This window comes from Pseudomonas sp. Wu6 (genome assembly GCF_019891515.1).
Classification (GTDB): domain Bacteria; phylum Pseudomonadota; class Gammaproteobacteria; order Pseudomonadales; family Pseudomonadaceae; genus Aquipseudomonas; species Aquipseudomonas orientalis_A.
In genome coordinates, this window is record NZ_JAFLXH010000006.1 from 1 (window position 1) to 113,013 (window position 113,013).

Genomic DNA, 113,013 nt, shown 5'->3' on the forward strand with positions numbered 1-113,013 from the left:
TCGGCAAACTCTTAAAGCGGGAAGAAATTCGACGAGTTCATTGCCCCAGCTTTAAACATCCGGTTCTGGCCGATTACTGCCCGCTACGACAGGCAGAAATCGGCCAATAGCTGCCTCTCATTTCAGCAGCAATAGGCAGGTGAGACTGCATCTTATGACTGAGTATTTGTGCAATTCAGAGGGGGCATTTTTTCATTGAGAGCCGTAGTCGCTGCCATTCATTCCAGCAGTCCTCGGCAACTAAGTCCCGGAAGCCACGTTCGTTCTCCATATCCAGGGCGACGTCGAATGGAACTGCAACACACGTCGCGTGATCACGGATTTTGAGTGCCTCGGACTCTGTAAGTGGGGAGCCTTTGTTCGTTTCGGCGCTTTGCAAAGCCACCGAAAGCGCCGGAATGAATACAACGCAAAGCTGTTCCGTCATCTGTTGCTTGCCTCAATTGTGCGAGATGGCCGAAAGATTACGCTGGTTGCTTAATCACGGCTATTGGCCAAGAGCATCCATCGCCTGATGTCAGCTTTGGGTCGCTTGCTGCTCCTCACGACAGGCAGCAATCGGCCAGCAGTAGCTCTTCATGACAGCCTGCAATCGGCCAAGAGCAGACTTCAGCTATCTACCAGGCGATATAGCGCTTGAGCGTGGGATGTCGCTAGCCCTGTACGCTGCAAATTTCGGCGACTTTGCGAGCTGGGAAGCGCGGTTGCGGCGATCACAAGACTGCCGTGTTTTTTTGCTTGCTCTATCCGATGAGATATCAGGGCTCCATGGTAGCCCTGGCCTCGTGCATTTTTTCGGGTGGCAGCCGTCCCAAGGTAGGCAACTCCATTGCAGGCCAGGTACATCAACGCTCCTGCCACGACCTTTCCATCAGCTTTAAGGACGTACATTTTCAGACGTTCATTTGACATCAGTCCTGCGAACGAAGCCTGGCTCAACTGAAGATACTCTGGCTTGGTATGAAATCCACTCGCATGCACGGCTGCGAACTCAAGAAGCGTTTGTGAGGTGGCTTCTTCGATTTCGAATGAGTGGTGATTCAAGACCACATTTTCGATGGTGCACGCGAGTTGCAGATGCGTCCACCCCCTCAGACGCTCCAGCCGCTTCTCACCCACCAAAGTGTACTGTTCCAAAGTCGAGGCCTTTCCGATAAGAGGCGTTACTGTCGAATACTCTGCTGATTCCTTGAGCAAGCTCAATAGTGACTTGGGTCTGTCGGTACTATCGCCGTAGATGCGATTGAGCATCGGGCTAGGTGATGCCTTCACCTGAAAGCATGGAAAAGCTTCGTTGAAAAACACACGAGCACCAAAAGGGTTTCCACTTATCCGAGACAAACTCTCGACGCGGGCACACAAATACTCGCTTTCTGCGGCCTCAATCGCATTAGCCATTCCGACATTCATGTGCATAGCCCTTATTGCGTGATGTCCCAGAAGGGTAACGGCAAATTCAACAATACACACCTCCAAACACACAGCTGGTAGATAACCTGCTCCGGTGTGCCTTTGGGATCGACAACTGCCTGTCGCGAAGGGCTGCAATCGGCCAGAAGCAGTCGTTCAGCACAGCACAAACGGCTGACGTCACCCCGGCGAAGAAGAGTAATTGAGATATCTTGTCGAGCTGTCGATTCGCTCAACATTCCAGGGAAGCCAATGCTCATTTCACTCTTGTCAAATGGTCAGCCACAAACGCCAGACCGATTGGAACTGATCGCCCCCTGGTGGAGTTTCACGAAAACGGTCTTGGCTGCGACGGCCCTATCGTTGGTGCGTGACGGACTGATCGGATTGGACGACCCCATTCCCGATCACCCTTTCACGTTACGCCAGCTACTGCGGCACGAGGCCGGCTTGGCTGATTACGGAGAACTTGCGGAGTATCACACCGCCGTTACTAAAGGTGAGCCAGCATGGACGGCAGATGAAATGATGCGGCGCCTTGACGGTACTCGACTTCGATACACCTGCGGAACCGGCTGGCGTTACTCGAATGTCGGCTATTTACTCATCGGCAGGCTAATTGAACGGCTGACTGATCTGGCGCTTGATGATGCGGTGATTCAACGTGCTCTTTCCCCTCTGGGCATCTCGAACGTTCGCTTTGCTAAAACACGAGCCGACTTACAAACGTCCCCTCTTGGACGCGCCTCAAATTATGACCCCGCATGGGTTTACCATGGCTTGTTGATCGGCCCGATTTCGCAAGCAGCGCTCTTTCTGGATCGACTTCTCTGCGCAGATCTCCTCTGCGCGGGCTTGCTCAAGGAAATGCAGACAGCACGAACACTAGGCGGCCCGATTCCCGGGCGCCCATGGGTCACCCCGGGCTACGGCCTCGGCTTGATGCACGGTTCGATTGACGGTGGGTATTCTCTATCCGGGCACACAGGCTGCGGGCCAGGCAGCGTCATTGCTGTCTACCGCATCTGCGACGGCGACGCATCGGCTTGCTGCGCTGCTTTTGAGGCGGATGCCAGTGAAGGTGCCGTTGAAGCCCTCGTTGTTGGGCAACTGATGCAAGTTTTGCGACAGGGGGGTGACGGCATCAAAATCCTTTAGCCGGAGGCCTTATGGTTCGCCGGATGACCGCTTCGGGTCGAAAGCGCGCAGTCGTATGCAAACGCAGACATGCCCTTTCGAGCAGTCAAATTGAGTTGAACAGACCGAGATATGACATGGTTGCGGTGCTCTCCGGTAAGCGCACCAGCGGCTCTACATCGGTAGTGGTCGAACGTCGGTCGCCCCAGATGGCATTCGAAACCAGCCTCTTCAAGGGCGGCTTTCGCGAGCCGAGCCGCCGGGGGGGGCTCGGCCCTTCGGGCATTCATCCTTCACACCTACGGGCTTCGGCATGCGCGCACCGCTTGCGATGGAACGCGCCAGTCCTCGTTAATCTGTAACCTGCGGGCAAGGGTTAAAAACCTCGGTTACGTCGAGTGTTGTATGCCACGGGATGGCAGTGCCTGACACCATTCCGCCTACGGTTTGCTTTCGACCCGACTTGCGCACATATCCGCCATCCGTCCCAGTGAAGACGTGCTGCCCTGGCTTCGTCAGATAATCAAAGAAACTGACTTTCACAGGCACATTCATTTGCCCACCCGGCGTAATGACGGCGAGCATGATCGCTCGGTCTTTGGTGAATACAACGAACGGTTCGACTCCAGTGCGACCACCAACTGTCTTCACGCACTGCACTTGTTCTGGGAGGATGCGTGCGGTTTCAGTGTAGGTGTGGTTGTTGTAGAGGCTGAGGATCAGGCCTTTGCTGGTCAACACTCCCAGGCCTTGAGTGGCCCTGCAGCTGCCTTCGCTTCCATATGGGAACAAGCACCAGTTAGTTTCCGATACGGCTTGAATATCCGATGGTGCAATTTTCAGATCGCGCTGGATTTGGGCTTTTGATTCCGGCGTGTCGTAAGGGATCATGACGCATCCGCCGACTGTCACTGCTGCGATGAGGCCTATGGCCGCAGCTACGTTTTGAACTGATGATTTGAAGGTGTTCATTGTTCGCTCTCCTTGCTGTATTACCACCACTGGAAGGCTGTGGCGATTTTGGTAGCGAACCTTACGGCATGGGCGAAAAGCAGTCATCCTCGTGCTGATAACTGGATCGGTAGATGACTTGATTGGACGCTTACCTATTTCTGACCGATTGCTGCACCCTGGCAAAATCGTACGCAATACCTTGCTTAAAGAGCCAGCAACTCAACGCTCGAGCCTGTCGTCACTCTCCTCCGACATTTTGGTACTCGCTTTCATCGCAGATAGCGTCGGCTTGGCAGCAGCGATGACAAGGCGCCATTGAGGGAGCGCAATTGCCGCAGCGTCGTTCTCTATGAGTTCAGGTGTTGCTTCGCAAAAATCCTCGATGGCTGCGCTTACATTTACCAAAAAAACGCTCTGCATTGGAGTGAACCCCTGATCGACGAAGTATCCTTTTGGCGACGGAGTTGGCACCCAATCTTCCCATGAATTGATTAACTCATTCATACCACACCGAGGTGGCTCATTCTCGCACTCAATCAGCCACTCAAGTAGCTCGACAATTCGATTTCGTATTCGTTGGTAGACAAGCTGTCTGGTCATAATTTAACGTCTGGTTGAATCGTCATCCTGCCCCTAATGAGGACAATTTTAGCCTTAATACAGTGCCCGCCTCTGGACAAAAACGGGCCTAACATATGAGGCCGTCAGCTCAGTTGAACAGGCCGAGATATGTGATGGTTGCAGTGCTCTCCGGCAAGCGCACCAGCGTCTCTACATGGGTAGAAGTCGAACGACGGTCACCCCAGATGGCATTCGACCCCACCAGAATAAAATGGGTAAATTCTGTTGCCTTGGAGCTGAAAAGCACTCTCTCAGAGGGGCTGCGGATTTGCGCTATGACGTCTTCTGGGGTGCCGATAAGCTCAACGAAGTCTGAATCCATATAGAACCCAAGTTCTTCCGCTAGTCGCCAGATTGGATTGCGTTCTTCCCACGAAATGTACTCGGCTTCGCTTGTGCTTTCAGGGGGCTCTGGCTCCCACTGCTCAAACACAAATTTCCGCGCATCGGATTCAGTGACGAAGTTGGCACCGAAGAGATGGAAGGGCCAGCAGCCATCTTGCATGACACGATCTCGATTGTTGAAGAGTCGTCAGAATCGTACCTGATTAAAATCGGAGGAGCAGCTTGTTAGGGAAGCCCGACGGGGAAAGATGCCCACAATCCCTCGTCCTCATCGTTGTGCCAAGGTTGAAAGCTGCCGGTTCGTCCAAGTCTAATATAGGCTGCCCTTAAAGCGTCCGAGAGTAGTGATCTGACGCGTAGGGTGATATCACTGGAGTATCATCATTCTATGTGACACAGCCGCACTGCTTTAAAGGACTTCGCCATGCACCAAGCTATCAGCGCCGCCTACCACCGACCTGGATTCGCCAGGAGCGCTTGCGCATGGTTAATGATTGACGGCATTGGAATTGAGCAATGGCTGTCCACTCATCTCGAATGGTCAGACGTCGCAAGCCTTGGTCTTTCTCTGATCTGGCTTATCGACGAAGACGAAGACGCTCTTGCGAACCGTCGCATCATCCCGGCGGAGGATGGAAGCTCCACAATCGTGCCGTTGCTGGTCTGTAGCGATGACATGAATTTCGACTGTATCGTCTTGGTCGCTGAGCAGGTAATCGAGGCTGACACCGTACACTGGCTGCGCTTCGGTCGAAGTATTTCGGACAAACTGGAAGTTGGAATCTCGACAAAATGGATCGCCGAGAGCAAGCCGGTAAGCTTCGCATTGGAGGCCTTCCAAAACGCATTGGAGCAGTTCACTCAGTTGTCGAAGACGAAGCCAGACAACCATTGCGATGCCCCCTTAAGCCCTCAATAGCCCAGCTTACGTTGCATCATTTTTATCGCTATCAGGCCCACTACCACGTTGAAATGTTGCGAGCACGTAGCCCGAATTCACAGTGGGTATACATGCTTCCAGAGGACACGCTGGAGCAGCCATCCTAGTAGAATTCGTCGAGCTGATTACCGCCCCCTTTGAGATGTTCTATGAGCTCTGAATTAACTGAAGAAGAAATGCGTCGTGCCCTATTCGGTACGCCTCAGCCAGCAGAGCAGATATCTGCTCCTCTAGCGCAGGAGCCAGCGGAAGAAGTTGTGCTCGCGAAACCCGTGGTCGCTCCAGCAGCCAAGAAGAAGGTGGCGAAAGCATTTACGCCCAAGCTGCAGGTCACGCTACGGGTTGGAAACGAGTTCGAGGGGAAAATGATCGAGTTGATTCACGAGGCCGATACGTTGAGCTCGTTGCTTGCTGAGCAGGAGGCTGTGAAGGCTGCTAGGAAGAAGTACAAGTACGTGGATGTAGTATGGGTTAAATCGATGTAGACGAGCCACTGGGCCGATGAGCTTTCTATCTCTAACGAGCGCCCCCCCTTAACTCGGTGGCGTCGTCGACGAACAGCCCTTCATTTCTGAGTAAGTCTGGCAAACCAGCATAATTTTGTTTTTAGGCTCAAACCCACGATCAATCATGCAGCGCTGCACTTTCGCAGTGCATCCGATGCTGACAACGCACAGACTTTCAAGAATGACTCCTCGGCGCTTGGTTGAGACGTAGGCATGACAGGAGGGCTGCACCGTGCTCTCTAGGACTTTTAGATAATGAGTGGAAAATGTCAGAAGACAGACTGAAAAAGGGTTCGGAACAAAAAGCGGCTACGTTCATGGGTTGGGGGAAGCTGGGAGCCCTAGCGTTGGCCATTTCAGCCCCCATTTTTTACTTGAACGGAAAGGCTTATCACGAGGGCTATCTCTCCTACTTGAACCTTGACCCGTCCATGTTTCCTCTGCAGGCAACGGAGTATATCGGTGAGACCGCTGTGGCATGGTTCAGGGTCGTTGTAAGTTGGTTTACCTCCGGACTCGACAGCTTGGGACGAAATTGGCTGTTGGCGCTTCTAGGCATGGTTGGCCTAAGCCTGATTTTTGGTCTCGTTGATTTCATGACAGACCGTACGGGCTCTGTTAATCAAAGAAATCAGAAGCCTATAAAAGCGAAGAAACGGTCTTTTCTTAAATCCTGGCGAAGGGCAGGACTGTTTCTGTTCGTTGGAAGTTATGGTGTTTTCATCATCCTGTGCTTGATCTCAATGTCACTCGCGATGGTAATTATGCCTTTTAGCGATGCAGGACGAGAAACCGCTAGGGAAGACGTTAAGCAGGGTTTTAGTGATTCCCCCGTCGTGACTCTAAAACTACCCGAATCTGAAGAAGTCACCCAGTTCCGGATCATCCAGTGCTCGGATAAATTCTGCGGGCTTTTTGCTAACGGCAGGGCATATACCGTACCAGTATCAGCCGTTACCTGGGCGGTCTCAGGTATGCCGGGTGTCAAAACTGGGGGTTGATCTAAGCGACGTCCGTTCTTAATAAAATCTAATATCCGCTACTCATGGAACGGCTGAGCAACGCTGCAGCTGCCCTCCATCAACATTACGGTACGTACTCATTCATCGCCGTCTGACGCCCCTGCGAGCGGCTCGACCAATTCTGGGCCCTGATTGCGAACACTACCCACAGCCTTGCTTACCTTGTACCAATGAAAATCGGTAGCAGGCCGGCAGTGTTCCATCGCGATTTCCCGCGCGCGTTCAGGGGAAGTATCTGAGGCGATCCATTCGCGGGCGTGCTCAGGAGCCAAAACCAGCGGTTTCCGATCATGGATATCTACCATCCCTTGATCGCTGGCGGCGGTGATGATGACGAAGCCGTCGCGAGGGTCTGGCTCCAAGCCCTGGTGAACCTCAGCTAACCCAGCGAAGAACATCGGAGCCTGCTCCTTCAGGGTTATGAAGTAAGGCTGCTTCTTCTTTGGATCAGCCGGATCGTTGACCCACTCAAACCACCCGTTTGCCGGTGCAAGTACACGACCGCTTGGCCAGAGCTGATTGAAAAACTTCCCAGTCATGACTGTTTCAACCCTGGCGTTTATCGGGTCAGGACGCTTTCCTTTCGCCCAAAATGGTGACCATCCCCATTTCACCTTATCTACGCTTAATTGGTCGTCCACTGGCCGAATGATCTCCACACGGGTCGAGGGTGCGACGTTGTATCGCTCTACTGGCCAAAGATCGCAGCCGTTGATCACCAACTGCTCTGGCGCGAGCTCCTTCAGGTAGTGATCCATCGATTCGTAGATCGAGTAGCGTCCGCACATGCTGTCACCCGTCGAATAGTGATGCTTATGAGATTGACCACAAGCGAAGCAAATTGTTAACTGTATATACGTACAGTCTACCAATCTAAGGCTTGCATCATGAGCGTCACCATCCTCGGCCCTCTCGCTACTGGCGGTAAAAAGCTGCCCCTTTATTCATCCAGGGTACCGGCGGGCTTCCCCTCCCCTGCGGCTGATCACATCGAAAAGCACATTTCCCTCGATGAGCTATTCGATATCCGCGCGCCGCACGTGTACTTGGTGAGGATTGACGGAGATAGCATGCAGGGCGCCGGAATCTATTCAGGGGATCTGGTGGTTGTTGATCGAAGCATCGATGCGGTCAGTGGCGATATCGTCATCGCCGCGCTGAACTCGGAGCCTTTCTGCAAGCGCTTGCATCTGCGTGAGAACGCCGTGATCCTCCTGTCCGAAAACCCAAAATATCCAGCAAGGCATGTGATGGAAGGCGACGAGCTTGTGATCTGGGGAGTGGTGAAATACAGCGTCCGCGATCATGACAACACTTGAGCCAGTCTTCGCCCTGATTGACTGCAACTCGTTTTACGCCAGCTGCGAGCGAGTGTTCAGACCCGACCTAGCCAAGATACCCATCGTGGTGCTGTCCAACAACGACGGCTGTGTGATTGCGCGCAGCTACGACGCCAAACCCTTTGTGAAAATGGGCCAGCCGTACTTCCAGATCAAAGACGATCTACGCCGGCATGGAATCGTGGCCTTCAGCAGTAATTACGCGCTCTATGGCGATATGAGTGAGCGCGTCATGACGACCATTGAGTCGATGGTGCCAGCTCTAGAGGTCTACAGCATTGATGAGGCGTTTGCCGATCTAACTGGCCTCCCTGGAGATCTGTCTGCATTCGGACGGCACATGCGATCCACGCTTCTCAAACGCACAGGCATTCCTGTCGGTGTAGGCATCGCACGCACCAAGACGCTGGCCAAGCTCGCCAACCATACCGCCAAAAGGCTGTTGGATATCACCGGTGGTGTGGTGGATCTGTGCGACCCGTTCAAACGGGACTGGACGCTGCGCAACACCGATGTCGGCGAGGTCTGGGGCATCGGCAGGCGCATGAAGGCTCACCTGGAAGCGATGGGAATAAAGACCGCCATGGACTTGGTGAAGGCCGATCCGTGGATGCTTCGTCAGAAATTCAGCGTGGTGATAGAGAAGACTGCTCGCGAGTTGTCCGGTACACCGTGTCTCGAACTAGGTGAAACTGACCCACCCAAGCAAGAGATTTGCTGTAGCAGGATGTTCGGCGCCCGGCTCACCCAGATCGAGCCGATCAAGCAGGCCGTCGCCACCTACACACAACGCGCGGCGGAAAAGCTCAGAGCGCAAAACTCGCTGTGCAAGAAGATCCGCGTGAGTATCAGGACAGGCATGTTCAATCCCGAAGAAGCGAAGTATGCGAACGGCGCCTTGGTGGAATTGCCGTACCCGACCAATGACGTGCGGCTGATGACTAAGGCTGCTACGGAAGCGGTCAATCGCCTCTTCCGACCGGGCTTCAAGTACAGCAAGGCGGAGGTTCTGCTGATGGATCTGCGCCAGCCTGGCGAGTTCACCGGTGATCTGTTCGCGCAGTCCCAGCCTGTGATGGCGGACAAGGTCATGAGCGTTCTGGATGAGATTAATGGCCGCTGGGGAAAGGGAGTCGTACGGTTGGCTAGCGTGCCTGCGGCGCCTGGATGGGCGATGCGTCGAGACCTAATGAGCCAAAGCTACACGACGAAGGTAGATCAGTTGTGGACGGTCAGGGCTACGTGACAGGTACTAAGCCGCCCCGCTCACCACGACTCTTTTTTTAACATTAACTGAGTGCTTGGATGAGTGGAGCAAAAGAAGTACCAGCAGCTAATACGCAATAAACTTACAAAATCCTCAACAAGTCAAGCGTCGCAAGACGGAATGATCCCGCGACTCAATAAGCTCGAACACCCTCGCAAAAAATAGAGGTTCTTAGTTTTTATTTTTGATCACAAATAGTAGCAGAGGGCCTAGCGGCCCCAACGGACGAGCTATTAAACAAAGCCGCAACCACACATACTTTTCCCCCGTTTCGATCTCAGAATCGTGACACCAAAAACAGCCACTGCACGAGCAGGTAAAGCAAAACGCCTAAAACAAAGCCAATACACACTAGCGTTCGAGCCCAGGAAGGCTGGGCCACCACAGCTTTATTTTGTTCTCAAATAATAGATCTCCGTTTTTGAAAATCGATTTCAATGGTGGCCTTTTGAAATTTGTGTAAATTTATTCTCGTTCAGCTCTGAAACCGTACATCCGCACCAAAGGCCGGATGCAATGATCTTGGGAAAGCGTGTACCCCAAACATTCAGTAAGGAAACTATCGATGAAGCTGTGCAGTCTGCGGGTGAACAATTTTCAATCCTTTGGGCCTGAAGGGGAAGAGGTTACTTTTGAGGACGTGACCTATTTACTAGGCCCTAACGGGGCAGGCAAAACAGCAACGCTTCAAGGCCTCTGTCGGATGTTCGCATTTGAACCAAATCTGCGACGTATCCGCCGCTCTGATTTCCACGTCCCGGCATCTGAGGAAAATCCACCAGAGCAAAGGGAGCTTTCGCTCGAGGCCGACTTCAGCTTTGAAGAAACACAGGACGATGAGGACGCAGATACCGTTCCAGAGTTTTTCAATCAGATGGCCCTACGCACCTTCGACGATGTGCCACGAGTACGCTTTCGTTTAGAAGCGACGATGTACGAGGACGGTGAAATCGAAGAGCGTTTTCTGTTTGTGACAAAGACAGACGATGCAGGCAAACCTACATCAACCGCATCAGTCCCTAAGAGACACCGAGACAAAATCCACCTTCATTACCTTCCCGCACGCCGCGATCCATCTGACCACGTGGCGTATGGCGCCACGGCCCTCCTTGGTAGGCTACTGCGGGCAGCCAACTGGAATAATGATCGCGAAACCGTTGCAGGATTGACGGAGCAAATTACCCAGTGCCTTACAGGCAATAAGTCTGTGCAAGCGTTGAGCGATAGCCTGAGCTCAGCTTGGCAAAAATTGCACAGGGGCGACTTCTTTGCTTCCCCGCGATTGACGTTTCAAAACTCCGAAATAGAGGCTTTGCTCAGGCATTTGTCTGTTTCGTTCAGCCCAGGTCATGGTGAAAATCAGGTGGATTTCGTACGCCTGAGCGATGGACAAAAATCCATGCTGTATCTGTCTCTTGTGTTCTCAGCACTATCGATTGGGAGGGAAGTCAGATCAGGCAAAAACACCTCATTTGACCCCCACAAACTCAAGCCACCAGCGTTCACGATCCTTGCGGTAGAAGAGCCTGAGAATAGTCTCTCACCTCATTACCTAGGCCGTATCGTTAACTCCCTGAAATCCTCTGTAGGTGTTGATGCTCAAGCATTGATCGCAACGCAAGCGCCGTCGATGCTGCGTCGAGTAGAGCCGGAGCACATCCGTTACCTTCGACTTAACAGCAATCGACAAACCCAAGTCACGAAGATCTTGCTGCCGCCCAAACGCAGTGATGCTTACAAATTTGTGAGAGAGGCTGTTCAGGCGTTTCCGGAGGTGTATTTCGCAAGACTGGTCGTTTTAGGTGAAGGCGACAGCGAGGAAATCGTACTGCCCAGAATTCTTCAAGCTAAGGGGGCTCCTGTTGACGAATTTGCAGTAGCCATCGCTCCGCTAGGGGGTCGGCACGTGAATCACTTCTGGAAACTCTTATCGGCAATCGGTACTCCCTACATCACCCTCCTAGATCTCGACACTGGACGCCATCAGGGTGGATGGGGTCGTATAGGTTACATTCGAGACCAACTCGATGCGCATGCACCTAACCTCAACCTTCCACAGGATTGGAGTCGGCATGCCTGGGACGATCCCGAGCGACCTATAAAGTCCCATCACCATTTCAACAATGGCACAGTTAGCTTGTTCGCAGAACTTGAAAAGCGCGACGTATTTTACTCCGCACCCTTGGATTTAGATTTTGCGATGCTAGTTGCCTTTCCTCAGGCATACAGAGCAGAAGCGATTCCAGCTACCGCAAAAAACCACACGTCCGTTCTGGGCGAAAATCATTTCAATCCAGCGCAATATGATGAGGAAGAGCAGAGTTGGTTTGCTGCTTACCACAAGCTTTTCAAACTGAGCAGCAAACCAGCCGCACACCTGGATGCTCTAGGGCGACTTACCGACGAGCAGCTCCTAGCCTCTCTTCCCGAAGCCCTCGACCGACTGGCCGACAGAGTGATTGCAAAGCTGGAGGAGTCGCCTGAATGATCAATCCAGATCGGTGGACTTCCTCCCCAGGGATTCGCCTGGAGAAAAGTGCTTGGGAGGTGATTCGGGAATGCGAAAGATCAGTCGTGCTGACTGCCGGGCCTGGCGCAGGTAAAACTGAAGTTCTCGCTCAACGTGCCGACTTCCTCCTGCGCACCAACAGCTGCCGATACCCTAAAAGGATCCTCGCCGTATCGTTCAAAACAGACGCGAGTCGGAACCTAAAGCAACGTATACATATGCGTTGCGGCATAGAACATGCTTCACGATTCGATAGCGTGACTTTTCACGGTTTTGCAAAGCGAATCATCGATAGATTTCGGCCCGTATTAGTGGACGAAGCGCTAGGCCAAGATTACGTAATCGGCACCGAGTACGTCCCCGGAAAACAAATAACCTTCAACCAGCTGTTACCTTTCGCCTTGAAAATTTTGAAGGACAGTGAGGTTGCCCTCAATGCGATACGCGCAACCTATTCCCATGTGTTTCTCGATGAGTTTCAAGATTGCACTGGCGACCAATACGAACTCATTAAGCTGCTATTCCACGACACCTCTAGTATTCTAACCGCCGTTGGTGATACCAAGCAGACGATCATGGGTTGGGCGGGAGCACTGGATGGAATATTCAAAACCTACGCTGACGATTTCGCTGCCCGCCCTCTTCGACTATTCCTGAACTTCCGCTCTCAACCTCGCTTGCTGCGCATGCAGAACGATGTTATCCGAGAGATTGAAGCTGCCGCTGTGATGCCTGACGATCTCGTGGATGGTGGCGGCGGTGACATACTCACCGGTCACTTCCGAAATTCAGCTGAAGAGGCTGAGGCTCTCACAGAAATCATTCAGCACTGGATAGTTGAGGAGCGCATTCCACCTAACGAAATCGCGATCCTGATGCCTCGCCAGATAGAGGAATATGCTGAAGCGTTGATGGAGCAACTTTCGCGAAACAGCATACCGTTTCGCAATGATCACGAGCTACAGGACTTGCTTAAGGAACCTGCAGTAGGTCTAGTGGTTGACTACCTAACCTGCCTATACGAACCCGGGCAGTCCGAGGCATGGTCGAGGTTGATGTCGCAGCTTGCTCCGTTTGAAGACGACAACAGTAAAAGCAGCGCACCCCAGATATTCGAAGAATTGTTTCGGTCTCACAAAAGACAAGTCGCCGCCGACAGCAAAACCCCCACTCCGTATGTTTCCTGGTGGAAGCTCGTTTTGGAGCTGTTCAAGGGACTGAGCGCATCCGACTTAGCGGCCTTCTCGCCCGACTATCAATCTCGCCAACGTCTAACCGAGGTCGTACACGACGTCCGAAATCGTATCCGAGCTCAACTTACCGATGAGCCGAATCTACTCAAGGTATTGGCGGGGTTGTCCGATAGCGACTCTGTCAGACTCCTGACAATGCACAAGAGTAAAGGATTAGAGTTTCACTCTGTAATCCTCCTAGGAGTTGAAACACAGGCCTTCTGGGGCAAGCTTGCAGAAGAACGATGCGTTTTTTTCGTAGGCGTTTCTAGGGCGAAGCAGAGGCTCGTGCTGACTACCTCTGAGCTACGCCCTCGACCCAAGAGTTCAAAGAAGCGATGGGACGAGCGAAGAACTCAGCACGGCGAATTCGTCAGCCACGTTGCTAAGCATCAAACCTGCTCGCTGCATGCGTGGAAAGGCTAAAACCCTTGGGGGCTATACCGTAATGAATCAACCTAAAGTTCTGCAGGCGAGACGCTCACCTTTTCGTCATAGGCTAGGAGGCACCTAATGTTTTCACCGTTCAACATGGAAGATCTGGCAGCAGGAGCGGTCGAGGCATTCAAACTACTCGGAGATGCTCGTGCAATTGCCGTTTTGGTATCAGGCGAATGCACAGCTGAGTTGATCAACACCGATTTCGGTGTCAATTATTGGCAGCTCATGGTGGCTCTTCCTATCCCCCTGTACTACGCCATGACAGATGTAGAACGCGAAGCTACCAGTAAAGCGATTTATGACGTAGTGACCCCGTTCTACTCAACCCTTCATGACGAGGCCCTAAACGGGGTGACCATTGCCCCACGTATTGGGGAAGCCTCCGAAAATTGGCGAGAAGAAGCTATCCGATATGTGAAAGGTGAAGGTGTCACCAACCAGGGACGAGTACGAAGCGACAATATTGCCTCGAGGGAACATCAGGGACTTCTATTTCGCTCTCAGGCTGAGGTCACTCTGTTCACGGCAATGACACGTGCACAGCTCGCAGTCGCTCCGCTTCCAGTCTTCGTACGGATAGGCAAAGCCTACAATCGTCTCGAGCCCGATTTCGTAGTAGTGTTCAAAGGTCTGACTTTCATTATTGAGGTCGACGGAGATACCTATCATCGCGAATCACCTGCCGATGCTGATAAGCGCTTGGTTCCTTTGACGTGGGAAGGCGTAGAGGTTAGAAGGATACGAGCCTCCGAGCTATCAAGTGACAACGCCGCTAATGTCGTTGTTAAAGATCTGATAGATTTCATGACAAAAAGGAAAGCAGCCCGTTGACTCCACGTGCCGTGAAAGCCGGCAACCTAGCTTCTCGCGACCCAGCTGGTAGACTTTCATCTCAGTACCGCGAGCGCGCCTCGCGCTTGAAGCAACAGGGATGAAACTCACCCAGTAATGGATTCGAAATCTTGGCAAATCGACGCACGGCAAAAACACCAAAATCGTTCAAACGACCAGCCCCTTATGGTCGCCCAAAACTATGGTTCACCAAAGCTTTCGCTGCTCTGGCATCGCTTGGACTTTTCAGTCTGTTAATGACCACAGCCTACAATTTTTTGGTTGGAGACGTGACGCTATCGTTCGTTAAACCACATGGCCGCCATTACGACTTCGACCTAAGAAACGATAGTCCAGCAGATCAAATCGTTAAGCGTTTCAAAGTAGATTATCCACCGCAGAAGCCAATTGCCCACGCTACTCGCACAATTGTCGCAAAAGCTGTCGGCGCAGGAGGGTACGAGCTACCAGGTGGCAACAGTGGCTGGATTCCCGTGACTGAGTTCGACGAACTGAATGGAAGGATTTTACCTGCTGATAAAGTCACCCCGTTTATCATGCCTCCGACGAACAGCAAGAACTACCTACAGTTAGATGCGGCGGTGTTGGACATTACGTTCGAAACAGCGCCTGCAAACGCAACATTGAAAGTTATTGATGACATTTTGAAAGCCCTCAAGCTGCGCAACCAAGCCACGCAGCAGAGGTATCTAGTCATGGATAACCTTTGGATACCCACCCGCGCTCTCAGTGTCGCCGAGGCAGTTAGGCTTGCGTGTAGGGACGATGACTCGCTATCAGACGAATTGTGTCCTGCTCATGGAGGTGGTTGATCGATTCTTGCCTGGGGGGGGGTGGCACACGAGCCTCAGACCTACCGTTCGCTCTCTGAGCCTACCACCTTTGCAAGCCACTTATCCCGGTGACACTGGCTACTCGCTGCACTGCTCGAACACACCGTACTCAGGGAATTAAAATGAGCCGAGGCATAGATTTCTTCCAGGGAATGACGAAGACACAACTCAAAGAGATGATCCAAGGGAAGATCGCAGAGGTCGATTTCGGACAAGATTTTGAGTCCTCAATCATCGCCGACCTAATACATCAGAAGCATTACCACTGCGCAGCCCAAGATCTGCGCCCTACTCACTTTCGAAAGCTACCCCGACCGGGAGCCGCTTACGATTTCCAAGGCTACTTTCCGGGTCATGGCTGGCACGCAGTCTCATGGACGCAGTGCATCAACCCTCGAGACGAAATGGATTGGTTGGATCGCGCACTCCGGGATGCTGCGCATCCTATAATTTCTAGCTACAGAGCGATGCACCCTGTATGCGAACGGTGCAAGAACAATCCGTCTACCGAAGTTGACCATGTGTCCCCCGAGTTCAAGGTTATGGTCGCCCAGATCATTCAGACGCTCAGCACTTCCCAGATTGAGGAGATATTTTCCCGCTTTGACTGGCTGGACAAAGAGCCGTTCTCTTTGCCACCAGGACACTATGCTTTACAGCTCCTCCATGATGCTCACCAGACCGCGACTCTCCAAGCGTTGTGCAAACCGTGCCATGTACTCAACGGCAACGAGCGCCGGCGCCGAACAATTTAGATGCTCGCTATATGGCAGAGAAAATACCTCGCGGGATAGTTCTCAGTCTCTAACATTGCTGGCAAACGAGCCCTGTAGAAAGGCTCCGTAGGGTATAATTCATAGACCTAACGGCTACGAATTTGAGGTGGTGTTTACATTCCCCCCAAAATCAGGTTGGGTAGGAAAATGTATTGCCGATAGACCGACGGAATATCACTGCAGAACCCGAGGTGTTGGATGGAGCGTTCGAGAGAGGCGCAAGAACTCTCGCAGGCTCGAACGACCATTACCTCGCTGAAACGTGGCGAGTACATAGCGAGAATTCTCGGTCGTCATTACCCAAAACCTGCCTTCACGCTCGACCTTGACCACGTCAGAAGTTCTGATCAGGTGACCATCGCAAAACCGCCCATACTGGTCTTTCCGCTTGTGGCCAAACACTACACCGATACCTGCGCGCGACCTGATGGAAACGCCACAAAGGTAAGCGGTAACCGGCACATCAAAGCCTTGCTCTTGGGCTTTAATGATACGTTTGAGATCGAAATCTGTATGGCGTTTTCCGTGAAAAGTGACATCAATAGTGTCGAGCATCATTGCGCTCCGGTTGCGGTCTGTATGGAGTTATCCGAAATTGCACACGCAACCAGGCGCGCTGGTATCGTGGGGGATTCTTGGTAAATTTCATGTTGATCGAATCATGCTTGAGAGAAAGACAGGTCTTACGTTCGCCAGCGCTTCGATCTGGAAATCTGGTTGATGCGAGGTGTGGTAAACCTCGCCCTCACCCACCTCTAGGACACAGACCTCAGAGCCAATTCTGTCCTCACCTACGCTTAATCTGGTCAACCGCTCCATCTGCCAACCTCCTGTCTTATTCATCCAAGACGGTGTCACAGCCATGATTTCGGTGATACCTAAATCAGAGCCTTGGCTCACCAAAATTTCTTGAAGCTGGCGCGTGTCGTCAATCATCACCGCACACTCGCTGTGCCCCCCCTGGTGTTCGACGCTAAGGGTCAGGTGGTACCAAGGAGTTCGGAGCAGCCTCGACACTCCACGCCAGTTGGATACGCCCTCGCCGAACATTCCTGGGACACCTATGAGGTCGCTGTCTATGGTTCTGAACATGTGTCGCCTCAAGCTGCTGGAGCACGTCAGTTGCTCAGCAGAACCGGTTGGTAATCAGAAAAGAGAAAATATTGCTTCGATAGAAGATGACTTGCGATGGCCAGGCCCGAGCAATAGGTAGACCGTGTTACGTGTTTCGAATAGGTAGCCTTCTTTGAAAGCGGTGCCCATGCTTGAGCGCACCCAATGACCTGGTTCGAAACGGCGCTGCTCGTCGTGCACAACTTTGTGGGCAAACATAAATATTGGCTGGCAGCCTGCGGCGGTTACTTTGGCTCGCTCTTCGTCGGTGACGACGGCGTCTAAGATTGTCCATTCTTCTACGGCGCAGAGAGGCATCCACTTGTAGCGCTTTCTAGCTGCAGACATCGCGTCTTCGACGCTAAGTTCTGAGCCAACTAGAGAGGCTCCCGGGTCTCCCAAAAGGCCCGCATCGATCACTCTAACCATGTGCTGCCTCCGAAATCATTTACGAGTAGTACGCCTGCTCAGCAGAGGCTTGCTGGATAGTCCGCATACCGGTCTTCATGCCCAGCGAAACGCTCTCATCTAATTCCCATAAATTGCCAAAACGAGCTTACGGAAGCTTCGCTATGAGCCGTCTTGGTCGCGATATGCGCAATACTACCTCATTTTGGTATTTAACGGAAACCCTACTGTGTGGCTATATCCTGACTTTTGAGTGAGCCATGCAGCTTAGAATCGCACTCGCAGGCGCCATCCGAGCACTGCGTAAGCAGCGTCAACTTCGGCACGAAGACCTTTCTGACGCCTCCGTGAAATCTAAACTCAGCGCCCTCGAGCGAGGCGAAACAAGCATTACTCTTGAGAAGTTCGAGAGCCTTGCTGAGGGCCTTCGAATAAACCCTCTGGCCCTCCTAGCTCTATGTATGTCCCAACAGCAAGACACCCCTTACCCTGTCCTCATGGATGCTGCCCTGAAGCAGCTGCAAGCGTTTGAGAAAGAAGGAGGTCTTGGAATTCTTGCTGAACAGCTCACTGATGGAGGGGTTGCCCCCCGTAAGCCTGGAAAGCCTCAGAACAAGGGAAGCGAAAGCGTCGTTCGCGAGCTTAAGACTGCTGGAATGAATCAATCGCAGATTGCGCGGGAGACGGGGCTGGCTCTATCGACTGTGCATCGATATTGGAAGAGGATTAACGCTACCGAATCTAGAGCTGATTGTTAGAGGACAATGCTGGATTGACGCACGTGCTCTCAAAGGGCTCGGGGCCGTGCGTTGAGATTGAGCTTGGCTTACACGACAACGCGAGGCCGAGCGGAAAGATCGGTTTGCCGCCAAGTGGCTTCGATCACTGGATAACCTTATTTCCGGCTTAATCCATAGCCCCCTGCGCACGAGAACCTCATAAGCGATGGTGCCAGATCCTGATTCAGGATTTACACAAATGCGACATTAATGTCTTTTTCGAAATTATGAAATCTCTGCCCTTGAATTCGTTTTTCAAAATCGGAGATCTATATTTTGAACTCAAAAGAAAAGCAGCGTTGCCTGCACCGGCCCATTTTTCATTTTAGAAATGAGGCTGGTTCGCTGGCCGCCGTTTTTATCTGACCCTTTCGATATGACAGCTTTTTAAGCTCACTCTCAAGCAAATACCATCGCTTATGGTTGCCCCTACGCACCTTGTAACCTGCTCGTTAATTTGGGGCCGTAGGCCCCGGCTCGGCTTGCCAACAAAAGCCAAGTATTTGAGTTTACTTTTTGTGGTTTGTACGAGATTTGGTGTGATCTGAGATCAAGAAAATCCAGCGAATCAGCTAGAGGTATAGTTCCGTCTAACCCGCTCAGGTTCCACCGGGATGCCCTCGGTTTACAGATACGAACATGCCGGCAATGATCCTGGCGTCGAGCAAGGCGTGGTGAGGCAGCTCTTCACCCCCGCTAGTCGGAGAAAGGGTCGTTGCGTCAGTAGGGAAATTACGAACGATTCTGGGCCATCGCCCGTCCTCATATACCAGGTCGCAAAAAAGCTCCCAATCGAACTGAGGGGCATCAGTGACGATCTCGATCTCTTTTTTGAACGACGTCAGAAATCTGAGCAGCGACATCCTGGCTTCAATAATGGGCAACGCGTAGCTCCCACCCCACAGCTGTGGAAGCACGGTTTCCTTTACGAAATCACTGCAGTCTTCTTCTTGCCAAGCATCGAGCAATTCCACGTAAAATTCGTGCCCATCCTCAGCGACTAACGCCAGTGATATCAGCTTCGCTGCCGCCGAGAGCTCGGTAAACTCGCAATCAAGAAAGACCATCATGTTGCTGGAACTCCGTTATGACTAGGCCTCGCCTGGATATGGTGCAGGAAGGTCAGCTGTGGGAAATGGCTCTCAAGCATTTTGGCTCAGACGGGCTCCTCAAGGTAATCATAGAAATGTGGAGTCACGCTGCTGCTCCGCCCAAGCCAGTCGTGGAATACCTGTCCACCAAACAGGTGAGTCAAGAAATCCTGAATATACTGAAAATTGCCCAAGAGCGAGTCGGTGCATTGGTTGCTGATCGGATAAGCGTTTTCGGACGATTGAGCTATGAAGCTACACCGTTGAGTTAGCTGAAATGACTCGAAAAGGATTTCTGGGGCACTGTATTAGGCCAATGTGCTAGCAACGAGCCCTTACCGACTGACCGCTCTAAATTGATAGCGAAGTGGCGAGTACGAAGCGGCTGGAAAATCTGGATTAAAATTACGGCCTGCCAGACTTACTGGCATAAACACTACTTGAAAGCAGAAGGACGATTTTCACAAGGGTTAATATCAAGGCGGAGCATCGCCAGTCTTTGAAAATCATCGAGCGCCTGAGGTCGCTAGCCATGGGGGTGACCTGTTGATGCTGAAGACTTGGTGCTCAACGCCCCACGCCCCGGCGTCATTGTAATGTACGACTCCGGGCACTCCCAAGGAAACGTGAGGGCTAAACTTTGCAGAGTTGTCTACGTAAAGTATCAAGCTTCAAAAGCTCGTCATAAGTAGCGATGATATCGAATAATCCCCACAACCCGGGCGACGGTTGCTGTTCAGTTTCCTGCCCAGGTGGGACTGTGATCAAGACTTGACTACACTCGCCCAAAACGTTGTCAAGTACCCTACAAACCATCGTTAAAGCGTCACGAAGGCTTTCAGTTTCGCTACGAAGCTTATCCGTTTCTTCTGGCGAATTAGGAAGAACTCCAGAATCGATATTTCTGATTGTGAGTTTCAACTGGTCTATTTGGCCATTCAAACTCGCATTGCGGATCTTAAGCGCTTCGAAATCCGAAGTAGTGACGACAGGAGTTTCCTCTGCAGACTCATCTATCTTGCCGCTCCGATCTAGATAAAGACGATAGTCGGAATTCCTAAGGAGCGTGACATGGCTAACGGGCTTAAAGCCTTTGACCTTAGTCTTTTCAGGCAACGACTCGAAATCTCGGTATTCAAACTCTTTCACAATTTTAGCAACGTCGATTGCCAAATTTGTGATGTTCGGATAAGTAGCTTTAGACAGAATATCAAGCGCACTACGAATATGTCTAATGCGTAATGCCTTGTGCTCTGCTCTATAATTATCAAACGGATCGAGTCGCTGAACCAATGCTATGCTCCCATTTCTGATAACCCCATGTTAGCAGAAAGTGATAAAGCGGGCCTAGCTACCATGCTAACATTGGCGCTGTCGTGACTGATTTTCATAACGTCCCGGACGCTGAGCATGCCCGTCGTCATCATGCTGGAAATCTGTGACGCCAACTGATGACTCGCAGGTTTGTTACTCGGCTTCAGTAGCTCATCATACTTGCCTTGGTTCACAAGCATCCTCATCCTCATTTGGGCGAACTGCGCATCAAGCCGAGGACTGGAAAGATCCGGAAAGTTCTGAACATCGACCAAGCGCTTCAGGACGTGGTCGGATTCTGAGATCTCGACTTTCTGGAAGTGAGCCATCAGTCCATCCTTCTCTCGGAGAAAAAAACTATTTGCCTCTCCGGTTTGCGCCATCAGATACAGTTGCTGCTCAATAGCCTCCAGGGCGTAAGCTTCCAAAGCATGGTGGTCATACTCAACATACAAATTTTCCAAAATTTGCGGATTGCGAGCGCTTGGCTTGAGAGCTCGATACTCTTGAATTTTGTCAAGCACGACCTTCATCATCTCTTTTGCTTTATCTTTTTCTGCACTCACAGCCTGTAAGTGATCGATACCACGGATGGCATAAGGGCACAACGCGCATTGACGGTGCCCACCGATTTTGGAGACTACTTCCTTCGGACAACGATTATCGAACGGGCAAATATGGCAGTTATTGAACGCGAGCTTGGTGTAAAGTCTTGCGCGCAGAGTCTCAAGCCCGTTCTTGTCATCCGCTACACCCGCGAGGCTGATCAAGCCGTGAGTTTTAATAGCCTGCACTGGATCTTTTTCAATAGACGTCATCAATTTAGCATGAAGCTTGAGGACGGTCTCAGCAAGTTCTGGAGCATCACCCCGCTCAATACTCTGCATGTTTTTCATCATGTAATCAGCGAGCAACTGTTGGTGATCAGACAAATTGTCGCCATCAAAAATTGCGTAATACCAGACAAGCGCCTCACTCTGACCTGTCAAATATTGACCGATGATCGAAGGCGGTAGGAGCCTGATCGCGTCAGATACGAACCCCGCGCGCAATGCATGGGGTGTGTGTGAGCTGACCAGATCATTGACGGCAAGCTCTCTGAGGAAATATGGCGAATAGTCGAGAAAAGGAGCAGGCGAACCACCCTCAGACTTGACGAAAACCAAGTCTTCCCCGGAGGTGTCCTGCATCTGAACGCGAATGAAATGCTGCAGAATCAACATGTAAACACGAAACTGCCGAGAGTTATTCCAATCAGAGTCTGTATTCCCTTGCCCCCTGAACAGGGGTTTGTATCGACCAAATTTGGATCCCTCAACCATGCCATACCACAAGTCCTGCTTGTAACTAGCCGAAGTGCACGCGTCATACCACTTGCGCTGCCTATCCATGATCTCAATAGCACGCATAGCAACAATCGCAGTCCACTCTCCATGCGACTTGTCTGAGCTTACAAACAAGGGTTGGAATGGAAGAGCGCGAAAGCGATCCACCCCACGATCATACTTATCTTTGTCCAGCCAAATCAGGTGCTGCTGACGGATACCAGTGTGACACATCAGCTGCGTTAGCCTAACTTCATTGGGCGAAATACGCCTCACCACTTCTCCCCGAATCTCAATGTCGACAACCTTATAAAAACGAGGAAGAAACTTGAAAGTATAGATCTTATCCTCATGATAAAAAATTGGCGTATAATTCAATAGCCCTTGATTAACCTCATCAATACCCTTAACGTTACGACCAATCAATCCCGCCCAAGCATGACTATGAATAAGCTCAGCTGTGGAGGGCTGATAGAGCTTACCATCCAGGACTCCATAGTTAACATCTTGCTCCAATTGACCATCGTAATATGGCATTTCGTTAATGTGGTCAACTAGGTATTCAAGACTTTCAAGCATGCTGATGAACGTCGAGAAATAAGGCCTTGGGACTGGAACTTTGTCAGTGCCTGATTTCTTTGAGACAGCCGGGTAGCATGAACTCGTAAAGTTGTTTCTAAACTTATCAGCCCCTGGCAATACCAGGTTATTATCCTCAATATAGTCGCAAAAACGATCGACGATACCTACTCGAGCATACAGAGTATCGCTGACCCAGTTATTCACACGAGAAAATTCATTAACATAACCAATAAATGTTCTTGGAGGCTCCTTTTCATATAGGATTACACCATCAAGAAAAACTGATTCTCGGGTAAAAAAAAGGGTACAGTTGAAGTCGTTCAAATTCTTAGGATAGTCTAGGAGATCACCATCCCGCTCAAGGAAGAAATTGGGTAGATAGCACATGACATAGCTCATGAGCAAGCCGAGTACAAACTCATGATTGGTAGAGTTCTGGAGCCTCATAGAGTGCATGAACGATTTATAAAAGCCATCTACCATCGAGGAAAATACTTTCACAGGATAACGCGAGGACTCATAAAAATGCGAATCCTCACCCTCACCACCAATATAGAAAATTTTCTTGAGCATGTGAGACGGAAAATATTTACCAAAATCCTCAGCAAAATTGATACTCCGTACACCGGACGCAATTTCTTGCGCTGCCGCATAAGATTTTTCATACGCGCTTTCAGCTTTCTTTTTTACTTTTCCAGTCCGGATTCGCCCTTTATAGACTCTGGCAGGTTTGTTTTCGCGCTTTTCCAGTTGATATTGGTTGATAACATCCTCAACCATTTGCTTTTTTCCCTCACTCTGAGACGAGAGTGTGAGAAGGAAATCATTGACGTAGTACCTCCGCAATGGCAGTTGGCCTGATCCATTAGCAGCGGAAAACAGGCTGTTGGCATCGGATTGCGAAAGATCCTCAATGGTGTAAGCGGTGGTACTTAGAAGAAGTCTCAGCCAAAAGTTTACGCGACTGCTCCCACTATCAAACTCTTCTCTTTTGAAAAGACTTTTGATCCTGGATTCAGGATGCACGCCGCGAATCAGGGTCAGGCTCTCTACATTCAACTTGTGACAAAGAGCATCCAATACTTCTGGCATATGTGCGATAGTCTGCATCCCGAGAGGCGCAACGAAAACTTTTCGCGCCCAGAGAGTGATGAAAACCAAACGAAAAAACTGAGAGATCGACCCCTCGTAGCTAACTGAGAGCCCCGAAATCCTGGGATCAACTTCACTCCACGACACTTTACTAGCGCGGAACGTCGCCTCTAATGTCAATTGAACATGACTCACCTCCCAACCTTCAAAGGTTAGAGCACGCCTGAAAATTGTCTCTACTCGCTCCGCAGCACTATCAGGCTGCGCACCATAATATTTTTTATAAAGGGTTCGAACTGTCGCAACAGCCTTAACGAACTGCGGAGCAACCTCATTCTCTTCCACGAGCCAAATTGCGTTGGCGGGGTGCAGATTAATCATTAGTTACTGTCGCCTTGCAGTGAGAGCTTAAGTTGTTTGAGTTCATTCTCAAGATGCTGAATCTGAACGTGGGTCACGCTGTAGTTAGCCGTTGACATACGAAGCATATTAATAGCCGCGAATGTTGCCTCAAGCATTTTGATGTCTTTACGCGCGTATCGCTCAGTTGCCTTGATGCTCTTATGCCCCATGAAAACTTGCACCGTTTTCAAATCCAGTCCGAATTTTTTATGACCAACCGGATTAGGGCAATGGTTCACCAGGTAATACGCATACATATGACGAAGCGAATGAAAGCCGTAGCTCATGCCCGTAATTTTCTGTGCAGCTGAACGGAAGCGCTCGTAAACGGCCTGATAAGACGTCGCCATGGGGCCCCCGTCTCGAAGATTACGAAATAAAAATCTGTGCGCTACCGGACGGTGCCTACTCGCTTCTAGAGCACGCTGTTCTTGGTCATATAACCCTAAGTAATGCCAGAACATTGAAGCAAAGGGCTGGATCAAAAACGTATCAGGCTTAACCCGCCCCTTATGATCAAGCTTTTTGAGCTGATGCTCAGGGATGTATTGGATCAAAACATCTAGACGCGTGTCAGGATCAACAATAAATACCTTATTATTTTTCGGATTATCGGTATCGATATGAATGTCGTCCCACAACACTGTAAGCGCTTCCGAAATCCGGCAGCCGGATGCTGCTAGCAAGCTCCACAGCACCTTGTCGCGCAGACACGTAGCGCTTTCAATCAAATCCCTACACTTGTCAATTGGAAAGGTTTTTTCATCCCCTCCAAATTCATCAGTGCGCGCTACCGTCGAGGGCTTAGAAGCCGGGCTCAGGTGTTTCTTTTTGATCCGTTTGGCGCCCCCTGCGATGCAGCCGGCCATCCAACTGTTCGCCCTGATAGCAGCCCTGACATTCCGAGGCGTCTCCATGCACCTGGTTGTAGTGAGCGGCATCATCGAGATAGCTATATCGGAGACGTAGCCACTGTCTTGCATTTGCAGTAAGGCTTCTCTCATCGCTTCACTAGCAGTGATGAAATTATTTACACCCGCAAAATGTACTGCAATAGAAGCGCCACCCAGTTCTCTGCTACCAAGCACCCTCGCAGCCTCTCTGGCTACGGATGATGTGCTATAAATACCGCTGACCAAGTAGCTCTCATAGCTATCTAATGCATCTCGCAGTTGCAATGCAGTGAGGCCACCACATTGAATACTGACTTGATGAATATAGTTCAGCATTTCACGCACCGCGTAACAATATGTACGTGTAGTTTTGAATGCTTTAACTTTTGCAAGTTGATACGCCCACTCATCAAAGAACTCCGTCATCGTATGATCAGGGCAAATGATTCGGAAGGTCGGAGTTCCATTGCGTGTCGTCTCAAACAGCTCGACATGGTTCATGCGCAAAGGGGCAAGCGCATTCAAAGGATCATATCCTTGTTTGAAACATCAACACGCACCTGAAGTCTTTCAGTTGATTTCGAATTCACTATACCATCCTGTTTAATTTCGTCTTCTTCTAAGCTTTAGATCAGGCACTGGCATTCGACAGCGTATTTTTCACACAGGATGCCGACCATATAGTGCGTCACACCGCTCGAGAAAGGGCGGATCATTAACGTATCAACTGCGGAGTCAGGGCTGAAAGATCCTAAACTTTCCAACTAGCATCGTAACTTTATCGACCTAGCGCGCAGTAAATAAAATCCGCTAACTTCCTGACGCAAATATACTCTGTTCAGAGTTGCAATCCTTCTGTGCAGTTTCAGTGATTACTGACGCTAAAGTGGCACGCATCCTGCCACACTAAGAACAGCTGATCAACAAGATGCAACAAACTTTATTGCATCTTAGAGTATGCTCGTAGCATACCGATTCTAGATCGGTCGCATTGGTACCTTACATTCGATATCGACCTCCGCCGCTGTACCCCAAAGCAATTGCCCCAGAATGGCGGCCAAGGAGCTATCACGCTGTGACAGCGCCAATTAAAGATACAACCTGCTGAATGATCGCGTCCCCGCGTTGCTCCCCCACTGCTGGAAGGCTTCGAAAGCCTTGAGACCGTCGGACAATCGCCACCCTCACCTAACACTTACGACCTTAAGAGCATTCCCCCAGGCGCAAGAGCTTTACAGTTGAGCGCGGGGCAAGGCGTGGAGACGACCAGAACGCCGAGACGCTGAAGAAGATGGGGAGCTATGGGGCTAGCTGAATCGTTCAGCATTGAGTAAGCAAGCCAGCTTTCGATCATGATGACCAAGGGTGAGCTATAGACTCGGAGGGTTGGCAGCACAGACCTTCCCGGCCAGGTGAGGTATCACGTTCGCACAACATTGGCACCCACCTATAAACGATTAGCTTGCGAATGCCCGATGAAAGATCTCAGACATCCGCTGACTGAGCAGTTTTTATGATTTCCTAAGGATTAGGATGAGGACGCGCGCGCACATCGTAGACCCACCCGTCACCGCTGTGCGCAAGGAATGTAGGGGAGCGGATATCAGAGAGACGTCGGAAAGCTGCAATTGCTAGGATCTTTCTCTCTGAGAACGGATCACGCGTCATAAGGCGCATCTAGGTTGTTGCGCCTTTATGAAGGTGTCGCAAGGGAGAGAAGCTCCTTACGAGAGATCAGTGCAAAAAGCCATAAAAAAAGGGCCTAGGATTAACCTAAGCCCTTGATTTTGTTGAGTTCGCGGCGGGAAACCAGGGATTCGAACCCTGGGAACGCTATTAACGTTCGCCGGTTTTCAAGACCGGTGCATTCAACCACTCTGCCAATTTCCCGTGTATTCCGATGACGCGATGAAGCGGTACTGCAAGGTGCAACTGGAGATAGCCTTAGATAAGAACCCTGGGAACGCTATTAACGTTCGCCGGTTTTCAAGACCGGTGCATTCAACCACTCTGCCAATTTCCCTTGTGCATCACGGGATTATAGTCGCTCATCCCGTCTCAGCGGGCGCCATAATACCCGAATGAAACACACTGTCAAACTCTCTGCATAGCTTGTTACAGAGCGTCTGTTATGATCTTTGCGACTGAACGTTTCAAAACTGAAGGAGTGTCGCCATGCGCGAACAGAATTACGCAGTGAATGGCAACGCGCAGGCTGAGCAGCTTGAAGTCAGCCGCGTGTTGCGCAATACGTACGGCCTGCTCGCCCTTACCCTCGCATTCAGCGGCGTGATGGCTTACGTGGCCCAGCAGATGCGCGTCGGTTATCCGAATATCTTTGTCGTATTGATCGGCTTCTATGGTCTGTTCTTCCTGACCAACAAGCTGCGCGACTCGGCCTGGGGCCTGGTGTCGGCGTTTGCCTTGACCGGTTTCATGGGCTTTATCCTTGGCCCGATCCTTAACCGTTACCTCGGCATGGCCGGCGGTGCGGAAGTGGTCAGTTCGGCATTTGCCATGACTGCCTTGGTGTTTGGTGGCCTGTCGGCGTACGTGCTGATCAGCCGCAAGGACATGAGCTTCCTGGGTGGTTTCATCACTGCAGGCTTCTTCGTGTTGCTGGCGGCGGTAGTAGCCGGCATGTTCTTCCAGATCAGCGGGTTGCAACTGGCGATCAGCGCAGGCTTCGTACTGTTCTCCTCGGTGTGCATCCTGTTCCAGACCAGCGCCATCATCCATGGTGGTGAGCGTAACTACATCATGGCGACCATCAGCCTGTATGTGTCGATCTACAACCTGTTTATCAGCCTGTTGCAGATCTTCGGCATCATGAGCCGTGACGACTGATTGTCAGCGCTATAAAAAATGCCCCGTATCGTGAGATACGGGGCATTTTCATTTGTGGGGCGGTAGACGCTCAGTACCTGTTAGGTTCCATCTCAAGCTCCACCCCGAAGCGCTCGGCGATGTCCTGCTGGATACGCAGCGCCAGGTTGGCAATATCCCGCCCGGTGGCTGAGCCGTAGTTCACCAGCACCAGCGCTTGCATTTTATGCACGCCGGCATCGCCATCACGAAAGCCCTTCCAACCCGCCTTGTCGATCAGCCAACCGGCGGCGAGCTTTACTTGCCCGTCTGCCTGAGGGTAAGCCACCAGGTCCGGATACTGGCTTTTCAGCTCGGCAGCCAGCGCCTGGGGCACCAAGGGGTTTTTGAAAAAACTGCCGGCATTGCCCAGCTCTGCCGGGTCCGGCAATTTTTCGCGACGAATACTGCAGATCGCCTGGCTCACATCCTTCGGTGTGGCCTCGGTGATGCCCTGCGCGGCCAGGCGCTGTTGCACCGGGCCGTAATCGAGTTTCAGGTGACTGGCGCGGCTCAGGGCAAAGCGTACCCGCAGGATCAACCAACGCCCGACTTCGTGCTTGAACAGGCTGTCGCGGTAAGCAAACTTGCATTCGTCCAGGCTGAAATCGCGCAGCTCGCCCGTCTGGCGATCCAGCGCCGTGAGGCCGGCAAACACGTCCTTGATCTCGACGCCGTAGGCGCCGATGTTTTGCATCGGCGCGGCACCGACCGTGCCGGGGATCAGGCTGAGGTTTTCCAGGCCGCAAAAACCCTGTTCCAGGGTCCACGACACAAAGGGGTGCCAGGCTTCGCCCGCCTCGGCTTCAACCACCACGTACACGCCATCATCGTGCAGCACGCGAATGCCTTGGGTCGCCATGCGCAACACCAGGGCGGGCACGTCCCGGGTCAGCAGCAGGTTGCTGCCGCCGCCGATCACCAACAGCGGCACACTGTGCGCGTCGGCGTAGGCCAGGGCGTCATGCACATCGGCATCACTGCGGGCCTCGGCAAACAGCTGGGCGCGTACGTCGATGCCAAAACTGTTGAATGGCTTGAGCGATACCTGCGCTTGTACGTGCAAGGTCATAGCCGGCCCTTCAATTCGATCACCAATGAATCACAGGCGCGCTCGATCAGGTCCAGCACCCGGTCAAAGCCTTGCTCGCCTTCGTAGTAAGGGTCTGGCACTTCGTCCACTTCGCCGTCGAAGCGGCGCAGGAACAAATCCAGCTGCGCCTTACCCTGCGCAGGCTGCATGGCTTTAAGGTTGCGCAGGTTGCTGTGGTCCATGGCCAGGATCAGGTCATAGCGCGCAAAATCAGCGCGGCTGACCTGTTGGGCACGCTGGGCTGACAAGTCATAGCCCCGCGCCAGCGCTGCGCGTTGGCTGCGCAGGTCCGGTGGGTTGCCGATATGCCACTCCCCGGTCCCCGCCGACGTCACCTCAACCTGATCGGCCAGGCCGGCTTCGCGCAACTTGTGGCGCAAGACGCCTTCGGCGGTGGGCGAACGGCAGATATTGCCCAGACAGACAAACAGGACTTCCATCAAGCCCCCAGCAGGCGACGGACGCGCTCAAGGTCTTCCTGGGTATCGACGCCTGCGGGCGGTGCTTCCAGCGCATCGCCCACGTGGATACGCACGCCGTGCCACAAGGCCCGCAGTTGCTCCAGGGATTCGGTGTTTTCCAACCAGCACGGGCCCCAGCTGACGAAGTCATGCAGGAAACCGGCGCGATAGGCATAGATGCCGATGTGGCGGCGGTACGGCACGCCTGGCGGCAGTACGCCGGGGTTGCTGGCAAAGGCGTCCCGCGCCCAGGGCAGGGTCGAACGGCTGAACGTCAGGGCCAGGCCGTTGATATCGCTGACCACTTTCACCACGTTCGGGTTGAACAAGGTTTCACTGTCTTCGATCGGTTCGGCCAGGGTCGCCATGCGCGCCTCGCCATGGGCCGCCAGATTGGCCGCGACCTGGTCGATGACGCTGGGCGGGATCAACGGCTCGTCACCTTGCACGTTCACCACGATGGCGTCGGGCGCCAGGCCCAGTTGCGTCGCCACTTCTGCCAGGCGATCAGTGCCGGAATTATGGTCTTCGCGGGTCAGCACCGCCTCGGCGCCGAAACGGTTGCAGGCTTCGATGATGCGCGGATCGTCAGTCGCCACCACCACCCGCTCAGCGCTGCTTTTGCAGGCCTGTTCCCACACCAGTTGGATCATCGGCTTGGCGCCGATCATTTGCAGCGGCTTGCCCGGCAGGCGGGTCGACGCATAGCGCGAGGGAATCACCACGGTAAAGGCGGTAGTCATTTATCCAGGCGCTCATCGGTGGTCAGGGTGCGCGCTTCGCTCTCGAGCATCACCGGAATGCCGTCACGGATCGGATAAGCCAGGCCGGCACCTTTGCTGATCAGCTCGGTTTTATCGGCGCTGAGCTTGAGCGGGCCTTTGCAGATCGGGCAAGCAAGGATGTCGAGCAATTTGGTGTCCATGGGTATGTCCTGGAAATAAACGGTTTAAGGCAAAACACGGTTGGGCAGCAGGCGCATCAGTTGTGTGTCGAACCAGGCGACAAACGCCGGCGACGGCAGCGCATCCACCGCAAGGTACCACCAGTCGGGCCGGGCGAAGGCGCGGCACTTCACCGCGTCCTTTTCAGTCATGACCAGCGGCCAATGCGGTGTGAAATCCAACACCTGGGCACTGTAGGGCGCGTGGTCGGCAAACGCATGGGGGATCGGCTGCCAGTGTAGCGTTTCAAGGGTATTGAAGAAACGTTGCGGATTGCCGATACCGGCAACCGCGTGTACCTGCTGGCCTGGCGGAAAGTAGGTGACCGGCTGCCGCTCGCCACTGTGCAGGTTGATCAGCGCCGCAGGCGCAAGGCCAAAGGCAAAGCCGTCTTCGCGGTCCTCGGCGGCACCGTTATAGAGCAGCGCATCCACGCTGTGCAGGCGCTCGACCGGCTCGCGCAACGGCCCGGCCGGCAGGCAACGGCGATTGCCCAGGCCACGGGCGGCATCGATCAGTACCAGTTCGAGATCGCGGGCCAGACGATAGTGTTGAAGACCGTCGTCGGAAAGGATCAGGTCCAGGGTTTCGCTGGCCAACAGCGCGTTCACCGCGCGGCTGCGGTCCGGATCGATCATCAACGGGACACCGCAGCGCTGCACGATCAGTAAAGGTTCGTCGCCGGCCACGTCGGCACTCTGATTGGCCTCGACTCGCCAGGGCAACTGTGGCGGCTTGGCGCCATACCCCCGACTGACCACGCCCACGCGCAGGCCACTGCGGCGGCAGTGCTCGATCATCCACAGGATCAGTGGCGTCTTGCCCGTGCCACCGACGGTGATATTCCCCACCACCACAACGGGCACCGGGGACCGATAGATAGCGCCCTCGCCCGCCAGGAAGCGCGCGCGCTTGCGCTGCACGACCCGGCGATACAACGACTCCAGCGGCCGTAACAGCACAAGCGCCGGATGGCCCTCATACCAGGCCTTGAGCAAACGTTCGGACATGGCCATCAGGGTGGGCTCGCCGCCTCGACGGTGGTCATGCGCAGATGACTGAAACCGAGCTTGCCGGCGGCGTCCATCGCGGTGATCACCGCCTGATGCTGGGTCTTGCCGTCGGCACTGATCGACAGTGGCAGGCTGGTATCGCCGCCGGATTCCTTCTGCAAGGCTTGCATCAGGCTGGCCAGGTCGTTTTTCTCCAGCAACTGGTTGTTCACCGAAAACACCCCATCGGCGCTGATGGCAATGTCCAGTTGCTTGACCTGCTGGTCTTCGGCCGGCGAGCCGCTGACGGCTTCGGGCAAGTCGACGCGCAGCTGGGTTTCCCGGGTGAACGTGGTGGTGACGACAAAGAACAGCAGCAGGATAAACACCACGTCGATCAGCGACGCGAGGTTGATATCGACATTTTCCCGTTGCTTGCGGCGAAATTTCACACTTTGCCCTCGACCAGGTCCACATCACGGTCGCCCTGCACCACTTCCACCAGCTTGATGGCTTCCTGTTCCATGCCGACCACCAGTTCATCGATGCGCCGTTGCAGGAAGCGGTGGAAGAACACCGAAGGGATACCCACCATCAGGCCCGCGGCCGTGGTGATCAGTGCTTTGGAAATACCACCGGCCAGCACGGCGGCGTTGGTGGTCATGCCCGAGCCCATGAACGAGCTGAAAATATCGATCATACCCAGCACCGTGCCCAGCAAACCGAGCAGCGGCGCCATGGCGGCGATGGTGCCGAGGGCGTTGATGTAGCGCTCCAGTTCATGGATCACCCGTGCGGCGGCTTCCTCGATGCACTCTTTCATGATCTCGCGACCATGCTTGGAGTTGGCAAGGCCGGCGGCAAGGATTTCACCCAGCGGCGAATTGGCGCGCAGCTCCTTGAGCTTCTCTTTGTCGAGCTGCTTGTTCTTGATCCAGCCCCAGACTTGCCCCAGCAGATGCTCGGGGGTGACGCGACTGGCGCGCAGGGTCCACAGGCGTTCGGCGACGATGCCGAGTGCGGCGATGGAACTCATGATGATCGGCAACATCATCCAGCCGCCGGATTTGACCAATTCCCACACAGTGAATGCCCCCTCGAAAAAGTGCGCCACTTTATCATATAGGTTCGGCGGCAGGGTTCGTTGGCCGCAGACCAGGCTGTCGCAGCCTGCGGTGTTTGGTAACGCCGGATTACGGCAACGGTTCGCGCCAGAATCGGCGTTGACTGCGCGCAACAATGGCGGGCTGGAAGGCGCCCAACTGAAAGCGCACGGCCCCGTGTTCGGCGCTGTCGTATAGTCGGCTGCCCTGGGCCTGATAGCGCGCGACCACTTGCGCATGAGGATGACCGAAGGCGTTGCCCCGCCCTCGGGAAATCAGCACCGACGTGGGGGCGAGCCGCTGCACAAAGGATCGGGATGACGAGCTGCGGCTACCATGATGGGGCGCTTGCAGCCAATCGGTTGGCACCGCCAGCGGCGTATCGAGCAAGGCGCGCTCCGCCGCGCTGTCGATATCGCCGGTGAGCAACAGCCGTTCACCCTTGGCCTGCACCTGCAACACACAGGACTTTGGATTGCCACTTATGGCGCCGGACCACTGCCACAACGCGAAAGACACACCATCCCACTCCCACCGCTCGCCACTGATACAGGGCTCGGTCCCGAGAAATGCCGGCAGCCCCTCGGTTTCGCCGCCTACCACGCGCCCGATGGTCAAACCACGGGCTATCGCTGCCGCGCCACCGGCGTGATCGGCATCGGCATGGCTCAGCAGCAGCATGTCGAGCCGCTGTACCCCGAGCTTTTTCAATGACGGCAAAACCACGCGTGCGCCCAGATCGACCGCCCCGGAACGCGGACCGGCATCGTAAAGCAGCGCATGATTGCGGGTGCGCAGGATCAGCGCCTGCCCCTGGCCGACATCCAACTGCACCACCCTCACCTGCCCGTGGGGTACCGACTCCCTGGGAGGAAACACCGCCAGCAACAGCATGGGCCAGCCCAGCAACCGAAACGGCACCCCCTTGGGCAGTAGCAGCATCGGCGCGCCCACCAAGCTGACCAGCCAGTACACCAGCGGCACCTGGGCCGGCGTCCAGGCCGGCAACTGCCCGGCCAGCAGGGTCAGCACGTTGAACCACCCCTCCAACGCCCCGCCGGCCAACCAAAGCAGGCCGTCGCCGATCACCGGCACCCACAACAGCACCGTGCCGAGCAGCGCCAAAGGCAACACCACCAGACTGATCCAGGGTACGGCGAACACATTGGCCAATGGCGCAGTGAGGCTGATGGGTAAACCCAGCACCAGCAGGATTGGAAACAGGCCGATAGCAATCAGCCACTGGGGACGCGTCCACGCCTGCCAGAGACCCCAGGGGCCCAGCCGTCCACCGAACGTCAGGATCAGGACCGCAACCGCCGCAAATGACAACCAGAAGCCCGGCTGCAGACTGGCCAGCGGCTCAAGCAGCAGTACGCCATTGAACGCCAGCAATAACGGCCACCATGCGCCCAGATGTCGAAAGCGCAGCCGCCACAGCAACATCAGACCGACCATCACGCAGGCCCGCTGCACCGGCACGCCAAACCCCGCCAGCAGGCCGTAACCCAGCGCTGCGGCAAAGGCCAGGCCGCACGCCCACGGCAGCCATGGCAGGTGGCGCGGCCAGCAACCGTAACGGGCCATCCCGGCCACCAGTGCGTAGATCAGCCCGGCCAGCAAGCCGATGTGTTGACCGGAAATGACTAACAAATGCACGGTGCCGGTGTCTTGCAACACCTGCCATTGCTCCGCCCGCAGCCCGGAACCGTCACCCAGCACCAAGGCCGCCAGGGCGGCCTCATGGGTTTGCGCATCGGTGGCCATCAGGCGTTGACGCAGACTGTCGCGCAAGGCGTTGCGGGCCGGCGCGAGGCGCTGGCCGTCTTTCACCGAGCCCGTGGCCCCAATGCGTTGCGCCAGCAGCCAGGCCTCGTGGTCGACGCCATGAAAATTGAGCAGCCCGGACGGCCGCTTGAGGGTGACAGCCAAGCGCCATCGCTCCCCACTGCGCACCGGCGGCCCGCCGTGCCAGGACACCCGGATGCGCTTGGGCAGCCGGGCCTTGCGCGACCGGCTGTCGGCCAGTTCAAAGCGCACGCCGGTGTCCGTCTGTTGCGGCAACCCGACCACACGCCCCTCCACCCAACGCGTCTCGCCGTCCAGCGCCGGGCGCAATCGGTCATCCAGTGCCCACTGCGCGCTGATGCAGGCCCAGCTCACGCCCAGCAGGAAAAACGCCAGCGGATAGGTGCGAAACGGCAGTAGCATCAAGGCCAGCACCGGCATGGCCAACAGCCATCCTGTGGGCGGCAACGCCGGAAGAAAGCGCAGGGTCAGTAACCCCATCGCGAGCGCGAACATCCCTGTCCTCATGAATCATTCCTTTCAATGACTCACTCAGTCTTAGCCGGAGTTCCCAGGGGCGCCTTTGATGTTTTGTCACAAAGTCTGAATTTTCTGTTTATAGAATACGCGCATACTTGCCCCTCGAACTGACCTGGACCCCCTATGCCCCGGCGCTTATTCAAACGGTACATGCCCGACCCCAGCAGTATCAGGGAACACAAGTCATTACAGTTTCTTGGCACCCTGCTGCATGACCCGAACCTCTGGCACCTGAACCGGCACTCGGTGGCTCGCGCCATGGCCGTGGGCTTGTTTGCCGCGTTTATCCCTATCCCGTTGCAGATGTTGCTGGCCGCGATCCTGGCGATCGTGGTGCGCGGCAACATGCCGATTGCCGTCAGCCTGGTGTGGCTGACCAACCCGGTGACGATGCCGGTGGTGTTTTTCTGCACCTACATGACCGGCGCCTGGTTGATGAACGTGCCGCCGCGCAGCCTGCCCGATAACCTGACCTGGGAATGGATCAGCGGCGAGTTGAGCACGATGTGGCAACCATTCCTGCTGGGCTCGGTGGTCTGCGGGTTGGTATTGGGTGCCCTGGCCTACTGCCTGACCATGGGATATTGGCGCTGGTGGGTCGCGCACCAGTGGAAGAAACGCAAATTGCGCCGCCGCTGAGGGCTAACGGGCAGGCAGGTGCAAAGGTACGCGCAGGCCCTGCGCGCAATGCGCAAGCCCGGGCCGTGAACCGTCCAACCGAATAAAGCGCGCGAAGATACGTTCCAAGTCAGCCTCATCGGTACCTCTCCCCTGATCCTCCCGCCAGACGCCGGCCGGCGCCGAATCGCCCGAAGATTGCTACATGTCACTAATTTACGAGATTCCCGAGGGTGCAAATGGCTACACTGCGCACGTGGCGTGGGCCGGATGCCTGCGTGGATGATTGATATCAATGTGGTAGCAGGAGAGTGGCGTGCTTAGAAGAATGGGAATAAAAGGCCGCGTACTGTTGCTGACTTTATTGCCGACCAGCCTGATGGCCCTGCTGTTGGGAGGCTACTTCACCTGGATGCAGCTCTCCGAACTGCAGACGCAATTGCTGCAACGCGGCGAAATGATCGCCGAGCAGTTGGCGCCGCTGGTCGCACCCGCCCTGAGCAGCAGGAACACGGACCTGCTGGAGCGCATCGCGACCCAATCCCTGGAACAACCGGATGTGCGTACGGTGTCGATCCTGGCGCCGGACCGCTCGTCCCTGGCCCATGCCGGTCCGACCATGCTCAATCAACCGCCCACCGGCAACAGTTCGCACCTGCTGCAGCGCAGCGGCAATGATGCCACCCGCTACCTCATGCCCGTGTTTGGCCGCCATCGCAACCTCGCGGGCGAGCTGATCCCGGATGAGTCCGACCGCCTGTTGGGCTGGGTCGAAGTGGAACTGTCCCACAATGGCATGTTGCTGCGCGGCTATCGCAGCCTGTTCGCCAGCCTGCTGCTGATCGCCATCGGCTTGATCTGCACCGCGGCGCTGGCCCTGCGCATCAGCCGCACCATCAATTCGCCGATCGGCCAGATCAAGCAAGCCGTGGCCCAGCTCAAGGACGGCAACCTGGAAACCCGTCTGCCGCCGTTGGGCAGCCAGGAGCTGGATCAGTTGGCGTCGGGCATCAACCGCATGGCCGAAACCCTGCAAAACGCCCAGGAGGAATTGCAACACAGCATCGACCAGGCCACCGAGGATGTGCGCCAGAACCTGGAAACCATCGAGATCCAGAACATCGAGCTGGACCTGGCCCGCAAGGAAGCCCTGGAAGCCAGCCGGATCAAATCGGAATTCCTGGCCAATATGAGCCATGAGATCCGCACCCCGCTCAACGGCATCCTGGGTTTCACCCACTTGCTGCAAAAAAGCGAATTGTCGCCGCGTCAGTTGGATTACCTGGGCACCATCGAAAAATCCGCCGACAACCTGCTGGGCATCATCAACGAAATCCTCGACTTCTCGAAGATCGAAGCCGGCAAACTGGTGCTCGACAGCGTGCCCTTCAACCTGCGCGACCTGCTGCAAGACACCCTGACCATCCTCGCTCCCGCCGCCCACGCCAAACAGCTCGAACTGGTCAGCCTGGTCTACCGTGACACGCCGCTGTCACTGGTGGGCGACCCGCTGCGCCTCAAGCAGATCCTGACCAACCTGATCAGCAACGCGATCAAGTTCACCCGCGAAGGCACCATTGTTGCCCGCGCGATGATCGAGGACGAACAGGAAGACAGCGTGCAGCTGCGCATCAGCGTGCAGGACACGGGCATCGGCCTGTCCAACCAGGACGTGCGTGCGCTGTTCCAGGCCTTCAGCCAGGCGGACAATTCGCTGTCGCGCCAGCCGGGCGGCACCGGCCTGGGCCTGGTGATTTCCAAGCGCCTGATCGAACAGATGGGCGGCGAAATCGGCGTCGACAGCACACCGGGCGAAGGCTCGGAGTTCTGGATCAGCCTGAACCTGCCCAAGACCCGCGACGACGTTGAAGACTTGCCCAGCGCGCCGCTGCTCGGACGCCGCGTGGCCGTGCTGGAGAACCACGAACTGGCGCGCCAGGCCCTGCAACACCAGTTGGAAGACTGCGGCCTGGAGGTGACCCCGTTCAACACCCTGGAAAGCCTGACCAACGGCATTACCAGCGCGCACCAGACCGAACAGGCGATTGACCTGGCGGTGCTCGGCGTCACCGCCAACGACATCCCGCCCGAGCGCCTCAACCAGCACTTGTGGGACCTCGAACACCTGGGCTGCAAGGTGCTGGTGCTGTGCCCGACGACCGAGCAGATGCTGTTCAACCAATCGGTGCCCAACCCCAACAGCCAGTTGCAGGCCAAGCCCGCGTGTACGCGCAAGCTGCGCCGGTCCCTGGCCGACCTGATCAGCCCGCGCCCTTTGCGCAGCGAACCGGGCGAGCCATTGTCCAGCCGTGCGCCGCGCGTGCTGTGCGTGGACGATAACCCGGCGAACCTGTTGCTCGTGCAAACCCTGCTTGAAGACATGGGCGCCAAGGTCATGGCCGTGGAAAGCGGCTATGCGGCCATTGACGCGGTCAAGCAGGAAACCTTCGACCTGGTGTTGATGGATGTGCAGATGCCGGGCATGGACGGGCGCCAGAGTACCGAGGCGATTCGCCAATGGGAAAGCGAACGCCATGGCACGCCGCTGCCGGTGGTCGCCCTCACCGCCCATGCCATGGCCAACGAAAAACGCGCCCTGCTGCAAAGCGGCATGGACGATTACCTGACCAAACCCATCAGCGAGCGGCAACTGGCCCAGGTGGTGCTGAAATGGACCGGCCTGGCCCTGCGCAACCAAGGGCCGGAACGCGTCCCCGAAGGCCCCGGCCCAGGCGTGCAACTGCTGGTGCTGGACCATGAGGAAGGCTTGCGCCTGGCCGCCAACAAGGCCGACCTGGCGGCCGACATGCTCGCCATGCTGCTGGCTTCCCTGGAAGCCGATCGCCTGGCGATCACGGTCGCCCGTGAAGCCAATGACAATCATGCCCTGATCGAACGCGTCCATCGTCTGCATGGCGCCACGCGCTACTGCGGCGTGCCGCAATTGCGCGCGGCCTGCCAGCGCGCCGAAACCCTGCTCAAGCAGGACGACGCCAAGGCCATGGCTGCACTGGATGAACTGGACATGGCAATTGCACGGTTGGCCAGTGAAGCGCGGGTCAGCGCCTGACGCTATTTTCAGGTGGGGCTTGCCCTAATACCTGTAGGAGCGAGCTTGCTCGCGAAAAACTCCCAGGCACCGCTCTCATTCAGGAAGCACGCGTTATCGTTGACGTTTTTCGCGAGCAAGCTCGCTCCTACAGGCATTTTTCACGTGTAAATCGCAGGGAGCCCCTTTCAATGCGCGTCATTCTTTTCAGCAGCCAAGCCTACGACCGCGACAGTTTTAGCGCTGAGCCACTCCCCCAGGGCATCGAGCTGCAATTGCAACCCGCCCGCCTCAACCTCGACACCGTGGCCCTGGCCGAACACCATGAGGTGGTCTGCGCCTTTATCAACGATGACCTCAGCGCCCCGGTACTCGAGCAACTGGCCAAAGGTGGCACGCGCCTGATTGCGTTGCGCTCGGCCGGCTATAACCATGTCGACCTGCGCGCCGCCAAGCGCCTGGGCCTGAGCGTGGTGCGCGTACCGGCCTACTCGCCCCACGCCGTGGCCGAGCATGCCGTGGCGCTGGTGCTGGCCCTGAACCGGCGCCTGCACCGCGCCTACAACCGCACCCGCGATGGCGATTTCAGCCTGCACGGGCTCACCGGGTTCGACCTGGTCGGCAAAACCGTCGGTGTGGTCGGTACCGGGCAGATCGGCGCCACCTTCGCCAGGATCATGAACGGTTTCGGCTGCCGGTTGCTGGCCCACGACCCCTTCCCCAACCCTGAGGTCCAAGCCATGGGCGCGCGCTACGTGAGCCTGCCCGAACTGCTCGCCGAGGCGCAGGTCATCAGCCTGCATTGCCCGCTGACGGCCGACAGCAGGCACCTGATCAACGCCGACACCCTGGCCCACATGCAACCGGGCGCCATGCTGATCAATACCGGCCGCGGTGGCCTGGTCGACACGCCGGCGCTGGTGGAAGCGCTCAAGAGCGGCCAACTCGGTTACCTGGGGCTGGATGTCTATGAAGAAGAGGCCCAGCTGTTTTTCGAGGACCGCTCGGACCTGCCCCTGCAAGACGACGTGCTCGCCCGCCTGCTGACCTTCCCCAATGTGATCATCACCGCCCACCAGGCCTTCCTGACCCGCGAGGCACTGGCGGCGATTGCTGGCACTACACTGGCCAATATTGCGGCGTGGGCCGACGGCCGTGCGCAGAACCTCGTCGAGGGATGATCAGCGGTCACATACCGGGCTCATGATAGTCCGGCACCCGTGATAGGATGCCGCGCCTATTTGGAGGATCCATGGCCGAACACGATTTCCGCTTCAGCTTGCTGAGCCCGCAACACACCCTGATCGAATGCCGCGCCCTGGTGCCGGGCCGTTATCAAGTCACCGGCAACGGTGGTTCGATCAAGCATGGCGACGTGCTGATCGTCACCCTGCGCGGCAGCAAAACCCTGTCGATGCGCCTGACCGTGGAAGGTGACGCGCGCTATTCCATCCGCCCGGCGGGCCAGTGGGTCGCCATGGCCCAGGGGCCGAAATTCGGCGAGTTGGAGATTCACACCTGGAAGGTGAATTGCGACAGCTGCGACAGCGTGCTGGAGTTCGAATTCGCGGTGGAAACCAAGCTCACCCAGGAACCGCTGCAACCGGCCGCCAATGCCCGCATCAAAGCACTCGGCTGGGCCAGCGAAGGCGACAGTCACCGCTGCCCGAAATGCCAGCAGGCCGCGCAATGAAGGGCCTGCTGCTGCTCGCCGCCATGGGTACGGCCCTGAGCGGCTGCGCCGGCGATGCAGTCAAGCTCAAGCAGGATCACAGCTATGTGGTGGAGTGGATCGGCGAGCGACCATTGATGGACTACGCGCACCTGACCGTGACCCTCGGTGCCGATGGTCGCGCCTATGGCAATGGCGGCTGCAACCACTGGTTTGCGCCATACACCCTTGAAGGCGAGAAGCTCAGTTTCGGCCCGATCGGCAGCACCCGCAAACTGTGCGCCGAGGCGTTGATGGAGCAGGAGCACCGCTTCTTCCAGGCCCTGCAAGGCGTACAGCGCTGGGATATCTCGCCGATCGAGCAGACGCGATTCTGGCCCGCCGAAGGCAAGCCGATTCGCTTGTGGCTTGAAGAAGGCTGATATCCCCAATCTTTAGTTTGATGGGGTTCCAAATGTGGGAGGGGGCTTGCCCCCGATGGCGGTATATCAGCCAGCACACACAGTGACTGACACACCGCTATCGGGGGCAAGCCCCCTCCCACACTTTAACCGCGCAAGGCCTTGAGTTTGGCCAACACGCCCTCCGCCGTCTGCTCACCCATCAGTTGCTCGCGCACCTTGCCCTGGTCATCGATGATGTAGGTCACCGGCAGCGCCTCGCTACGCGGAATATCGAAGATGCCCTCCGGGTTCTGCGCCAGTACGGTGAACTTGATGCCCAGCTTGTCACTGGCAGCCTTGAGCTCCTCACCCTGCACATTGTCGAAGTTGACCCCGAACACGCCCACGTTCTGCGCTTTCAACTGTTCGGCCAGGGCATTGAGCTCGGGGATTTCCGTGCGGCACGGGCCACACCATTCGGCCCAGTAATTGACCACCAGCCACTGCTTGTCCAGGCGTTCGGCCGGCACTTTCTGGCCGTACTGGTCAACGCCGTAATCGTTACCGCAGCCGCTGAGCAGCAGGGTTGTGATGATCGCCAATGCTCCGATCAGTCGCCTTGTCATGGGGTAATCCTTCGCAAAAATGAACGTGGGCTGCGGCCTATCGCCTCTGACGGTTTAAGGACAGGCGCCAGCACGGGTAGAATACCCGCCACCTTACGCAAGATGCGACCCGCACATGACCGATCTGACGCTTTATCACAACCCGCGCTGCTCGAAATCCCGCGGTGCGCTTGAACTGCTCGAAGCTCGCGGCCTCACGCCAACCGTGGTGCGCTATCTGGAAACGCCGCTGAACGCGGCACAATTGCAGGCCCTGCTGGCCAAACTTGGCCTCAATGCCCGCCAATTGTTGCGCACCGGCGAAGATGAATACAAAAGCCTCAACCTGGCCGACGCCAGCCTCAGCGAAGCGCAACTGATCGCCGCCATCGCTGCACACCCCAAGTTGATGGAACGCCCGATCCTGGAAACCGCCGATAAAGCCATCATTGGCCGCCCGCCGGAAAACGTGCTGGAGATCCTGCCGTGACTGCGCCCTACGTGCTGGTGTTGTATTACAGCCGCAATGGCTCGGTCAGCGAAATGGCCCGGCAGATTGCCAGGGGCGTCGAGCAAGGCGGCATGGAAGCCCGGCTGCGCACCGTGCCGGCGATCTCCACCGAGTGCGAGGCCGTGGCGCCGAGTATCCCGGACGAAGGCGCGCTGTATGCCAGCCTGGATGACCTGAAACACTGCTCGGCCCTGGCCCTGGGCAGCCCGACCCGTTTCGGCAACATGGCCGCGCCGCTCAAGTACTTCCTCGACGGCACCAGCAACCTGTGGCTCACCGGCGCCCTGGTCGGCAAGCCCGCCGGCGTGTTCACCTCCACCGCCAGCCTGCACGGCGGCCAGGAGACCACTCTGATGTCGATGCTGCTGCCGCTGCTGCACCACGGCATGCTGATCACCGGCCTGCCCTACAGCGAACAGGCGCTGCTCGACACCCAGGGCGGCGGCACGCCCTATGGCGCCAGCCACCACGCCGGGCCTGACGGCAAGCGTCTGCTCGACCCGCATGAAATCAGTCTGTGCCGCGCCCTGGGCCTGCGTCTGGCCAAGACCGCCACACTGCTGGAGAACGGCGTTGGCCAGAAAGCCTAAGGTCCTGCCGTCCCAGGCGTGGCTGGAACCACGGGTCAAGCTGGCGCGCGCACTGAGTCTGCTGGCGTTTTTCGGCCTGGTGGGCTTGTTGTGCGCGTATTACCTGTTCGTCGCCGACCTGCACGGGGCGCGCCCGTGGGTGATCCTGCTGATCGAACTGGTGCCGCTGCTGGTGCTGGCGCCAGGGATGATCACAGGCAGCGCGCGTGGGCATTCGTGGATGTGCTTTGTGGTGAACCTGTATTTCATCAAGGGCGCACTGGCCGCGTATGACCCGAACCGCCAGGGCTTCGGAGTGCTGGAAATGCTGGCGAGCCTGGCGGTGTTTTGTACGGCGCTCTTGTATGTGCGCTGGCGGCATCAGTTGAATCGGCGACTCGCCGATTGACACACTCTGACGATCGTTCCCACGCTCCGCGTGGGAATGCTGCCCCGGACGCTCCGCGTCCCAGACCTTGTGTAAGGGTGACGCAGAGCGTCACAGGATGCATTCCCACGCAGAGCGTGGGAACGATCAACGATCAGTGGTTGACGGTGTAGGCCAGCATCATCGACAACTGGCACATTGGCCGCCCACTCTCGGCATGCCATTGGTTGAACGCGCCCTGCACCGTCGCCAAATCCCGCAGGCTGGTCGGCGCCTTGTCGACGATCTTCTGCGCATTCAGCGCCGCCACCACGTCATCGCTCGGTACAAACGTATCCTTGCCTACCATGCGCAGGAAACGCGGGGCCGACAGCCCGCCCAACTGGTGGCCGTGCTTGCTCAGGTATTTCCACAGCCCAACGATATCGGTCACCGGCCAGTCGGCGACAAACGCACCGAAGCTGCCCTTTTCCTGCTCGATATCCAGGATCATCTGCGCGTTGCGCGGCACGCTCTTGAGCTTGCCCAGGTGGCGGATGATGCGCGTGTCCTGCATCAGCCGTTCCAGATGTTCGGCGCCCATCAGTACGACTTTTTCCGGATCAAAGCCGAAAAACACCTGTTCGAACGCGGGCCATTTCGCGTCGACCACACTGTGTTTCAAGCCCGCACGAAAGACTCGCAGCGCCAGGGTCGACAGGTAGCGATCATCGCTGATCCTGCGCAGTTGTGCCGGGGTCTTGGGCGCAGGCAGATGGGCTTCCAGCTTGGCCGCCGAACCGAAGCGGTTCAGACAATATTCGTGCAGCCACTTGTAATCGCGCATGCCCTCTCCTGGCAGTTGAATGGAAAACGGCGCCCGCAAGCGCCGTGTACTAGAGCCTCGATGCGGCTCAGAGGTTCACTACATTGACGAAACGCGAGGCGGCCGTCTCATCGATTTTCAAGCTGGCGAAGTCGAACAGGTTGCGATCGGCCAGTTGCGACGGGATCACATTCTGCAGGCTGCGAAAAATACTCTCGGTGCGCCCCGGGGTCTTGCGCTCCCACTCCTGCAGCATGTCCTTGACCACCTGGCGCTGCAGGTTTTCCTGGGAGCCGCACAGGTTGCACGGAATGATCGGGAATTGCTTGAAGTCGGAATAAGCCTGGATGTCCTTCTCGTTGCAATACGCCAGCGGGCGGATCACCACGTTGCGTCCGTCATCGGCGCGCAGTTTGGGCGGCATGGCCTTGAGCGAACCGTTGAAGAACATATTCAGGAAGAAGGTTTCGACGATGTCGTCGCGATGATGCCCCAGGGCCATCTTGGTCGCGCCGATCTCATCGGCAAAGGTATAGAGCGTGCCACGCCGCAGGCGCGAGCACAGCGAGCAGGTGGTCTTGCCTTCCGGAATCAGTTCCTTGACCACCGAATACGTGTCTTTCTCGACAATGTGGTACTCGACGCCCAGCTCGTTCAGGTAGGCCGGCAGCACATGCTCGGGAAAGCCGGGCTGCTTCTGGTCCATGTTGACGGCAACGATCTCGAACTTGATCGGTGCGACCTTTTGCAGGTGCAGCAGCACGTCGAGCAGGGTGTAGCTGTCTTTGCCGCCGGAGAGGCAGACCATGACCTTGTCGCCCTCCTCGATCATGTTGAAATCAGCGACCGCTTCACCGGCCAGGCGACGCAGGCGTTTTTGCAGTTTGTTCTGGTTGACCGTAAGAGTGCCCATGGCGCTTGGATCCGCTAAAGGTGTGTGACGAAAAGCGCAGCATTTTACCTTCATGAACGACCGAGTTCCAATGTGGGAGGGGGCTTGCCCCCGATTGCGGTGTAGCAGTAGCAACTACCTCGACTGACGCACTGCCATCGGGGGCAAGCCCCCTCCCACACTGGATCGCGTTGTCATCGACAGACCACGTGGCGATTAAGCGCCGCATTTACAGCGCGATTTACTCTAAAGGCCCTACAGTTTTCCCGGGTATCACTTCCTATACTGCGACGTGAGGTCGCACAACTATCCAGACCTTGCAGGCCAGTTGGCCGGTGGGCGCTCCGATGGGGGCGATAGGAATAACGACAGGAGTGACCAGCATGATCCATCACGTCGTGGGGCTGTTTACCCATCCCGATCAGGAATGGCGGGAAATTCGTGGCGATAAAGAAGAAAGCATCAGCCACATGTACCTCACTCACACGCTGGTCCTCGCAGCGATCCCCGCCATCTCCGCGTTTATCGGCACCACCCGGGTCGGCTGGGTCATCGGCAACCGCGCCCCGGTCATGCTTACCCAGGAAAGCGCGCTGTGGATGACCATGATGTCGTACGCCGCCATGCTGGGCGGTGTGGCGGTGATGGGCGCGTTCATTCACTGGATGGCCCGCACCTATGACGCCAACCCCAGCATGGCGCGTTGCGTGGCCTTTGCCACCTATACCGCGACGCCCCTGTTTATCGGCGGGCTGGCGGCGCTCTATCCGCACATGTGGCTGGGTATGGTGGTGGGGACCGCAGCGATCTGCTACACGGTGTATCTGCTGTATGTGGGCTTGCCGACGTTCATGAGTATCGACCCGGATGAAGGCTTTCTGTTCTCCAGCTCGGTATTGGCCGTGGGCCTGGTGGTGCTGGTGGCGATCATGGCGTTTACCGTGATCGTCTGGGGCCTGGGCGTCGGGCCCATCTACACCAGTTGAGCCCCAGACATGCAGGCAAAGCCACCGAAAAGGTGGCTTTGTGCGTCAGGCATGACCATTCGGCGCCTGAGAGATTCGGAAACCCCCTGCTTTGCGGCATACTGGGCGTCTCTGGAGATATGTACAGCATGCCCGAGCAACTCAATACCCGCGTCGAAGATTGTTTCCTGCAAGCCGAATCCTTTTTCAAACGAAGCTTCAAACGCCCCACCGTCAGCCTCAAGCTGCGGGGCCAGAAAGCCGGTGTCGCGCATTTGCACGAAAACCTGCTGCGCTTCAATCCTCAGCTCTACCAAGAAAACAGCCAACACTTCCTCAAGCAGACCGTGGCCCACGAAGTGGCGCACCTGATTGCCCACCAACTGTTTGGCGAGCGCATCCAGCCCCATGGAGAGGAATGGCAGTTGATCATGCGTGGGGTCTACGAACTGCCGCCGGACCGTTGTCACACCTATGCGATCAAGCGTCGCCAAGTGACTCGCTATATCTACCGGTGCCCGTGTGCCGACAGTGACTTTGCGTTTTCAGCCCAGCGCCATGGGATGGTCGGCCAGGGGCGGCGGTACCTGTGTCGGCGGTGCCGGCATACTCTCGTGTTCACTGGGGAGACTCGGGTGGAGTGAGGGCCTCATCGGGGACAAGCCCCCCTCCCACCTTTGTTTTGTGAATACATTCCAAATGTGGGAGGGGGCTTGCCCCCGATGAGGCCAGAACAGTCACCCAATCACCTTGGCCTGCCGCAAATCCGCAATCCGCTGAGCGCTCAACCCCAACTCCACCAACACTTCATCACTGTGCGCACCGACCGCCACCCCGATATGCCGTGGTGCCGGCAACCCCTCGGAGAACTTCAGCGGACAGGCCATCTGCGCCTGGGTCGAACCATCGCCCCTCGGCACCTGGCTGATCAAATCGCGCGCCTGCAACTGCGGATGCGCCAGCGCTTCACTCATGCTCAACACCGGTTCCACACACGCATCCACGCCCGCAAATAACGCACACAGCTCGTCAAAGCTGCGTTTTTCAAACTCCACCTGCAACGCCCTCTTGAGTGCCGGCTGCTGCTCAGGCTTCACACCGTGCACCGCGAGCTCCGGTCGCCCCAGGGTGTCACACAGCTGCTGCATGAACGCCGGTTCCAGGCTGCCCACCGACATCCAGCGCCCGTCACGGGTGCGGTAGTAATCGTAAAAACTGCCGCCATTGAGCACATGGGTTTCCCGCTCCGGCTCCACCCCGCAGGCCAGGTAACCCGCGCCGGCCATGGCGTTCAGGCTGAACGAGCAGTCGGTCATGCTCACGTCCAGGTATTGACCGACGCCGCTGTGCTGCCGCGCAACCACCGCCGCGAGCACGCCCACCACCGCATGCAGGGACCCGCCGCCCACATCCGCCAGTTGCACGCCCAGCGGCAACGGCCCACTGTCCCGCCGCCCGGTGTGGCTGGCCACGCCGGCGACAGCGAGATAGTTGATGTCGTGACCGGCGCGTTCCCTGTAGGGGCCGGTCTGGCCGTAGCCGGTGATCGACACATAGATCAGCCTGGGGTTGATCGCCTTAAGGGCGGCGTACCCCAGGCCCAGACGGTCCATGACCCCGGGGCGGAACTGTTCGATGAGGATATCGGTGCCCTTGACCAGCTCGAAGACGATCTGCAGCGCCTCGTCCCGCTTGAGGTCCAGCGCCAGGCTGCGCTTGTTGCGATTGAGATAGGCATGGCTCGCGGACGTGCCGTGATCATGGGGCGGCCACACGCGCAACAGGTCCGGCCGCGTCGGCGATTCGATGCGCAGCACGTCGGCGCCCATGTCCGCCAGCATCAGCGAGGCGAACGGGCCGGGCAGCAGGGTGGAAAAATCCAGCACTTTGAGGGACGCCAAGGGACCTGACATACAAACTCCGTTTGCGATTGGACTGGCCACAGCGTAGTCAGCCTTCGGTGCCGGCGGCAATCGTCAGAACGATCAAGCGCAGTGACCGTTTTGATCACGGCGGGCTTTTTCGTCGCGGCGGCTTTATCATTGGCCCACGTTTGTTCGCAGAGTGTTCCATGAAGTTCGCGATTGCAGTGTTTTGCGCCGCCCACGCGCCCGCCTCGCGCCGCGCCCTGTTGTTCGCCCAGGCGGCTTTGGCCGGCGGGCATGAAATTGTGCGGCTGTTTTTTTATCAGGATGGCGTGTACAGCGCCTCCAATAATATCGTCGCGCCCCAGGACGAGCAGGACATCGCGCGCCAGTGGCGCGAATTTGTCGGCACCCACCAACTCGACGGCGTCGTGTGCATCGCCGCCGCCTTGCGCCGCGGCGTGCTCAATGCCGAGGAAGCCACGCGCTATCAACGCAGCGCGGTGAACCTGGACGCGCCCTGGGCCTTGTCGGGCCTGGGGCAGTTGCATGATGCGATCCAGGACGCCGACCGCCTGATCTGTTTTGGAGGTGCGTGATGGCCCAATCATTGCTGATCATCAGCCGCCAAGCGCCATGGTCCGGCCCCAGCGCGCGCGAAGCGCTGGATATCGTGCTGGCCGGAGGCGCGTTCGATCTGCCTATCGGCCTGCTGTTTCTGGACGACGGCGTGTTCCAGCTGGCGCGGCACCAGGACGCCAGGGCCGTGCAACAAAAGGATCTGAGCGCCAACCTGCAGGCGCTGGGCCTGTTCGGCATCGACGACGTGTTCGCCTGCGGCCACAGCCTGTCCGCACGCGGGCTGCCGCCACCGGACAATGCGCAGGCCCTGGACAGCCAGGCCATTTCCAGGCTGATTGACCGTTACGATCAGGTGATTACCCTCTGATGTCGACTCTACATGTGGTGAGCCACTCCCCCTTTACCGACAGCCGTCTGGACAGTTGCCTGCGCGTGTGCGGCAACGCGGATGCCATCCTGCTGTGCGGCGACGGCGCCTACGGCCTGCACAACGCAGCGCTGCAAACCAGGGGGGTAAAGGTTTTTGTGCTGGCTGAAGACCTGCAGGCACGCAACCTGCCGCTCCCGGACTGGGCCGACAGCGTCGACTATCCGGGGTTCGTGCAGTTGTCGATCGACTATGACAAGGTCAACAGCTGGTTATGAACACACTGACCGTCGGCACGCGTAGCCTGGCACTGGACAAGGACGGCTACCTCGTCGACCTGGATGACTGGTCCGATGAGGTAGCGCACGCCCTGGCCTGCGCCGAAGCCGTGGAACTGACCCCGGACCACTGGGAAATCCTCCTGTTGCTGCGCCAGTTCTATAGCGAATTCCAGCTGTCCCCCGCCACGCGCCCGCTGATCAAGTACACCGCCTTGAAGCTCGGCCCGCAAAAGGGCAACAGCCTGCACCTCAATAAACTGTTCAACGGCACTCCCGCCAAACTCGCCGCCAAGCTGGCGGGCCTGCCCAGGCCGACGAATTGCTTATGACCGACTTTGCCCCCCTGACCCTCTCGACGCCTGAAGAACATCCGTTTGCGCCGTTCGTGCGCATCCTGGGCAAAGGCAAGCGCGGCGCACGCAACCTCACCCGTGAGGAAGCGCGGCAAGCCATGGGCATGCTGCTCGACGAAAAAGTCGAAGACACCCAGCTGGGCGCCTTCCTCATGCTGCTGCGGCACAAGGAAGAAAGCCCGGAAGAGCTCGCCGGCTTCACCGAAGCGGTACGCGAGCGGTTGAACCCGCCCGCACTGAATGTGGATATCGACTGGCCGACCTACGCCGGCAAAAAGCGCCACTTGCCCTGGTTCCTGCTGGCGGCCAAATGCCTGGCGCAACAGGGTGTGCGCATCCTCATGCACGGCGGCGGCGCGCATACGGCGGGGCGCTTGTACACCGAGCAACTGCTGGAGCGCTTGCACATACCGCTGTGCCGCAATTGGCAACAGGTCGAGGCGGCGTATGCACACGGCAACCTGGCGTTTATCCCGCTGGGCGACTGGGCGCCCCAGTTGCAGCGCATGATCGACCTGCGCAACACCCTGGGCCTGCGCTCGCCGATCCACTCCCTGGCCCGCCTGCTCAACCCGCTGAATGCCCGTTGCGGCCTGCAAAGCATTTTCCACCCGGGTTACCAGGGCGTGCACCGCGATGCCAGTGGCCTGCTGGGCGACAACGTGATTGTGGTCAAGGGCGACGGCGGCGAGATCGAGATCAACCCCGACACCCTCAGCCACCTGTATGGCACCACCGGCGGCCAGAGCTGGGACGAAGAATGGCCCGCCCTCTCCGCCCAGCGCCACGTCAAACCGGCGACCCTGGAGCCCGAGCATCTGAACGCCCTGTGGCGTGGCGACGTCGAGGACAGCTACCCGCAACTGGCGCTGATCGCAACCATGGCCCTGGCCTTGCGCGGCCTTGGACACACCCGCGAGCAGGCGTTCGAACTGGCAAAGCAGTACTGGGACGCACGAGACAAATCGATTTAATCGATCATTCACCTCCGGTCTTTGCGCTTTTAGTTCGAACTCATCCCTTTAGACTGGGCTCCAACGCTTATTAGCCAAGGAGCCAGTCATGGGTTTGCTGATCGAAGGACACTGGAAAGACCAGTGGTACGAAAGTAGTGCAGATGGCGCTTTCCAGCGCGAACAGGCGCAACGTCGTCACTGGGTGACCGCCGACGGCCAGCGCGGCCCGAGCGGCGAAGGCGGTTTCAAGGCCGAGGCCGGACGCTATCACCTCTACATTTCCCTGGCCTGTCCCTGGGCCCACCGCACCCTGATCCTGCGCAAGCTCAAGGGCCTGGAAAGCCTGATCGACGTCTCGGTGGTCAGTTGGCTGATGCTGGAAAACGGCTGGACCTTCGACAAGGCCCACGGCTCAAGCGGCGACGCGCTGGACGGTTTCGACTTCATGCACCAGCGCTACACCGCCGACACCGCTGACTACACCGGGCGCGTCACGGTGCCGGTGTTGTGGGACAAAAAGCTCAAGCGCATCGTCAGCAACGAATCGGCGGAGATCATCCGCATGTTCAACAGCGCCTTCAATGAACTGACCGGCAATACCCTGGATTTCTACCCGCAGGCATTGCGCTCGACCATCGACACCCTGAACGAACGCATCTACCCCGCCGTGAACAACGGCGTGTACCGCGCCGGGTTCGCCACCTCGCAGCAGGCTTATGCAAGCGCGTTTGATGATGTATTTGCCGAGCTTGATCACCTGGAACATCACTTGGGCGAGCATCGCTACCTGGCCGGCGAATACCTGACCGAGGCGGATGTACGGCTGTTCACTACGCTGATTCGTTTTGATGCAGTGTATTACAGCCACTTCAAGTGCAACCTGCGGCGGATTGCCGATTATCCGAACCTGTCGAACTGGCTAAGGGAGATGTATCAGTGGCCGGGAGTGGCCGAGACGGTGGATTTCGAGCATATCAAGGGGCATTACTATGCCAGCCATCGGACCATCAATCCGACGGGGATTGTGCCGAAGGGGCCGTTGCAGCGGTTTGATGTTGGCCATGATCGGGCGCGGTTGAGTGGCAAAGGTGTGTGGAACTGATCCGGATGGTGGGCTGGAGTTGATGGCCTCATCGGGGGCAAGCCCCCTCCCACACTTGGAATGCATACCCATGTGGGAGGGGGCTTGCCCCCGATGCTTTTGAGCTTCAGACCTGAGATTGAGCGCCTTCAAACCACTTGAGCTTCTCGCGCAACACCACCACCTCACCCACGATCACCAGCGTCGGTGCATGCACTTCATGCTCCGCCACCATGCGCGGCAAGTCGGCGAGTGTGCCGGTGAACACGCGCTGGTTGGAGGTGGTGCCCTGCTGGATCAACGCTGCCGGCGTATCGGCAGCGCGGCCATGCAGGATCAACTGTTGGCAGATAATCGGCAAACCGATCAAGCCCATGTAGAACACCAGGGTCTGCGACGGCCCCACCAGGTCCTGCCAGGGCAAGTCCGACGTACCGTTCTTCAGGTGCCCGGTGATAAAGCGCACCGACTGCGCATAGTCACGGTGCGTCAGCGGAATCCCCGCATACGCCGCGCAACCACTGGCCGCAGTGATGCCCGGCACCACCTGGAACGGAATGCCGTGGGCCGCCAGTTCCTCGATCTCTTCGCCGCCACGCCCGAAAATGAACGGGTCGCCGCCCTTGAGACGCAGCACGCGCTTGCCTTGCTTGGCCAGGTCCACCAGTTGCTGGTTGATCTGGTCCTGGGGCACGGCATGCTCGGCGCGACGCTTGCCGACATACACGCGCTCGGCATCACGGCGGCACAGCTCCAGAATCGCCGGGGCCACCAGACGGTCATACAACACCACGTCGGCTTGCTGCATCAGGCGCAAGGCGCGGAAGGTCAGCAGGTCCGGATCGCCCGGGCCCGCGCCCACCAGGTACACCTCACCCGGTGCGTAAGGCGGTGCGCCATTGACCTTTTCGATCAGCAGGCGCTCGGCCTCAGCGCCCTGCCCGGCCAATTGGCGGTCGGCAATCGGACCCTGGAAGACTTCTTCCCAAAACGCGCGACGCTGCTGCACATCCGGGTACAAGCCTTTGACCTGGGCACGAAAACGCGCCGCCAACCCGGCCAATTGGCCATAGGTGGACGGAATCCAGGTCTCCAGCTTGGCGCGGATCAAGCGCGCCAGCACCGGCGCATCGCCGCCACTGGACACCGCAATCACCAACGGCGAACGGTCGACGATCGCCGGGAAGATCACGCTGCACAAGGCTGGCGCATCCACCACATTGACCGGTACACAGCGACGCTTGGCATCACTGGACACCTGCGCGTTCAGTGGCTCGTCGTCGGTGGCGGCGATGATCAGCACGCAACCGTCGAGGTCGGCCTCCTGATAACCGCGCAACATCAGGTCCCCGCCACTGCCCAGTACCAGTTCACGCAACTGGTCTTCGATCTGGGGAGCAACCACCCGCAGCACTGCGCCGGCGTCAGCCAGCAGGCGGGATTTGCGCAAGGCAATCTCCCCCCCACCGACGACCAACACACGACTGCCGCGCAGGTTATGAAACAGCGGCAGAAATTCCATTTAGCCGATGACCTCGACGCCGCCCATGTACGGCTTGAGCACCTCAGGCACGCGGATCGAACCGTCGGCCTGCTGGTAGTTTTCCAACACGGCCACCAGCGTACGGCCTACGGCCAGGCCCGAACCGTTGAGGGTGTGCACCAGCTCCGGCTTGCCGGTTTCCGGATTACGGAACCGCGCCTGCATGCGCCGGGCCTGGAAATCACCGCAGTTGGAGCACGACGAAATCTCGCGGTATTTGTCCTGGCTCGGCACCCACACTTCGAGGTCGTAAGTCTTCACGGCGCTGAATCCCATGTCGCCGGTGCACAGCGCCAGTACGCGGTACGGCAGCTCCAGCAACTGCAGGACGCGCTCGGCGTTGGCAGTCAGGCCCTCCAGCGCCTCCATCGACGTCGAAGGCTCGACCACCTGGACCATCTCGACCTTGTCGAACTGGTGCTGGCGAATCATGCCGCGCGTATCGCGACCGGATGCACCGGCTTCACTGCGAAAGCACGGGCTGTGGGCCACGAACTTCAACGGCAATTGCTTGGCATCAAGGATTTCCCCGGCAACGATGTTGGTCAGCGACACTTCGGCGGTCGGGATCAGGTACAGGTCGGCTTCGCCGTCGCGGCTGATCTTGAACAGGTCTTCCTCGAATTTCGGCAACTGGCTGGTGCCCATCAGCGCCGGCGCCTGCACCAGGTAAGGCGTGTAGGCTTCTTCGTAACCGTGCTCGGCGGTGTGCAGGTTGATCATGAACTGCGCCAGGGCACGGTGCATGCGGGCGATCGGGCCGCGCAGCAAAGCAAAGCGTGCGCCGGACATTTTCGCGGCGGTCTCGAAATCCAGGCCGCCGGTCAATTCGCCGAGGGCCACGTGGTCCTTGATCTCGAAATCGAAGGCTTTCGGCGTGCCCCAGCGGCGCACTTCGACGTTGCCGTCTTCGTCCTCGCCAATCGGCACCGACTCATGGGGAATATTGGGGATGCCCAACAGGATCGAATCCAGTTCGGACTGGATTTTGTCCAGCTCGAGTTTGCCGTCGGACAGCTCGGTGCCCATGCGCTCGACGTCCGCCATCAACGGCGCGATGTCTTCGCCGCGCTGCTTGGCCTGACCGATGGATTTGGAACGCGCATTCCGCTCAGCCTGCAGTGCCTCGGTGCGGGTCTGGACGGTCTTGCGCTGTTCTTCCAGCGCTTCGATGCGCGCAACATCCAAGGCAAAGCCACGGGATGCCAGGCGGTCCGCTACGTCCTGAAGGTTGCTACGTAACAGTTTGGAATCGAGCATGTCGGTCTCTCGTTTATCAAAGTTTGGTCAGGGACAGGCCGGCCCAGGTGGCGAGCAGCCCGCCGAACACGCTGATGCCCAGGTACCCGAAGGCGACCAGGGCCTGCCCGCTTTCCAGCAGGCGCAGCGTATCCAGTGAAAAGGATGAAAAGGTCGTCAGACCGCCTACAAAGCCGACAATCAAGCCGGCGCGAATTTCAATCGGCACTTCCGGGCGCAACAGGAACCAGCCGTACAACAGCCCGATGATCAGGCAGCCCACTAGGTTGACCGCCAGGGTCGCCGCATAGAAATGCTTCGGCCAATGGGCGCTGACCCAGGTGCCGGTGGCGAAACGCAATAATGTACCAGCGATGCCGGCTGCGGACACGGCAAGAATCGTCTTGAGCACTACTTTCTCCGCTGACGGGGGCTGAGACGGTCGAGTTGGGCCAGATGGTTGAGCTTTTCGCCGATCTTCAGCTCCAGGCCACGGGGCACCGGTTGATAGAGCGCCAGCGGCTCGAGCTCATCGGGAAAGTAATCTTCGCCGGCCGCGTAGGCGTCCGGCTCGTCATGGGCATAGCGGTATTCATCGCCGTAACCCAGCTGTTTCATCAGCTTGGTCGGCGCGTTGCGCAAATGCATCGGCACTTCGAGGGAACCATGTTCGGCCGCCGCTCGCAGCGCCGACTTGAAGCCCATGTACACCGCGTTGCTTTTCGGCGCGCAGGCCAGGTAAGTGATGGCCTGGGCCACCGCCAGTTCGCCTTCCGGGCTGCCGAGGCGTTCCTGCACGTCCCAGGCGGCCAGGCACAGGCTCAAGGCGCGCGGGTCGGCATTGCCGATGTCTTCACTGGCCATGCGCACCACGCGGCGCGCCAGGTACAACGGGTCGCAACCGCCGTCGATCATGCGCGCGAACCAGTACAGCGCGCCGTCCGGGTTGGAACCGCGTACGGATTTATGCAGCGCCGATATCTGGTCGTAGAACGCTTCACCGCCCTTATCGAAGCGCCGACGCGTGTCGCCCAGCAGGCTTTGCAGAAGGTCCACGCCAATCTCGCCGCCGTCTTCGGCAAGGTCCGAGGCGTTCTCCAACAGGTTGAGGAAACGCCGGCCATCGCCATCGGCGGCCGTGAGCAGGATCTTGAAGCCCTCTTCACTGACGCTCAGCTGGCGCTTGCCCAGGCCCTTGTCTTCGTTCAAGGCACGCTGCAACAACTTCTGCATCGCCGCTTCGTCCAGGCTCTTGAGCACATAGACGCGAGCCCGCGAGAGCAAAGCGTTATTGAGTTCGAAAGAAGGGTTTTCAGTGGTGGCGCCGATGAAGATCAACGTGCCGTCTTCGACGTACGGCAGGAATGCATCCTGCTGCGACTTGTTGAAGCGATGCACTTCGTCGACAAACAGGATGGTGCGCTTGCCGTACTGCCCGGCCTGCTGCTTGGCGACTTCCACCGCCTGGCGGATCTCCTTGACCCCAGCCAGCACGGCGGAGACCGTTTCGAAGTGCGCATCCGAGACCTTGGCCAGCAGCCGTGCCAGGGTGGTTTTACCCACCCCCGGCGGCCCCCAGAAAATCATCGAGTGCAGCGCACCCTGCTCCAGGGCTTCACGCAAGGGCTTGCCGCGAGCGAGCAGATGCTCTTGACCGACGTACTCATCCAGGTTGGTCGAGCGCAGGCGCGCGGCCAGGGGCTGGGCAATCGGGTCACTTCGAAACAGATCCATGGGCAGCGTTTGAAACCTCTGGGGAGTTTATTCCTGGATCACGTCGGCACCCTTGGGGATGTCGAACTTGAACTTGGACGCGGGCACAGGCTGGTTGGCCTTGACCCCGGAGAACAGGATATCGGTGCGCTGGCCAACGCTGTCAACCAGGCGCATGTTGTTGATCACGCCGTTGCCGAACGACAGCGACAGGGTGTCGAACAACGTGTCCTTGGATTTGGGCTTGAGCGTGAACTCGATGACGTTGCTGGTTTGCTTGGAGGTGATGTCGAAACTGTCGTTGATCTTCGACACGTCCCCCGACAGCAGCAGCGCCGGCGTCTGGTTCAGGCGCGGGTCGAGCTTCTTGATGGTCGCCTGTTCAAGGTCCGGGTCCCACAGCGTGACTTTCTGGCCGTCGGACACGATGGTCTGCTCGGCCTTGCCTTCGGTGTGCCAGTAGAACAGGCCGGGACGCTGCACGGCCATTTCGCCTGCGGTCTCCTGCAACTGGGTGCCACCGGCGTCCAGGGTCAGCTGGGAAAAGCGCGCGGTCAGGGTCTGGGATTTGTCCAGCAGGTTCTTCAGACTGGCCACGGAAGCCGGGTCAGCGTGGGCCGAAACGGCGGTCAGGGCCAGTGCCGGCAACAACAGCATGCGGATAATGCGCATGGGAGTCCTCATTGAATAGTCAGGGCGCGCCGCGTGCTGCCACGCGGCGCGGGATCAGTCGCGCATCTGCCCGGGGGCGATGATTTCGCGCGAGCCGTTGGTGTTCATTGCGGTGACGACGCCGGCGTGTTCCATGGCTTCGATCATGCGGGCGGCGCGGTTGTAGCCGATCTTCAGCTTGCGTTGCACGGCGGAGATCGAGGCACGGCGGCTTTCCAGCACGAACGCCACGGCTTCGTCGTAGAGCGCGTCGGTTTCGGCGTCATCGTCGCCACCCCCGCTGCCGCCGTCGAAGCCGCTGCCGGCCTCTTCCACGCCCGCGAGAATGTCGTCGTTGTATTCCGGAGCGCCACGCAGTTTCCAGGCTTCCACCACGCGATGCACTTCATCGTCGGAAACGAACGCCCCGTGGACACGGATCGGCAGGCTGGTGCCGGGCGGCATGTAGAGCATGTCACCGTGGCCCAGCAGTTGCTCGGCGCCGCCCTGGTCGATGATGGTCCGCGAGTCGATCTTGCTCGACACCTGGAACGCCATACGCGTAGGAATGTTGGCCTTGATCAGACCGGTGATCACATCCACCGACGGCCGCTGGGTGGCGAGGATCAGGTGGATCCCGGCCGCACGGGCCTTCTGGGCGATACGCGCGATCAGTTCTTCGACCTTCTTGCCGACGATCATCATCATGTCGGCGAATTCGTCGACCACCACCACGATGGTCGGCAGCTTGGTCAAAAGCGGCGCTTCGTCGTGAATGTTCTCGCGCTTGTACAGCGGGTCGGTCAGCGGCGTACCGGCGTCCTGGGCTTCCTTGACCTTGGCGTTGAAGCCGGACAGGTTACGCACGCCCATCTTCGCCATCAGCTTGTAGCGACGCTCCATCTCGGCGACGCTCCAGCGCAGGGCGTTGGCGGCGTCCTTCATGTCGGTCACTACCGGGCAGAGCAGGTGCGGAATGCCTTCGTAGATCGACAGCTCAAGCATTTTCGGGTCGATCATGATCAGCTTGGCGTCGTCCGGGCCCGATTTGAACAGGATCGACAGGATCATTGCGTTCACGCCCACCGACTTACCTGAACCGGTGGTACCGGCCACCAGCAGGTGCGGCATTTTCGCCAGGTCGGTGATTACCGGCTTGCCGCCGATATCATGGCCGAGGGCCAGGGTGACCGGCGATTTGAAGTTGTCGTATTCCGGGGTCGACAGTACCTCGGAGAAACGCACGATCTGGCGGTCTTCGTTGGGAATCTCGATGCCCACGGTGGTCTTGCCGGGAATCACTTCCACCACGCGCACGCTGGTCACGGCCAGGGAGCGGGCCAGGTCCTTGGCCAGGTTGGAAATGCGGCTGACCTTGACGCCTGCGGCCGGCTGAATCTCGTAACGGGTAATCACAGGGCCCGGGTGAATCGAGTCCACCGACACTTCGACGCCGAACTCCTTGAGCTTGATTTCCAGCAGGTGGCCGACGGCCGCCAGGGATTCGGGCGAGTAATTGAGTTGTTTCTTTTCCGCAGGGTCAAGAATCGAGATCGGCGGCAAGGTGCCTTCGACGGCGCTGTCGATGAACAGCGGCGCCTGTTTCTCTTTCTGCACGCGGTGGCTGGGCTCGGGCGCCTTGGGCGGCGCGGGTGCGATCACCGGCGGCACCTGCTTCTCGCGATCCGACATGTGCTTGCTCAGGGCCTGTTCGCGCTCGATCAGGCGCTCCTTGACCTTGGCCTGCTCGCGGCGGTCCGGCGTGCTTGGGGCCACCACTTCGTTGACGCGTGTGTCCACTTCGCGCAGTTGCGCAACCATCTGCTTGCGCTCCACACGCGCCGCCCACCAGCGGTTGGCGGCGCCCTGGAACAACTCGAACAGGTCAAGGGTGATCTTGCCGGTCACGTCCATCACTTTGAACCACGACAGGTCGGTGAACACCGTGAGACCGAACAGGAACAGCGCGATGAACATCAGCGTGCTGCCCTGGATATTCAGGGTGCGCCGCGCCAGGTCGCCCAGGCTTTCGCCCAGCGCCCCGCCCGCGCCCGCCGGCAGACCGGTCGGTGCATGGAAATGGATATGGGCCAGGGCCGCGCCGGACAACACCAGGAACACCAGCCCGATCAGGCGCCAGGAGAACAGCCAGCCGCTCCACTGCCAAGGCTCGTGACGCTGGCGGAAAATCTGCCAGGTCTTGATCGCCAGCAACAGCGGAAAGATGTACGCGAAATAACCGAGAATCATGAACAGGATATCGGCGCTGTAGGAACCCACCGGGCCACCGAAATTCTGCACGTCATCGATTTTGCTGTTATGGCTCCAGCCGGGATCGTCCTTGCCGTAGGTGAGCAAGGCCATCATCAGGAACAGGCACAGCGCGCCGATTGCGATCAGCGCACCTTCCTTGAGTCGGTAATGCAGGTGCTGACGCCAGGCCGGCACGACTGCTGCTTTGGGTGTTGCGGCGGATTTCTTCAAAACGGGTCTTTTCCTGCGCCTTTTAGCGCGTCCATCTGTTGAATGACTGCACACGACTGCTCTATCCGAGCAGCTGAAAAATGACAAATGTTGCTGAATCTACTTTTTAACACTGCATAACCCATGGATGAAATGGCGATAACGCCATGAACGCCGCATTGTACGGGTTTGCGTGCGCGATGCCACGTACTTGCCCATCACCCGGCGGCCTGAGCCGTTCACGTGTTGCAGCCTGTTCAATTTGAGCATGCATTGTCTTTGCTGACAAAGGCTTATGCGCTGTATTTACCAATCAAGGCAAGCTTGGCAAATGGCCTGCATTGGCCAGACCCGATTACGACCGCACCTTATACGCAGAGTTGCAGAAACACCCTTACACGCTAAACCAGCTCGAGCGGCCATTTGCGCTGGCCCCGAGGCGCTGCGTCGACAATAATCAGGTCCTGGGGCAGGCGCCCGACCTGCCACTCCCCTCCCCTTCCGTAAGCCTGGATGCCATGCTGACCTGGTTACAACGCGACACCCTGACATTCCCGCCACTGGCCAAGGCCATGCGCGAACCCAATGGCCTGCTTGCCGCCGGCGGCGACCTGTCGGCCGAACGATTGATCCAGGCCTATCGCCACGGCTGCTTTCCCTGGTTCTCCGAAGGCCAGCCGATTCTCTGGTGGTCACCCGACCCACGCACGGTGATCTTCCCCGACGAGCTGCACGTCTCGCGCAGCCTAGGCAAATTATTGCGCCAACAGCGCTATAGCGTGACGTTTGATCAGGATTTCGCAGCGGTCATCCAGGCCTGCGCGGCGCCTCGTGCGTATGCAGACGGCACCTGGATCACCGAAAGCATCCAGAGCGCCTACCTGGCGCTGCATCAGCGTGGTTACGCGCACTCCGTGGAGGTCTGGGACCAGGGCGAGCTGGTCGGCGGCCTGTACGGCCTGGCGATGGGTCAATTGTTTTTTGGCGAATCCATGTTCAGCCGCGCCGACAACGCCTCGAAATTCGGCTTCGCCACGCTGACCCGGCAATTGCAGGCCTGGGGGTTTGTGCTGATTGACTGCCAGATGCCCAATGATCATCTGCACAGCCTGGGCGCACGCGGCATACCGCGCAGCGAATTCGCCGGGTATCTGCGCGATCATTTGGACCAGCCCAGCTCGGGGCCGTGGGTTTCTTAGGCGCCATCCGCGTACCTGGCTTACACTTATTTCAAAGCTTATTCCGAGGGTTGATCATGACCGAGTTGGCGCGCTTGAAGTTTTATGCCACTCAAGCCCACTCTTGCAGCTATCTGCCCGACGAGCAGGCCACCACACTGTTCCTCGATCCCAGCCAGCCGATGGATGTGCATGTGTACGCCGACCTGTCGGAGATGGGCTTTCGGCGCAGCGGCGATCACCTGTACCGACCGCATTGCCAGAACTGCAACGCCTGCGTGCCGGCGCGCATCCCGGTGGCGCAGTTTTTACCGGATCGCAACCAGAAGCGCATTCTCAAGCGCAACGCCGACCTGACGGTAAACGCGGTCAAGCCGCAGTACAGCGAAGAATATTTCGACCTCTATCAACGCTACATCGAACAACGCCATGCCGACGGCGATATGTTCCCGCCCAGCCGCGATCAATTTTCCACGTTCCTGGTGCGTGACCTGCCTTTTTCGCGCTTCTACGAATTTCGCCTCGACGGACGGTTGCTGGCCGTGGCGGTGACCGACCTGCTGCCCAATGGGCTGTCGGCGGTGTACACCTTCTATGAGCCCGCCGAAGAACGCCGCAGCCTGGGGCGCTTTGCGATTCTCTGGCAAATAGGTGAAGCGCTGCGCCTGGAACTGGAGGCGGTGTACCTCGGATACTGGATCAAAAACTGCAAAAAGATGAACTACAAGACCCAATATCGGCCCATTGAGCTGCTGATTAATCAAAGATGGGTAACGCTTAACTAGAACCCCTTGGCTTGAACACCCTTTTTCGGGCACAATGCACGCCGCTTTTGCCTGGCGCAGTTGCACCGGGCCATTCACTGGATACCGAGGGCTTTACTGCATGTCGAAAGAAGACAGCTTCGAAATGGAAGGCACTGTCGTCGACACCCTGCCCAACACCATGTTTCGTGTGGAGTTGGAAAATGGGCACGTCGTAACCGCGCATATCTCCGGCAAGATGCGCAAGAACTACATTCGTATTCTTACCGGTGACAAAGTGCGCGTCGAGCTGACGCCCTATGACTTGAGCAAAGGGCGCATCACTTACCGCGCTCGCTAAGCAAGTCAATACAAAACGCCCGGTTATGCCGGGCGTTTTTTTGTGTGTGTGTGTTATTTACCTGACACCCAAAACCAATGTGGGAGGGGGCTTGCCCCCGATAGCGGTAGATCAGTCACTCATGTAGCGACTGAAACACTGCTATCGGGGGCAAGCCCCCTCCCACATTGGCGCCCGTAGCTATCGATCAGGCCATTTCAGCCGTGGTTTCGAAGTCGAAGGTCAGTTCGCCGTCCTTCAGATCGATATGCACCACGCCGCCATGGTCGGACAGCTCGCCGAACAGGATCTCTTCGGCCAACGGCCGCTTGATCTTGTCCTGGATCAGACGCGCCATCGGGCGTGCGCCCATTGCCGCGTCGTAGCCACCTTCGGCAATCCAACTGCGCGCCGCTTCGGTGACTTCCAGTTGCACGCGCTTGTCTTCCAACTGCGCCTGAAGTTCGGTGAGGAACTTGTCCACCACGCTTTTGATAACCTCATGACTGAGGCGACCAAACTGGATAATGGTGTCCAGACGGTTGCGGAACTCCGGCGTAAAGCTCTTCTTGATCACTTCCATTGCATCGGAAGAGTGATCCTGATGGCTGAAGCCGATCGAAGCCCGCGCGGCGGTTTCGGCACCGGCGTTGGTGGTCATGATCACGATCACGTTGCGGAAGTCCGCCTTGCGCCCGTTGTTGTCGGTCAGGGTGCCGTGGTCCATCACCTGCAGCAGCAGGTTGAAGACTTCCGGGTGGGCCTTCTCGATTTCATCGAGCAGCAATACACAATGCGGCTGCTTGGTGATCGCTTCGGTCAGCAGACCGCCCTGGTCGAAACCGACATAGCCCGGAGGCGCACCGATCAGGCGCGACACGGTGTGACGCTCCATGTATTCGGACATGTCAAAGCGCACCAGCTCGATCCCCATGGCCTTGGCCAACTGCCGCGCCGCCTCGGTCTTGCCGACGCCCGTGGGGCCTGCAAACAGGAACGAACCCACGGGTTTATCCGGCGACTTGAGGCCCGCACGCGATAGCTTGATCGCGGTGGACAACGCGTCGATGGCCGCATCCTGGCCGAATACGGTCAGCTTGAGATCACGTTCCAGATTACGCAGCAGTTCCTTGTCGGAACTGTTGACGTGTTTAGGCGGAATCCGCGCGATCTTCGCCACGATGTCCTCGACCTGAGGCACGTCGATACGCTTTACACGCTTCTCGACCGGCTGCAGGCGCTGATAGGCACCCGCCTCGTCGATCACATCGATGGCCTTGTCCGGCATATGCCGGTCATTGATGTAGCGTGACGCCAGCTCAGCCGCCGCACGCAGGGCTTCATCGGTGTACTCGATGCCATGGTGCGCTTCGAAACGCCCCTTGAGACCGCGCAGGATACCGATGGTGTCTTCAACCGAAGGCTCGGACACATCGACTTTCTGGAAGCGCCGCGCCAGGGCACGGTCTTTCTCGAAGATGCCGCGAAACTCCTGGAACGTGGTCGAGCCGATGCAGCGGATATCACCCGACGACAGCAGCGGCTTGAGCAGGTTGGACGCATCCATCACCCCGCCCGACGCGGCACCCGCGCCAATAATGGTGTGAATCTCGTCGATGAACAGGATCGCCTGCGGGCGTTTTTTCAGTTCGCCGAGCAGCGCTTTGAAACGCTTCTCGAAATCGCCACGGTACTTGGTCCCGGCGAGCAATGCGCCCAGGTCCAGGGAGTAGACGACACTATTGGCCAGCAGGTCCGGCACCTGGTTGTCGACGATACGCTTGGCCAGGCCCTCGGCAATCGCGGTTTTACCCACGCCCGCTTCACCGACCAGCAACGGGTTGTTCTTGCGACGCCGCGCGAGGATCTGCGCTACGCGCTCAACCTCCAGCTCACGCCCCACCAGCGGATCGATCCGCCCCTGGCGCGCCAGCTCATTGAGGTTGCTGGCATAGGCATCCAGCGGGTTGCTTGAAGAAGAAGACTCACCGCCCTCGTCGTCCTGCATATCCTGCTCACCCTCGGAATGATCGCCGTGCCCGGGCACCTTGGAGATGCCGTGGGCAATGTAGTTGACGACATCGATACGGGCCACGCTCTGCTGCTTGAGCAGAAACACGGCCTGGCTTTCCTGCTCGCTGAAAATCGCCACCAGCACATTGGCGCCCGTGACTTCACGCTTACCGGAGCTCTGTACGTGGAAGACAGCACGCTGCAATACCCGCTGGAAGCCCAGGGTTGGCTGGGTCTCACGGTCCTCGTCATGCACGGGGATCAGTGGCGTCGTGGAGTCGATAAACTCCTGCAGGTCATGCTTGAGTTTGTCGAGGTTGGCGCCGCACGCACGTAGAACGGTGGCGGCAGCTTCGTTATCCAAAAGTGCCAGCAGCAGGTGTTCGACGGTCATGAATTCATGACGCTTCGAACGAGCCTCCTTGAAGGCAAGATTGAGGGTGACTTCGAGCTCGCGGTTTAACATAGCTTCACCTCATACCCAAGTGGTCGGCGTTAACCGTCCTTCTCGATTTCACAGAGTAGCGGATGCTGGCTTTCCCTGGCGTACTGGTTGACCTGCATGGCCTTTGTCTCGGCGATGTCGCGGGTAAACACTCCACATACTGCCCGTCCTTCTGTGTGAACGGCCAGCATTACCTTGGTCGCCAACTCGCGGTTCAGGTTAAAAAACACCTCGAGCACTTCGACCACGAAATCCATCGGTGTGTAGTCATCATTGAACAAAACCACCTTGTACATCGGCGGCGCCTGTAAAGCAGGCTTGGCCTCCTGAACAGCAATGCCTGCAGAACCGTCGTCGTCATGTTCCTGATCCGGGCGATCCTGATTGAATGTTAGTCGAATCTGGCTATTTGCATGCATGGAAAGAAAGGTTCGTCAGTGGTTCAAATACAGTGGTGGGGGCGACCTGTCAGATTTTCAACTCCAACCCTTTGGTCGCCTTGACTATCGGCAAATCGGTGTTACAACCAATAGAGCCCACAGTGGGTAAAAAAGGTCCGCGCAGTCAACCTTATTTATTCGGGTTAGGACGGATAGACGGGATGATACTCCAGTGATGGAGTCTGGTGCAGAGGGATAAGGGAATGGCTAGTGGCAAGGTCAAGTGGTTCAACAACGCCAAGGGTTATGGCTTCATTCTTGAAGATGGAAAAGATGGAGACCTTTTTGCGCATTACTCAGCGATCCAGATGGACGGCTACAAGACACTCAAAGCGGGTCAGCCTGTCTGCTTTGAGATTATTCAAGGCCCCAAGGGCCTGCATGCTGTGAATATCAGCGCGCCCGTCACCACTGAAGACGCTGCAGAAAGGGTACCTGCTCAAGAATCAGCCTGACCAGCATCGAGCAACACCTTAACAGGCAAACCGGCCATCCTGAGTCATCAGAGTGGCCGGTTGCTCTTCCCGTTTACATATGCTTGATCAACGCATCACCAAAGCCCGACGACGACACCAATGTCGCCCCCTCCATCAGCCGCTCGAAGTCATACGTCACGGTCTTGGCCGAAATAGCGCCGTTGGTGCCTTTTATAATCAGATCCGCCGCTTCGACCCAGCCCATATGTCGCAGCATCATTTCCGCCGACAGAATCAATGAGCCCGGGTTGACCTGATCCTTGCCCGCATACTTCGGTGCAGTACCGTGGGTGGCCTCGAACATGGCCACGGTGTCCGACAGGTTGGCGCCCGGCGCGATACCGATGCCGCCCACTTCCGCCGCGAGTGCGTCGGACAAGTAGTCGCCGTTGAGGTTGAGCGTCGCAATCACATCATATTCAGCCGGACGCAGCAGGATTTGCTGGAGCATCGCATCGGCAATCGCATCCTTGACCACCACATTCTTGCCGGTCCTGGGGTTCTTGAACTGCATCCACGGCCCGCCATCGAGCAGGGTCGCGCCGAACTCCTCGGCCGCCACTTCGTAGGCCCATTCCTTGAAGGCACCTTCGGTGAACTTCATGATGTTGCCTTTATGCACGATGGTCAGCGAGTCGCGGTCGTTATCCACCACATATTGCAGGGCCTTGCGTGCCAGGCGCTTGGTGCCCTCTTTCGACACCGGCTTGACGCCAATCCCGCAATCCTGGTCGAAACGGATCTTGGTAACCCCCATCTCCTCCTTGAGGAACTTGATCACCTTGATCGCCTCGGGCGAACCGGCCTTCCACTCGATGCCGGCGTAAATATCCTCGGAGTTCTCACGGAAGATGGTCATGTCGACATCCCCGGGCTTCTTGACCGGGCTGGGCACGCCTTCAAACCAGCGCACCGGGCGCAGGCACACATACAGGTCGAGTTGCTGGCGCAAAGCCACGTTCAGCGAACGAATGCCGCCGCCGACCGGGGTGGTCAGCGGGCCCTTGATGGACACCACGTAATCCTTGACCGCGTCCAGGGTTTCCTGGGGCAGCCAGGTGTCCTGGTCGTAGACTTGAGTGGCCTTCTCGCCGGCATATACCTCCATCCACGAGATCTTGCGCTTGCCGCCGTAGGCCTTTTCAACAGCAGCGTCGACCACCTTGATCATCACCGGGCTGATGTCGACGCCGATACCGTCTCCTTCGATATACGGGATGATCGGTTGGTCAGGAACATTGAGAGAATGGTCTGCATTGACGGTGATTTTGTCGCCGACTGCCGGAACCTGAATCTTCTTGTATCCCATGCTGAACTCCATCTATGGATTGAACATCTGGCTGCGTTCGAGCCTACTCCAGATAAATGGCGACTGAAACCTCACGCCATGCTCATTTGCGTCGAAAACAGCATAACTTGTCGCCTACAAGCCTGAAAGCAAAGGGAAAACCGCCAATCTTGAGCACAACGTGCGACGTTGCCCGCACCCGGCCCGCCTGCGACCTTTAGACCAATGGACGACCCACCTTTTGTATGAAGGCTCAGCGTAAGCATAGCGACCTATGTATAATGCCGCCGCTGACCAAAGAGTCACGACGGTTGACCGCTCTAGACAGTAGCCTTCAGCCAGAAAGCAGGACTATTACAATAGTCCAAACGCTTGACGCTCGACTGATGCAACCCAACATCACCGCGAAGAACACTCGACATTTCGCTCATGGATGACTTTGAACGAACGCGCTCCACCCGGCGCATCTCGAGTTTCTGCGCACGCTTTCAGCAAAGAAGAGAGTTAATCCGAATATGCCCACCCGCTCGAAGATCATCTACACCTTCACCGACGAAGCCCCAGCCCTCGCCACCTATTCACTGCTGCCTATCGTAGAGGCCTTCACCGCTTCCGCTGATATTGCCGTGGAAACCCGCGACATTTCCCTCGCCGCGCGCATCCTCGCAAGCTTCCCCGAGCAACTGGGCGCCAAGGCCATCCCGGACCACCTCGCCGAACTGGGCGACCTGGCCGTTACGCCTGAAGCCAACATCATCAAGCTGCCTAACATCAGCGCCTCGACCCCGCAGCTGCAAGCCGCGATCAAGGAACTGCAGGCCCAGGGCTACGCCCTGCCGGACTACCCGGAAACCGTAACCACCGACGCGGAAAAAGAAACCCGTGCACGTTACGACAAGGTCAAGGGCAGCGCCGTGAACCCGGTACTGCGCGAAGGCAACTCCGACCGCCGCGCACCGCTGTCGGTCAAGAACTACGCACGCAAGCACCCGCACAAAATGGGCGCCTGGGCTGCCGACTCCAAGTCGCACATCGCCCACATGAGCAATGGCGACTTCTACGGCAGCGAAAAAGCCGTACAGATCGAAGCCGCTGACGCTGTCAAAATCGAGCTGATCGCTCAAGACGGCACCGCCACTGTCCTGAAGGAAAAGACCTCGGTACAGGCCGGCGAGATCATCGACACCGCCGTGCTGAGCAAAAAAGCCCTGCGCGCATTCATCGCCGCCGAGATCGAAGACGCCAAGAAGCAAGGCGTGCTGCTGTCGGTTCACTTGAAAGCCACCATGATGAAGGTCTCCGACCCGATCATGTTCGGCCAGATCGTCGCCGAGTTCTATAAGGACGCCCTGGCCAAGCACGCCACTGTGCTGGAGCAGATCGGCTTCAACCTGAACAACGGCATCGGCGACCTGTACGCCCGTATCAAGGCGCTGCCGGCTGACCAGCAGGCGCAGATCGAAGCGGACATCCAGGCGGTCTACGCCGCTCGCCCATCGCTGGCGATGGTCAACTCCGACAAAGGCATCACCAACCTGCACGTGCCGAGCGACGTCATCGTCGACGCCTCGATGCCGGCCATGATCCGTGACTCCGGCAAAATGTGGGGCACCGACGGCCAGTTGCACGACACCAAGGCCGTGATCCCGGATCGCTGCTACGCCACCATCTACCAGGCCGTCATCGAAGACTGCAAGGCCAATGGCGCCTTCGACCCAACCACCATGGGCAGCGTGCCGAACGTTGGCCTGATGGCCAAGAAAGCCGAAGAGTACGGTTCCCACGACAAGACCTTCCAGATCAAGGCTGACGGCGTCGTCCGCGTCACCGACAGCCAGGGCAAGCTGCTGATGGAACAGCCGGTCGAAGCCGGCGACATCTTCCGCATGTGCCAGACCAAAGACGCGCCGATCCAGGACTGGGTCAAACTGGCCGTCAACCGCGCCCGCGCCAGCAACACCCCAGCCATCTTCTGGCTGGACCCACAGCGCGCGCACGATGGCGTCGTGGTCGAGAAAGTTCAGGCTTACCTGAAAGACCACAACACTGAAGGCTTGGACATCCGCATCATGTCGCCGGTCGACGCGATGAAGTTCACCCTGGAGCGCACCCGCAAGGGCCTGGACACCATCTCGGTGACCGGTAACGTACTGCGCGACTACCTGACCGACCTGTTCCCGATCATGGAACTGGGTACCAGCGCCAAGATGCTTTCGATCGTGCCGCTGATGAACGGCGGTGGCCTGTTCGAAACCGGCGCCGGCGGCTCGGCGCCGAAACACGTGCAGCAGTTGGTGGAAGAAAACTTCCTGCGCTGGGATTCCCTGGGCGAGTTCCTGGCCCTGGCCGCGTCCCTCGAGCATCTGGGCGTGACCTACAACAACCCCAAGGCCCTGGTACTGTCCAAGACCCTGGACCAGGCCACCGGCCAGTTCCTCGACAACAACAAGTCGCCATCGCGCAAAGTCGGCAACATCGACAACCGCGGCAGCCACTTCTACCTGGCACTGTACTGGGCCCAGGCCCTGGCCGCCCAGACCGAAGACACTGCCCTGCAAGCGCAGTTCGGCGAACTGGCCCAGACCCTGGCCGCGAACGAAGCAACCATCGTTGCCGAGCTCAACGCCGTACAGGGCAAGCCAGTGGACATCGGCGGCTACTACGCGCCGAACCCCGAGCTGACCAGCAAGGCCATGCGTCCAAGCAACACCCTCAATGCGGCGATTGCCAAGTTGAAGTAAGGTTGTAACGATGCAAAGAAACCCCGGCCGAGTGCCGGGGTTTCTGTTTCCACTGTTCAACTGAAGAAACCGGGTCAAATGCGGCAGTGGGCCTACCCTAATACCAGTCAGTCAGGGCTTTTTGTAGGAGCGAGCTTGCTCGCGAAAAACTCACAGGCACCGCGCTCATTCAGAAAGCACGCGTTATCGTTGACGTTTTTCGCGAGCAAGCTCGCTCCTACAGACGGCGGTGTACACTTAACAACGCAGCCGCGCCCAAACGTAACCACGATGCGAAGCGAGCCGCTCTTGATCTGGCATTTGATCTTGATCTCAGGAGCCCCGTTAAACCACGCTGGCCGAACGCAGGCGAGGTGCCGAGTGGTGGGGCAAGAGCGTTTTGCTTACTTTTGCGCTTTTCAAAAGTGAGCCGCTGTAAAAGCGGAACCATTAGCAGCCTTTACCGCAGAAACGGATATGTACCCGGTCCAATCAAACATCCCGACCAGCCCAGAGGCCGCCATCGGGGGCAAGTCGAATCGTCGCACCGCCCCTCCCACATTTGGACCGGGATCGACACAACATCCTGGTCGACCCAGAGGCCATCATCAGGAGCAAGCCCCCTCCCACATTGACTGCAATTCTGACCCAAGAACGCACCGCCCCTCCCTGAATCTAGAGGCATCCCATGACCTGGCTCCCCCACATCACCGTCGCCACCCTCGTCGAAGACAACGGCCGCTTCCTGATGGTCGAAGAACTCAAGGGCGGCCGTGCCGTACTCAATCAGCCCGCCGGGCACCTGGACCCGAACGAAACCCTGACCGAAGCCGCCGTGCGTGAAACCCTCGAAGAAACCGGCTGGGACGTCGAAGCCACCGGCATCGTCGGTATCTACCTCTACACCGCACCGAGCAACGGCGTGACCTATCAACGGGTCTGTTTCATCGCCAAGGCGCTGAAACACCACCCGGACTATCAACTCGACGAAGGCATCCTGCGCGCCCGCTGGCTGACCCGGGACGAGCTGATGGGCCTGCGCGACGACTGGCGCAGCGAGCTGATCATCCGCTGTATCGATGATTATCTGGCCGGCCAGCGTCACAGCCTGGAATTGATCCGTCCTTCTCTTTAGCCTTGCGGGCCCAGGCCTGCTAGAATCGCGTCCTTTTTCAAGACACCCGTTGAAACCCTATGCGTGATCCAGCCCCTTCTGACACACAAAAGAAGCGCGTCATCGTCGGCATGTCCGGCGGCGTGGATTCTTCCGTTTCCGCCGTTCTGCTCATGGAGCAGGGTTATGAGGTGGAAGGCCTGTTCATGAAGAACTGGGAAGAAGACGATGGAACGGAATATTGCACCGCCATGGACGACCTGGCGGACGCCCAGGCCGTGTGCGACAAGATCGGTATCAAGCTGCACACCGCCAACTTCGCCGCCGAGTACTGGGACAACGTGTTCGAGCACTTCCTGGCCGAATACAAGGCCGGCCGTACGCCGAACCCGGACATCCTGTGCAACCGCGAGATCAAGTTCAAGGCATTCCTCGACTACGCCATGATGCTGGGCGCCGACCTGATCGCCACTGGCCACTACGTACGCCGCCGCGATATCGATGGCCGTACCGAACTGCTCAAGGGCCTGGACCCGAACAAGGACCAGAGCTACTTCCTGCACGCCGTCGGCGGTGAACAGATCGCCAAGACCCTGTTCCCGGTCGGTGAGCTGGAAAAGCCCGAAGTGCGCAGGATCGCCGAGAAACACGGCCTGGCCACCGCCAAGAAGAAAGACTCTACCGGCATCTGCTTTATCGGCGAACGCCGCTTCAGTGATTTCCTCAAGCAATACCTGCCGGCACAACCGGGCGAAATCAAAACCACTGACGGCGAAGTGATCGGCCGTCACCACGGCCTGATGTACCACACCATCGGCCAGCGTCAGGGCCTGGGCATCGGCGGCTTGAAAGACGCCGGTGAAGAGCCGTGGTACGTGCTGGTCAAGGACCTGGAAAACAACGTGCTGATCGTCGGCCAGGGCAACGAACACCCGCTGCTGTTCTCAGGCGCCCTGCTTGCTTCGGACATCTATTGGGTCAACCCGATTGACCTGAGCACCCCGCGCCGGCTGACCGCCAAAGTACGCTATCGCCAGAGCGACCAGCCGTGCACCCTGGAAAAAACCGCCACGGGTTACCGCGCCACCTTCGATGACCCGCAACGCGCGGTCACTCCAGGCCAATCCGTGGTGTTCTATGAGGGCGAAATCTGCCTGGGCGGCGGCGTCATCGAAGTCGCGCAAGCCTGGAGCAACCCGGCATGAGCCCGACCCAAGAGCAATTGACGGCCCTTGGCGGTGTATTTCTGGCTGCGGTACTGGTGGACAAGATCGCCAAGACCGGCCAGGTCACCGAGGCAGGCCTGACCTGCATGCTCGGCAGCTTGTTGATCCGCGACCCCAAGGACACCCTGGAAGTCTACGGCGGCGACGACCTGGCCTTGCGTGAAGGTTACCGGGCCCTGATCGGCGCCCTGGAACGCGACCCCAGCACCTTGCAGCGCGAACCCTTGCGCTACGCCCTGTCGATGCTGGGCCTCGAGCGCCAGTTGGCCAAGCGTGACGACCTGCTCGAAACCATCGGCAAACGCCTGCCGCAGATCCAATCCCAGGTTGAACATTTTGGCCCGGCCCACGAAAACGTGATTGCAGCCTGTGGCGCGCTGTACCAGGACACCTTGAGCACCTTGCGCCAGCGCATCCAGGTGCACGGCGACATGCGCAACCTGCAGCAACCGAACAACGCCTCGAAAATCCGCGCCCTGCTCCTGGCGGGTATTCGTTCGGCGCGGTTGTGGCGCCAGTTGGGCGGTCATCGTTGGCAACTGGTGATCAGCCGACGCAAATTGCTCAAAGAGCTTTACCCGTTGATGCGCAACGAATAAGTCGCACCAGCAAACCTTTTTCACGCTGTTACGCGTAATACGCCGGTCAGTTGGCGACGGACCGGCGAATTTTTTCATGTATGATACGCGCCCCATTTCGTTGCCCGACTGTCCGAGAACACCCCATGCAGCTTTCTTCGCTCACTGCGGTTTCCCCTGTTGACGGCCGCTACGCCGGCAAAACCCAGGCCCTGCGCCCTATTTTCAGCGAATACGGTTTGATCCGTGCTCGTGTCCTGGTTGAAGTGCGCTGGCTCCAGCGCCTGGCCGCTCACCCCGCCATCAGCGAAGTGCCGGCGTTTTCCGCCGAGGCCAACGCTGCCTTGAATACCCTGGCGGAAAACTTCTCCCTGGAGCACGCCGAACGTGTGAAAGAGATCGAGCGCACCACCAACCACGACGTCAAGGCCATCGAGTACCTGCTCAAAGAGCAAGCGGCCAAGCTGCCGGAACTGGCCCAGGTCAGCGAGTTCATCCACTTTGCCTGCACCAGCGAGGACATCAACAACCTGTCCCACGCCCTGATGCTGCGCGAAGGCCGTGATGACGTAATGCTGCCGCTGATGCGCCAGACCGCCGAAGCGATCCGCGAACTGGCGATCCGCTTCGCCGCCGTGCCGATGCTCTCGCGCACCCACGGCCAGCCGGCATCGCCGACCACCCTGGGCAAGGAACTGGCCAACGTGGTGTACCGCCTGGAGCGCCAGATCGCACAAGTCGCCGCCGTGCCGCTGCTGGGCAAGATCAACGGCGCCGTGGGCAACTACAACGCGCACCTGTCGGCCTACCCCGAGATCGACTGGGAAGCCAACGCCCGCGCCTTCATCGAAGACGAGCTGGGCCTGGGCTTCAACCCCTACACCACGCAGATCGAACCCCACGACTACATCGCCGAGCTGTTCGACGCGATCGCACGCTTCAACACTATCCTGATCGACTTCGATCGCGATATCTGGGGCTACATCTCCCTGGGCTACTTCAAGCAGCGCACCATTGCCGGTGAAATCGGATCGTCGACCATGCCGCACAAGGTCAACCCGATCGACTTCGAAAACTCCGAAGGCAACCTCGGCATCGCCAACGCCCTGTTCCAGCACCTGGCCAGCAAGTTGCCGATCTCGCGCTGGCAGCGCGACCTGACCGACTCCACCGTACTGCGCAATCTCGGCGTGGGCTTTGCCCACAGCGTGATCGCGTATGAAGCCAGCCTCAAGGGCATCAGCAAGCTGGAGCTCAACGAGCAGAAAATCGCCGCTGACCTGGATGCCTGCTGGGAAGTCCTGGCTGAGCCGATCCAGACCGTGATGCGCCGCTACAACATCGAAAACCCTTACGAGAAGCTCAAAGAGTTGACGCGCGGCAAGGGCATCACCTCCGATGCGCTGCAAACTTTCATCGACGGCCTGGACATGCCAGCTGCCGCCAAGGCCGAGCTGAAACTGCTCACCCCGGCCAACTACATCGGTAACGCTGTAGAGCAAGCCAAGCGCATCTGATCATCGCACGACCCTTTGAGACGCCCGGCCGCGCCGGGCGTTTTTATTCCTGTCTTAAAAGTGCTTTTTTTTCAATAGGTTACACATGAATCCTGATATCCCTCTTCAACTACTGGGCGGCATCACGGCACGGGAATTCCTGCGCGACTACTGGCAGAAGAAACCGCTGCTGATCCGCCAGGCCATCCCCGACTTCGAAAGCCCGATCGACGCCGACGAACTGGCCGGCCTGGCCCTGGAAGAAGAAGTCGAGTCGCGCCTGGTGATCGAACACGGCGAACGTCCGTGGGAGCTGCGTCGCGGCCCGTTCGCCGAAGACGCCTTCAGCACCCTGCCCGAGCGTGAATGGACCCTGCTGGTACAGGCGGTGGATCAGTTCGTGCCGGAAGTCGCCGAGCTGCTCGAGCACTTTCGCTTCCTGCCAAGCTGGCGCATCGATGATGTGATGATCAGCTTCGCCGCGCCGGGTGGCAGTGTCGGCCCGCATTTCGATAACTACGATGTGTTCCTGCTGCAAGCCCAGGGCAAGCGCAACTGGAAAATCGGCCAGATGTGCAATTCTGAAAGCCCGCTGCTGCAGCACGCCGACCTGCGCATCCTCGCCGAATTCGAAGAAAGCGCCGAATGGGTCCTCGAACCGGGCGACATGCTCTACCTGCCGCCGCGCCTGGCGCACTTCGGCATTGCCGAAGACGACTGCATGACCTACTCGGTAGGCTTCCGCGCGCCGAGTGCCGCCGAGGTGCTGACCCACTTCACCGACTTCCTCAGCCAGTACCTGACCGACGAAGAGCGCTACACCGATGCCGACGCCCAGCCGGTCAGCGACCCGCATCAGATTCAGAGCGATGCGCTGGATCGCCTCAAGAGCCTGCTGGCCGAGCACATGAGCGACGAGCGCATGCTGCTGACCTGGTTCGGCCAGTTCATGACCGAACCGCGCTACCCGGAGCTGGTGGCAGGCGAAGAGCTGGGCGAGGACGACTTCATCAGCAGCCTGCAAGACGGCGCGATCCTGGTGCGCAACCCGAGTGCGCGCCTGGCCTGGTCGGAAGTGGACGACGACGTGTTGCTGTTCGCCAGCGGCCAGAGCCGTTACCTGCCGGGCAAACTGCGCGAACTGTTGAAACTGGTGTGCTCGGCAGACGCCCTGCATAGCGAGAACCTCGGCGCCTGGCTGGCCGACGAAGACGGCCGCGACCTGCTGTGCGAACTGGTCAAGCAAGGCAGCCTGGGGTTTGCGGATGAATAGGATTCACGTAAGTGTCGCGGACTGGCGAAAGGATATCGACGAGATTCGGCGCATTCGTGAAGCGGTATTCATCGCTGAACAATCGGTTCCACCCGAGCTGGAATGGGACGCGGATGACGCCGGTGCGATGCACTTTCTAGCGTTCGAAGGTGATTTCCCGATTGGCACCGCTCGGCTGCTGCCCAGCGGCGAGATCGGCCGCGTGTCGGTACTCAAGGACTGGCGCGGGCTGAAGGTTGGCGACAAGTTGATGGAAGCGGTGATCGGCGTGGCCGAGAAGCGCGGCCAGAGCCGGCAATTCCTCAGTGCACAGGTGTATGCCGCGCCGTTCTACGAGCGGCTGGGCTTCAAGATTGTCAGTGATGAGTTTCTTGAAGTCGGGATTCCGCATGTGGATATGGTGCGCGGGGACTGATCCGGGACCGCGTCGCGGCTATCGGGGGCAAGCCCCCTCCCACACTTGAAGATGTACTCGGTCAAAATGTGGGAGGGGGCTTGCCCCCGATAGCTATTTCAGCAACACCAAAAAATGCCCTGCCTTGCCAGGGCATTTTGCCGTCTACGATTCAACTTGCGACCCGACGGGCCGACAAACTGGCACTATCCAAGCCAAATGAATTGCAGAGATAACGGACATGTCCCTACGCACCCTGCTCACCGCCCTCCTCCTGGCTGCCAGCGCATCGGCCATGGCCGACACCGAAGTGGTCAACCTGAGCAACCGCACCAGCGCCGACCTGTTGCCCGTGGCGCAGAACTTTATCGGCAAGGATGGCACCGTGAGTGCCTATGGCAATCAGCTCATCGTCAACGCGGCGCCGACAAAGATCGAAGGCCTGCGCACCCTGCTCGCTCAACTCGACACCCCGGCCAAGCGCCTGCTGATCACGGTCGACACCAATGAAAACAACCAGCAGACCAGCGGCGACAGCCAGACCCGTATCATCAGCTACGGCACCACCAGCCGCGACGGCGGCATCCAGCAGGTCCAGGCCAGCGAAGGCGTGCCGGCGCTGATCCAGGTCGGCCAAAGCGTACCGCTGACCACCACCCAGCAGGACAGCTACGGGCGCCTGCAGAACCAGACCCAGTATCGCAACGTCACCCAGGGTTTCTACGTGACCGCCAGCGTCACCGGCGAGACCGTTCACCTGGCCATCAGTACCAACCGTGACCGCATGAGCCAGGAACGTCCCGATGTAGTGAACGTACAAAGTACCGACACAACTGTCAGCGGCCGCCTGGGCGAATGGATTTCCCTGGCCGGCGTCAACCGTGAGACCCAGGCCGATAAATCCTCTACAACCCGCAGCTACGCTACTCAGGGCCGCGATGACGTGACGGTGCGGGTCAAGGTCGACACGCTGAACTGAAGCACCAAAAACTGACTGGCGAGTCGTATTAGACTAAATATGTAGTGCCTGAAAAAAAGCACTACAAAACATTTGACGCCCCCAAAAAGGCTGTGCATGATGGCCTCGCTCCCGCTAATCAAGGGCCCTGGGAAGGGCCTTCGAACCCTACAAGACGCGACGACGAGGTTTAACTACATGGCACTGACACGCGAACAGCAAATTGCAGCCCTTGAAAAAGACTGGGCTGAAAACCCACGCTGGAAAGGCGTGACCCGCGCTTATTCCGCTGCTGACGTCGTCCGCCTGCGTGGCTCGGTCCAACCTGAGCACACCTTTGCAAAACTCGGCGCCGAGAAGCTGTGGAACCTGGTCACCCAGGGGGCCAAGCCGTCCTTCCGTCCCGACAAAGATTTCGTCAACTGCATGGGCGCCCTCACTGGCGGCCAGGCAGTGCAGCAGGTAAAAGCCGGTATCCAGGCGATCTACCTGTCCGGCTGGCAAGTGGCCGCGGACAACAACTCCGCTGAATCCATGTACCCCGACCAATCGCTGTACCCGGTGGACTCCGTGCCGACCGTGGTCAAGCGCATCAACAACTCGTTCCGTCGTGCCGACCAGATCCAGTGGAAAGCCGGTAAAGGTCCGGGCGACGAAGGCTACATCGACTACTTCGCGCCTATCGTGGCCGACGCCGAAGCCGGTTTCGGCGGCGTACTCAACGCCTACGAGCTGATGAAGAGCATGATCGAGGCGGGCGCCGCCGGCGTGCACTTCGAAGACCAGCTGGCCTCGGTGAAAAAATGCGGCCACATGGGCGGCAAAGTGCTGGTTCCGACCCAGGAAGCCGTACAGAAATTGACCGCCGCCCGTTTGGCCGCTGACGTTGCCGGTACGCCAACCATCATCCTGGCGCGCACCGATGCCAACGCCGCTGACCTGCTGACTTCGGACTGCGACCCGTACGACCAGCCATTCGTCACCGGCGAACGCACCCAGGAAGGTTTCTATAAAGTGCGCGCCGGTCTCGACCAGGCAATCGCCCGTGGCCTGGCCTACGCGCCGTACGCCGACCTGATCTGGTGCGAAACCGCCAAGCCGGACCTGGACGAAGCGCGTCGCTTCGCCGAAGCGATCAAGAAGGAATACCCGGACCAACTGCTGTCCTACAACTGCTCGCCTTCCTTCAACTGGAAGAAGAACCTGGACGACGCGACCATCGCCAAGTTCCAGCGTGAACTGTCCGCCATGGGCTACAAGCACCAGTTCATCACCCTGGCCGGCATTCACAACATGTGGCACAGCATGTTCAACCTGGCGCACGACTACGCCCGCAACGACATGACCGCCTACGTGAAGCTGCAGGAGCAGGAATTCGCTGACGCCGCCAAAGGCTACACCTTCGTGGCGCACCAGCAGGAAGTGGGCACCGGCTACTTCGACGACATGACCACCGTGATCCAGGGCGGCACCTCGTCCGTGACCGCGCTGACCGGTTCGACCGAGGAAGAGCAGTTCCACTGAGTGACTGAGTACACGGCCACTGTGGCCCCAGGGAAGACCTAACCGCAGTGCCGCACAGCCATCACGCCCCGACTGGTTCGGGGCGTTTTTTTGCGCGTAAAAAATGCCGCTGGAACAACGCAGATCAAAATGTGGGAGGGGGCTTGCCCCCGATAGCGGTGGGCCAGCAACCGATGTGCTGACTGACACCCGGCAATCGGGGGCAAGCCCCTCCCACAAGGGATTTTGCAAAAAACATTGATCCAGAGCGGTGTCCGCCCGGATCAAATCAGTTAAAAGATGCGCACCCATAACTAAGCGACACTCAACCAAGTAACGGCAACTTACCCTGCTACACGAGAAACATTCGCTTAAACCCCACGCAAACAATATTCATTATCATTTGGAATGAGAAAACTTCGTTACCACTTAAACAAAACACATTTGATAAAAAGCCCGCTAATGCCCGCCCTGCAAGGGCTACAGCCCTATAAAGGTGCACTATGTGCTTATTCCGCCGAATAATTTCGCCACAGGAATTTTACTTGCCCGGTGTTTAGCCATAAAATCACCGCGATTGATTGCAGTGCGACATATCGTCACTGCATCGTGACTTTTTCGAGCTCAGAGACCTTTGCTCTCTGTTAAGGATTTCCAGCATGACCGACGCGACAGGACTCATGGCCCACAACTGGGGCTTTGCCATTTTCCTCCTCGGTGTTGTGGGGCTTTGCGCCTTCATGCTCGGCGTCTCCAGCCTCCTCGGGTCAAAAGCCTGGGGTCGCAGCAAAAACGAACCGTTCGAGTCGGGCATGCTACCTACAGGTGGCGCCCGCTTGCGGCTCTCAGCCAAATTCTATCTGGTCGCGATGCTCTTCGTGATCTTCGATATCGAAGCCCTCTTTCTCTTTGCCTGGTCTGTGTCCGTCCGCGAAAGCGGCTGGACCGGATTCGTCGAAGCTCTCGTTTTCATAGCAATTCTGTTGGCAGGTCTTGTCTACCTGTTCCGAGTGGGCGCCCTTGACTGGGCTCCGGAAGCTCGTCGCAAGCGGCAAGCGAAGCTGAAACAATGAGGCTTTGGCGATGCAATACAATCTCACCAGGATCGACCCGGATGCTCCTAACGAGCAGTACCCCATCGGCGAACGGGAAACCGTTTCCGACCCGTTAGAAGACCAAGTCCACAAAAACATCTACATGGGCAAGCTGGAAGACGTGCTGAGTGGCGCGGTCAACTGGGGGCGTAAGAACTCCCTGTGGCCGTACAACTTCGGCCTTTCGTGCTGCTACGTGGAAATGACCACCGCCTTCACGGCGCCCCACGACATCGCGCGCTTTGGCGCCGAGGTTATCCGGGCATCGCCGCGCCAGGCGGATTTCATGGTTATCGCCGGTACCTGCTTTATCAAGATGGCGCCGATCATCCAGCGTCTCTATGAGCAAATGCTCGAACCGAAATGGGTGATCTCCATGGGTTCGTGCGCCAACTCCGGTGGCATGTACGACATCTACTCCGTCGTTCAAGGGGTGGACAAGTTCCTGCCCGTGGACGTCTACGTGCCTGGCTGCCCGCCCCGTCCCGAAGCATTCCTGCAAGGCTTGATGCTGTTGCAGGAATCGATTGGCAAGGAGCGTCGCCCGCTGTCCTGGGTCGTCGGCGATCAAGGCGTGTACCGCGCCGAGATGCCGTCCCAAAAGGAACAGCGCCGCGAACAGCGAATCGCAGTCACCAACCTGCGCAGCCCCGACGAAGTCTGATCCAGCCCGCTTCTTTTTATAGAACGAAAACCTGGCTTCATTCTTTACGTTGACCGAAAGCGATAAAAAACCATGACTACAGGCAGTGCTCTGTATATCCCGCCTTACAAGGCAGACGACCAGGATGTGGTTGTCGAACTCAATAACCGTTTTGGCCCTGACGCCTTCACCGCCCAGGCCACACGCACCGGTATGCCGGTGCTGTGGGTGGCGCGTGCCAGGCTCGTCGAAGTCCTGAGCTTCCTGCGCAACCAGCCCAAGCCGTACGTCATGCTCTATGACCTGCATGGCGTGGACGAGCGTCTGCGCACCAAGCGCCAGGGCTTGCCGAGCGGCGCCGATTTCACCGTGTTCTACCACTTGATGTCGCTGGAACGTAACAGTGACGTGATGATCAAGGTCGCGCTGAGCGAGAGCGACCTGAGCGTCCCGACCGTGACCGGTATCTGGCCGAACGCCAGTTGGTACGAGCGTGAAGTGTGGGACATGTTCGGTATCGATTTCCCGGGCCACCCGCACCTGACGCGCATCATGATGCCGCCGACCTGGGAAGGTCACCCGCTGCGCAAGGACTACCCTGCCCGCGCCACCGAGTTCGACCCGTTCAGCCTGACCCTCGCCAAGCAGCAGCTTGAAGAAGAGGCCGCGCGCTTCCGTCCGGAAGACTGGGGCATGAAGCGTTCCGGCACCAACGAGGACTACATGTTCCTCAACCTGGGCCCGAACCACCCTTCGGCCCACGGCGCCTTCCGGATCATCCTGCAACTGGACGGCGAGGAAATCGTCGACTGCGTCCCGGACATCGGCTACCACCACCGTGGCGCCGAAAAGATGGCCGAGCGTCAATCCTGGCACAGCTTCATCCCCTACACCGACCGTATCGACTACCTCGGCGGCGTGATGAACAACCTGCCGTACGTGCTCTCGGTCGAGAAGCTGGCCGGTATCAAAGTGCCGGACCGCGTCGACACCATCCGCATCATGATGGCCGAGTTCTTCCGCATCACCAGCCACCTGCTGTTCCTGGGTACCTACATCCAGGACGTCGGCGCCATGACCCCGGTGTTCTTTACCTTCACCGACCGCCAGCGCGCCTACAAGGTCATCGAAGCCGTCACCGGTTTCCGCCTGCACCCGGCCTGGTACCGCATCGGCGGTGTGGCCCACGACCTGCCGAACGGCTGGGAGCGCCTGGTCAAGGAATTCATCGACTGGATGCCCAAGCGTCTGGACGAGTACCAGAAGGCCGCCCTGGATAACAGCATCCTCAAGGGCCGTACCATCGGCGTCGCGCAATACAACACCAAAGAGGCCCTGGAATGGGGCGTCACCGGTGCCGGCCTGCGTTCCACCGGTTGCGACTTCGACCTGCGCAAGGCGCGCCCGTACTCCGGCTACCAGAACTTCGAGTTCGAAGTGCCGCTGGCGGCCAATGGCGATGCCTACGACCGTTGCATCGTGCGCGTCGAAGAAATGCGCCAGAGCCTGAAGATCATCGAGCAATGCATGCGCAACATGCCGGCAGGCCCGTACAAGGCGGATCACCCGCTGACCACGCCGCCGCCCAAAGAGCGCACGCTGCAGCACATCGAAACCCTGATCACGCACTTCCTGCAAGTCTCGTGGGGCCCGGTGATGCCGGCCAACGAGTCCTTCCAGATGATTGAAGCGACCAAGGGCATCAACAGTTATTACCTGACGAGCGATGGCGGCACCATGAGCTACCGCACCCGGATTCGTACCCCAAGCTTCCCGCACTTGCAGCAGATCCCTTCGGTGATCAAAGGCGAGATGGTCGCGGACTTGATTGCGTACCTGGGTAGTATCGATTTCGTTATGGCCGACGTGGACCGCTAAGCATGAACAGCACGCTTATCCAGACAGACCGTTTCACCCTGAGTGAAACCGAGCGCTCGGCCATCGAGCACGAGCTGCATCACTACGAAGACCCGCGCGCGGCGTCGATCGAAGCCTTGAAGATCGTCCAGAAGGAACGTGGCTGGGTGCCGGACGGCGCACTCTACGCCATCGGCGAGATCCTCGGCATTCCCGCCAGCGACGTTGAAGGCGTGGCCACGTTCTACAGCCAGATCTTCCGCCAGCCGGTGGGCCGCCACATCATTCGCGTGTGCGACAGCATGGTTTGCTACATCGGTGGCCACGAGTCCGTGGTCAGCGAGATCCAGGCCAAACTGGGCATCGGCCTCGGCCAGACCACCGCCGACGGCCGCTTCACGCTGCTGCCGGTGTGCTGCCTGGGCAACTGCGACAAGGCGCCGGCGTTGATGATCGACGACGACACATTCGGTGACGTACAGCCTGCTGGCGTGACCCAATTGCTCGAGGGCTACCCATGACCCTGACTTCCTTCGGCCCGGCCAACCTGATCAAGCGTTCGGCCGAGACCCACCCGCTGACCTGGCGCCTGCGTGATGACGGTGAGCCGGTATGGCTTGACGAATACCAGGCCAAGAACGGCTACGCCGCCGCGCGCAAGGCCTTCGCCGACATGGCCCAGGACGATATCGTCCAGACAGTGAAAGACGCCGGCCTTAAAGGCCGCGGCGGTGCAGGCTTCCCCACGGGTGTTAAGTGGGGCCTGATGCCCAAGGACGAATCCATCAACATCCGCTACCTGTTGTGCAACGCGGATGAAATGGAGCCCAACACCTGGAAAGACCGCATGCTGATGGAGCAACTGCCCCATCTGCTGATCGAAGGCATGCTGATCAGCGCCCGCGCGCTGAAAACCTATCGGGGTTATATCTTCCTGCGCGGCGAGTACACCACCGCCGCCAAGCACCTCAACCGTGCCGTGGCCGAAGCCAAGGCGGCGGGCCTGCTGGGCAAGAACATCCTGGGCTCGGGTTTCGACTTTGAGCTGTTCGTGCACACCGGCGCCGGGCGTTATATCTGCGGTGAAGAAACCGCACTGATCAACTCCCTCGAAGGCCGCCGCGCCAACCCGCGTTCCAAGCCGCCCTTCCCTGCCGCCGTGGGCGTGTGGGGCAAGCCGACCTGCGTGAACAACGTCGAGACCCTGTGCAACGTGCCGGCGATCATCGCCGACGGCGTGGACTGGTACAAATCGTTGGCCCGTGAAGGCAGTGAAGACATGGGCACCAAGCTCATGGGCTTCTCCGGCAAGGTCAAGAACCCGGGCCTGTGGGAACTGCCATTCGGCGTGACCGCGCGCGAGCTGTTCGAGGACTACGCCGGCGGCATGCGCGACGGCTACACCTTGAAAGCCTGGCAGCCAGGCGGCGCCGGCACCGGTTTCCTGCTGCCCGAGCACCTCGACGCACAGATGTATGCCGGCGGCATCGGCAAGGTGGGCACCCGGATGGGCACCGGCCTGGCGATGGCGGTGGACAACACGGTGAACATGGTCTCGCTGCTGCGCAACATGGAGCAGTTCTTTGCCCGTGAATCCTGCGGCTTCTGCACCCCTTGCCGCGACGGTCTGCCGTGGAGCGTCAAGCTGCTGATGGCCCTGGAAAACGGCGAAGGCCGCGAGGGTGATATCGAAACCCTGCTCGGGCTGGTCGGTTTCCTCGGCCCAGGCAAGACCTTCTGTGCTCACGCACCGGGCGCAGTGGAGCCATTGGGCAGCGCAATCAAATACTTCCGCCCTGAATTCGAGGCCGGCATCGCGCCAACCCGCGCGGGTGAACTCACTCAGGTGGTATCACCGACCATGGTCGGTGCGTAGAGCTTAAAGAAGCGAAGGGCCCGTGCCCTTCGCTTTTCTCATGTGCGGACGCCTTGATGGCTGTGTTGATGCACATGAATAACAAGATTCCATTAGCCACGCCCGCTGACAACGGGCCAACGAAGAACTTTGAACCATGGCCACTATCCACGTAGACGGCAAAGCGCTCGAAGTCGATGGGGCGGACAACCTGTTACAGGCATGTCTGTCACTCGGCCTCGACATCCCGTATTTCTGCTGGCACCCCGCGCTTGGTAGCGTCGGTGCCTGTCGCCAGTGTGCGGTCAAGCAATACACCGACGAGAACGACACCCGTGGTCGTATCGTCATGTCCTGCATGACCCCAGCCACCGACAACACCTGGATCTCCATCGACGATGAAGAATCCAAGGCGTTCCGCGCCAGCGTGGTCGAATGGCTGATGACCAACCACCCCCACGACTGCCCGGTCTGTGAGGAAGGCGGTCATTGCCACCTGCAAGACATGACGGTGATGACCGGCCACAACGAGCGCCGCTATCGCTTCACCAAGCGTACCCACCAGAACCAGGACCTCGGCCCATTCATTTCCCACGAAATGAACCGCTGCATCGCCTGCTATCGCTGCGTGCGCTTCTATAAAGACTACGCCGGCGGCACTGACCTCGGCGTATTCGGCGCCCACGACAACGTGTACTTCGGTCGCGTTGAAGACGGCGTGCTTGAAAGCGAGTTCTCCGGCAACCTCACCGAGGTCTGCCCGACCGGTGTGTTCACCGACAAGACTCACTCCGAGCGCTACAACCGCAAGTGGGACATGCAGTTCGCCCCGAGCATCTGCCACGGCTGCTCCAGCGGTTGCAACATCTCCCCGGGCGAGCGCTACGGCGAATTGCGTCGTATCGAAAACCGCTTCAACGGTTCAGTCAACCAGTACTTCCTGTGCGACCGTGGCCGTTTCGGCTATGGCTACGTCAACCGCGAAGACCGCCCACGCCAGCCGCTGCTGGCCGATGGCGCCAAGCTGAGCCTGGACGCGGCGCTGGATAAAGCCGCCGACCTGTTGCGCGGGCGTAATATCGTCGGTATCGGTTCACCCCGCGCCAGCCTCGAAAGCAACTTCGCGTTGCGCGAACTGGTCGGTGCCGAGCACTTCTACAGCGGTATCGAAGCCGGTGAACTGGAGCGCATCCGCCTGGTCCTGCAAGTGCTGAACGACAGCCCGCTGCCGGTACCGAACATGCGCGACATCGAAGACCACGATGCGATCTTCGTGCTCGGTGAAGACCTGACCCAGACCGCCGCGCGCATTGCCCTGTCTCTGCGCCAATCGGTCAAAGGCAAGGCCGAAGAGATGGCCGACGCCATGCGCGTACAACCGTGGCTTGACGCGGCGGTGAAAAACATCGGCCAGCACGCGCTGAACCCGCTGTTTATCGCATCCCTGGCTGAAACCAAGCTCGACGATATCGCCGAAGAATGCGTCCACGCCGCACCGGACGACCTGGCCCGCCTCGGTTTCGCCGTGGCCCATGCCCTCGACGCCAGCGCGCCGGCCGTTGAAGGCCTGGACGCTGAAGCTGTCGAGTTGGCTCAGCGTATTGCCGACGCCCTGCTGGCGGCCAAGCGCCCCTTGATCATTGCCGGTACCTCGTTGGGTTCCAAGGCGCTGATCGAAGCCGCCGCCAACATCGCCAAGGCCCTGAAACTGCGCGACAAGAACGGCTCCATCAGCCTGGTCGTGCCGGAAGCCAACAGCCTCGGCCTGGCCATGCTCGGCGGCGAGTCCGTGGATGCCGCGCTGCAAGCGGTGATCGACGGCAATGCCGACGCCATCGTCGTGCTGGAAAACGACCTGTATACCCGCACCGCTGCGGCCAAGGTTGACGCTGCACTCAACGCCGCCCAGGTGCTGATCGTTGCCGACCACCAGAAGACCGCCACCAGCGAGCGTGCCCACCTGGTATTGCCGGCGGCGACCTTCGCCGAAGGCGACGGCACCCTGGTCAGCCAGGAAGGCCGCGCCCAGCGTTTCTTCCAGGTGTTCGATCCGAAGTACATGGACGCCAGCATCCTGGTTCATGAAGGTTGGCGCTGGCTGCATGCCCTGCGCGCGACCCTGCTGAACCAGCCGATCGACTGGACCCAACTCGACCACGTCACCGCCGCGACCGCTGCAAGCACACCGCAACTTGCGCGGATTGTCGATGCCGCACCGTCCGCTTCGTTCCGCATCAAGGGCCTGAAACTGGCGCGTGAACCGCTGCGCTACTCCGGGCGCACCGCCATGCGTGCTGACATCAGCGTGCATGAACCCCGTACGCCGCAAGACATCGACACCGCGTTCGCCTTCTCCATGGAAGGTTACTCGGGTTCGGCCGAACCGCGTCAGCAGGTGCCGTTTGCCTGGTCTCCGGGTTGGAACTCGCCGCAGGCCTGGAACAAGTTCCAGGACGAAGTCGGTGGTCACATCCGCGCGGGCGACCCGGGCACCCGCCTGATCGAAAGCAGCGGCGATTCGCTGAACTGGTTCGCTGCGGTACCGCGTCCGTTCAACCCGGCGCCGGGCACCTGGCAGGTCGTGCCATTCTTCCACCTGTTCGGCAGCGAAGAGACCTCTTCCAAGGCCGCGCCGGTTCAAGAACGTATCCCCGCAGCCTACGTGTCGCTGGCCAAGTCCGAAGCCGACCGCCTGGGCGTCAACGACGGTGCCCTGCTCAGCCTGAGCGTGGCCGGCCAGACCCTGCGTCTGCCGCTGCGCATCAACGACGAGCTGGGCGCCGGCCTGGTTGCACTGCCAAAAGGCCTCGCCGGGATTCCTCCAGCGATCTTTGGCCACACCGTTGACGGTCTGCAGGAGGCAGCGCAATGACTTGGTTCACTCCTGAAGTGATCGACGTGATCATCTCGGTGGTCAAGGCCATCGTGATCCTGTTGGCCGTGGTCGTCGCGGGCGCCCTGCTCAGCTTCGTCGAACGTCGCCTGCTGGGCTGGTGGCAGGACCGTTACGGTCCGAACCGCGTTGGCCCGTTCGGCATGTTCCAGATCGCCGCCGACATGCTGAAAATGTTCTTCAAGGAAGACTGGACCCCGCCGTTCGCCGACAAGGTGATCTTCACCCTGGCGCCGGTCGTGGCCATGAGCGCCTTGCTGATCGCCTTCGCGATCATCCCGATCACCCCGACCTGGGGCGTGGCGGACCTGAACATTGGCCTGCTGTTCTTCTTCGCCATGGCCGGTTTGTCGGTGTATGCGGTGCTGTTCGCCGGCTGGGCAAGTAACAACAAGTTCGCCCTGCTCGGCAGCCTGCGTGCCTCGGCGCAAACCGTCTCCTATGAAGTGTTCATGGGGTTGGCACTGATGGGCATCGTGGTGCAGGTTGGCTCGTTCAACATGCGCGACATCGTCGAGTACCAGGCGCAGAACCTGTGGTTCATCATTCCGCAGTTCTTTGGCTTCTGTACCTTCTTCATCGCGGGCGTGGCCGTGACTCACCGTCACCCCTTCGACCAGCCGGAAGCGGAACAGGAACTGGCCGACGGTTACCACATTGAATATGCCGGCATGAAGTGGGGCATGTTCTTCGTCGGTGAGTACATCGGCATCATCTTGATCTCGGCCCTGCTGGTCACGCTGTTCTTCGGCGGCTGGCACGGCCCGTTCGGCATCCTGCCGCAGTTGGCCTTCTTCTGGTTCTTCCTGAAGACCGCGTTCTTCATCATGCTGTTCATCCTGCTGCGCGCCTCGATTCCGCGCCCGCGCTATGACCAGGTGATGGATTTCAGCTGGAGATTCTGCCTGCCGCTGACCCTGATCAATTTGCTGGTGACGGCTGCCGTCGTGTTGTTGAACACGCCGGCTGCCGCGGTTCAGTGAGGATTTGACCCATGTTCAAATATATTGGCGACATCGTTAAGGGTACCGGTACCCAGTTGCGAAGCCTGGTGATGGTGTTCGGTCACGGCTTTCGCAAACGCGACACCCTGCAATACCCGGAAGAGGCGGTGTACCTGCCGCCGCGCTATCGCGGACGCATCGTATTGACCCGCGACCCCGATGGCGAAGAGCGTTGCGTAGCCTGCAACCTGTGCGCCGTGGCCTGCCCGGTAGGTTGCATCTCCCTGCAGAAAGCTGAAACCGAAGACGGTCGCTGGTACCCGGACTTCTTCCGCATCAACTTCTCGCGCTGCATTTTCTGCGGCCTGTGCGAGGAAGCTTGCCCGACCACCGCAATCCAGCTCACACCGGATTTCGAGATGGCCGAGTTCAAACGTCAGGACCTGGTGTACGAGAAAGAAGATCTGCTGATCTCTGGTCCCGGTAAAAACCCTGATTACAACTTCTATCGTGTTGCAGGTATGGCCGTTGCCGGTAAGCCAAAAGGCGCCGCACAAAACGAAGCCGAGCCGATCAACGTGAAGAGCTTGCTGCCTTAAGGAAGAAAGATGGAATTCGCTTTCTATTTCGCATCGGGTATCGCAGTGGTGTCCACGCTTCGCGTGATCACCAACACCAACCCCGTGCACGCCCTGCTCTACCTGATCATTTCGCTGATCGCCGTGGCCATGACCTTTTTCGCACTCGGCGCACCGTTCGCCGGTGTGCTGGAAGTGATCGCCTATGCCGGCGCCATCATGGTGCTGTTCGTGTTTGTGGTGATGATGCTCAACCTGGGGCCGGCTTCGGTCGCCCAGGAACGCGTCTGGCTCAAGCCCGGCATCTGGCTCGGCCCGGTTGTCCTCGCAGCCCTGCTGCTGGGTGAACTGCTGTATGTGCTGTTCGCTCACCAGAGCGGCCAGGCCATCGGCCACACCACCGTGGACGCGAAAGCCGTGGGCGTCAGCCTGTTCGGCCCGTACCTGCTGGTGGTCGAACTGGCTTCGATGCTGCTGCTTGCCGCAGCCATCACGGCCTTCCACTTGGGCCGCAACGAAGCCAAGGAGCAATGACGATGCCTGCTATCCCTTTGGAGCATGGTCTGGCGGTCGCCGGCATCCTGTTCTGCCTTGGCCTGGTCGGCCTGATGGTTCGCCGTAACATTTTGTTCGTGTTGATGAGCCTGGAAATCATGATGAACGCTGCGGCACTGGCGTTCATCGTGGCAGGCGCACGTTGGGGCCAGCCGGATGGACAAGTCATGTTCATCCTGGTGATCAGCCTGGCAGCCGCCGAGGCCAGTATCGGCCTGGCGATCCTGCTGCAACTGTATCGTCGCTTCCACACGCTTGATATCGACGCTGCCAGTGAGATGCGCGGATGAACATGATCTTTCTGACTTTCGTATTTCCCCTGATCGGTTTCCTGCTGCTGTCGTTCTCTCGCGGACGCTGGTCGGAGAACCTCTCGGCCCTGATCGGCGTAGGCTCGATTGGCTTGTCGGCCATCGTTGCCGCCTACGTCATCTGGCAATTCAACGTAGCGCCGCCCGAAGGCGGTCACTACACCCTGGTGCTGTGGCAGTGGATGTCGGTGGAGGGCTTCAAGCCCAACTTCGCCCTCTATGTCGACGGCCTGTCGATCACCATGCTCGGCGTGGTGGTGGGCGTGGGCTTCCTGATCCACCTGTTCGCGTCCTGGTACATGCGCGGTGAAGCGGGCTACTCGCGCTTCTTCTCGTACACCAACCTGTTTATCGCCAGCATGCTGTTCCTGGTGCTGGGCGATAACCTGTTGTTCCTGTACTTCGGCTGGGAAGGCGTGGGCCTGTGCTCGTACCTGTTGATCGGTTTCTACTACAGCAACCGCAACAACGGTAACGCCGCACTCAAGGCGTTTATCGTCACGCGGATCGGCGACGTGTTCATGGCCATCGGCCTGTTCATCCTGTTCCAACAGGTGGGCACGCTGAACATCCAGGAACTGCTGGTGCTGGCACCGCAGAAATTCCAGGTCGGCGATTTCTGGATCACCCTGGCGACCCTGATGCTGCTGGGCGGTGCCGTGGGTAAATCCGCGCAACTGCCACTGCAGACCTGGCTGGCGGATGCGATGGCCGGTCCTACCCCGGTGTCGGCACTGATCCACGCCGCGACCATGGTCACCGCCGGTGTCTACCTGATTGCCCGTACCCACGGCCTGTTCACCCTGGCGCCGGACATCCTGCACCTGGTCGGCATCGTCGGCGGCGTGACCCTGGTACTGGCCGGCTTTGCCGCGCTGGTCCAAACCGACATCAAGCGTATCCTCGCCTACTCGACCATGAGCCAGATCGGCTACATGTTCCTGGCCCTGGGCGTCGGCGCCTGGGACGCGGCGATCTTCCACCTGATGACCCACGCCTTCTTCAAGGCCCTGCTGTTCCTTGCTTCCGGTGCGGTGATCGTTGCCTGCCATCACGAGCAGAACATCTTCAAGATGGGTGGCCTGTGGAAGAAACTGCCACTGGCCTACGCCAGCTTCATCGTCGGTGGTGCCGCCCTGGCCGCCCTGCCGCTGGTGACCGCAGGCTTCTACTCCAAGGACGAAATCCTCTGGGAAGCGTTTGCCAGCGGTAACCATAACCTGCTGTACGCAGGCCTGGTGGGCGCGTTCATGACCTCGCTGTACACCTTCCGCCTGATCTTCATCACCTTCCACGGTGAAGCCAAGACCGAAGCCCACGCAGGCCATGGCATCTCGCACTGGTTGCCGTTGTCGGTGCTGATCATCCTGTCGACGTTCATCGGCGCGCTGATCACCCCGCCATTGGCCGGTGTACTGCCGCAAAGCGTCGGCCATGCCGGCGGCGCCGACAAGCACAGCCTGGAGATCGCCTCGGGCGCCATCGCCATCGCCGGTATCCTGCTCGCAGCCCTGCTGTTCCTCGGCAAGCGTCGCCTGGTAACCGCCGTGGCCAACAGTGGCATTGGCCGCTTCCTCTCGGCCTGGTGGTTCGCCGCCTGGGGCTTCGACTGGATCTACGACAAACTGTTCGTCAAGCCTTACCTTGCGATCAGCCACGTGCTGCGCAAAGACCCGCTCGACCAGACCATCGGTCTGATCCCGCGCGCCGCCAAGGCCGGTCACACCGCCCTGAGCCGCAGCGAGACCGGCCAATTGCGTTGGTATGCAGCGTCCATGGCGGCCGGTGCCGTGCTGGTGATCGGCGCCATCGTGGTGGTGGCGGTATGACTATGAACTTTGCGAACTTTGCAAACTTGCGAAAGGAAACGAGCCTGTCATGATTCTGCCCTGGCTAATCCTGATCCCCTTTATCGGCGGCCTGCTCTGCTGGATGGGTGAACGCTTCGGCGCCACCCTCCCCCGCTGGATCGCGTTGCTGACCATGTCCCTGGAACTCGCGCTCGGCCTCTGGCTGTGGGCACACGGCGACTATTCATTCGCTCCGGCACCGGGTGTCGATCCCACCTTCGCGCTTGAATTCAAGCACGTGTGGATCCAGCGCTTCGGCATCAACGTGCACCTGGCGCTGGACGGCCTGTCGCTGTTGATGATCCTGCTGACCGGCCTGCTGGGTATCCTCTCGGTACTCTGCTCGTGGAAAGAGATTCAGCGTCACGTAGGCTTCTTCCACCTGAACCTGATGTGGATCCTGGGCGGCGTTGTCGGCGTGTTCCTGGCGCTGGACCTGTTCATGTTCTTCTTCTTCTGGGAAATGATGCTGGTGCCGATGTACTTCCTCATCGCGCTCTGGGGTCACAGTTCTTCGGACGGCAAGAAAACCCGGATCTACGCGGCGACCAAGTTCTTCATCTTCACCCAGGCCTCCGGCCTGATCATGTTGGTGGCGATCCTGGGCCTGGTCCTGGTCAACTTCAACAGCACCGGCGTGATCACGTTCAACTACGCCGACCTGTTGAAGACCAAGATGTCGCTGACCACCGAGTACGTGCTGATGCTGGGCTTCTTCATCGCGTTCGCGGTGAAGCTGCCGGTGGTGCCGTTCCACTCCTGGTTGCCTGACGCCCACGCCCAGGCGCCGACCGCCGGTTCCGTGGACCTCGCCGGTATCCTGTTGAAGACCGCCGCCTACGGCCTGCTGCGCTTCGCCCTGCCGCTGTTCCCGAATGCCTCGGCCGAATTTGCGCCGATTGCCATGACCCTGGGTCTGATCGGGATCTTCTACGGCGCGTTCCTGGCCTTCGCGCAAACCGACATCAAGCGTCTGATCGCCTTCTCGTCCGTTTCCCACATGGGTTTCGTACTGATCGGCATCTACTCCGGCAGCCAGCTGGCGTTGCAAGGCGCGGTAATCCAGATGTTGGCCCACGGTGTGTCGGCCGCTGCACTCTTTATCCTGAGTGGTCAGCTGTACGAGCGTCTGCACACCCGTGACATGCGTGAGATGGGTGGCGTGTGGTCGCGCATCGCTTACCTGCCGGCCATCAGCCTGTTCTTCGCCGCTGCGTCCCTGGGCCTGCCGGGTACCGGTAACTTCATCGGCGAGTTCCTGATCCTGATGGGGGCCTTCGTGCAGACGCCGTGGATCAGTGCCATTGCCACCTCCGGCCTGGTGTTCGGTTCGGTCTACTCGCTGATCATGATCCACCGCGCCTACTTCGGCCCGGCCAAGTCCGACACCGTCCTGCAAGGAATGGATGCGCGCGAACTGATCATGGTGCTCGGCCTTGCGGTGCTGCTGATCTACATCGGCGTATACCCGCAGCCGTTCCTGGACACGTCCGCCGCCACGATGCATGGCGTGCAGCAGTGGTTCGGCACCGCCTTCTCTCAACTCGCTTCGGCCCGGTAAGAGCGCTATGGAATTCACGATCCAACACTTTATCGCGCTTGCGCCGCTGCTGATCACCAGCCTCACCATTGTGGTGGTGATGCTGGCGATCGCCTGGCGCCGCAATCATTCGCAAACGTTCCTGCTGTCCTGTGCCGGTTTGAACCTGGCCCTGCTGTCGATCATCCCGGCCCTCAAGGTCGCGCCACTGGCGGTCACGCCATTGATGATGGTCGATGACTTCGCCCTGCTGTACATCGCCCTGATCCTGGTGGCGACCCTGGCCTGTGTCACGCTCGCCCATGCCTACCTCGGCGAAGGCGCCGCCGGCTACCCGGGCAACAAGGAAGAGCTGTACCTGCTGATCCTGCTGGCCGCGGCCGGTGGCATCGTGCTGGTCAGCGCACAGCACCTGGCCGGCCTGTTCATCGGCCTGGAACTGCTGTCGATCCCGACCTACGGCCTGGTGGCGTATGCCTTCTTCAGCAAGCGCTCCCTGGAAGCCGGCATTAAATACATGGTGCTGTCGGCCGCCGGTTCCGCGTTCCTGTTGTTCGGCATGGCCCTGCTCTACGCCGAAGCCGGCAGCCTGAGCTTCACCGGTATCGGCCACGCCCTGGCCGCCACCAATAGCCCGGCGCCGATTGCCCAACTGGGCCTGGCGATGATGCTGATCGGCCTGGCGTTCAAGCTGTCGCTGGTGCCCTTCCACCTGTGGACCCCGGACGTGTACGAAGGCGCCCCGGCGCCGGTGGCCGCGTTCCTGGCCACGGCGTCCAAGGTTGCCGTGTTTGCAGTGATGGTGCGTCTGTTCCAGATCTCGCCTGCGGCCAACACCGGCGTGCTGAGCAACGTGCTGACCGTGATCGCCATTGCGTCGATCCTGTTCGGCAACCTGCTGGCGCTGACCCAGAACAACCTCAAGCGTCTGCTGGGTTATTCGTCCATCGCCCACTTCGGCTACCTGCTGATCGCCCTGGTGGCGAGCAAAGGCCTGGCCGTGGAAGCCATCGGCGTGTACCTGGTCACCTACGTGATCACCAGCCTCGGCGCATTCGGTGTAATCACGCTGATGTCCTCGCCGTACAAAGGCCGTGACGCCGACGCCCTGTACGAATACCGCGGCCTGTTCTGGCGCCGTCCGTACCTGACCGCCGTGCTGACCGTGATGATGCTGTCGCTGGCGGGTATCCCGCTGACGGCCGGCTTTATCGGCAAGTTCTACATCGTGGCGACCGGTGTTCAAGCGCATGAATGGTGGCTGGTTGCGTCCTTGGTGCTGGGCTCCGCCATCGGCGTGTTCTATTACCTGCGCGTGATGGTCACCCTGTACCTGATCGAGCCGAACCTGCGCCGTGTGGACGCCGAGCTGCATTGGGAACAGAAGGCAGGTGGCGTGATGCTGCTGGCCATCGCCCTGCTCGCGTTCTTCCTGGGCGTGTACCCGCAACCGTTGCTCACCTTGGTGCAGCATGCGGTGCTGGGGGTTTGATTGCTTAGGTTGATGCAGTAAAAAGAACGGCGCCTTTAGGCGCCGTTTTGCATTTCCAAGGCGTGTTTTTCCTCCTTCCCTGCTCGCTGACTTTTCCTTCTTGCTATACCTCTTCCTCTGGCATCTCCCCTGCTGGAAAGGGTTCTATGGTGTTTGCGTTTTAAGAAAGTTCCCACAGCAAGGGCACTTGACCCAAGGCGAGTGGGCCACCAAACTATACGCAGGCTACGTACAGAACATGGATGCTCTATTTATCGAACTGCCGGCCTTCGAGCGGCATCGCAAGGACTATCTGAGTGACGAGCTTTTCCACGGTTTTCAACAGGAGTTGATGAAAAACCCGGAAGCAGGAGATGTGATCGAGGGAACGGGAGGGTTACGCAAGGTTCGCTTCGTCGATGAGCGACGAAACAAAGGTAAACGCGGTGGCCTGCGGGTCATTTACTACTGGTGGTCAGGCGGCACGCAATTCTGGTTATTCACCTTGTACGGCAAGCACGAACAGAGCGACCTGACACCACAACACAAGAAAGCCCTTAAATACATGCTGGACAGGGAAATCAAAGCGAGAACACACAATGAAACGTGAAATTTTTTCCGAACTGGTCGAAGGCTTCGATGCGCTGGCCGAAGAACGCCAGGGCAAGATCACCCTGCGTACTCATAAGGCGCAGCTCAACAAGCTCGACCCCCTCACCGCCGAAGAAGTGGTTGCAGTGCGCCAGCAACTCAACCTCTCGCGGTCGGTATTCGCCATGTACCTGCGTACCAACACCCGCACCCTGGAGAACTGGGAACAAGGCCGGGCCAAGCCCAATGCACAGGCTGTCACGTTGATACGACTGGTGGCGCGTTTTCCCGAAACCGTGGCGCAACTGGCGGCACTGGGCTGACCTGCAAACAGGCTCACATGATCGTTCCCACGCTCTGCGTGGGAATGCCACCCGGGACGCTCCGCGTCCTGCTTTAAGCGCAAGATCCGGCACTTGCGCAAGGGGGGCGCGGAGCGTCACGGGATGCTTTCCCACGCGGAGCGGGGGAACGATCAACTGGGCTGACCTGAAACAGCTGCAAAAAAAACGCCCCGAATGTTCGGGGCGTTTTTTATAGTGCAATAACGTCAGAACGCGATACCGACCTTCAAACCATACTCATCACGCTTGAGCTTGGTATTGTCGGCTACATAGGAATCATCATCGAGCTTGTATTCGGTGCGGGTGTAGTAAAGGCCCGCCATCACCGGCAGGTTACCCTTCTGGTTCATCAGCAGGCTGACTTCGGCGTAAGGGTTGGTGCGGTCCTTGAGGTCCACGCTGTCGCTGCCGACGCCGTCCACCTTGAGTTTGGCGCGGCCATCAATGGTATGACGGGCGCCGGCTTCAACGCGCAGGGTCATGTCATCGAACTGGTGGTTGTAACCCAGGGCAGCCTTGGCGAACGGCGACTTGTTGGTGAGCTTCAGGTCGTAGCCATTGGTGTCCGGCTCGTAACGCGTCCAGGTGTAGCCACCGCCGACAATCACGTCGACGAAATTGCGCGCATCCAGCGCGGCGCGCCAGCCGAGGTCGAGGTCGGCCTGGCCTTCCTTGAGCTTGTTGTCGCTCTTTTCGCCGTACTTGGCTTCGATACCGGCCTGGTAGATGAAGCCGGATTCGGCAGTGAGCTTATTGCCGAAGTTGTAGAACAGGCCCGCCTCGGGCATGTGGTCCTTGTCGCTTTCGCTACCGCCTTCGAGCTTGAAGTCGTTATAGCTGCCGAGGATCCCGAAGGTGGAAATCGGGTCGGTCGACGGTGCCGCGAACACCACGCCTGGTGCTGCCACCAGGGCCAGCCACGAGGTGTTCTTGAGGAAGTTTCCGAATAGTTTGGACATCGTTTACATCTCCATTTTTTGAGTGGGCAAAGTATTCAGGAATCAGTTCGAACCTTCGCATTTGCAAAAAGTTCGAACGAATATGCACCAACATGGAGAAAAAACGGTTCAGCGAAGGCTCTAGCTCAAGACTCTTGGCCATTGATGCGGACTGGATGCGTCACTACGCCGCGCGCCCGTGCGAATTGTCATTTTGAATGAACCTTTACGCGCGGCGGCCTATCCATCTATAACAAGACAGGGAGGCAACATGAGTACCGCAAAAATCTACACCATCAACTACCAGCTGCACGGTAAACCCAAGTCTTTTGTAGTGCGCGCCGAGGTGATGAACAGCACCGAAGCCTGGCACTGGGCGGCCGTCGACGCCGACATTGCGCACGTCAGCCGCATCGGCCGCGTGGGGCATGAGCAGGTGAAAAAGACCACTCGGCCCTGGGCGGAAAAATACGGCATCACCGATGTGAGCTGGAACCCTCCAAAATAAACAAAGCCCCGCACATTGCGGGGCCTGGTTTACTTCTTCAAGTCGCCCAACGGATCGTAGGGCGGCTTTTTTTCCGCTTGTTTTTGCTTGTCCAGCGGCGCGATGGCCGGGCCAATGGGATCGACCTGCGGGTCAGCCACATCCGGCGAGTCGGGATCGAATCCCAGCTCATCCTTGCCGGTGGCGTGTTCGTCAGAGCGCGGGCCGTTCGGGGGATTGCTCATACAGACCTCCTTGCTTACAGCGGGCGGGCTTTGTCGTGGAGGTTTTCCAGGTCGTGCTCGACCTGCTCCACGTCTTCGTTGTCCTGGCGCTCGGCCGGGTCGTTGGGGCGCAGCGCATCGTTATCGCGCTCCTCTTCACCGGGGGTGCGCTCAGGATTGGGCGTGCCAGGCGGCGGTTGCTTGTATTCGGACATGATGGCTTACCTCATGGTGACTTCAGAATTTAGAGGAAACACCGTTGGCCATCGTTCAACTTGATTGCGTGAAGCATGAGAAGATGCGCTCCCGTGCTGGAGACCTGACCCGAATGTTCGAACTCAAACCCTGTGACCCCGCCCTCTATCGACAACAAACCCGCCGCAGCACGCTGATCGTCGCCGTGGTATTCCTGGCCGTGGCCATGTTGTTGTCGAGCCTGGCGGTGATGCTGTTCGGTGAACCGGGGGGTGATAACGTGCGCTTCAACGTCGGTGGAGTGTTTGCCGGGGTGTTGATCACCGTCGCTCTGGTGCGCGGCCCCTTCTGGCGCCAGGCCTGGCTGGCACCGGCGGTATACGGCTGGCAGCTCAAGCGCAGCCTGATGAGCGTGACCAATGTGATGCACAAGGTCAGCGAACGGGTGCAGGCCGATGACCCGGACGCTATCAACGTGTTGCGCTTCTACCACTTGGCGCTGACACAGATGCATGCCCTGGATGCCAACTCCAGCGCCCAGGCGCAACTGGTGGATGAGGTCCAGGCGCACAAAGCCAGGATGCAGGCGCTGGGGATCGATACCGAACAAACCCGCCTCGATCCGGCTTGGCTGGAGAGCCTTAAAAACCGCTGAGCAGTGCGTGTGCGCCAGCCACAAGCGCTAAGCCGTTCGTTTATAGGGCAATAAACGCAGGCCACTGGCCACAGCACCGATCAGCGCAAACCCGCAACCCAGCCACAGTGCGCAGGCTGGGCCACTGTCCACGAACAGATGAAAACACAGGGCGACCAGCGAGGCGCCCAGTGTCTGGCCCAGCAACCGCGAGATCGCCACAATGCCACTGGCCCCGCCGCTGCGGGCCAGGGGTGCACTGGTCATCAGCGCCTTGAGATTGGGCGACTGGAAAAAGCCGAAGCCGGCGCCACACAAGGCCATGCGCCAGCCGATATCGAAGGCCGAGGCATCATTGCTCAAGGTCGCCAGCGCGGCCATGCCGACACTGAGCATCAACAAGCCAATACCGCACAGCAAACCCAGTGACACGCGGTCAGCCAGGCGTCCCGCGACCAGGGCCATGACCGCCACCACGGCAGGCCACGGCGTCATCAGAAAGCCGGTCTGCACCTGGCTGTGGCCCAGCGCCGACTGCAACAGGAACGGCAAGGCGACAAACGCCAGGCCCTGGGCACTGAAGGCACAGATCGCGGTCAACGATGACAACGCAAACAGCGGGCGCTTGAACAGGTCGATTGCCAGCATCGGCGCCGGATGCCCGGTCTCGCGGCGCAGCAGTAAAGCGCCGAACACCAGCGCCAGCGCGATCAGGCCCAGGGTCAGCGCGCCCTGTGCGCCATGCACGGCGGCGCCCAGACCCAGGACCAGCAAGGCGAACAAGCCGGCACATAACAGCGCCGCCAACCGATCAAACGCGTGCCCGGTGATCGGCAGCGTCGGTAACGAGCGCAGGCCCAGGCCGAGGGCCAGCAGCCCGAGTGGCACATTTATCAGGTACAGCCAATGCCAACTGGCCACTGAGAGAATCGCCGACGCGGCGGTGGGCCCGAGAGTGAACGCCAACCCCACCACCAGCGAGTTATAGCCCAGGCCACGCCCGAGCATTTTCGCGGGGTAGATATGCCTGAGCAACGCGGTGTTGACGCTCATCAGCGCGGCCGCCCCCAGGCCCTGAGCCACCCGCGCGGCGGTGAGGGTCAGCAGCGAATCGGCAAGCCCGCACAATAACGACGAGACAATGAACAGCAGCAACCCGCCGAGGTATACGCGGCGATGCCCCAGCACATCGCTCAACGAAGCAAACGGCAGCACGGTTGCGATAATCGCCAACTGATAGGCGTTGACCACCCAGATCACCGAGGCCGAGTCAGTACCGATGCCCTGGGCCAGTGTCGGCAAGGCGGTATTGACGATGGCAGTGTCCAGCGTCGCCATGCCGATGCCCAGGGAAAGGGCAATCACGGCCGGCAAGCGTTTATCGAGGGGCAGCCCATCGGCAACAGGAGACATGAACAATCCGCACAGGTGGCAAGGGTGCCTAGAGTACGGCCAGTGCGGATTTTTTTCAGCGTTCGTTGGCTTGCCTGTCAATCTTTTCATGTTGCCAAGGGCTGGCCCGGCCCGGCTCAATAAGTGATTTGCAGCGTGGTAATGGGCGGGTTCGGGCGGCAACGACAGGCTAACTGATCAGCCGCCATCTTCGGATTCCAGGGGCCGATCACGCCGTCGCGCTTGCCGTTGTCATCCACTGAATCCAGCGCCTTCATGACGTTGTCACGTTTGAGCAGCTCGCGGGCCAGTTGGGTTTCATTATCTTTCTGCGCGTCGCCGGTCAGCGAACGTCCCGCCACTTCACGGATTTTATCCGTGGTTGCGTTCGGGGTCGTCGGGTGCTTGAACGCCTGGAAGTTATCGCCAAATGCCTTGGCCAGGTCCGAGTCCGACATCGATGAGTAATCCTTCGGATTCGGACGCGCCGGTGAAACGTTCACGGAAATGCGTGAGACCATCATGATTGAGTGCTCCTGGAAGTGTGCCGAGGTCGCTGTTAAGTGGCCAGCGTCCTCAGGTCAGTTCCAGGGTTCGCACACCTTCAGAACGGCGTTGCCGGTGTGATCGCACTGAGGTCCAGACACCCTTCCTGCAAGGGCGGGCACCAATAGTAGCCACCGGTCAAGGGTGTGCTGATGCGATACAAACCATCGACAATCCCGTCTTCCAGCCCACTCATGCGGCGCAGTTGCGCTTCGAATGCGTCGAAGGAATGCCCGAACGCGAGAAACATCAGCCCCGCCTGGCCGTTCTCGGCCCATGGCATCGAACGACGCACCACGAACGCCTGCGGGGTGAAGCTTTCCTGGGCGGTGCGCTTGGTGTGGGCGGAATCGGGGGCGTCGTCGAGTTCTTCATTGTCGCCATGGCGACGGCCGATGATGTGGTCGCGCTCCTGGGCCGGTAGCGCGGCGAAACCGTCGAGGTCGTGCTGCCACTGCTGGAGGGCGGCGAAGCTGGCGCCGCTGTGGGTGAAGGCCGCTTCGACGGCCGCGTCATCGTGAGGGTTCTCGGTGCCGTCTTCGTAGTCGGTCAAGTCGAAACCGGTCTTGTAGCGAAAGCCTTCGGTCATCTGTACCAGACGCAACGCCGGCGCCAGGGCTTTTTCGAACGCGCGGCTGCGCAACAGCAATTCACCCCGGTCCACGCCATGCAACCACACCCACACAGCCTGCTGGGTGGACGGGTTGTGCGCGCCCGGGCCGCTGATGGCCGGGAAGCTGCGCAACCCTTCGATGCCTGCGCCCAGCGCGTCTACCAGGGGTTTACCGAAGCCGACCACCGCCGCTGAATCCGTCAACTGCACCAGCGCGTCCAGCGCAGCCGGCAAGGCATCCCGGGACTCGAGGGCAAAAAACAGATGGCGTGCCTGCAACGGCACCGGTGTGGCAAGAATGCCCGGCTGGTAGTGACTCATGTGAACTCCTTCAAGAAAGCCGCGCAGTTTATCCCGAAGCACCCGCCATGCGCAGGGGAAAGCGCGCAAGCCTTGCCACAGAGCCCTCGTATGGGTGACTCTCTAGTCAAGATTTGCAACTATTCCAGGGGTAGCGACATGACCACCAGCAACCTGCTCACGCAGCTGTTTCCTGCCTCCACCGCAGAGATTCCCGAACAATTTCGCCTGGCGGCGCCGATTGAACAACGTGATTACCTGGTCGATGGCCAGTTGCGGGTGTGGAACGGCCCGCTGGCCCGCGTGCAAAGCCCTGTGCAACTGGGTGACGAACGCGTGCACATCGGCAGCACGCCGCTGCTGGACGCCGAGACCGCCCTCACCGCCCTCGACGCCGCCGTGCGCGCCTATGACCGGGGCCAGGGTGAGTGGCCGACCCTGCGCGTGGCCGACCGCATCCGGCATGTGGAAGCCTTCCTGCGGCGCATGCGCGAACAGCGCGACGCGGTGGTCAAGCTGCTGATGTGGGAGATCGGCAAGAACCTCAAGGACTCACAGAAAGAGTTCGACCGCACCTGCGACTACATCACCGACACCATCAATGCCCTCAAGGAACTCGACCGCCGCAGCAGTCGCTTTGAGCTGGAGCAGGACACCCTTGGGCAAATCCGCCGCGTACCCCTGGGCGTGGCGCTGTGCATGGGGCCTTACAACTACCCGCTGAACGAGACGTTCACCACGCTGATCCCGGCGCTGATCATGGGCAACACCGTGGTGTTCAAGCCGGCCAAGCTCGGCGTGCTGTTGATCCGCCCGTTGCTGGAGGCGTTCCGCGACAGCTTCCCGGCCGGGGTGATCAACGTGATCTATGGCAGTGGCCGCGAAACCGTGAGCGCGCTGATGGCCAGCGGCAAGATCGACATCTTTGCGTTCATCGGCACCAACAAGGCCGCCAGCGCCCTGAAAAAACTGCACCCGAAACCCCACCGGCTGCGCGCCGCATTGGGCCTGGATGCGAAAAACCCGGGCATCGTGCTGCCCGAGGTCGATCTCGACAATGCGGTCAGCGAAGCGCTCACCGGCTCGCTGTCGTTCAACGGCCAGCGTTGCACGGCCTTGAAGATCCTGTTTGTGCATGAGGATGTGGTCGACCGTTTTATCGAAAAATTCAACGCCAGGCTGGCGACGCTCAAACCCGGCATGCCCTGGGATGACGGCGTGGCGCTGACCCCGCTGCCGGAAGTGGGCAAGGTGGATTACCTCAACGACCTGGTGGCCGATGCCGCGCAGCACGGCGCCCGGGTGGTGAACGCCGACGGCGGTGCGAGCCGTGGGTCATTCTTCTACCCGGCCGTGCTGTACCCGGTGAACCCGCAGATGCGCGTGTACCACGAAGAACAATTCGGCCCCGTGGTGCCGATCGTGCCCTACCGTGATCTGGAGACGGTGATCGACTACGTACTGGACTCGGACTTCGGCCAGCAATTGAGCCTGTTCGGCACCAACGCCGTGGAGATCGGACGGCTGGTGGATACCTTCGCCAACCAGGTTGGCCGGATCAATATCAACGCCCAGTGCCAGCGCGGGCCGGACACCTTCCCCTTCAACGGGCGCAAGAACTCGGCCGAGGGTACGTTGTCGGTACATGACGCGCTGCGCGTGTTCTCGATCCGCACCCTGGTGGCGACCAAGTTCCAGGAGAGCAACAAGGCGCTGCTCGGCGATATCCTGCGCAACCGTGACTCGAGCTTCATCAGCACCGACTACATCTTCTAAGATCACCTCGGTCAAATAGGTGGGAGGGGGCTTGCCCTGATGCCAGTCAGTTAGGACTTTTGTAGGAGCGAGCTTGCTCGCGAAAAACGTCAACGATAACGCGTGCTTTCTGAATGAACGCGGTGCCTGTGAGTTTTTCGCGAGCAAGCTCGCTCCTACAGACGGCTGTGTACGCTTCACTGACATTAGGGCAATCCCCTCTCACATTCGATCGGTTTGCCCTGACTAATGAGGCCCCCTTAATACCGATGAACCTGCCCATTTTTGCCCGGCGCCTGCTGCGCCCCCTGCTCGACCCTTACCGGCGCTATCGCCACGCCAAGCTGATCCACGCCGTGCGCGTGTCCATTGGCTTACTGGCGACGATCCTGCTGACCACCGGCCTCAACCTGCCCCATGGCGAATGGGCGTCGGTGACCATGCTGATCGTGATCGGCGGTTTGCAGCACCATGGCAATATCGGCAAGAAAGCCGTGGAGCGTGCGTACGGTACGCTGATCGGCGCCAGCGTCGGGTTGCTGCTGGTGGTGCAGAAAGCCTACTTCGGTCAGCCCTTCCTGACGTACCTGCTGATGTCGGCGGTGTGTGGGTTCTTTTCCTACCATGCCATCGGCAAGGGCGGCTATATCGCGCTGCTGTCGGCGATCACGGTGTTTATCGTGGCCGGGCACGGCGACAATCCGATTTCGGATGGCCTGTGGCGCACGGTCGACATCCTGATCGGCATCGCACTGGCCCTGGCGTTTTCCTTCGCCCTGCCGCTGTACGCGGTGTACTCGTGGCGCTACAACCTGGCCAGCGCCCTGCGCGATTGTGCGGCGATCTACAGCCGCATCATCAATGGCCAATCCGTCACCGACGATGAGCACCTCAAGCTGCTCAACCGCTTGAACGCGGCGATGCTGCAACTGCGCTCGCTGATGCCGTCGGTGTCCAAGGAAGTGCGGATCTCAATGACCGAGCTGGACAAACTCCAGCGGCACCTGCGCATGTGCATCAGCACCCTGGAAATTCTTGGCAATACCCGACCGGACCCACGCGATGAACACGCCAGCGCACGCATGCGCATGACGCTCAAGGCCGAGCACCGGCAGATCCGCGTTCAGTTGGTAGGCATGGCACGGGCGTTGAAATCAGGCGTCACGGAGCGTCTGGACCGCCCTCAACACACCAATGTTGTCCAGACACCATTGGATGCTCCCGTGTACAGTGCGCTTGACGGTTATCGATTGTTGACCGTGCAACTGGCGGCCAATGTGGATCAGATGCGGCAGCGACTGGCGAAAAGTGCCCCTCGCTGGAAAATTTAGCGTTCGTTATGGGCGTCAGTTTGTCTGCGTTAACGTATTCATACTTTCTCTTACATATTTTTCACGTTTTATTCACAAGCCAGGACGTAGTGTGAAGCCTCATCCGTTACAAACGTTGCATATCAAGCCCGCCGCCCCAGCGGGCTTTTTTTTGCCCTGGATTTGGCTTAGCGCGCAACCTTGGCGGCGGGTGCATTCGCCTGCTCACGAATCGCCCGCTGGGTCTCCAGCACTTTGGCCAACGCTATCTCGGCCTCGGCGCTTTGCTGCGGCACCCGAATCGCCGCCGACACCAGGGTAATCAGCTTGGCCATCACCTCGGCGTCCGTGGCCGGGCGGCCCAGGCTCATGGAGTTCATCAGCAGGCGCAATTCGGTGCCGGCCATCACCCCGGAAATCGCCTTGAGGGCAAATTGCAGGCGCACACCCAATTCGTTGCGCGGCAGGTCCGGCAGCGCCAGGGCAAACGCTTCGAAGAAACGCTGGAACACCGGCTGGTAATGGACCTTGAGGTATTCCTGGATAAAGGGCGAGGTGTCGCTATAGACCCGGCCCAGGAAGCGAATGAATGAACGCCCTTCCCCGCTGGCGGGATCGCTGCGCTCCATCCCCATGGCGGGGGCGAACAGCACACCGAGCAGCGTGTCGCAGTCGAGCGGGCCGTCAGCTTGGGCTTCACAACGCGCCAGCAATTCCAGGCGCTGCTCATTGAGCGGCTCGAGGCGCTGCATCAGCAGGGTTTTCATCAGGGAATCCTTGTCCCCGAAGTGGTAATTCACCGCAGCCAGGTTGACTTGGGCACGCTCGGTAATCTGCCGTAATAAAACGGCGTCATATCCGTACTTAATAAAGAGCGCCTCTGTCGCATCCAGCAGTCGAGTCTTGGTAATGTTTGGAGCGCTGAGTTTCTTCGCAGCCATAAGGGTTCCACGGGGGGGAAATATTGTTTTAAAAAATATTTTGATTTTTTATACCGGGGCCTTCGTTCGAAAGCAAGTAATGACACGGTGCCATATGCTTGAAAGCCTTCGCATACGGCGATGTCGGGGAAGTCCGACGGCCTTTTGCACACCGCGCAATGGGTTTGAAGCGCTTGTTTGAACGCATCAAACCGCTCTAAATCCACCGCTGGCGAAGCGCAATGAACGCGGTTACTATTCAAACAATCTTTTAAAAACAAGAAAATAATCAGTTCCCGACGGGCACTGGCGGCTTCCCGAGTTGTTACAAAGATTTACGGGACAGCACCGCACCGTTGAGACGGCAGGCGTAGTCATGATCACAGAGCCCTCCGCGCACCCCCACCTGATTTCCCTGCAGGGCATCGGCAAAAGCTACCAGCTTGCCGGGCAACACCTGTCCATTCTGAATGACGTGTGCCTGTCCATCGCCAGCGGGGACAGCTGCGGCATTCTCGGCGCGTCCGGCTCCGGCAAAAGCACCCTGCTCAATATCCTCGGGCTGCTGGACCTGCCCAACTGCGGCCAGTACCGCTTCGCCGGTCACGATATTTTCAACAGCAGTCCCGATGAACTGGCGGCGATCCGCAACCAGCAAATCGGTTTCGTGTTCCAGAGCTTCAACCTGCTGCCGCGCCTCAGCGCTCTGGACAACGTCGCCCTGCCCCTCAGTTACCGCGGCGTATCCCGCCATGAATCGGTGGAACAGGCCTTGCGCATGCTTGATCAGGTCGGCCTGGCCGAGCGCGCTCACCACCGCCCGGCCGACCTGTCCGGCGGCCAGCGCCAGCGTGTCGCCATCGCGCGGGCGCTGGTCGGCAAGCCCTCGGTAATCCTCGCCGACGAACCCACCGGCAACCTCGACAGCAGCACCGCCCAGGACATCATGGACCTGCTTCTGGCGCTCAATCGCGAGCAACAGGTGACGCTGATCATCGTCACCCACGATGCGCACATCGCCGAGCGGCTGGAGCGCAAGATCCTGGTGCGCAACGGCGTGGTGCACGAGGCCGAGCGCCTATGAGCCTGCGGGTCGAACAGAGTCTGAGCCAACTGCTGCATGAAGCGTTTATCAGCCTGCGTACCCTGGGCAAACGCTCGGTGCTGGCGCTGCTGGGTATCGTGATCGGCAGTTCGTCGGTGGTCGCCTTGATCAATATCGGCCATAACGCTGCGGTGGATGCCGCCATGATTTTCAAGGACATGGGCACCGACACCCTGGTCGTCCAGTTCCCGCCCAAAGGCAGCGCCAATGTGCCGATGCGCACCCGGCTCGACCTGGGCGCGGTGCGCCAGACCGTACCGGGCATTGCGCACATCGGCGCGCTCAGCCTGTTCAGCGGGCCCATTGTGTTCCATGGGCGCACCGCCAATGCCAACTTCGTCGGCAGCACCCCGGATGTGCAGGCCGCCATGCGCCTGGCGGTGCGTGAAGGGCGTTTCCTGTCGGCCTTCGATGCCAACCAGACCTATGCGGTGATCGGTGACCAGGTCGCCCAGGCCCTCGGCGTACCCGGAGAGCCGCTCAAAACGGGCGACCGCGTGCGCATCAACGACTACTTGTTCCTGATCATCGGCATCCTGCAGAACCAGCCACGCGCGATGCTGATGCCGGTGCAAGCCAATGAATCGCTGTTCATTCCCGCCGAGGGCATGCGGCGTATCTTTGCCAACCCGCAGATCAACAACCTGATCATCCGTGCCCGGCCAGGCCAGGATATGGAACGTGTGGCACGGGACGCCGCCGCCGCGTTGCAACCGCAACTGACCGAGCACAACGTCGACATCACGGTGCCCCAGCAAATGATCGATGGCATGACCCGCCAAAGCCGCACCTTCGCGTACCTGCTGCTGGCCCTCGGCGCGATTTCCCTGGTGGGCGGCGGTGTGGGGGTGATGAATGTGATGCTGATGAACGTGTCCGAGCGCCGTCGCGAGATCGGCATTCGCATGGCCCTGGGCGCTCGGCAACGGGATATCCGCAACCTGTTCCTGCTCGAAGCCGTCACCTTGACCGCCGTCGGCGCGCTGTGCGGCGCGGTACTCGGCATGACCGCCGCCTGGTTCTACGCCTGGCTGTCGGGCTGGGTGTTTGCCCTGGCGGTGGCCGCCCTGCCCCTGGGCGTGGGCAGCACATTGCTGGTGGGGTTGTTCTTTGGCATCTACCCGGCGGTCTCGGCCTCACGCCTGCAGCCGGTGGAGGCCTTGCGCGATGAGTAAATGGTTACTGCTGCTGGCGCTGCTCAGCCTGCCCGCCGGGGCCGCCGAGGTGGTGATCAAACCCTCGGCGCCCAGCACCACCCGCAGCGGCTATGATCGCGGCGTGTCGCTGAACGCCCAGGTGACCACCCTGACCCTGGGCGACGCCGTGTACCTGGGCCTGCGCAACAACCCGGCGATCCGCAGCGCCTACCTGCAGCGGGTCGCGCAGAAGTTCGACCTGCGGGTCGCCGAAGACGTGTTCAACCCCAAGCTCACCCTCAACAGTTACTACCGGGGCACACGCGGTTCCCAGGACAGCGCGCGCAACGCCAACCTGGCGCCGTCCACCAGCCTGCTCGGCGAATACGGCACCCGCCTGAGCATGGCCTGGACCCAGCAACTGAACAACGCCGACCGTGCCGGCCGTTACCGCAGCGACGGCCTTGACCTGGCCATCATCCAGCCGCTGATGCGTGGCGCCGGCTGGGACGCCACCACCGCGCCGCTGCGCCTGTCGCGCCTGGCGGAACAGGCCAACCGTCTCAACCTCAAGGCCACCGTGGCACAAACCATCAGCCAGATCATCGCCACCTACCGCGAGTTGCTGCGGGCCCAGGAGCAGCAGGTGATCGTGCAGGACGCGCTCAAGCGCTCCAACACCTTGCTGGAGGTGAACAAGGCGTTGATCAGTGCCGGGCGCATGGCCGAATTCGAGATCGTGCAGACCGAAGCCGACATCGCCACCCAGCAATTGGGCGTGGAGGAAGCGCAGAACCAGCTCGATACCAGTCGCCTGGCCCTGCTGCGCCTGCTGGCCCTGGACCTGTCCACACCGATTCGCGCCACCGAAGCGCTGGAAGCCCGGCCCATGGAAATCGACAAGCGCCAGGCGTTCAACCTCGCGCAAACCCAGCAACCGGAATACCTTGCGGCCCTGCTCGGCAGCCAGCGGGCCGACCTCAATCTGGTGATCGCCAAGGATTCGGGACGCTGGCAAGTGGACCTGGTGGCGGGCGCGAACCAGGTGCGCGACGCCAACGACAGCGATAATGGCCGCACCCATAACCGCAACTGGGACAGCTACGCCGGCGTGCAGGTGCAGATCCCCATCGGCGATATCAGCACGCGCCAGGCCGAAGTCAGGGCCCGGGTGGATGTCGAGGACCAGGAAATCCGTATCACCGACGCCCGCCAGGAACTCGAGCGCAGCGTCAACGATGTGGTGCGCGACCTTGGCACCCGCTGGCGCCAGTACGAGATCGCCCAGCGCGCCGTGGACCTGTCGCGGCGCAAGATCGAGATTGAACGGGAAAAACTCAGCGCCGGGCGCTCCACCAACTTCCAGGTGCTGAGTTTCGAAACTGACCTGCGCAACGCCGAAAACGCGCGGCTCAATGCGCTGATCGCTTATTTGAACGCTCAGACCCAGCTTGACTTGACGCTGGGCATGACCCTGGAAAGTTGGGAAATCGCCCTCAATGACTACTAATCGCAAACGCCTGCTGGGCGCGGTATTGATCCTGCTGGTGGCAGGCCTCGGGCTGGCCCTGCGCCCCTCGGCCGAAAGTCCGGCCGCCACCGGTGACCAGTGGCTGGCGGTGAAACCCGACCCGCTGGTGCATCAGATCGGCCTGGTGGGCAAGATCGAGCCCGACACCACCGTCACCCTCACCGCACCGTTCGACGGCAATGTACTGGTCAATCTGGTGGAGCAAGGCCAGCGCGTCGAGGCCGGCCAGGTGCTGTTGCGCATGGACCCGGCCACCCTCGAAGTGCAACTGCGCGACGCCCTATCGGCTCAGCTCAAGGCGCGACGCACCGTGCAGGAAATGCAGGACTGGGACAGCAGCGCCGCCGTCAGCCGCGCCCGGCGCAGCCTGCGCACTGCAGAAATGAACGCCGGCAACACCCGGCGCAAGCTCACCGAAAGCGAAAACCTGTTCAAGCGCGGCATCATTCCGCGCAACGAACTCGACGACCTCAAGCAACAGACCCAGCAGCAGCAACTGGACCTGGCAGCGGCGCGCAGTGAACTGCAACAGGCGCTGGAACAGGGCAAGGGCGAATACCGGCAGATCGCCGATATGGAGCTGACCAACGCCACGGTCAAATACGACGCCCTGCACAAGCTGCTCGAGGGCAAGGAGGTCAAGGCGCCCTTCTCCGGCATCGTCGTGCCCGCACCCGGCAACAGCACGGCCTCCCCAAGCGGCGCCAGCAACAACGCACCGGTACAAGCCGGCAGCAAGGTCAGCCAAGGCCAGGTGTTGTTTGGCCTGGCCAATATCGAACGCTTGAAAATCGTCGCCAAGGTCTCCGAACTGGACATCAATCAACTGCACCAGGGCCAGGCGGTGGAGGTGATGGGGGATGGTTTTGACGGTGAGCGGCTGACCGGTTCGGTGAGCGTGGTCAGCGGCCTGGCAATCGCCAATGACAGCCAGGGCAGCGCGCAATTTCCGGTAACGTTGTCGATCCCCAGCCTCACGGCGCAGCAATTGCAGCAAGTGCGCCTGGGAATGAGCGCGCGGTTGACCATTGTGACGTACAACAATGCGCAGGCGATTGTGGTGCCAAGCGAGGCGATCCAGGCGGACAACATCGTCGAGTACCGTGCGGCGATGGACCAGCCGGTGGAACGGGTGAAGGTGACAACCGGGCAATCGACGCCCCAGGGCGTTGAAGTGTTTGGCCTCAAGCCCGGACTGGTGAAAATTTCAAAATAAATGCAGATCCAAATGTGGGAGGGGGCAGGCTCTGATGCCAGTCTGTAGGAGCGAGCTTGCTCGCGAAAAACTCACAGGCACCGCGTTCATTCAGGAAGCACGCGTTATCGTTGATGTTTTTCGCGAGCAAGCTCGCTCCTACACTGGCATCAGAGCCTGCCCCCCTCCCACATTTAAATGTGTGTGAGCCTGGCGGCCAGCGCCTTGGCCTGGATCGCCACATCCGTCACCGCCGTACTCTCCCACCACATCCCGCGCAGCGGCGGGCCCATGGCGAACAGCCGCCCACTCACCTGGCCCTGGGCATCCAGCACCGCGCCTGAAGTGTCCGCCGCAATCCCCAGCGCCAACGGCCCAGGCTGGACCAACCCGCGCTTGAGCAATTGTTGCGGCAACGGCCGGGCCACGCGGCGCCAGTCGTATTCGATGCCGCTGGAGTTGATCAGCGCCGCGCCGGACACCTGTGTGAGGCTCTGCTCGCCGCGATAACGCACGCCAATGGTTACGCCGCTGGCCGAAGGTTCCAGCCCCTTGAACGACGCGGCGTGAATCCGCAACCGCCCCTGCGCGTGCAACCGCTCCACCAACTGCGCACTCAACGGCGGCGAACGGTGGTGATGACTCTCCCACCACGGCCGCACATGGCGCACGAACTGACGCTTCTCGCGTTCGCTCGCCTGGCTCCACAACCGGGCGATATGCACCCGGACCGTGTCCAGGGGCGCCTGCCAATCCACGCCCTGATCGAGCGCCCTGCGGCATTGGCGCCGCACTTCACGCAACAGTTGCCGAGGGCTGCGCAGCGTGTGATCAGCACCGAGAAAATCGTCCCAGCCCGGCGGCTGGCGGCGCACATGGGGCAACAGGCCATGGCGCGAGAACACCTCGATCGGCCCGCGATGCCCGGCGTGTTCCAGGGAGACCACGGCATCCACCATGGTCAACCCGGAGCCGATGATCAGCACGCTCGATTGCGGGTCGAGCCGGGTCATGGCCTGTACATCCCAGGGGTCCAGCGCCGCCGCGTTCACGCCGCTGGATTCGGTCTGCGGCGTACGCGCCGCCGGGAACATGCCGGTGGCCAATACGGCAAAGGCGCCCCGCAGGCGTTCGCCGTTATCCAGGGTCAACAGGACGCCGGCCGCGTCGATGTGCACGTCGACCGCCTCTGCACGGATATGCTCGACGGTGGATGCGGACAGCGCTTCGGCCTGCGCCAGGCGCTGCTGCACGTACAGGCCAAAAATGCCCCGTGGCGGGAACAGTTCGCTGATGGGCACCGGCTGTTGCGCCGACTCCGGCCACCCGCCGGCGCCAATGTAGTTGGTGAGCCATTGGGTCAGGTCATCGGCATTGTCCGGGTCGACACTCATGCGCGCCGCATTGCCGTTCAGGGTGTGACCCAGTTCGACGGCACTGTAGGCCTCGCCGCGCCCCAGTTGCGCACGCGGCTCGATCACCAGCAGGCGCCGCCTGCCCGGCAGGCGCAGCAGTTGCACCGCCAGCATCGTGCCGCTCAGGCCGCCGCCGATGATCAATACATCAGCGTTGCGGATCGATTCACTCATGCACCTTCGCCCTTACTGTTTGCCCAGATAAATGTCATGCAAGTCACCCCGTCCCAGCAGCTCGGCGGCGCTGCCACTCAACACCACTCGCCCAGTATCCAGCACGTAGCCCCGGGACGCATAGGTGAGCGCGACATTGATATTCTGTTCGGCGATCAAAAAGCTCACCTGTTGCTCGCGGTTGAGCTGCGCGATGATCGCGAAAATCTCCTGCACGATCATCGGCGCCAGGCCCATCGATGGCTCGTCGAGCAGCACCAGGGCCGGACGGGTCATCAACGCCCGGCCAATGGCGACCATTTGCTGCTCGCCACCGGAGGTCAGGCCGGCGCGGGTGTGGCGCTTGGTCTTGAGCCTGGGGAACCAGGTGTAGATGCGCTCCAGATCCTCAGCCAGCTCCCTGCGGCTCAGGCGCCGCACAAAGCCGCCGCTGCGCAGGTTGTCTTCCACCGTGAGCTGGCCGAACACATGCCGGCCTTCCAGCACATGCACCATGCCCTGGCGTACCCGTTGGCTGGGCTCAACGCCCGCCAGGTTCAGGCCTGCGTAGTCGATCCGGCCACGGCTGACTTCGGCGCGCTCGGCCCGCACCAGCCCGGAAATGGCCTTGAGGGTGGTGCTTTTGCCCGCGCCATTGGCGCCGAGCAACGCAACGATTGCGCCCTTGGGCACACTCAGCGACACCCCGGCCACCGCCAGGATCGCCCCGTCATAGATCACTTCGATGTCATCGACCGTCAGCAGCGCCGGGTGCCCGGGCTCAGTGGCAGGCTGGCTCATGGTTTATTCATCCCCGCTGCAGGTGCGCGGCGTCAGGTGCTTTTCCTTGGCGAACGCGGCGGATTTTTCATCGATCAGCGGCCGCAACAACGCCCGGTCGGCGGCGATCCAGTCGCTGATCAGTGTCCAGTTGGCACCGTCCCACTGCTGCACTCGCGCCGAACCGCCGCCTTCATGGTCGCGGCACGACAGCTTGAGGTTTTGCATCAGGCCCAGGTAGCCCATGTCCTTGAGACGCGCATCATCAATGTTCAGATGTTCGAGGCCCCAGCGCCCCTCTTCGCCATTGAGCGGGCGCTTGCCAAACTTGGCCTGGGCCGTGCGAATCGCCTCCACGGCCACGGCGGCGTTCACCAGGCCCGAGTTGTAGTAGACGCTGCCGAAATTCTTCAGGTCCTTGAGGTCGCTGTGGCCCTTGTCGAGGACCGACTGTTTGAGGCGCTTGTGGATCTCGAAGTCGCTGCCTGCCGGGTAGGGCGTGAGCGCCAGATAGCCTTTGGCGGCAGCACCGGCCGGCAGCACGTCTTCGCTGGAACTGGCCCAGATATCGCCGATGATATGGTCCACCGGGAAGCCGAAACGCGCCGCCGTCTTCACCGCCACCGGGGTGGACACGCCCCAGGTGCGCAGGAATACCCAGTCCGGATTGGCCTGGCGTACCTGGCGCCACTGCGCCGACTGCTCGTTGCCGGGGTCGGCCACCGGAATCTGGATATTCTCGAAGCCGTACTTGTCGGCGAGCAGCTTCAACGGGCCGAGGGTTTCGCGACCGTAGGCCGAGTCGTGATAGACCGTGGCGATCTTCTTGCCCTTGAGTTTGTCGAAGCCGCCTTCGCGCTCGGCAATGTAGTTCACCAGGGTCGAGGCCTCGCTGTAGAAAGTCAGCATCACCGGGAAGTTGTAGGGAAACACCGTGCCGTCGGTGGCTTCGGTGCGACCGTAACCGAGGGTGATCAGCGGAATCTTGTCCACTTCCGCCCGTTCACTCAGTGCATAGGCTGCCGGCGCGCCGTTGGGCTGGTAGACCGCGACCGGCGCGCCATCCAGGCCATTTTTGAAGCGCTCGTAGCATTCGATGCCCTTCTCCGCGGTCCACTCGGTCTCGCACTCCTGCCAGACCAGCTTCACGCCATTGATGCCGCCCTCGACTTCATTGATATAGCGCAGGTAGTCGATCATCCCGGCCCACACCTGCACGCCGCTTGAGGCATAGGCGCCGACCCGGTAGGTCGCCAGGGGAATGAATTGCTGGTCGGGCGAAGCCACGACCTGGGGCACAACACCGGCCAGGGCCACCAGCGCGAACGCGGTGCCGAGCAGGGAACGTTTCAAGGATGCAGGCATGGAAGTTCTCTTGAGCAAAGGTTAGAAACGCAGCGGCCACTGCCGCAGACGGTCACGCAGGGTGTGCAACAGGCGAATCAAGCCCTCGGGTTCCTTGATCAGGAACACGATGATCAACACGCCAAAAATGATTTTCTGCAGGTTCTGCAACTGCCCCGCGTCGACCGAGCCGCCGAACAGCGCCTGCCCGGCGTGGCTGAGCAGGATCGGCAGCAGGCTGATGAAGGCCGCGCCCACGAAGTTGCCGGCAATGCTGCCCATGCCCCCGATAATGATGATGAACAGGATCTGGAATGAGCGGTTGATATCGAAGCTGCTGGCGCTGGCCGTGCCCAGGTAGGCGAACGCCCACAACGCACCGGCAATGCCTAAGTAGAACGAGCTGACCGCGAACGCCAGGCGCTTGTAGCGCACCACCGGGATGCCGACCACGGCGGCGGCGGTGTCCATGTCGCGGATCGCCATCCAGTTGCGCCCGACCTGGCTGCGCACCAGGTTGACGGCGGTCCAGGTCAACAGCAGCACCGTGACCAGGGTCAGCCAGTAGCGGCCCAACGGCGTATTGAGGTCGTGACCCAACAGCGTCAGCTGCGGTGCGGAGATGGTCCCGGACGAACCATAGTTATAGAACCAGGGGAACTTGACGAACAGCCACTCGAGAAAGAACTGCGCCGCCAACGTCGTGACCATCAGGTAGAAGCCCTTGATCCGCGAACTGGGCAGGCCGAACAACAGGCCCACCAAGGCGCTGATAATCCCGCCGCCCAGCAGCGCCACCGGCAAGCCCAGCTCGGGCAGGCGCAGCAAAAACCCGTAGGTGGCGAACGCGCCCACCGCCATGAAGCCCGCCGCGCCCACCGACGTTTGCCCGGTGTAGCCGGTCAGCAGGTTCAAGCCCAACCCGGCCAGGGACAGCACCAGAAAGGGGATCAGGATCGCATTGAGCCAATAGTCGTTGCTCCACAGCGGCACCACGACAAAGGCCAGGGCCAGCAGACCGAGCAGGCCCCAGGGAACGCGGCGCTGTACCAGCAAGAGCGGCGCGGTTTGAACAATGGGAATCGACATGGTTTCAGACTCGCTCGATGGCACGCTCGCCGAACAGGCCGGCGGGACGGATATACAGGAAGGCCAACGCCAATACATAGGCGAACCACGGCGTGATACCGCCGCCGATCAACGGGCCGATGTACACCTCGGCGAGGTTCTCGGCGGCACCGACGATCAGCCCGCCGACAATCGCCCCGCCTATCGAGGTGAAGCCGCCGATAATCAACACCGGCAAGGCCTTGAGCACCACCAGCGATAACGAGAACTGCACCCCCTGGCGCGCGCCCCACAACAGCCCGGCGACCAACCCGACGATGCCGGCCGCCGCCCAGACGATCTGCCAGATCCGATTGAGGTTGATGCCGATGGACAGCGCCGCCGTGGTGTCATCCGCCACCGCGCGCAGCGACACACCGATGCGGGTCTTGTTGAACAGCAGCGCGAGGATGCTCACCAGCACCACCGCAGCCGCCGCAGCGATCAGGTCGAACTGGCTGAGCATCAGCGGGCCGACAAACAGCGGCACGTCGTCGATGCCCAGGTCCAGCGCACGGACCTGCGAGCCCATCAGGCCCTGGGCCAGGCCTTCGATGATGAACGACAGGCCCAGCGTGGCCATGAACAGGGTGATCTGCGAGCGGTTCACCAGCGGGCGCAGGACCAGCCGCTCGATGAGCAAGGCGCCGACGCTCATCACCACCACCGTCAGCAGCAGCGCCAGGGCAAACGGCACGCCC

110 protein-coding genes and 1 tRNA gene (1 of these 111 only partly in view) are annotated in these 113,013 nt (G+C 59.1%); 65 read left to right on the plus strand and 46 right to left on the minus strand.

Annotation, left to right across the window (positions count from 1 at the left end):
* Positions 1-609 precede the first annotated feature (609 nt).
* Entirely contained in the window at positions 610-1,410 is an 801-nt protein-coding gene (locus J1G34_RS05455; RefSeq protein ID WP_032900661.1) for a GNAT family N-acetyltransferase, read from the minus strand.
* Positions 1,411-1,662: 252 nt separating this feature from the next.
* Here J1G34_RS05455 and J1G34_RS05460 point away from each other — a divergent pair, with 252 nt between their 5' ends.
* Positions 1,663-2,568 (plus strand): serine hydrolase domain-containing protein, encoded by a 906-nt coding sequence (locus tag J1G34_RS05460; RefSeq protein WP_192001773.1) that lies wholly within the window; start codon positions 1,663-1,665, stop codon positions 2,566-2,568.
* Positions 2,569-2,898: 330 nt separating this feature from the next.
* Here the strand turns inward: J1G34_RS05460 and J1G34_RS05465 are convergent, their stop codons facing one another.
* The 3 genes from J1G34_RS05465 to J1G34_RS05475 form a co-directional block, all read right to left on the minus strand.
* A complete protein-coding gene (locus tag J1G34_RS05465) occupies positions 2,899-3,519 on the minus strand; it encodes a hypothetical protein (protein ID WP_048402005.1) in 621 nt (206 codons plus the stop codon).
* Positions 3,520-3,720: 201 nt separating this feature from the next.
* Positions 3,721-4,005: a hypothetical protein gene (locus J1G34_RS05470; protein ID WP_003191463.1), complete on the minus strand. Its 285-nt coding sequence runs from the start codon at positions 4,003-4,005 to the stop codon at positions 3,721-3,723.
* 205 nt (positions 4,006-4,210) lie between these two features.
* Positions 4,211-4,627, minus strand: a complete 417-nt coding sequence (locus J1G34_RS05475; protein WP_056789359.1) for a hypothetical protein — start codon at positions 4,625-4,627, stop codon at positions 4,211-4,213.
* A 264-nt stretch (positions 4,628-4,891) separates the two neighbouring features.
* Here J1G34_RS05475 and J1G34_RS05480 point away from each other — a divergent pair, with 264 nt between their 5' ends.
* The 3 genes from J1G34_RS05480 to J1G34_RS05490 all read left to right on the plus strand — a co-directional run bounded on the left by J1G34_RS05480 (position 4,892) and on the right by J1G34_RS05490 (position 6,914).
* Positions 4,892-5,386: a hypothetical protein gene (locus tag J1G34_RS05480; protein WP_222993507.1), complete on the plus strand. Its 495-nt coding sequence runs from the start codon at positions 4,892-4,894 to the stop codon at positions 5,384-5,386.
* Positions 5,387-5,556: 170 nt separating this feature from the next.
* Positions 5,557-5,892 carry a hypothetical protein gene (locus J1G34_RS05485; protein ID WP_222993509.1) on the plus strand — a complete coding sequence of 112 codons (336 nt, stop codon included), beginning with the start codon at positions 5,557-5,559 and terminating at the stop codon, positions 5,890-5,892.
* Positions 5,893-6,179: 287 nt separating this feature from the next.
* The gene (locus J1G34_RS05490; RefSeq protein WP_222993511.1) at positions 6,180-6,914 is read left to right on the plus strand and encodes a hypothetical protein; all 735 of its coding nucleotides are present in this window, start codon (positions 6,180-6,182) and stop codon (positions 6,912-6,914) included.
* A gap of 98 nt (positions 6,915-7,012) precedes the next feature.
* Here the strand turns inward: J1G34_RS05490 and J1G34_RS05495 are convergent, their stop codons facing one another.
* A complete protein-coding gene (locus tag J1G34_RS05495; protein WP_222993512.1) occupies positions 7,013-7,723 on the minus strand; it encodes an SOS response-associated peptidase in 711 nt (236 codons plus the stop codon).
* Between the two features lie 99 nt (positions 7,724-7,822).
* Between J1G34_RS05495 and J1G34_RS05500 the strand changes: the two genes are divergently transcribed.
* The 6 genes from J1G34_RS05500 to J1G34_RS05525 all read left to right on the plus strand — a co-directional run bounded on the left by J1G34_RS05500 (position 7,823) and on the right by J1G34_RS05525 (position 15,388).
* Positions 7,823-8,254 (plus strand): LexA family protein, encoded by a 432-nt coding sequence (locus J1G34_RS05500; RefSeq protein ID WP_222993515.1) that lies wholly within the window; start codon positions 7,823-7,825, stop codon positions 8,252-8,254.
* A complete protein-coding gene (gene umuC / locus J1G34_RS05505; protein ID WP_222993517.1) occupies positions 8,241-9,521 on the plus strand; it encodes a translesion error-prone DNA polymerase V subunit UmuC in 1,281 nt (426 codons plus the stop codon). Before J1G34_RS05500 ends, umuC begins: the two co-directional genes overlap by 14 nt.
* A 586-nt stretch (positions 9,522-10,107) precedes the next feature.
* Complete coding sequence (locus J1G34_RS05510; RefSeq protein WP_222993519.1) at positions 10,108-12,030, plus strand: ATP-dependent nuclease; 1,923 nt, start codon at positions 10,108-10,110, stop codon at positions 12,028-12,030.
* Positions 12,027-13,709 (plus strand): UvrD-helicase domain-containing protein, encoded by a 1,683-nt coding sequence (locus J1G34_RS05515; RefSeq protein ID WP_222993521.1) that lies wholly within the window; start codon positions 12,027-12,029, stop codon positions 13,707-13,709. Before J1G34_RS05510 ends, J1G34_RS05515 begins: the two co-directional genes overlap by 4 nt.
* An 87-nt stretch (positions 13,710-13,796) precedes the next feature.
* Positions 13,797-14,555 (plus strand): hypothetical protein, encoded by a 759-nt coding sequence (locus J1G34_RS05520; RefSeq protein ID WP_042560309.1) that lies wholly within the window; start codon positions 13,797-13,799, stop codon positions 14,553-14,555.
* A 131-nt stretch (positions 14,556-14,686) separates the two neighbouring features.
* Positions 14,687-15,388, plus strand: a complete 702-nt coding sequence (locus J1G34_RS05525) for a hypothetical protein (protein WP_222993523.1) — start codon at positions 14,687-14,689, stop codon at positions 15,386-15,388.
* A gap of 971 nt (positions 15,389-16,359) precedes the next feature.
* Here the strand turns inward: J1G34_RS05525 and J1G34_RS05530 are convergent.
* The 3 genes from J1G34_RS05530 to J1G34_RS05540 all read right to left on the minus strand — a co-directional run bounded on the left by J1G34_RS05530 (position 16,360) and on the right by J1G34_RS05540 (position 17,727).
* Positions 16,360-16,740: a hypothetical protein gene (locus tag J1G34_RS05530; protein WP_222993525.1), complete on the minus strand. Its 381-nt coding sequence runs from the start codon at positions 16,738-16,740 to the stop codon at positions 16,360-16,362.
* Between the two features lie 90 nt (positions 16,741-16,830).
* Entirely contained in the window at positions 16,831-17,121 is a 291-nt protein-coding gene (locus J1G34_RS05535) for a hypothetical protein (RefSeq protein ID WP_238587189.1), read from the minus strand.
* 210 nt (positions 17,122-17,331) lie between these two features.
* Positions 17,332-17,727 (minus strand): DUF6957 family protein, encoded by a 396-nt coding sequence (locus tag J1G34_RS05540; RefSeq protein WP_222993526.1) that lies wholly within the window; start codon positions 17,725-17,727, stop codon positions 17,332-17,334.
* A 239-nt stretch (positions 17,728-17,966) separates the two neighbouring features.
* On the opposite strand from J1G34_RS05540, the gene J1G34_RS27590 reads away from it, so the two are divergent.
* On the plus strand, positions 17,967-18,464 hold the full coding sequence (locus J1G34_RS27590; protein ID WP_181643154.1) for a helix-turn-helix domain-containing protein: 498 nt from the start codon (positions 17,967-17,969) through the stop codon (positions 18,462-18,464).
* A 620-nt stretch (positions 18,465-19,084) separates the two neighbouring features.
* Here the strand turns inward: J1G34_RS27590 and J1G34_RS05550 are convergent.
* Entirely contained in the window at positions 19,085-19,555 is a 471-nt protein-coding gene (locus J1G34_RS05550; RefSeq protein WP_222993528.1) for a 3'-5' exonuclease family protein, read from the minus strand.
* A 17-nt stretch (positions 19,556-19,572) separates the two neighbouring features.
* Here J1G34_RS05550 and J1G34_RS05555 point away from each other — a divergent pair, with 17 nt between their 5' ends.
* The gene (locus J1G34_RS05555) at positions 19,573-19,848 is read left to right on the plus strand and encodes a hypothetical protein (RefSeq protein ID WP_257781042.1); all 276 of its coding nucleotides are present in this window, start codon (positions 19,573-19,575) and stop codon (positions 19,846-19,848) included.
* A 361-nt stretch (positions 19,849-20,209) separates the two neighbouring features.
* Here the strand turns inward: J1G34_RS05555 and J1G34_RS05560 are convergent, their stop codons facing one another.
* The 4 genes from J1G34_RS05560 to J1G34_RS05575 form a co-directional block, all read right to left on the minus strand.
* Positions 20,210-20,869, minus strand: a complete 660-nt coding sequence (locus tag J1G34_RS05560; RefSeq protein ID WP_046487214.1) for a hypothetical protein — start codon at positions 20,867-20,869, stop codon at positions 20,210-20,212.
* 2 nt (positions 20,870-20,871) lie between these two features.
* A complete protein-coding gene (locus J1G34_RS05565) occupies positions 20,872-24,270 on the minus strand; it encodes a hypothetical protein (protein WP_222993530.1) in 3,399 nt (1,132 codons plus the stop codon).
* Positions 24,270-25,709, minus strand: coding sequence for a tyrosine-type recombinase/integrase (locus tag J1G34_RS05570; protein WP_262411722.1), 1,440 nt, complete (start codon positions 25,707-25,709; stop codon positions 24,270-24,272). The genes J1G34_RS05565 and J1G34_RS05570 overlap by 1 nt, the downstream gene beginning before the upstream one ends.
* Before the next feature lie 1,277 nt (positions 25,710-26,986).
* Positions 26,987-27,074, minus strand: a tRNA-Ser gene (locus J1G34_RS05575).
* A gap of 285 nt (positions 27,075-27,359) precedes the next feature.
* Here J1G34_RS05575 and J1G34_RS05580 point away from each other — a divergent pair.
* Complete coding sequence (locus J1G34_RS05580) at positions 27,360-28,031, plus strand: Bax inhibitor-1/YccA family protein (RefSeq protein ID WP_053256786.1); 672 nt, start codon at positions 27,360-27,362, stop codon at positions 28,029-28,031.
* 70 nt (positions 28,032-28,101) lie between these two features.
* Here the strand turns inward: J1G34_RS05580 and murB are convergent, their stop codons facing one another.
* The 8 genes from murB to J1G34_RS05620 all read right to left on the minus strand — a co-directional run bounded on the left by murB (position 28,102) and on the right by J1G34_RS05620 (position 34,958).
* Positions 28,102-29,121 (minus strand): UDP-N-acetylmuramate dehydrogenase, encoded by a 1,020-nt coding sequence (gene murB, locus J1G34_RS05585; RefSeq protein ID WP_222993532.1) that lies wholly within the window; start codon positions 29,119-29,121, stop codon positions 28,102-28,104.
* Positions 29,118-29,582 carry a low molecular weight protein-tyrosine-phosphatase gene (locus J1G34_RS05590; protein ID WP_122562136.1) on the minus strand — a complete coding sequence of 155 codons (465 nt, stop codon included), beginning with the start codon at positions 29,580-29,582 and terminating at the stop codon, positions 29,118-29,120. The genes murB and J1G34_RS05590 overlap by 4 nt, the downstream gene beginning before the upstream one ends.
* Positions 29,582-30,346, minus strand: coding sequence for a 3-deoxy-manno-octulosonate cytidylyltransferase (kdsB, locus tag J1G34_RS05595; RefSeq protein WP_065894966.1), 765 nt, complete (start codon positions 30,344-30,346; stop codon positions 29,582-29,584). Before kdsB ends, J1G34_RS05590 begins: the two co-directional genes overlap by 1 nt.
* Entirely contained in the window at positions 30,343-30,528 is a 186-nt protein-coding gene (locus tag J1G34_RS05600) for a Trm112 family protein (protein WP_003174668.1), read from the minus strand. Before J1G34_RS05600 ends, kdsB begins: the two co-directional genes overlap by 4 nt.
* 24 nt (positions 30,529-30,552) lie before the next feature.
* Positions 30,553-31,563, minus strand: a complete 1,011-nt coding sequence (gene lpxK / locus J1G34_RS05605) for a tetraacyldisaccharide 4'-kinase (protein ID WP_065894965.1) — start codon at positions 31,561-31,563, stop codon at positions 30,553-30,555.
* The gene (locus tag J1G34_RS05610) at positions 31,563-31,991 is read right to left on the minus strand and encodes an ExbD/TolR family protein (RefSeq protein WP_065884989.1); all 429 of its coding nucleotides are present in this window, start codon (positions 31,989-31,991) and stop codon (positions 31,563-31,565) included. The genes lpxK and J1G34_RS05610 overlap by 1 nt, the downstream gene beginning before the upstream one ends.
* On the minus strand, positions 31,988-32,623 hold the full coding sequence (locus J1G34_RS05615) for a MotA/TolQ/ExbB proton channel family protein (RefSeq protein WP_065894991.1): 636 nt from the start codon (positions 32,621-32,623) through the stop codon (positions 31,988-31,990). The genes J1G34_RS05610 and J1G34_RS05615 overlap by 4 nt, the downstream gene beginning before the upstream one ends.
* Positions 32,624-32,732: 109 nt before the next feature.
* Positions 32,733-34,958: a DNA internalization-related competence protein ComEC/Rec2 gene (locus J1G34_RS05620; RefSeq protein WP_222993535.1), complete on the minus strand. Its 2,226-nt coding sequence runs from the start codon at positions 34,956-34,958 to the stop codon at positions 32,733-32,735.
* Between the two features lie 135 nt (positions 34,959-35,093).
* On the opposite strand from J1G34_RS05620, the gene J1G34_RS05625 reads away from it, so the two are divergent.
* The 5 genes from J1G34_RS05625 to J1G34_RS05645 all read left to right on the plus strand — a co-directional run bounded on the left by J1G34_RS05625 (position 35,094) and on the right by J1G34_RS05645 (position 40,731).
* On the plus strand, positions 35,094-35,609 hold the full coding sequence (locus J1G34_RS05625) for a DUF2062 domain-containing protein (RefSeq protein ID WP_065894963.1): 516 nt from the start codon (positions 35,094-35,096) through the stop codon (positions 35,607-35,609).
* Positions 35,610-35,904: 295 nt separating this feature from the next.
* On the plus strand, positions 35,905-38,658 hold the full coding sequence (locus J1G34_RS05630) for a response regulator (RefSeq protein WP_065884986.1): 2,754 nt from the start codon (positions 35,905-35,907) through the stop codon (positions 38,656-38,658).
* Positions 38,659-38,828: 170 nt separating this feature from the next.
* Positions 38,829-39,818 carry a 2-hydroxyacid dehydrogenase gene (locus tag J1G34_RS05635; protein ID WP_122562133.1) on the plus strand — a complete coding sequence of 330 codons (990 nt, stop codon included), beginning with the start codon at positions 38,829-38,831 and terminating at the stop codon, positions 39,816-39,818.
* Between the two features lie 71 nt (positions 39,819-39,889).
* Complete coding sequence (locus J1G34_RS05640) at positions 39,890-40,330, plus strand: hypothetical protein (protein WP_065884984.1); 441 nt, start codon at positions 39,890-39,892, stop codon at positions 40,328-40,330.
* Positions 40,327-40,731, plus strand: a complete 405-nt coding sequence (locus tag J1G34_RS05645) for an META domain-containing protein (RefSeq protein ID WP_065935954.1) — start codon at positions 40,327-40,329, stop codon at positions 40,729-40,731. Before J1G34_RS05640 ends, J1G34_RS05645 begins: the two co-directional genes overlap by 4 nt.
* 125 nt (positions 40,732-40,856) lie before the next feature.
* Here the strand turns inward: J1G34_RS05645 and J1G34_RS05650 are convergent, their stop codons facing one another.
* Positions 40,857-41,318, minus strand: a complete 462-nt coding sequence (locus tag J1G34_RS05650) for a TlpA disulfide reductase family protein (protein ID WP_065894959.1) — start codon at positions 41,316-41,318, stop codon at positions 40,857-40,859.
* A 115-nt stretch (positions 41,319-41,433) separates the two neighbouring features.
* Between J1G34_RS05650 and arsC the strand changes: the two genes are divergently transcribed.
* The 3 genes from arsC to J1G34_RS05665 are packed head-to-tail and all read left to right on the plus strand — an operon-like array spanning position 41,434 to position 42,786.
* Positions 41,434-41,787 (plus strand): arsenate reductase (glutaredoxin), encoded by a 354-nt coding sequence (arsC, locus tag J1G34_RS05655; protein ID WP_065894958.1) that lies wholly within the window; start codon positions 41,434-41,436, stop codon positions 41,785-41,787.
* Positions 41,784-42,398: an NAD(P)H:quinone oxidoreductase gene (gene wrbA, locus J1G34_RS05660; protein ID WP_065894957.1), complete on the plus strand. Its 615-nt coding sequence runs from the start codon at positions 41,784-41,786 to the stop codon at positions 42,396-42,398. Before arsC ends, wrbA begins: the two co-directional genes overlap by 4 nt.
* Positions 42,382-42,786 (plus strand): DUF2069 domain-containing protein, encoded by a 405-nt coding sequence (locus tag J1G34_RS05665; protein WP_065894956.1) that lies wholly within the window; start codon positions 42,382-42,384, stop codon positions 42,784-42,786. Before wrbA ends, J1G34_RS05665 begins: the two co-directional genes overlap by 17 nt.
* Positions 42,787-42,919: 133 nt before the next feature.
* On the opposite strand, the gene J1G34_RS05670 is transcribed toward J1G34_RS05665, so the two are convergent.
* Positions 42,920-43,591, minus strand: a complete 672-nt coding sequence (locus tag J1G34_RS05670) for a DNA-3-methyladenine glycosylase I (RefSeq protein ID WP_065894955.1) — start codon at positions 43,589-43,591, stop codon at positions 42,920-42,922.
* Between the two features lie 67 nt (positions 43,592-43,658).
* The gene (gene ttcA / locus J1G34_RS05675; RefSeq protein ID WP_065894954.1) at positions 43,659-44,483 is read right to left on the minus strand and encodes a tRNA 2-thiocytidine(32) synthetase TtcA; all 825 of its coding nucleotides are present in this window, start codon (positions 44,481-44,483) and stop codon (positions 43,659-43,661) included.
* 362 nt (positions 44,484-44,845) lie between these two features.
* Between ttcA and J1G34_RS05680 the strand changes: the two genes are divergently transcribed.
* Positions 44,846-45,448, plus strand: a complete 603-nt coding sequence (locus J1G34_RS05680) for a Yip1 family protein (RefSeq protein WP_222993537.1) — start codon at positions 44,846-44,848, stop codon at positions 45,446-45,448.
* Positions 45,449-45,576: 128 nt separating this feature from the next.
* Positions 45,577-46,071, plus strand: coding sequence for a SprT family zinc-dependent metalloprotease (locus J1G34_RS05685; protein WP_065894990.1), 495 nt, complete (start codon positions 45,577-45,579; stop codon positions 46,069-46,071).
* A 93-nt stretch (positions 46,072-46,164) separates the two neighbouring features.
* On the opposite strand, the gene J1G34_RS05690 is transcribed toward J1G34_RS05685, so the two are convergent.
* Positions 46,165-47,340: a CaiB/BaiF CoA transferase family protein gene (locus J1G34_RS05690; protein ID WP_222993539.1), complete on the minus strand. Its 1,176-nt coding sequence runs from the start codon at positions 47,338-47,340 to the stop codon at positions 46,165-46,167.
* Between the two features lie 158 nt (positions 47,341-47,498).
* Here J1G34_RS05690 and tusD point away from each other — a divergent pair, with 158 nt between their 5' ends.
* From tusD to J1G34_RS05720, 6 genes are all read left to right on the plus strand, one after another.
* Positions 47,499-47,891: a sulfurtransferase complex subunit TusD gene (gene tusD / locus J1G34_RS05695; RefSeq protein WP_065884976.1), complete on the plus strand. Its 393-nt coding sequence runs from the start codon at positions 47,499-47,501 to the stop codon at positions 47,889-47,891.
* Positions 47,891-48,241 (plus strand): sulfurtransferase complex subunit TusC, encoded by a 351-nt coding sequence (gene tusC, locus J1G34_RS05700; RefSeq protein ID WP_065894952.1) that lies wholly within the window; start codon positions 47,891-47,893, stop codon positions 48,239-48,241. Before tusD ends, tusC begins: the two co-directional genes overlap by 1 nt.
* Positions 48,241-48,519, plus strand: a complete 279-nt coding sequence (gene tusB, locus J1G34_RS05705; protein WP_065933905.1) for a sulfurtransferase complex subunit TusB — start codon at positions 48,241-48,243, stop codon at positions 48,517-48,519. Before tusC ends, tusB begins: the two co-directional genes overlap by 1 nt.
* Entirely contained in the window at positions 48,516-48,851 is a 336-nt protein-coding gene (locus J1G34_RS05710; RefSeq protein ID WP_122463781.1) for a TusE/DsrC/DsvC family sulfur relay protein, read from the plus strand. Before tusB ends, J1G34_RS05710 begins: the two co-directional genes overlap by 4 nt.
* A complete protein-coding gene (locus J1G34_RS05715; RefSeq protein WP_065936041.1) occupies positions 48,848-49,849 on the plus strand; it encodes a glycosyl transferase family protein in 1,002 nt (333 codons plus the stop codon). Before J1G34_RS05710 ends, J1G34_RS05715 begins: the two co-directional genes overlap by 4 nt.
* Before the next feature lie 88 nt (positions 49,850-49,937).
* Complete coding sequence (locus J1G34_RS05720; protein WP_222993541.1) at positions 49,938-50,933, plus strand: glutathione S-transferase family protein; 996 nt, start codon at positions 49,938-49,940, stop codon at positions 50,931-50,933.
* 106 nt (positions 50,934-51,039) lie between these two features.
* Here J1G34_RS05720 and cysG read toward each other — a convergent pair whose 3' ends face one another.
* From cysG to J1G34_RS05750, 6 genes are read right to left on the minus strand one after another with little or no spacing between them, the layout of a single operon-like run.
* On the minus strand, positions 51,040-52,434 hold the full coding sequence (gene cysG, locus J1G34_RS05725) for a siroheme synthase CysG (protein ID WP_065894947.1): 1,395 nt from the start codon (positions 52,432-52,434) through the stop codon (positions 51,040-51,042).
* Entirely contained in the window at positions 52,435-53,715 is a 1,281-nt protein-coding gene (serS, locus tag J1G34_RS05730; protein ID WP_065936043.1) for a serine--tRNA ligase, read from the minus strand.
* 16 nt (positions 53,716-53,731) lie between these two features.
* Positions 53,732-54,106 (minus strand): fluoride efflux transporter CrcB, encoded by a 375-nt coding sequence (gene crcB / locus J1G34_RS05735; protein WP_057721801.1) that lies wholly within the window; start codon positions 54,104-54,106, stop codon positions 53,732-53,734.
* Positions 54,106-55,428 carry a replication-associated recombination protein A gene (locus J1G34_RS05740; protein WP_065894945.1) on the minus strand — a complete coding sequence of 441 codons (1,323 nt, stop codon included), beginning with the start codon at positions 55,426-55,428 and terminating at the stop codon, positions 54,106-54,108. Before J1G34_RS05740 ends, crcB begins: the two co-directional genes overlap by 1 nt.
* 27 nt (positions 55,429-55,455) lie before the next feature.
* The gene (lolA, locus tag J1G34_RS05745; protein WP_065894944.1) at positions 55,456-56,079 is read right to left on the minus strand and encodes an outer membrane lipoprotein chaperone LolA; all 624 of its coding nucleotides are present in this window, start codon (positions 56,077-56,079) and stop codon (positions 55,456-55,458) included.
* Positions 56,080-56,133: 54 nt separating this feature from the next.
* Positions 56,134-58,542 carry a DNA translocase FtsK gene (locus J1G34_RS05750; RefSeq protein WP_065884967.1) on the minus strand — a complete coding sequence of 803 codons (2,409 nt, stop codon included), beginning with the start codon at positions 58,540-58,542 and terminating at the stop codon, positions 56,134-56,136.
* 497 nt (positions 58,543-59,039) lie between these two features.
* On the opposite strand from J1G34_RS05750, the gene aat reads away from it, so the two are divergent.
* The 3 genes from aat (at position 59,040) to infA (ending at position 60,803) form a co-directional block, all read left to right on the plus strand.
* Positions 59,040-59,720 carry a leucyl/phenylalanyl-tRNA--protein transferase gene (gene aat, locus J1G34_RS05755; protein WP_065936044.1) on the plus strand — a complete coding sequence of 227 codons (681 nt, stop codon included), beginning with the start codon at positions 59,040-59,042 and terminating at the stop codon, positions 59,718-59,720.
* A gap of 56 nt (positions 59,721-59,776) precedes the next feature.
* Complete coding sequence (locus J1G34_RS05760) at positions 59,777-60,484, plus strand: arginyltransferase (RefSeq protein WP_065884965.1); 708 nt, start codon at positions 59,777-59,779, stop codon at positions 60,482-60,484.
* Positions 60,485-60,584: 100 nt separating this feature from the next.
* Positions 60,585-60,803 (plus strand): translation initiation factor IF-1, encoded by a 219-nt coding sequence (gene infA, locus J1G34_RS05765; protein WP_002553999.1) that lies wholly within the window; start codon positions 60,585-60,587, stop codon positions 60,801-60,803.
* 187 nt (positions 60,804-60,990) lie between these two features.
* Here infA and clpA read toward each other — a convergent pair whose 3' ends face one another.
* Both clpA and clpS read right to left on the minus strand, forming a co-directional pair.
* Complete coding sequence (gene clpA / locus J1G34_RS05770) at positions 60,991-63,261, minus strand: ATP-dependent Clp protease ATP-binding subunit ClpA (protein WP_065884964.1); 2,271 nt, start codon at positions 63,259-63,261, stop codon at positions 60,991-60,993.
* 29 nt (positions 63,262-63,290) lie between these two features.
* Complete coding sequence (clpS, locus tag J1G34_RS05775) at positions 63,291-63,659, minus strand: ATP-dependent Clp protease adapter ClpS (protein ID WP_005789091.1); 369 nt, start codon at positions 63,657-63,659, stop codon at positions 63,291-63,293.
* A 224-nt stretch (positions 63,660-63,883) separates the two neighbouring features.
* Here clpS and cspD point away from each other — a divergent pair, with 224 nt between their 5' ends.
* The gene (cspD, locus tag J1G34_RS05780; protein ID WP_065894989.1) at positions 63,884-64,135 is read left to right on the plus strand and encodes a cold shock domain-containing protein CspD; all 252 of its coding nucleotides are present in this window, start codon (positions 63,884-63,886) and stop codon (positions 64,133-64,135) included.
* Positions 64,136-64,208: 73 nt separating this feature from the next.
* Here cspD and icd read toward each other — a convergent pair whose 3' ends face one another.
* Complete coding sequence (gene icd / locus J1G34_RS05785) at positions 64,209-65,465, minus strand: NADP-dependent isocitrate dehydrogenase (protein WP_057721913.1); 1,257 nt, start codon at positions 65,463-65,465, stop codon at positions 64,209-64,211.
* A gap of 494 nt (positions 65,466-65,959) precedes the next feature.
* Between icd and J1G34_RS05790 the strand changes: the two genes are divergently transcribed.
* From J1G34_RS05790 to J1G34_RS05905, 24 genes are all read left to right on the plus strand, one after another.
* A complete protein-coding gene (locus tag J1G34_RS05790) occupies positions 65,960-68,185 on the plus strand; it encodes an NADP-dependent isocitrate dehydrogenase (RefSeq protein WP_222993543.1) in 2,226 nt (741 codons plus the stop codon).
* A 667-nt stretch (positions 68,186-68,852) separates the two neighbouring features.
* Positions 68,853-69,299, plus strand: a complete 447-nt coding sequence (locus J1G34_RS05795) for an NUDIX hydrolase (protein ID WP_065894941.1) — start codon at positions 68,853-68,855, stop codon at positions 69,297-69,299.
* Between the two features lie 59 nt (positions 69,300-69,358).
* On the plus strand, positions 69,359-70,483 hold the full coding sequence (gene mnmA, locus J1G34_RS05800; protein WP_222993544.1) for a tRNA 2-thiouridine(34) synthase MnmA: 1,125 nt from the start codon (positions 69,359-69,361) through the stop codon (positions 70,481-70,483).
* A complete protein-coding gene (gene hflD, locus J1G34_RS05805; RefSeq protein ID WP_017137510.1) occupies positions 70,480-71,103 on the plus strand; it encodes a high frequency lysogenization protein HflD in 624 nt (207 codons plus the stop codon). The genes mnmA and hflD overlap by 4 nt, the downstream gene beginning before the upstream one ends.
* Before the next feature lie 125 nt (positions 71,104-71,228).
* Positions 71,229-72,599, plus strand: a complete 1,371-nt coding sequence (gene purB, locus J1G34_RS05810; RefSeq protein ID WP_065894939.1) for an adenylosuccinate lyase — start codon at positions 71,229-71,231, stop codon at positions 72,597-72,599.
* Between the two features lie 85 nt (positions 72,600-72,684).
* Positions 72,685-73,851, plus strand: a complete 1,167-nt coding sequence (locus J1G34_RS05815; protein WP_065884956.1) for a ribosomal protein uL16 3-hydroxylase — start codon at positions 72,685-72,687, stop codon at positions 73,849-73,851.
* The gene (locus tag J1G34_RS05820; RefSeq protein WP_065884955.1) at positions 73,844-74,266 is read left to right on the plus strand and encodes a GNAT family N-acetyltransferase; all 423 of its coding nucleotides are present in this window, start codon (positions 73,844-73,846) and stop codon (positions 74,264-74,266) included. The genes J1G34_RS05815 and J1G34_RS05820 overlap by 8 nt, the downstream gene beginning before the upstream one ends.
* 220 nt (positions 74,267-74,486) lie before the next feature.
* Complete coding sequence (locus J1G34_RS05825; RefSeq protein WP_222993545.1) at positions 74,487-75,224, plus strand: secretin N-terminal domain-containing protein; 738 nt, start codon at positions 74,487-74,489, stop codon at positions 75,222-75,224.
* 177 nt (positions 75,225-75,401) lie between these two features.
* Positions 75,402-76,727, plus strand: a complete 1,326-nt coding sequence (aceA, locus tag J1G34_RS05830) for an isocitrate lyase (protein WP_025858968.1) — start codon at positions 75,402-75,404, stop codon at positions 76,725-76,727.
* Positions 76,728-77,365: 638 nt separating this feature from the next.
* Positions 77,366-77,779, plus strand: coding sequence for an NADH-quinone oxidoreductase subunit A (locus J1G34_RS05835; protein ID WP_003192109.1), 414 nt, complete (start codon positions 77,366-77,368; stop codon positions 77,777-77,779).
* Positions 77,780-77,789: 10 nt separating this feature from the next.
* Positions 77,790-78,464: a NuoB/complex I 20 kDa subunit family protein gene (locus J1G34_RS05840; protein ID WP_003174719.1), complete on the plus strand. Its 675-nt coding sequence runs from the start codon at positions 77,790-77,792 to the stop codon at positions 78,462-78,464.
* A gap of 72 nt (positions 78,465-78,536) precedes the next feature.
* Entirely contained in the window at positions 78,537-80,321 is a 1,785-nt protein-coding gene (gene nuoC / locus J1G34_RS05845) for an NADH-quinone oxidoreductase subunit C/D (protein ID WP_122463769.1), read from the plus strand.
* 2 nt (positions 80,322-80,323) lie between these two features.
* A complete protein-coding gene (gene nuoE / locus J1G34_RS05850; RefSeq protein ID WP_003232080.1) occupies positions 80,324-80,821 on the plus strand; it encodes an NADH-quinone oxidoreductase subunit NuoE in 498 nt (165 codons plus the stop codon).
* A complete protein-coding gene (nuoF, locus tag J1G34_RS05855) occupies positions 80,818-82,176 on the plus strand; it encodes an NADH-quinone oxidoreductase subunit NuoF (RefSeq protein WP_057024316.1) in 1,359 nt (452 codons plus the stop codon). The genes nuoE and nuoF overlap by 4 nt, the downstream gene beginning before the upstream one ends.
* A gap of 136 nt (positions 82,177-82,312) precedes the next feature.
* Positions 82,313-85,027: an NADH-quinone oxidoreductase subunit NuoG gene (nuoG, locus tag J1G34_RS05860; protein ID WP_065897548.1), complete on the plus strand. Its 2,715-nt coding sequence runs from the start codon at positions 82,313-82,315 to the stop codon at positions 85,025-85,027.
* Positions 85,024-86,031, plus strand: a complete 1,008-nt coding sequence (nuoH, locus tag J1G34_RS05865) for an NADH-quinone oxidoreductase subunit NuoH (RefSeq protein WP_003192116.1) — start codon at positions 85,024-85,026, stop codon at positions 86,029-86,031. Before nuoG ends, nuoH begins: the two co-directional genes overlap by 4 nt.
* 11 nt (positions 86,032-86,042) lie before the next feature.
* Positions 86,043-86,591: an NADH-quinone oxidoreductase subunit NuoI gene (gene nuoI, locus J1G34_RS05870; RefSeq protein WP_003174725.1), complete on the plus strand. Its 549-nt coding sequence runs from the start codon at positions 86,043-86,045 to the stop codon at positions 86,589-86,591.
* A gap of 9 nt (positions 86,592-86,600) precedes the next feature.
* Positions 86,601-87,104 (plus strand): NADH-quinone oxidoreductase subunit J, encoded by a 504-nt coding sequence (nuoJ, locus tag J1G34_RS05875; protein WP_065884950.1) that lies wholly within the window; start codon positions 86,601-86,603, stop codon positions 87,102-87,104.
* A gap of 2 nt (positions 87,105-87,106) precedes the next feature.
* A complete protein-coding gene (nuoK, locus tag J1G34_RS05880; protein WP_003174727.1) occupies positions 87,107-87,415 on the plus strand; it encodes an NADH-quinone oxidoreductase subunit NuoK in 309 nt (102 codons plus the stop codon).
* Complete coding sequence (gene nuoL, locus J1G34_RS05885; protein ID WP_065894935.1) at positions 87,412-89,265, plus strand: NADH-quinone oxidoreductase subunit L; 1,854 nt, start codon at positions 87,412-87,414, stop codon at positions 89,263-89,265. Before nuoK ends, nuoL begins: the two co-directional genes overlap by 4 nt.
* A 49-nt stretch (positions 89,266-89,314) precedes the next feature.
* A complete protein-coding gene (gene nuoM, locus J1G34_RS05890) occupies positions 89,315-90,847 on the plus strand; it encodes an NADH-quinone oxidoreductase subunit M (RefSeq protein ID WP_065884948.1) in 1,533 nt (510 codons plus the stop codon).
* Between the two features lie 7 nt (positions 90,848-90,854).
* A complete protein-coding gene (nuoN, locus tag J1G34_RS05895) occupies positions 90,855-92,318 on the plus strand; it encodes an NADH-quinone oxidoreductase subunit NuoN (protein ID WP_065936050.1) in 1,464 nt (487 codons plus the stop codon).
* Between the two features lie 238 nt (positions 92,319-92,556).
* Positions 92,557-92,907, plus strand: coding sequence for a type II toxin-antitoxin system RelE/ParE family toxin (locus tag J1G34_RS05900; protein ID WP_065894987.1), 351 nt, complete (start codon positions 92,557-92,559; stop codon positions 92,905-92,907).
* The gene (locus J1G34_RS05905) at positions 92,897-93,211 is read left to right on the plus strand and encodes a helix-turn-helix domain-containing protein (protein WP_065884946.1); all 315 of its coding nucleotides are present in this window, start codon (positions 92,897-92,899) and stop codon (positions 93,209-93,211) included. The genes J1G34_RS05900 and J1G34_RS05905 overlap by 11 nt, the downstream gene beginning before the upstream one ends.
* Positions 93,212-93,438: 227 nt before the next feature.
* On the opposite strand, the gene J1G34_RS05910 is transcribed toward J1G34_RS05905, so the two are convergent.
* Positions 93,439-94,191, minus strand: a complete 753-nt coding sequence (locus tag J1G34_RS05910) for an outer membrane beta-barrel protein (protein ID WP_065894933.1) — start codon at positions 94,189-94,191, stop codon at positions 93,439-93,441.
* Between the two features lie 250 nt (positions 94,192-94,441).
* On the opposite strand from J1G34_RS05910, the gene J1G34_RS05915 reads away from it, so the two are divergent.
* Positions 94,442-94,678, plus strand: coding sequence for a DUF6555 family protein (locus J1G34_RS05915; RefSeq protein ID WP_065884944.1), 237 nt, complete (start codon positions 94,442-94,444; stop codon positions 94,676-94,678).
* Between the two features lie 29 nt (positions 94,679-94,707).
* Here the strand turns inward: J1G34_RS05915 and J1G34_RS05920 are convergent, their stop codons facing one another.
* Positions 94,708-94,902 (minus strand): DUF6021 family protein, encoded by a 195-nt coding sequence (locus tag J1G34_RS05920; protein ID WP_065884943.1) that lies wholly within the window; start codon positions 94,900-94,902, stop codon positions 94,708-94,710.
* Positions 94,903-94,916: 14 nt separating this feature from the next.
* Entirely contained in the window at positions 94,917-95,096 is a 180-nt protein-coding gene (locus J1G34_RS05925; RefSeq protein WP_065894931.1) for a hypothetical protein, read from the minus strand.
* A 113-nt stretch (positions 95,097-95,209) separates the two neighbouring features.
* Between J1G34_RS05925 and J1G34_RS05930 the strand changes: the two genes are divergently transcribed.
* Entirely contained in the window at positions 95,210-95,731 is a 522-nt protein-coding gene (locus J1G34_RS05930; protein ID WP_065936052.1) for a DUF3087 family protein, read from the plus strand.
* A 27-nt stretch (positions 95,732-95,758) separates the two neighbouring features.
* On the opposite strand, the gene J1G34_RS05935 is transcribed toward J1G34_RS05930, so the two are convergent.
* The 3 genes from J1G34_RS05935 to J1G34_RS05945 all read right to left on the minus strand — a co-directional run bounded on the left by J1G34_RS05935 (position 95,759) and on the right by J1G34_RS05945 (position 98,582).
* On the minus strand, positions 95,759-97,123 hold the full coding sequence (locus tag J1G34_RS05935; protein WP_065894929.1) for an MFS transporter: 1,365 nt from the start codon (positions 97,121-97,123) through the stop codon (positions 95,759-95,761).
* Positions 97,124-97,239: 116 nt separating this feature from the next.
* Positions 97,240-97,626, minus strand: a complete 387-nt coding sequence (locus J1G34_RS05940; protein ID WP_130138241.1) for a hypothetical protein — start codon at positions 97,624-97,626, stop codon at positions 97,240-97,242.
* Positions 97,627-97,706: 80 nt separating this feature from the next.
* Positions 97,707-98,582 (minus strand): Dyp-type peroxidase, encoded by an 876-nt coding sequence (locus J1G34_RS05945; protein WP_065897542.1) that lies wholly within the window; start codon positions 98,580-98,582, stop codon positions 97,707-97,709.
* Positions 98,583-98,720: 138 nt separating this feature from the next.
* On the opposite strand from J1G34_RS05945, the gene J1G34_RS05950 reads away from it, so the two are divergent.
* Complete coding sequence (locus J1G34_RS05950) at positions 98,721-100,337, plus strand: NADP-dependent glyceraldehyde-3-phosphate dehydrogenase (RefSeq protein WP_065894926.1); 1,617 nt, start codon at positions 98,721-98,723, stop codon at positions 100,335-100,337.
* Between the two features lie 248 nt (positions 100,338-100,585).
* Complete coding sequence (locus J1G34_RS05955; protein ID WP_065894925.1) at positions 100,586-101,647, plus strand: FUSC family protein; 1,062 nt, start codon at positions 100,586-100,588, stop codon at positions 101,645-101,647.
* A gap of 167 nt (positions 101,648-101,814) precedes the next feature.
* Here J1G34_RS05955 and J1G34_RS05960 read toward each other — a convergent pair whose 3' ends face one another.
* Complete coding sequence (locus tag J1G34_RS05960) at positions 101,815-102,567, minus strand: TetR/AcrR family transcriptional regulator (protein ID WP_065894924.1); 753 nt, start codon at positions 102,565-102,567, stop codon at positions 101,815-101,817.
* A gap of 355 nt (positions 102,568-102,922) precedes the next feature.
* Between J1G34_RS05960 and J1G34_RS05965 the strand changes: the two genes are divergently transcribed.
* From J1G34_RS05965 to J1G34_RS05980, 4 genes are read left to right on the plus strand one after another with little or no spacing between them, the layout of a single operon-like run.
* The gene (locus J1G34_RS05965) at positions 102,923-103,630 is read left to right on the plus strand and encodes an ABC transporter ATP-binding protein (RefSeq protein WP_065884933.1); all 708 of its coding nucleotides are present in this window, start codon (positions 102,923-102,925) and stop codon (positions 103,628-103,630) included.
* Positions 103,627-104,826 (plus strand): ABC transporter permease, encoded by a 1,200-nt coding sequence (locus J1G34_RS05970; protein ID WP_065936054.1) that lies wholly within the window; start codon positions 103,627-103,629, stop codon positions 104,824-104,826. The genes J1G34_RS05965 and J1G34_RS05970 overlap by 4 nt, the downstream gene beginning before the upstream one ends.
* Positions 104,819-106,297, plus strand: a complete 1,479-nt coding sequence (locus J1G34_RS05975; protein WP_065884931.1) for a TolC family protein — start codon at positions 104,819-104,821, stop codon at positions 106,295-106,297. The genes J1G34_RS05970 and J1G34_RS05975 overlap by 8 nt, the downstream gene beginning before the upstream one ends.
* Entirely contained in the window at positions 106,287-107,534 is a 1,248-nt protein-coding gene (locus tag J1G34_RS05980; RefSeq protein ID WP_065894922.1) for an efflux RND transporter periplasmic adaptor subunit, read from the plus strand. The genes J1G34_RS05975 and J1G34_RS05980 overlap by 11 nt, the downstream gene beginning before the upstream one ends.
* Before the next feature lie 173 nt (positions 107,535-107,707).
* Here J1G34_RS05980 and J1G34_RS05985 read toward each other — a convergent pair whose 3' ends face one another.
* The 5 genes in view from J1G34_RS05985 to J1G34_RS06005 are tightly spaced (at most 21 nt apart) and all read right to left on the minus strand, a layout consistent with a single transcriptional unit that may run on beyond the window.
* Complete coding sequence (locus J1G34_RS05985) at positions 107,708-109,102, minus strand: FAD/NAD(P)-binding protein (protein WP_222993547.1); 1,395 nt, start codon at positions 109,100-109,102, stop codon at positions 107,708-107,710.
* Positions 109,103-109,114: 12 nt separating this feature from the next.
* The gene (locus J1G34_RS05990; RefSeq protein ID WP_065894920.1) at positions 109,115-109,882 is read right to left on the minus strand and encodes an ABC transporter ATP-binding protein; all 768 of its coding nucleotides are present in this window, start codon (positions 109,880-109,882) and stop codon (positions 109,115-109,117) included.
* 3 nt (positions 109,883-109,885) lie between these two features.
* On the minus strand, positions 109,886-111,226 hold the full coding sequence (locus tag J1G34_RS05995) for an ABC transporter substrate-binding protein (RefSeq protein WP_065884927.1): 1,341 nt from the start codon (positions 111,224-111,226) through the stop codon (positions 109,886-109,888).
* 21 nt (positions 111,227-111,247) lie between these two features.
* Positions 111,248-112,294 carry a branched-chain amino acid ABC transporter permease gene (locus tag J1G34_RS06000; RefSeq protein ID WP_065884926.1) on the minus strand — a complete coding sequence of 349 codons (1,047 nt, stop codon included), beginning with the start codon at positions 112,292-112,294 and terminating at the stop codon, positions 111,248-111,250.
* Positions 112,295-112,298: 4 nt separating this feature from the next.
* Positions 112,299-113,013, minus strand: partial view of a branched-chain amino acid ABC transporter permease gene (locus J1G34_RS06005; RefSeq protein ID WP_065884925.1) — the 3' portion only. Its footprint extends 167 nt past the window's final position; only the last 715 of its 882 coding nucleotides appear in the window; the start codon falls outside the window, past its right edge; the stop codon is at positions 112,299-112,301.

What these genes read in the sequence shown, in the direction of transcription:
- J1G34_RS05980 (WP_065894922.1), top strand. Translation starts at nt 106,287, where the DNA reads ATGACTACTAATCGCAAACGCCTGCTGGGCGCGGTATTGATCCTGCTG.
- J1G34_RS05955 (WP_065894925.1), top strand. Translation starts at nt 100,586, where the DNA reads ATGAACCTGCCCATTTTTGCCCGGCGCCTGCTGCGCCCCCTGCTCGAC.
- hflD (WP_017137510.1), top strand. Translation starts at nt 70,480, where the DNA reads ATGAGCCCGACCCAAGAGCAATTGACGGCCCTTGGCGGTGTATTTCTG.
- J1G34_RS05690 (WP_222993539.1), bottom strand. Translation starts at nt 47,340, where the DNA reads ATGTCAGGTCCCTTGGCGTCCCTCAAAGTGCTGGATTTTTCCACCCTG.
- J1G34_RS05580 (WP_053256786.1), top strand. Translation starts at nt 27,360, where the DNA reads ATGCGCGAACAGAATTACGCAGTGAATGGCAACGCGCAGGCTGAGCAG.
- nuoH (WP_003192116.1), top strand. Translation starts at nt 85,024, where the DNA reads ATGACTTGGTTCACTCCTGAAGTGATCGACGTGATCATCTCGGTGGTC.
- J1G34_RS05550 (WP_222993528.1), bottom strand. Translation starts at nt 19,555, where the DNA reads ATGATGGTCTTTCTTGATTGCGAGTTTACCGAGCTCTCGGCGGCAGCG.
- icd (WP_057721913.1), bottom strand. Translation starts at nt 65,465, where the DNA reads ATGGGATACAAGAAGATTCAGGTTCCGGCAGTCGGCGACAAAATCACC.
- kdsB (WP_065894966.1), bottom strand. Translation starts at nt 30,346, where the DNA reads ATGACTACCGCCTTTACCGTGGTGATTCCCTCGCGCTATGCGTCGACC.
- J1G34_RS05825 (WP_222993545.1), top strand. Translation starts at nt 74,487, where the DNA reads ATGTCCCTACGCACCCTGCTCACCGCCCTCCTCCTGGCTGCCAGCGCA.
- J1G34_RS05680 (WP_222993537.1), top strand. Translation starts at nt 44,846, where the DNA reads ATGATCCATCACGTCGTGGGGCTGTTTACCCATCCCGATCAGGAATGG.
- J1G34_RS05795 (WP_065894941.1), top strand. Translation starts at nt 68,853, where the DNA reads ATGACCTGGCTCCCCCACATCACCGTCGCCACCCTCGTCGAAGACAAC.
- J1G34_RS05760 (WP_065884965.1), top strand. Translation starts at nt 59,777, where the DNA reads ATGACCGAGTTGGCGCGCTTGAAGTTTTATGCCACTCAAGCCCACTCT.
- nuoF (WP_057024316.1), top strand. Translation starts at nt 80,818, where the DNA reads ATGACCCTGACTTCCTTCGGCCCGGCCAACCTGATCAAGCGTTCGGCC.
- J1G34_RS05500 (WP_222993515.1), top strand. Translation starts at nt 7,823, where the DNA reads ATGAGCGTCACCATCCTCGGCCCTCTCGCTACTGGCGGTAAAAAGCTG.
- J1G34_RS06000 (WP_065884926.1), bottom strand. Translation starts at nt 112,294, where the DNA reads ATGTCGATTCCCATTGTTCAAACCGCGCCGCTCTTGCTGGTACAGCGC.
- nuoC (WP_122463769.1), top strand. Translation starts at nt 78,537, where the DNA reads ATGACTACAGGCAGTGCTCTGTATATCCCGCCTTACAAGGCAGACGAC.
- nuoM (WP_065884948.1), top strand. Translation starts at nt 89,315, where the DNA reads ATGATTCTGCCCTGGCTAATCCTGATCCCCTTTATCGGCGGCCTGCTC.
- nuoN (WP_065936050.1), top strand. Translation starts at nt 90,855, where the DNA reads ATGGAATTCACGATCCAACACTTTATCGCGCTTGCGCCGCTGCTGATC.
- mnmA (WP_222993544.1), top strand. Translation starts at nt 69,359, where the DNA reads ATGCGTGATCCAGCCCCTTCTGACACACAAAAGAAGCGCGTCATCGTC.
- J1G34_RS05645 (WP_065935954.1), top strand. Translation starts at nt 40,327, where the DNA reads ATGAAGGGCCTGCTGCTGCTCGCCGCCATGGGTACGGCCCTGAGCGGC.
- J1G34_RS05670 (WP_065894955.1), bottom strand. Translation starts at nt 43,591, where the DNA reads ATGCGCGATTACAAGTGGCTGCACGAATATTGTCTGAACCGCTTCGGT.
- J1G34_RS05520 (WP_042560309.1), top strand. Translation starts at nt 13,797, where the DNA reads ATGTTTTCACCGTTCAACATGGAAGATCTGGCAGCAGGAGCGGTCGAG.
- clpS (WP_005789091.1), bottom strand. Translation starts at nt 63,659, where the DNA reads ATGCATGCAAATAGCCAGATTCGACTAACATTCAATCAGGATCGCCCG.
- J1G34_RS05945 (WP_065897542.1), bottom strand. Translation starts at nt 98,582, where the DNA reads ATGAGTCACTACCAGCCGGGCATTCTTGCCACACCGGTGCCGTTGCAG.
- J1G34_RS05535 (WP_238587189.1), bottom strand. Translation starts at nt 17,121, where the DNA reads ATGATTGACGACACGCGCCAGCTTCAAGAAATTTTGGTGAGCCAAGGC.
- nuoL (WP_065894935.1), top strand. Translation starts at nt 87,412, where the DNA reads ATGAACATGATCTTTCTGACTTTCGTATTTCCCCTGATCGGTTTCCTG.
- J1G34_RS05510 (WP_222993519.1), top strand. Translation starts at nt 10,108, where the DNA reads ATGAAGCTGTGCAGTCTGCGGGTGAACAATTTTCAATCCTTTGGGCCT.
- J1G34_RS05970 (WP_065936054.1), top strand. Translation starts at nt 103,627, where the DNA reads ATGAGCCTGCGGGTCGAACAGAGTCTGAGCCAACTGCTGCATGAAGCG.
- J1G34_RS05465 (WP_048402005.1), bottom strand. Translation starts at nt 3,519, where the DNA reads ATGAACACCTTCAAATCATCAGTTCAAAACGTAGCTGCGGCCATAGGC.
- J1G34_RS05625 (WP_065894963.1), top strand. Translation starts at nt 35,094, where the DNA reads ATGCCCCGGCGCTTATTCAAACGGTACATGCCCGACCCCAGCAGTATC.
- purB (WP_065894939.1), top strand. Translation starts at nt 71,229, where the DNA reads ATGCAGCTTTCTTCGCTCACTGCGGTTTCCCCTGTTGACGGCCGCTAC.
- serS (WP_065936043.1), bottom strand. Translation starts at nt 53,715, where the DNA reads ATGCTCGATTCCAAACTGTTACGTAGCAACCTTCAGGACGTAGCGGAC.
- J1G34_RS05490 (WP_222993511.1), top strand. Translation starts at nt 6,180, where the DNA reads ATGTCAGAAGACAGACTGAAAAAGGGTTCGGAACAAAAAGCGGCTACG.
- J1G34_RS05790 (WP_222993543.1), top strand. Translation starts at nt 65,960, where the DNA reads ATGCCCACCCGCTCGAAGATCATCTACACCTTCACCGACGAAGCCCCA.
- cysG (WP_065894947.1), bottom strand. Translation starts at nt 52,434, where the DNA reads ATGGAATTTCTGCCGCTGTTTCATAACCTGCGCGGCAGTCGTGTGTTG.
- tusC (WP_065894952.1), top strand. Translation starts at nt 47,891, where the DNA reads ATGGCCCAATCATTGCTGATCATCAGCCGCCAAGCGCCATGGTCCGGC.
- ttcA (WP_065894954.1), bottom strand. Translation starts at nt 44,483, where the DNA reads ATGGGCACTCTTACGGTCAACCAGAACAAACTGCAAAAACGCCTGCGT.
- arsC (WP_065894958.1), top strand. Translation starts at nt 41,434, where the DNA reads ATGACCGATCTGACGCTTTATCACAACCCGCGCTGCTCGAAATCCCGC.
- J1G34_RS05710 (WP_122463781.1), top strand. Translation starts at nt 48,516, where the DNA reads ATGAACACACTGACCGTCGGCACGCGTAGCCTGGCACTGGACAAGGAC.
- J1G34_RS05925 (WP_065894931.1), bottom strand. Translation starts at nt 95,096, where the DNA reads ATGTCCGAATACAAGCAACCGCCGCCTGGCACGCCCAATCCTGAGCGC.
- J1G34_RS05995 (WP_065884927.1), bottom strand. Translation starts at nt 111,226, where the DNA reads ATGCCTGCATCCTTGAAACGTTCCCTGCTCGGCACCGCGTTCGCGCTG.
- J1G34_RS05485 (WP_222993509.1), top strand. Translation starts at nt 5,557, where the DNA reads ATGAGCTCTGAATTAACTGAAGAAGAAATGCGTCGTGCCCTATTCGGT.
- tusB (WP_065933905.1), top strand. Translation starts at nt 48,241, where the DNA reads ATGTCGACTCTACATGTGGTGAGCCACTCCCCCTTTACCGACAGCCGT.
- J1G34_RS05985 (WP_222993547.1), bottom strand. Translation starts at nt 109,102, where the DNA reads ATGAGTGAATCGATCCGCAACGCTGATGTATTGATCATCGGCGGCGGC.
- cspD (WP_065894989.1), top strand. Translation starts at nt 63,884, where the DNA reads ATGGCTAGTGGCAAGGTCAAGTGGTTCAACAACGCCAAGGGTTATGGC.
- J1G34_RS05965 (WP_065884933.1), top strand. Translation starts at nt 102,923, where the DNA reads ATGATCACAGAGCCCTCCGCGCACCCCCACCTGATTTCCCTGCAGGGC.
- J1G34_RS05515 (WP_222993521.1), top strand. Translation starts at nt 12,027, where the DNA reads ATGATCAATCCAGATCGGTGGACTTCCTCCCCAGGGATTCGCCTGGAG.
- J1G34_RS05475 (WP_056789359.1), bottom strand. Translation starts at nt 4,627, where the DNA reads ATGCAAGATGGCTGCTGGCCCTTCCATCTCTTCGGTGCCAACTTCGTC.
- murB (WP_222993532.1), bottom strand. Translation starts at nt 29,121, where the DNA reads ATGACCTTGCACGTACAAGCGCAGGTATCGCTCAAGCCATTCAACAGT.
- J1G34_RS05840 (WP_003174719.1), top strand. Translation starts at nt 77,790, where the DNA reads ATGCAATACAATCTCACCAGGATCGACCCGGATGCTCCTAACGAGCAG.
- J1G34_RS05600 (WP_003174668.1), bottom strand. Translation starts at nt 30,528, where the DNA reads ATGGACACCAAATTGCTCGACATCCTTGCTTGCCCGATCTGCAAAGGC.
- J1G34_RS05635 (WP_122562133.1), top strand. Translation starts at nt 38,829, where the DNA reads ATGCGCGTCATTCTTTTCAGCAGCCAAGCCTACGACCGCGACAGTTTT.
- J1G34_RS05915 (WP_065884944.1), top strand. Translation starts at nt 94,442, where the DNA reads ATGAGTACCGCAAAAATCTACACCATCAACTACCAGCTGCACGGTAAA.
- nuoG (WP_065897548.1), top strand. Translation starts at nt 82,313, where the DNA reads ATGGCCACTATCCACGTAGACGGCAAAGCGCTCGAAGTCGATGGGGCG.
- J1G34_RS05815 (WP_065884956.1), top strand. Translation starts at nt 72,685, where the DNA reads ATGAATCCTGATATCCCTCTTCAACTACTGGGCGGCATCACGGCACGG.
- J1G34_RS05835 (WP_003192109.1), top strand. Translation starts at nt 77,366, where the DNA reads ATGACCGACGCGACAGGACTCATGGCCCACAACTGGGGCTTTGCCATT.
- J1G34_RS05480 (WP_222993507.1), top strand. Translation starts at nt 4,892, where the DNA reads ATGCACCAAGCTATCAGCGCCGCCTACCACCGACCTGGATTCGCCAGG.
- J1G34_RS05650 (WP_065894959.1), bottom strand. Translation starts at nt 41,318, where the DNA reads ATGACAAGGCGACTGATCGGAGCATTGGCGATCATCACAACCCTGCTG.
- J1G34_RS05455 (WP_032900661.1), bottom strand. Translation starts at nt 1,410, where the DNA reads ATGAATGTCGGAATGGCTAATGCGATTGAGGCCGCAGAAAGCGAGTAT.
- J1G34_RS05715 (WP_065936041.1), top strand. Translation starts at nt 48,848, where the DNA reads ATGACCGACTTTGCCCCCCTGACCCTCTCGACGCCTGAAGAACATCCG.
- aceA (WP_025858968.1), top strand. Translation starts at nt 75,402, where the DNA reads ATGGCACTGACACGCGAACAGCAAATTGCAGCCCTTGAAAAAGACTGG.
- J1G34_RS05820 (WP_065884955.1), top strand. Translation starts at nt 73,844, where the DNA reads ATGAATAGGATTCACGTAAGTGTCGCGGACTGGCGAAAGGATATCGAC.
- nuoI (WP_003174725.1), top strand. Translation starts at nt 86,043, where the DNA reads ATGTTCAAATATATTGGCGACATCGTTAAGGGTACCGGTACCCAGTTG.
- J1G34_RS05530 (WP_222993525.1), bottom strand. Translation starts at nt 16,740, where the DNA reads ATGCTCGACACTATTGATGTCACTTTTCACGGAAAACGCCATACAGAT.
- J1G34_RS27590 (WP_181643154.1), top strand. Translation starts at nt 17,967, where the DNA reads ATGCAGCTTAGAATCGCACTCGCAGGCGCCATCCGAGCACTGCGTAAG.
- lolA (WP_065894944.1), bottom strand. Translation starts at nt 56,079, where the DNA reads ATGCGCATTATCCGCATGCTGTTGTTGCCGGCACTGGCCCTGACCGCC.
- infA (WP_002553999.1), top strand. Translation starts at nt 60,585, where the DNA reads ATGTCGAAAGAAGACAGCTTCGAAATGGAAGGCACTGTCGTCGACACC.
- J1G34_RS05720 (WP_222993541.1), top strand. Translation starts at nt 49,938, where the DNA reads ATGGGTTTGCTGATCGAAGGACACTGGAAAGACCAGTGGTACGAAAGT.
- lpxK (WP_065894965.1), bottom strand. Translation starts at nt 31,563, where the DNA reads ATGGCCATGTCCGAACGTTTGCTCAAGGCCTGGTATGAGGGCCATCCG.
- J1G34_RS05905 (WP_065884946.1), top strand. Translation starts at nt 92,897, where the DNA reads ATGAAACGTGAAATTTTTTCCGAACTGGTCGAAGGCTTCGATGCGCTG.
- J1G34_RS05740 (WP_065894945.1), bottom strand. Translation starts at nt 55,428, where the DNA reads ATGGATCTGTTTCGAAGTGACCCGATTGCCCAGCCCCTGGCCGCGCGC.
- nuoE (WP_003232080.1), top strand. Translation starts at nt 80,324, where the DNA reads ATGAACAGCACGCTTATCCAGACAGACCGTTTCACCCTGAGTGAAACC.
- J1G34_RS05620 (WP_222993535.1), bottom strand. Translation starts at nt 34,958, where the DNA reads ATGAGGACAGGGATGTTCGCGCTCGCGATGGGGTTACTGACCCTGCGC.
- J1G34_RS05470 (WP_003191463.1), bottom strand. Translation starts at nt 4,005, where the DNA reads ATGAATGAGTTAATCAATTCATGGGAAGATTGGGTGCCAACTCCGTCG.
- J1G34_RS05975 (WP_065884931.1), top strand. Translation starts at nt 104,819, where the DNA reads ATGAGTAAATGGTTACTGCTGCTGGCGCTGCTCAGCCTGCCCGCCGGG.
- nuoJ (WP_065884950.1), top strand. Translation starts at nt 86,601, where the DNA reads ATGGAATTCGCTTTCTATTTCGCATCGGGTATCGCAGTGGTGTCCACG.
- J1G34_RS05495 (WP_222993512.1), bottom strand. Translation starts at nt 7,723, where the DNA reads ATGTGCGGACGCTACTCGATCTACGAATCGATGGATCACTACCTGAAG.
- J1G34_RS05920 (WP_065884943.1), bottom strand. Translation starts at nt 94,902, where the DNA reads ATGAGCAATCCCCCGAACGGCCCGCGCTCTGACGAACACGCCACCGGC.
- J1G34_RS05930 (WP_065936052.1), top strand. Translation starts at nt 95,210, where the DNA reads ATGTTCGAACTCAAACCCTGTGACCCCGCCCTCTATCGACAACAAACC.
- J1G34_RS05565 (WP_222993530.1), bottom strand. Translation starts at nt 24,270, where the DNA reads ATGATTAATCTGCACCCCGCCAACGCAATTTGGCTCGTGGAAGAGAAT.
- umuC (WP_222993517.1), top strand. Translation starts at nt 8,241, where the DNA reads ATGACAACACTTGAGCCAGTCTTCGCCCTGATTGACTGCAACTCGTTT.
- J1G34_RS05940 (WP_130138241.1), bottom strand. Translation starts at nt 97,626, where the DNA reads ATGATGGTCTCACGCATTTCCGTGAACGTTTCACCGGCGCGTCCGAAT.
- J1G34_RS05460 (WP_192001773.1), top strand. Translation starts at nt 1,663, where the DNA reads ATGCTCATTTCACTCTTGTCAAATGGTCAGCCACAAACGCCAGACCGA.
- J1G34_RS05900 (WP_065894987.1), top strand. Translation starts at nt 92,557, where the DNA reads ATGGATGCTCTATTTATCGAACTGCCGGCCTTCGAGCGGCATCGCAAG.
- J1G34_RS05540 (WP_222993526.1), bottom strand. Translation starts at nt 17,727, where the DNA reads ATGGTTAGAGTGATCGATGCGGGCCTTTTGGGAGACCCGGGAGCCTCT.
- J1G34_RS05640 (WP_065884984.1), top strand. Translation starts at nt 39,890, where the DNA reads ATGGCCGAACACGATTTCCGCTTCAGCTTGCTGAGCCCGCAACACACC.
- J1G34_RS05950 (WP_065894926.1), top strand. Translation starts at nt 98,721, where the DNA reads ATGACCACCAGCAACCTGCTCACGCAGCTGTTTCCTGCCTCCACCGCA.
- clpA (WP_065884964.1), bottom strand. Translation starts at nt 63,261, where the DNA reads ATGTTAAACCGCGAGCTCGAAGTCACCCTCAATCTTGCCTTCAAGGAG.
- J1G34_RS05990 (WP_065894920.1), bottom strand. Translation starts at nt 109,882, where the DNA reads ATGAGCCAGCCTGCCACTGAGCCCGGGCACCCGGCGCTGCTGACGGTC.
- J1G34_RS05935 (WP_065894929.1), bottom strand. Translation starts at nt 97,123, where the DNA reads ATGTCTCCTGTTGCCGATGGGCTGCCCCTCGATAAACGCTTGCCGGCC.
- aat (WP_065936044.1), top strand. Translation starts at nt 59,040, where the DNA reads ATGCTGACCTGGTTACAACGCGACACCCTGACATTCCCGCCACTGGCC.
- J1G34_RS05685 (WP_065894990.1), top strand. Translation starts at nt 45,577, where the DNA reads ATGCCCGAGCAACTCAATACCCGCGTCGAAGATTGTTTCCTGCAAGCC.
- J1G34_RS05555 (WP_257781042.1), top strand. Translation starts at nt 19,573, where the DNA reads ATGACTAGGCCTCGCCTGGATATGGTGCAGGAAGGTCAGCTGTGGGAA.
- J1G34_RS05960 (WP_065894924.1), bottom strand. Translation starts at nt 102,567, where the DNA reads ATGGCTGCGAAGAAACTCAGCGCTCCAAACATTACCAAGACTCGACTG.
- J1G34_RS05590 (WP_122562136.1), bottom strand. Translation starts at nt 29,582, where the DNA reads ATGGAAGTCCTGTTTGTCTGTCTGGGCAATATCTGCCGTTCGCCCACC.
- nuoK (WP_003174727.1), top strand. Translation starts at nt 87,107, where the DNA reads ATGCCTGCTATCCCTTTGGAGCATGGTCTGGCGGTCGCCGGCATCCTG.
- J1G34_RS05910 (WP_065894933.1), bottom strand. Translation starts at nt 94,191, where the DNA reads ATGTCCAAACTATTCGGAAACTTCCTCAAGAACACCTCGTGGCTGGCC.
- tusD (WP_065884976.1), top strand. Translation starts at nt 47,499, where the DNA reads ATGAAGTTCGCGATTGCAGTGTTTTGCGCCGCCCACGCGCCCGCCTCG.